This is a genomic window from Allobacillus salarius (genome assembly GCF_007559425.1).
Taxonomy (GTDB): Bacteria; Bacillota; Bacilli; order Bacillales; family Alkalibacillaceae; genus Allobacillus; species Allobacillus salarius.
Genome location: NZ_VMHE01000004.1, coordinates 1 through 115343, shown reverse-complemented (window position 1 = coordinate 115343; position 115343 = coordinate 1). Strand labels below are relative to the sequence as shown.

At 38.7% G+C, this 115343-nt stretch carries 109 protein-coding genes, 2 tRNA genes and 2 other annotated features (1 of these 113 running past the window's edge); of the genes, 92 read left to right on the top strand and 19 right to left on the bottom strand.

Going from position 1 to position 115343, the window contains the following annotated elements:
• Positions 1–312: the beginning of a transglycosylase domain-containing protein gene (locus FPQ13_RS04430; protein WP_144088117.1), read on the bottom strand. The gene continues 2760 nt to the left of window position 1, outside the view; 312 of the gene's 3072 nt are visible here — the first part of the coding sequence; it begins with the start codon at positions 310–312; the stop codon falls past the left edge of the window.
• Between the two features lie 162 nt (positions 313–474).
• Positions 475–676: a binding site (T-box leader), on the top strand.
• A 61-nt stretch (positions 677–737) separates the two neighbouring features.
• Between FPQ13_RS04430 and tyrS the strand changes: the two genes are divergently transcribed.
• Both tyrS and FPQ13_RS04420 read left to right on the top strand, forming a co-directional pair.
• Positions 738–2006: a tyrosine--tRNA ligase gene (gene tyrS / locus FPQ13_RS04425; RefSeq protein ID WP_144088116.1), complete on the top strand. Its 1269-nt coding sequence runs from the start codon at positions 738–740 to the stop codon at positions 2004–2006.
• Between the two features lie 495 nt (positions 2007–2501).
• Positions 2502–5255, top strand: a complete 2754-nt coding sequence (locus tag FPQ13_RS04420; RefSeq protein WP_246065342.1) for a UPF0182 family membrane protein — start codon at positions 2502–2504, stop codon at positions 5253–5255.
• A 58-nt stretch (positions 5256–5313) separates the two neighbouring features.
• Here the strand turns inward: FPQ13_RS04420 and FPQ13_RS04415 are convergent, their stop codons facing one another.
• On the bottom strand, positions 5314–5976 hold the full coding sequence (locus FPQ13_RS04415) for a peroxiredoxin (RefSeq protein ID WP_144088115.1): 663 nt from the start codon (positions 5974–5976) through the stop codon (positions 5314–5316).
• Between the two features lie 124 nt (positions 5977–6100).
• Between FPQ13_RS04415 and nfsA the strand changes: the two genes are divergently transcribed.
• The gene (gene nfsA, locus FPQ13_RS04410; RefSeq protein ID WP_144088114.1) at positions 6101–6847 is read left to right on the top strand and encodes an oxygen-insensitive NADPH nitroreductase; all 747 of its coding nucleotides are present in this window, start codon (positions 6101–6103) and stop codon (positions 6845–6847) included.
• A 202-nt stretch (positions 6848–7049) separates the two neighbouring features.
• Entirely contained in the window at positions 7050–8621 is a 1572-nt protein-coding gene (gene mbcS / locus FPQ13_RS04405) for an acyl-CoA synthetase MbcS (RefSeq protein WP_144088113.1), read from the top strand.
• A 53-nt stretch (positions 8622–8674) separates the two neighbouring features.
• Here mbcS and FPQ13_RS04400 read toward each other — a convergent pair whose 3' ends face one another.
• Positions 8675–8989 (bottom strand): hypothetical protein, encoded by a 315-nt coding sequence (locus FPQ13_RS04400; RefSeq protein ID WP_144088112.1) that lies wholly within the window; start codon positions 8987–8989, stop codon positions 8675–8677.
• A 35-nt stretch (positions 8990–9024) separates the two neighbouring features.
• Positions 9025–10407: an alpha/beta fold hydrolase gene (locus FPQ13_RS04395; RefSeq protein ID WP_186279542.1), complete on the bottom strand. Its 1383-nt coding sequence runs from the start codon at positions 10405–10407 to the stop codon at positions 9025–9027.
• 38 nt (positions 10408–10445) lie between these two features.
• Here FPQ13_RS04395 and FPQ13_RS04390 point away from each other — a divergent pair, with 38 nt between their 5' ends.
• From FPQ13_RS04390 to FPQ13_RS04360, 7 genes are all read left to right on the top strand, one after another.
• Positions 10446–10742: a hypothetical protein gene (locus tag FPQ13_RS04390; RefSeq protein WP_144088110.1), complete on the top strand. Its 297-nt coding sequence runs from the start codon at positions 10446–10448 to the stop codon at positions 10740–10742.
• Between the two features lie 331 nt (positions 10743–11073).
• Positions 11074–11757 carry a response regulator transcription factor gene (locus FPQ13_RS04385; RefSeq protein WP_144088109.1) on the top strand — a complete coding sequence of 228 codons (684 nt, stop codon included), beginning with the start codon at positions 11074–11076 and terminating at the stop codon, positions 11755–11757.
• Entirely contained in the window at positions 11754–12758 is a 1005-nt protein-coding gene (locus tag FPQ13_RS04380) for a sensor histidine kinase (protein ID WP_144088108.1), read from the top strand. Before FPQ13_RS04385 ends, FPQ13_RS04380 begins: the two co-directional genes overlap by 4 nt.
• 141 nt (positions 12759–12899) lie before the next feature.
• Entirely contained in the window at positions 12900–13661 is a 762-nt protein-coding gene (locus tag FPQ13_RS04375; RefSeq protein ID WP_144088107.1) for an ABC transporter ATP-binding protein, read from the top strand.
• A complete protein-coding gene (locus FPQ13_RS04370) occupies positions 13651–15621 on the top strand; it encodes an ABC transporter permease (RefSeq protein WP_144088106.1) in 1971 nt (656 codons plus the stop codon). Before FPQ13_RS04375 ends, FPQ13_RS04370 begins: the two co-directional genes overlap by 11 nt.
• A 226-nt stretch (positions 15622–15847) precedes the next feature.
• Positions 15848–16570: an EAL domain-containing protein gene (locus FPQ13_RS04365; RefSeq protein ID WP_144088105.1), complete on the top strand. Its 723-nt coding sequence runs from the start codon at positions 15848–15850 to the stop codon at positions 16568–16570.
• Between the two features lie 122 nt (positions 16571–16692).
• Positions 16693–16881: a hypothetical protein gene (locus FPQ13_RS04360; protein WP_144088104.1), complete on the top strand. Its 189-nt coding sequence runs from the start codon at positions 16693–16695 to the stop codon at positions 16879–16881.
• Positions 16882–17091: 210 nt separating this feature from the next.
• On the opposite strand, the gene rpsD is transcribed toward FPQ13_RS04360, so the two are convergent.
• Together rpsD and FPQ13_RS04350 are read right to left on the bottom strand one after the other, a co-directional pair.
• Positions 17092–17694 (bottom strand): 30S ribosomal protein S4, encoded by a 603-nt coding sequence (gene rpsD, locus FPQ13_RS04355; RefSeq protein ID WP_144088103.1) that lies wholly within the window; start codon positions 17692–17694, stop codon positions 17092–17094.
• A gap of 235 nt (positions 17695–17929) precedes the next feature.
• On the bottom strand, positions 17930–18412 hold the full coding sequence (locus tag FPQ13_RS04350) for a GAF domain-containing protein (protein ID WP_144088102.1): 483 nt from the start codon (positions 18410–18412) through the stop codon (positions 17930–17932).
• Positions 18413–18504: 92 nt separating this feature from the next.
• On the opposite strand from FPQ13_RS04350, the gene refZ reads away from it, so the two are divergent.
• The 11 genes from refZ to FPQ13_RS04295 all read left to right on the top strand — a co-directional run bounded on the left by refZ (position 18505) and on the right by FPQ13_RS04295 (position 27667).
• The gene (refZ, locus tag FPQ13_RS04345) at positions 18505–19113 is read left to right on the top strand and encodes a forespore capture DNA-binding protein RefZ (RefSeq protein WP_144088101.1); all 609 of its coding nucleotides are present in this window, start codon (positions 18505–18507) and stop codon (positions 19111–19113) included.
• 122 nt (positions 19114–19235) lie between these two features.
• A complete protein-coding gene (locus tag FPQ13_RS04340; RefSeq protein ID WP_144088100.1) occupies positions 19236–20939 on the top strand; it encodes a septation ring formation regulator EzrA in 1704 nt (567 codons plus the stop codon).
• Between the two features lie 15 nt (positions 20940–20954).
• Complete coding sequence (locus FPQ13_RS04335) at positions 20955–21275, top strand: hypothetical protein (protein WP_144088099.1); 321 nt, start codon at positions 20955–20957, stop codon at positions 21273–21275.
• A 144-nt stretch (positions 21276–21419) separates the two neighbouring features.
• Positions 21420–22556 carry a cysteine desulfurase family protein gene (locus FPQ13_RS04330; RefSeq protein ID WP_144088098.1) on the top strand — a complete coding sequence of 379 codons (1137 nt, stop codon included), beginning with the start codon at positions 21420–21422 and terminating at the stop codon, positions 22554–22556.
• Between the two features lie 4 nt (positions 22557–22560).
• Positions 22561–23763, top strand: coding sequence for a tRNA uracil 4-sulfurtransferase ThiI (gene thiI / locus FPQ13_RS04325; protein ID WP_144088097.1), 1203 nt, complete (start codon positions 22561–22563; stop codon positions 23761–23763).
• Between the two features lie 112 nt (positions 23764–23875).
• Positions 23876–24070, top strand: a complete 195-nt coding sequence (locus FPQ13_RS04320) for an alpha/beta-type small acid-soluble spore protein (RefSeq protein ID WP_144088096.1) — start codon at positions 23876–23878, stop codon at positions 24068–24070.
• 172 nt (positions 24071–24242) lie between these two features.
• Positions 24243–24824: a DUF2953 domain-containing protein gene (locus FPQ13_RS04315; protein WP_144088095.1), complete on the top strand. Its 582-nt coding sequence runs from the start codon at positions 24243–24245 to the stop codon at positions 24822–24824.
• The gene (gene ytfJ / locus FPQ13_RS04310; protein ID WP_144088094.1) at positions 24817–25284 is read left to right on the top strand and encodes a GerW family sporulation protein; all 468 of its coding nucleotides are present in this window, start codon (positions 24817–24819) and stop codon (positions 25282–25284) included. Before FPQ13_RS04315 ends, ytfJ begins: the two co-directional genes overlap by 8 nt.
• Positions 25285–25396: 112 nt before the next feature.
• Entirely contained in the window at positions 25397–25753 is a 357-nt protein-coding gene (locus FPQ13_RS04305; protein WP_144088093.1) for a hypothetical protein, read from the top strand.
• Between the two features lie 74 nt (positions 25754–25827).
• Positions 25828–26817 (top strand): class I SAM-dependent methyltransferase, encoded by a 990-nt coding sequence (locus FPQ13_RS04300; protein WP_246065340.1) that lies wholly within the window; start codon positions 25828–25830, stop codon positions 26815–26817.
• Positions 26818–26848: 31 nt separating this feature from the next.
• On the top strand, positions 26849–27667 hold the full coding sequence (locus tag FPQ13_RS04295) for an EcsC family protein (RefSeq protein WP_144088092.1): 819 nt from the start codon (positions 26849–26851) through the stop codon (positions 27665–27667).
• A gap of 55 nt (positions 27668–27722) precedes the next feature.
• Here FPQ13_RS04295 and FPQ13_RS04290 read toward each other — a convergent pair whose 3' ends face one another.
• Entirely contained in the window at positions 27723–28178 is a 456-nt protein-coding gene (locus FPQ13_RS04290) for a universal stress protein (protein WP_144088091.1), read from the bottom strand.
• A gap of 148 nt (positions 28179–28326) precedes the next feature.
• Here FPQ13_RS04290 and FPQ13_RS04285 point away from each other — a divergent pair, with 148 nt between their 5' ends.
• Both FPQ13_RS04285 and ald read left to right on the top strand, forming a co-directional pair.
• Positions 28327–29097 (top strand): SDR family oxidoreductase, encoded by a 771-nt coding sequence (locus FPQ13_RS04285; RefSeq protein WP_144088090.1) that lies wholly within the window; start codon positions 28327–28329, stop codon positions 29095–29097.
• A gap of 69 nt (positions 29098–29166) precedes the next feature.
• Positions 29167–30288, top strand: a complete 1122-nt coding sequence (gene ald / locus FPQ13_RS04280) for an alanine dehydrogenase (RefSeq protein WP_144088089.1) — start codon at positions 29167–29169, stop codon at positions 30286–30288.
• A 59-nt stretch (positions 30289–30347) separates the two neighbouring features.
• On the opposite strand, the gene FPQ13_RS04275 is transcribed toward ald, so the two are convergent.
• Complete coding sequence (locus tag FPQ13_RS04275) at positions 30348–31436, bottom strand: M24 family metallopeptidase (protein ID WP_144088088.1); 1089 nt, start codon at positions 31434–31436, stop codon at positions 30348–30350.
• Between the two features lie 109 nt (positions 31437–31545).
• On the opposite strand from FPQ13_RS04275, the gene FPQ13_RS04270 reads away from it, so the two are divergent.
• Together FPQ13_RS04270 and FPQ13_RS04265 are read left to right on the top strand one after the other, a co-directional pair.
• A complete protein-coding gene (locus tag FPQ13_RS04270) occupies positions 31546–32226 on the top strand; it encodes a metal-dependent hydrolase (RefSeq protein WP_144088087.1) in 681 nt (226 codons plus the stop codon).
• Positions 32227–32748: 522 nt separating this feature from the next.
• Positions 32749–34053 carry a DRTGG domain-containing protein gene (locus FPQ13_RS04265; RefSeq protein ID WP_144088086.1) on the top strand — a complete coding sequence of 435 codons (1305 nt, stop codon included), beginning with the start codon at positions 32749–32751 and terminating at the stop codon, positions 34051–34053.
• Positions 34054–34055: 2 nt separating this feature from the next.
• On the opposite strand, the gene FPQ13_RS04260 is transcribed toward FPQ13_RS04265, so the two are convergent.
• Positions 34056–34346: a YtpI family protein gene (locus tag FPQ13_RS04260; protein WP_144088085.1), complete on the bottom strand. Its 291-nt coding sequence runs from the start codon at positions 34344–34346 to the stop codon at positions 34056–34058.
• Positions 34347–34475: 129 nt separating this feature from the next.
• Here FPQ13_RS04260 and FPQ13_RS04255 point away from each other — a divergent pair, with 129 nt between their 5' ends.
• Positions 34476–35438, top strand: a complete 963-nt coding sequence (locus FPQ13_RS04255) for a DHH family phosphoesterase (RefSeq protein ID WP_144088084.1) — start codon at positions 34476–34478, stop codon at positions 35436–35438.
• Positions 35439–35546: 108 nt separating this feature from the next.
• Here the strand turns inward: FPQ13_RS04255 and FPQ13_RS04250 are convergent, their stop codons facing one another.
• The 3 genes from FPQ13_RS04250 to FPQ13_RS04240 all read right to left on the bottom strand — a co-directional run bounded on the left by FPQ13_RS04250 (position 35547) and on the right by FPQ13_RS04240 (position 36758).
• On the bottom strand, positions 35547–35744 hold the full coding sequence (locus tag FPQ13_RS04250) for a YtzJ family protein (RefSeq protein ID WP_144088083.1): 198 nt from the start codon (positions 35742–35744) through the stop codon (positions 35547–35549).
• Between the two features lie 130 nt (positions 35745–35874).
• Positions 35875–36393, bottom strand: a complete 519-nt coding sequence (ytrI, locus tag FPQ13_RS04245; RefSeq protein ID WP_144088082.1) for a sporulation membrane protein YtrI — start codon at positions 36391–36393, stop codon at positions 35875–35877.
• Positions 36394–36428: 35 nt separating this feature from the next.
• Complete coding sequence (locus tag FPQ13_RS04240) at positions 36429–36758, bottom strand: YtrH family sporulation protein (RefSeq protein WP_144088081.1); 330 nt, start codon at positions 36756–36758, stop codon at positions 36429–36431.
• Between the two features lie 183 nt (positions 36759–36941).
• Between FPQ13_RS04240 and dnaE the strand changes: the two genes are divergently transcribed.
• From dnaE to FPQ13_RS04200, 8 genes are all read left to right on the top strand, one after another.
• A complete protein-coding gene (dnaE, locus tag FPQ13_RS04235) occupies positions 36942–40286 on the top strand; it encodes a DNA polymerase III subunit alpha (RefSeq protein WP_144088080.1) in 3345 nt (1114 codons plus the stop codon).
• Between the two features lie 593 nt (positions 40287–40879).
• A complete protein-coding gene (gene ystJ / locus FPQ13_RS04230; protein WP_144088079.1) occupies positions 40880–42169 on the top strand; it encodes an NADP-dependent malic enzyme in 1290 nt (429 codons plus the stop codon).
• A gap of 26 nt (positions 42170–42195) precedes the next feature.
• On the top strand, positions 42196–42810 hold the full coding sequence (locus tag FPQ13_RS04225; protein ID WP_144088078.1) for a FadR/GntR family transcriptional regulator: 615 nt from the start codon (positions 42196–42198) through the stop codon (positions 42808–42810).
• Positions 42811–42897: 87 nt separating this feature from the next.
• Positions 42898–43758 carry an acetyl-CoA carboxylase, carboxyltransferase subunit beta gene (accD, locus tag FPQ13_RS04220; protein WP_144088077.1) on the top strand — a complete coding sequence of 287 codons (861 nt, stop codon included), beginning with the start codon at positions 42898–42900 and terminating at the stop codon, positions 43756–43758.
• Entirely contained in the window at positions 43755–44741 is a 987-nt protein-coding gene (accA, locus tag FPQ13_RS04215; protein ID WP_144088076.1) for an acetyl-CoA carboxylase carboxyl transferase subunit alpha, read from the top strand. Before accD ends, accA begins: the two co-directional genes overlap by 4 nt.
• A 237-nt stretch (positions 44742–44978) precedes the next feature.
• On the top strand, positions 44979–45938 hold the full coding sequence (pfkA, locus tag FPQ13_RS04210; RefSeq protein WP_144088075.1) for a 6-phosphofructokinase: 960 nt from the start codon (positions 44979–44981) through the stop codon (positions 45936–45938).
• A 20-nt stretch (positions 45939–45958) separates the two neighbouring features.
• Positions 45959–47725 (top strand): pyruvate kinase, encoded by a 1767-nt coding sequence (gene pyk / locus FPQ13_RS04205; RefSeq protein ID WP_144088074.1) that lies wholly within the window; start codon positions 45959–45961, stop codon positions 47723–47725.
• Between the two features lie 11 nt (positions 47726–47736).
• Positions 47737–48138 carry an FxsA family protein gene (locus tag FPQ13_RS04200; protein ID WP_144088073.1) on the top strand — a complete coding sequence of 134 codons (402 nt, stop codon included), beginning with the start codon at positions 47737–47739 and terminating at the stop codon, positions 48136–48138.
• A gap of 594 nt (positions 48139–48732) precedes the next feature.
• On the opposite strand, the gene ytvI is transcribed toward FPQ13_RS04200, so the two are convergent.
• On the bottom strand, positions 48733–49827 hold the full coding sequence (gene ytvI / locus FPQ13_RS04195) for a sporulation integral membrane protein YtvI (RefSeq protein WP_144088072.1): 1095 nt from the start codon (positions 49825–49827) through the stop codon (positions 48733–48735).
• 115 nt (positions 49828–49942) lie between these two features.
• On the opposite strand from ytvI, the gene FPQ13_RS04190 reads away from it, so the two are divergent.
• The 27 genes from FPQ13_RS04190 to FPQ13_RS04060 all read left to right on the top strand — a co-directional run bounded on the left by FPQ13_RS04190 (position 49943) and on the right by FPQ13_RS04060 (position 79052).
• Positions 49943–50416, top strand: coding sequence for a DUF441 domain-containing protein (locus FPQ13_RS04190; protein WP_144088071.1), 474 nt, complete (start codon positions 49943–49945; stop codon positions 50414–50416).
• A gap of 207 nt (positions 50417–50623) precedes the next feature.
• On the top strand, positions 50624–51739 hold the full coding sequence (gene citZ, locus FPQ13_RS04185; protein WP_144088070.1) for a citrate synthase: 1116 nt from the start codon (positions 50624–50626) through the stop codon (positions 51737–51739).
• Positions 51740–51866: 127 nt separating this feature from the next.
• Complete coding sequence (gene icd, locus FPQ13_RS04180; RefSeq protein ID WP_144088069.1) at positions 51867–53138, top strand: NADP-dependent isocitrate dehydrogenase; 1272 nt, start codon at positions 51867–51869, stop codon at positions 53136–53138.
• 62 nt (positions 53139–53200) lie between these two features.
• Positions 53201–54148 (top strand): malate dehydrogenase, encoded by a 948-nt coding sequence (gene mdh, locus FPQ13_RS04175; protein WP_144088068.1) that lies wholly within the window; start codon positions 53201–53203, stop codon positions 54146–54148.
• A 121-nt stretch (positions 54149–54269) separates the two neighbouring features.
• The gene (locus tag FPQ13_RS04170) at positions 54270–54521 is read left to right on the top strand and encodes a DUF2188 domain-containing protein (RefSeq protein WP_144088067.1); all 252 of its coding nucleotides are present in this window, start codon (positions 54270–54272) and stop codon (positions 54519–54521) included.
• 219 nt (positions 54522–54740) lie between these two features.
• The gene (locus tag FPQ13_RS04165; protein ID WP_144088066.1) at positions 54741–55166 is read left to right on the top strand and encodes a YugN family protein; all 426 of its coding nucleotides are present in this window, start codon (positions 54741–54743) and stop codon (positions 55164–55166) included.
• Between the two features lie 165 nt (positions 55167–55331).
• On the top strand, positions 55332–57383 hold the full coding sequence (locus FPQ13_RS04160) for a thioredoxin domain-containing protein (RefSeq protein WP_144088065.1): 2052 nt from the start codon (positions 55332–55334) through the stop codon (positions 57381–57383).
• Positions 57384–57537: 154 nt separating this feature from the next.
• Positions 57538–58221, top strand: coding sequence for a response regulator transcription factor (locus FPQ13_RS04155; RefSeq protein ID WP_144088064.1), 684 nt, complete (start codon positions 57538–57540; stop codon positions 58219–58221).
• 3 nt (positions 58222–58224) lie between these two features.
• Positions 58225–59931: a two-component system histidine kinase PnpS gene (pnpS, locus tag FPQ13_RS04150; RefSeq protein WP_144088063.1), complete on the top strand. Its 1707-nt coding sequence runs from the start codon at positions 58225–58227 to the stop codon at positions 59929–59931.
• 30 nt (positions 59932–59961) lie between these two features.
• Positions 59962–62595: a DNA polymerase I gene (gene polA, locus FPQ13_RS04145; protein ID WP_144088062.1), complete on the top strand. Its 2634-nt coding sequence runs from the start codon at positions 59962–59964 to the stop codon at positions 62593–62595.
• Between the two features lie 60 nt (positions 62596–62655).
• Entirely contained in the window at positions 62656–63486 is an 831-nt protein-coding gene (gene mutM, locus FPQ13_RS04140; protein WP_144088061.1) for a DNA-formamidopyrimidine glycosylase, read from the top strand.
• A 107-nt stretch (positions 63487–63593) separates the two neighbouring features.
• On the top strand, positions 63594–64211 hold the full coding sequence (locus tag FPQ13_RS04135) for a manganese efflux pump (RefSeq protein ID WP_144088060.1): 618 nt from the start codon (positions 63594–63596) through the stop codon (positions 64209–64211).
• Between the two features lie 8 nt (positions 64212–64219).
• The gene (gene coaE / locus FPQ13_RS04130) at positions 64220–64834 is read left to right on the top strand and encodes a dephospho-CoA kinase (protein WP_144088059.1); all 615 of its coding nucleotides are present in this window, start codon (positions 64220–64222) and stop codon (positions 64832–64834) included.
• 110 nt (positions 64835–64944) lie between these two features.
• Positions 64945–66000: a glyceraldehyde-3-phosphate dehydrogenase gene (locus FPQ13_RS04125; RefSeq protein ID WP_144088058.1), complete on the top strand. Its 1056-nt coding sequence runs from the start codon at positions 64945–64947 to the stop codon at positions 65998–66000.
• Positions 66001–66578: 578 nt separating this feature from the next.
• Positions 66579–67043, top strand: coding sequence for a transcriptional regulator NrdR (gene nrdR / locus FPQ13_RS04120; RefSeq protein WP_144088057.1), 465 nt, complete (start codon positions 66579–66581; stop codon positions 67041–67043).
• 18 nt (positions 67044–67061) lie between these two features.
• On the top strand, positions 67062–68429 hold the full coding sequence (locus FPQ13_RS04115; RefSeq protein ID WP_144088056.1) for a replication initiation and membrane attachment family protein: 1368 nt from the start codon (positions 67062–67064) through the stop codon (positions 68427–68429).
• A gap of 37 nt (positions 68430–68466) precedes the next feature.
• Positions 68467–69408 (top strand): primosomal protein DnaI, encoded by a 942-nt coding sequence (gene dnaI, locus FPQ13_RS04110; protein WP_144088055.1) that lies wholly within the window; start codon positions 68467–68469, stop codon positions 69406–69408.
• 162 nt (positions 69409–69570) lie between these two features.
• Positions 69571–70389 carry a sporulation protein YtxC gene (ytxC, locus tag FPQ13_RS04105; protein WP_144088054.1) on the top strand — a complete coding sequence of 273 codons (819 nt, stop codon included), beginning with the start codon at positions 69571–69573 and terminating at the stop codon, positions 70387–70389.
• Between the two features lie 184 nt (positions 70390–70573).
• Positions 70574–70803 (top strand) — a binding site (T-box leader).
• A gap of 78 nt (positions 70804–70881) precedes the next feature.
• Positions 70882–72816, top strand: a complete 1935-nt coding sequence (thrS, locus tag FPQ13_RS04100) for a threonine--tRNA ligase (protein ID WP_144088053.1) — start codon at positions 70882–70884, stop codon at positions 72814–72816.
• A gap of 325 nt (positions 72817–73141) precedes the next feature.
• Positions 73142–73642, top strand: a complete 501-nt coding sequence (infC, locus tag FPQ13_RS04095) for a translation initiation factor IF-3 (protein WP_246065347.1) — start codon at positions 73142–73144, stop codon at positions 73640–73642.
• A 29-nt stretch (positions 73643–73671) separates the two neighbouring features.
• Positions 73672–73869: a 50S ribosomal protein L35 gene (gene rpmI, locus FPQ13_RS04090; RefSeq protein ID WP_144088051.1), complete on the top strand. Its 198-nt coding sequence runs from the start codon at positions 73672–73674 to the stop codon at positions 73867–73869.
• 37 nt (positions 73870–73906) lie between these two features.
• Positions 73907–74263, top strand: coding sequence for a 50S ribosomal protein L20 (rplT, locus tag FPQ13_RS04085; protein ID WP_144088050.1), 357 nt, complete (start codon positions 73907–73909; stop codon positions 74261–74263).
• A gap of 427 nt (positions 74264–74690) precedes the next feature.
• The gene (locus FPQ13_RS04080) at positions 74691–76307 is read left to right on the top strand and encodes a long-chain fatty acid--CoA ligase (RefSeq protein WP_144088049.1); all 1617 of its coding nucleotides are present in this window, start codon (positions 74691–74693) and stop codon (positions 76305–76307) included.
• Between the two features lie 140 nt (positions 76308–76447).
• Positions 76448–76702, top strand: coding sequence for a DUF1294 domain-containing protein (locus FPQ13_RS04075; protein WP_144088048.1), 255 nt, complete (start codon positions 76448–76450; stop codon positions 76700–76702).
• 74 nt (positions 76703–76776) lie between these two features.
• Positions 76777–77358: a TVP38/TMEM64 family protein gene (locus FPQ13_RS04070; RefSeq protein WP_144088047.1), complete on the top strand. Its 582-nt coding sequence runs from the start codon at positions 76777–76779 to the stop codon at positions 77356–77358.
• 59 nt (positions 77359–77417) lie between these two features.
• The gene (locus FPQ13_RS04065) at positions 77418–77900 is read left to right on the top strand and encodes a dUTP diphosphatase (RefSeq protein ID WP_144088046.1); all 483 of its coding nucleotides are present in this window, start codon (positions 77418–77420) and stop codon (positions 77898–77900) included.
• 69 nt (positions 77901–77969) lie between these two features.
• Positions 77970–79052 (top strand): M42 family metallopeptidase, encoded by a 1083-nt coding sequence (locus FPQ13_RS04060; protein WP_144088045.1) that lies wholly within the window; start codon positions 77970–77972, stop codon positions 79050–79052.
• Between the two features lie 320 nt (positions 79053–79372).
• Here the strand turns inward: FPQ13_RS04060 and sspI are convergent, their stop codons facing one another.
• Complete coding sequence (sspI, locus tag FPQ13_RS04055; RefSeq protein ID WP_144088044.1) at positions 79373–79585, bottom strand: small acid-soluble spore protein SspI; 213 nt, start codon at positions 79583–79585, stop codon at positions 79373–79375.
• Positions 79586–79670: 85 nt separating this feature from the next.
• Here sspI and FPQ13_RS04050 point away from each other — a divergent pair, with 85 nt between their 5' ends.
• The 3 genes from FPQ13_RS04050 to pheT all read left to right on the top strand — a co-directional run bounded on the left by FPQ13_RS04050 (position 79671) and on the right by pheT (position 84213).
• Complete coding sequence (locus FPQ13_RS04050) at positions 79671–80408, top strand: TrmH family RNA methyltransferase (protein WP_144088043.1); 738 nt, start codon at positions 79671–79673, stop codon at positions 80406–80408.
• A gap of 330 nt (positions 80409–80738) precedes the next feature.
• Positions 80739–81773: a phenylalanine--tRNA ligase subunit alpha gene (pheS, locus tag FPQ13_RS04045; RefSeq protein ID WP_144088042.1), complete on the top strand. Its 1035-nt coding sequence runs from the start codon at positions 80739–80741 to the stop codon at positions 81771–81773.
• Positions 81774–81786: 13 nt separating this feature from the next.
• Positions 81787–84213: a phenylalanine--tRNA ligase subunit beta gene (pheT, locus tag FPQ13_RS04040; protein WP_144088041.1), complete on the top strand. Its 2427-nt coding sequence runs from the start codon at positions 81787–81789 to the stop codon at positions 84211–84213.
• A 174-nt stretch (positions 84214–84387) separates the two neighbouring features.
• Here pheT and rnhC read toward each other — a convergent pair whose 3' ends face one another.
• Complete coding sequence (gene rnhC / locus FPQ13_RS04035) at positions 84388–85305, bottom strand: ribonuclease HIII (protein WP_144088040.1); 918 nt, start codon at positions 85303–85305, stop codon at positions 84388–84390.
• A 144-nt stretch (positions 85306–85449) separates the two neighbouring features.
• Here rnhC and zapA point away from each other — a divergent pair, with 144 nt between their 5' ends.
• The 4 genes from zapA (at position 85450) to FPQ13_RS04015 (ending at position 90415) form a co-directional block, all read left to right on the top strand.
• On the top strand, positions 85450–85728 hold the full coding sequence (gene zapA, locus FPQ13_RS04030; protein WP_144088039.1) for a cell division protein ZapA: 279 nt from the start codon (positions 85450–85452) through the stop codon (positions 85726–85728).
• Between the two features lies 1 nt (position 85729).
• Entirely contained in the window at positions 85730–86263 is a 534-nt protein-coding gene (locus tag FPQ13_RS04025) for a CvpA family protein (RefSeq protein WP_144088038.1), read from the top strand.
• 85 nt (positions 86264–86348) lie between these two features.
• A complete protein-coding gene (gene polX, locus FPQ13_RS04020; protein ID WP_144088037.1) occupies positions 86349–88067 on the top strand; it encodes a DNA polymerase/3'-5' exonuclease PolX in 1719 nt (572 codons plus the stop codon).
• Positions 88067–90415 carry an endonuclease MutS2 gene (locus FPQ13_RS04015; RefSeq protein ID WP_144088036.1) on the top strand — a complete coding sequence of 783 codons (2349 nt, stop codon included), beginning with the start codon at positions 88067–88069 and terminating at the stop codon, positions 90413–90415. Before polX ends, FPQ13_RS04015 begins: the two co-directional genes overlap by 1 nt.
• A 128-nt stretch (positions 90416–90543) precedes the next feature.
• On the opposite strand, the gene FPQ13_RS04010 is transcribed toward FPQ13_RS04015, so the two are convergent.
• Positions 90544–90825 (bottom strand): hypothetical protein, encoded by a 282-nt coding sequence (locus FPQ13_RS04010; RefSeq protein ID WP_144088150.1) that lies wholly within the window; start codon positions 90823–90825, stop codon positions 90544–90546.
• Between the two features lie 290 nt (positions 90826–91115).
• Here FPQ13_RS04010 and FPQ13_RS04005 point away from each other — a divergent pair, with 290 nt between their 5' ends.
• The 17 genes from FPQ13_RS04005 (at position 91116) to FPQ13_RS03925 (ending at position 107129) form a co-directional block, all read left to right on the top strand.
• The gene (locus FPQ13_RS04005; protein WP_144088035.1) at positions 91116–92801 is read left to right on the top strand and encodes a long-chain-fatty-acid--CoA ligase; all 1686 of its coding nucleotides are present in this window, start codon (positions 91116–91118) and stop codon (positions 92799–92801) included.
• A gap of 96 nt (positions 92802–92897) precedes the next feature.
• Positions 92898–93485, top strand: coding sequence for a fatty acid metabolism transcriptional regulator FadR (locus FPQ13_RS04000; RefSeq protein ID WP_144088034.1), 588 nt, complete (start codon positions 92898–92900; stop codon positions 93483–93485).
• A gap of 13 nt (positions 93486–93498) precedes the next feature.
• Entirely contained in the window at positions 93499–94272 is a 774-nt protein-coding gene (locus FPQ13_RS03995) for an enoyl-CoA hydratase (protein ID WP_144088033.1), read from the top strand.
• A gap of 18 nt (positions 94273–94290) precedes the next feature.
• Positions 94291–95064 carry an electron transfer flavoprotein subunit beta/FixA family protein gene (locus FPQ13_RS03990; RefSeq protein WP_144088032.1) on the top strand — a complete coding sequence of 258 codons (774 nt, stop codon included), beginning with the start codon at positions 94291–94293 and terminating at the stop codon, positions 95062–95064.
• A 27-nt stretch (positions 95065–95091) separates the two neighbouring features.
• On the top strand, positions 95092–96063 hold the full coding sequence (locus FPQ13_RS03985) for an electron transfer flavoprotein subunit alpha/FixB family protein (protein ID WP_144088031.1): 972 nt from the start codon (positions 95092–95094) through the stop codon (positions 96061–96063).
• A 417-nt stretch (positions 96064–96480) separates the two neighbouring features.
• Positions 96481–96795, top strand: a complete 315-nt coding sequence (gene trxA, locus FPQ13_RS03980; RefSeq protein ID WP_144088030.1) for a thioredoxin — start codon at positions 96481–96483, stop codon at positions 96793–96795.
• Positions 96796–96887: 92 nt separating this feature from the next.
• A complete protein-coding gene (gene uvrC / locus FPQ13_RS03975; RefSeq protein WP_144088029.1) occupies positions 96888–98699 on the top strand; it encodes an excinuclease ABC subunit UvrC in 1812 nt (603 codons plus the stop codon).
• A 145-nt stretch (positions 98700–98844) separates the two neighbouring features.
• The gene (locus FPQ13_RS03970) at positions 98845–99465 is read left to right on the top strand and encodes a succinate dehydrogenase cytochrome b558 subunit (protein WP_144088028.1); all 621 of its coding nucleotides are present in this window, start codon (positions 98845–98847) and stop codon (positions 99463–99465) included.
• Between the two features lie 41 nt (positions 99466–99506).
• Positions 99507–101258, top strand: coding sequence for a succinate dehydrogenase flavoprotein subunit (gene sdhA, locus FPQ13_RS03965; protein WP_144088027.1), 1752 nt, complete (start codon positions 99507–99509; stop codon positions 101256–101258).
• Between the two features lie 40 nt (positions 101259–101298).
• A complete protein-coding gene (sdhB, locus tag FPQ13_RS03960; protein ID WP_144088026.1) occupies positions 101299–102066 on the top strand; it encodes a succinate dehydrogenase iron-sulfur subunit in 768 nt (255 codons plus the stop codon).
• A 116-nt stretch (positions 102067–102182) separates the two neighbouring features.
• Positions 102183–102635, top strand: a complete 453-nt coding sequence (locus tag FPQ13_RS03955) for an acyl-CoA thioesterase (protein ID WP_144088025.1) — start codon at positions 102183–102185, stop codon at positions 102633–102635.
• A gap of 126 nt (positions 102636–102761) precedes the next feature.
• A complete protein-coding gene (locus FPQ13_RS03950; RefSeq protein WP_144088024.1) occupies positions 102762–102986 on the top strand; it encodes a helix-turn-helix domain-containing protein in 225 nt (74 codons plus the stop codon).
• A gap of 488 nt (positions 102987–103474) precedes the next feature.
• Entirely contained in the window at positions 103475–103894 is a 420-nt protein-coding gene (locus tag FPQ13_RS03945; RefSeq protein ID WP_144088149.1) for a MarR family winged helix-turn-helix transcriptional regulator, read from the top strand.
• 26 nt (positions 103895–103920) lie between these two features.
• Positions 103921–104718 (top strand): glutamate racemase, encoded by a 798-nt coding sequence (gene racE / locus FPQ13_RS03940; RefSeq protein ID WP_144088023.1) that lies wholly within the window; start codon positions 103921–103923, stop codon positions 104716–104718.
• 102 nt (positions 104719–104820) lie between these two features.
• Entirely contained in the window at positions 104821–105555 is a 735-nt protein-coding gene (rph, locus tag FPQ13_RS03935; RefSeq protein WP_144088022.1) for a ribonuclease PH, read from the top strand.
• 13 nt (positions 105556–105568) lie between these two features.
• Entirely contained in the window at positions 105569–106153 is a 585-nt protein-coding gene (locus tag FPQ13_RS03930) for an XTP/dITP diphosphatase (RefSeq protein ID WP_144088021.1), read from the top strand.
• A 664-nt stretch (positions 106154–106817) separates the two neighbouring features.
• On the top strand, positions 106818–107129 hold the full coding sequence (locus FPQ13_RS03925) for a hypothetical protein (protein WP_144088020.1): 312 nt from the start codon (positions 106818–106820) through the stop codon (positions 107127–107129).
• Positions 107130–107308: 179 nt separating this feature from the next.
• Here FPQ13_RS03925 and FPQ13_RS03920 read toward each other — a convergent pair.
• A tRNA-Arg gene (locus FPQ13_RS03920) sits at positions 107309–107382 on the bottom strand.
• Positions 107383–107402: 20 nt separating this feature from the next.
• Positions 107403–107476, bottom strand: a tRNA-Gly gene (locus FPQ13_RS03915).
• A gap of 290 nt (positions 107477–107766) precedes the next feature.
• Here FPQ13_RS03915 and FPQ13_RS03910 point away from each other — a divergent pair.
• Positions 107767–107874 (top strand): YjcZ family sporulation protein, encoded by a 108-nt coding sequence (locus FPQ13_RS03910; RefSeq protein WP_144088019.1) that lies wholly within the window; start codon positions 107767–107769, stop codon positions 107872–107874.
• A gap of 58 nt (positions 107875–107932) precedes the next feature.
• Here FPQ13_RS03910 and FPQ13_RS03905 read toward each other — a convergent pair whose 3' ends face one another.
• The gene (locus FPQ13_RS03905) at positions 107933–108325 is read right to left on the bottom strand and encodes an SLAP domain-containing protein (protein WP_186279541.1); all 393 of its coding nucleotides are present in this window, start codon (positions 108323–108325) and stop codon (positions 107933–107935) included.
• Between the two features lie 300 nt (positions 108326–108625).
• On the opposite strand from FPQ13_RS03905, the gene FPQ13_RS03900 reads away from it, so the two are divergent.
• The 5 genes from FPQ13_RS03900 to clpX all read left to right on the top strand — a co-directional run bounded on the left by FPQ13_RS03900 (position 108626) and on the right by clpX (position 115126).
• A complete protein-coding gene (locus tag FPQ13_RS03900) occupies positions 108626–109900 on the top strand; it encodes a C40 family peptidase (RefSeq protein WP_144088017.1) in 1275 nt (424 codons plus the stop codon).
• Between the two features lie 126 nt (positions 109901–110026).
• Positions 110027–110884 (top strand): fructosamine kinase family protein, encoded by an 858-nt coding sequence (locus tag FPQ13_RS03895; RefSeq protein WP_144088016.1) that lies wholly within the window; start codon positions 110027–110029, stop codon positions 110882–110884.
• 114 nt (positions 110885–110998) lie between these two features.
• Positions 110999–111985, top strand: a complete 987-nt coding sequence (locus FPQ13_RS03890) for a hypothetical protein (protein WP_144088015.1) — start codon at positions 110999–111001, stop codon at positions 111983–111985.
• 135 nt (positions 111986–112120) lie between these two features.
• Positions 112121–113452: a trigger factor gene (gene tig, locus FPQ13_RS03885; RefSeq protein ID WP_144088014.1), complete on the top strand. Its 1332-nt coding sequence runs from the start codon at positions 112121–112123 to the stop codon at positions 113450–113452.
• Positions 113453–113851: 399 nt separating this feature from the next.
• A complete protein-coding gene (gene clpX, locus FPQ13_RS03880; RefSeq protein WP_144088013.1) occupies positions 113852–115126 on the top strand; it encodes an ATP-dependent protease ATP-binding subunit ClpX in 1275 nt (424 codons plus the stop codon).
• Positions 115127–115343: the final 217 nt, after the last annotated feature.

Below are 115343 nucleotides of genomic sequence, written 5' to 3'. Positions count from 1 at the left end.
TGTTTCTTCTCTATGAATGTCACTACGAAGCTTACCCATATACACATCGTTCGCAAAGTAAATGTGAGAAGTCTCTTCGTAGTCAAATATGAGTTGTTTCATTTCATCTTCATCTTCAACGGGCATATCATCTACCAATGAAGCGAAATATCCCAATCCGACGCCTCCTACGATGAATCCGCCTACGAGTCCGATGACGATAAAGAATAATAAAATATTCCAACCAACATCTAAGCCGATTCGTGTAAAACGAGGAAACTTTCCGTCTTGAAAAAATTTCAGGAATTTATTTTTTGATTCATTTGAACCCATCTTCAAACCTCCTAAATAATCTAATTTATTATAGCATAGATTAATAGACACTACATATTACAAATTACCTGATAATTCAACGAATGATATGAAGAGAATAATATTGTTTCTAGTTGAAAAATAAATATAGATATGCTTTAATAAATGAAAATAAATCTTAATATTAATGTATTGAAGAGTGAGAGTAGAACATGTCTTAGGAGCAACAGAGAACTGGTGGTTGGTGCGAACCAGTCCGATTCATGATTCGAATTACGACTTGGAGCATTCTCTAATGAAAGTTAGAGACGGTAAATCCGTTATCTGAATGAGTGACAGCTAAATGCTGTAACTAGGGTGGTACCGCGATTCCCTCGTCCCTATGATAGGACGTGGGATTTTTTTGTGTAAAAAATAAATAGCTATCAAAACTTAGGAGGATCAGTATGCATATTTTAGATGAGTTGAAGCAACGAGGATTAATTAATCAAGTCACTGATGAAGAAGGCTTAAGAAAGCACTTGGAAGAGAACCAAGTTTCATTATATTGTGGTTTCGACCCTACTGCTGACAGTCTACATATCGGACATTTGCTACCGATTTTAATGTTAAAAAGATTCCAAATGGCCGGACACCGCCCGATTGCACTCGTCGGTGGGGGGACAGGTATGATTGGAGATCCGAGTGGCCGAAATGAAGAGCGCCAGCTAAATGACGCATCAATCGTACAACAATGGACGGAAGACATTAAAGGACAATTATCAAAGCTGATCGATTTTGATGATGAGAAGAAAGGCGCGGTAGCCGTTAATAACTTCGATTGGTTATCAAAAATGTCGGTCATCGATTTACTTCGTGATTACGGTAAACATTTCAGTGTAAATTACATGCTTGCGAAAGAGTCCGTTGAAGCTCGCATTAGACAAGGTATTTCTTATACCGAATTCACATACATGATTCTGCAGTCATTGGATTTCCAACGCCTTTACCAACTAGAGAATTGCACGCTTCAGATAGGTGGTAGTGATCAGTGGGGCAATATTACAGCTGGTTTGGAATTAATTCGCCGAACGACTGAAGAAGGAGAAGAGGCAAAAGCTTTCGGTTTGACTGTACCGTTAGTAACGAAGGCCGATGGAACTAAATTTGGAAAAACAGCTGGTGGAGCCATTTGGTTGGATGCGGATAAAACATCACCTTATGAATTTTACCAGTTCTGGATTAATGCGGATGACCGTGATGTTGTGAAGTTTTTGAAATCATTCACCTTCCTTTCACTAGAAGAGATTGCTGAATTGGAAAAAGAAGTACAAGAGCGTCCTGAACAGCGAAAAGCACAACAACGATTAGCAGAAGAGATGACAAAACTTGTTCACAGTGAGGAAGCATTACAGCAAGCGGTTCGAATTTCAAAAGCTCTTTTTGAAGGAGATATTAAAGCTTTAAATGCGAATGAAATTGAGCAAGGGTTCAAAGATGTCCCTTCCTATGAACTAGAAGAGAATTCAATCGGCCTTGTCGATCTTCTCGTTGTCTCAAAAATATCCTCTTCCAAACGCCAAGCGCGTGAGGATATTACCAATGGTGCGATTTATATCAATGGAGAACGACAGCAGGATACAGCTTATGAAATAACGGATGAAGATAAATTGGATGGATTGTTTACCATCATTCGTCGCGGTAAGAAAAAATATTTCTTGATTCGTCATCAGTAAGCCCAACGGCGGAAACAGATAAAAAATATATAAAAATTGAAACCCGGACAATTTAGACCTAAATAAATTGTTCGGGTTTTCTGCTTATATGACTCTCTATCAAAACACTGGGCGTTGCGTGGCCGCTATTTTTCAATATAAAAGTTTTACGGCCTTGCAGTGCGACAATTTATAGGCTAGCTTTTACTTGGGTGGTTAACTTCAACAGTCATGGGGTGAACATCAGCAGTCAGCGGGTGAACTTCAGCAGTCAGCATGTGAACATCAGCAGTCAGCCACCGTATCGTCATTCATCTAACCTTATTGCGTATTGACTACGCTTCATGTCTGCTTACTTCAAATGATATTTCGTCTTTTGAATCAACGTTTTTCTATTGGCTCAGTTTCTTCTTGTATGCTAAATAGATTTTTTACATTGTTTTACTACAATCCATGTCGAGACAGTAAACGTATGATAAAATGGTTATATATGAAAGAAAAGTGAGGGAATACATAATGAATTGGACGACGAACGGTCCAAATGGGCCAAAAGGCAAATCGAAAACGGTTGTTTTTAATCAAAATAAAATGACCTCTACTCAAAAGAAGAAAATCTTTAAATGGGGAACGATCTTTTTCTTCATCTTTCTTCTGTTACTAACCATTCCAGTCATCTTTAATTTTTTGACGAATTATATTTGGATGGAATCATTAGGCTTTGAATCTGTTTATACGACAACGTTGATTACAAAGATCAGTTTAATCGTTGCTGGATTCTTATTGTTTTTTATTTTCACCTATTTCACCCTTGCCGGGATGCAAAAAATTATCATTGATACAATCGGTAAGGCGAAGTTTATTCAACAAATCGGTCCGAAAAAGATGGTTACATGGACCAATATCATTATTTCCATTTTAATTGGTTTACTTGGAAGTTTCATTGTCCAAAAAATTGGCTGGGAGCCTGTGTTAAAGGTGTTCAACCAAGTCAGCTTCAACCAAGCGGATCCGCATTTCGGACATGACCTTTCATTTTACTTTTTTACATTACCCGTGCTTAATTTCGTGTTGAACGTTTTGATGATTCTTTCCTTAATTTTAGCGGGTGTCGCAGCTTTCAGTTATTTCATGTTTCAAGCATTTCATCACCGCATCGCTAAAATACAGTTAGCTTTTTACATGATTATTTTCGGACTATCATTAGCGGCTACACATTACCTCGGTATGTATGATGCTTTATTTACTAATCAAGTAAATGCATTCCAAAAGAGCGCTGTTTATGGGGTAAGCTATACAGATGACGTCATTAACATTCCAAGTGCTTATGTACTTGCTGCAGTAACAGTGCTAGCAACTGTTTGGGCCGTAATAACGCTATTCCGTAAAAATTATATGCGGTTGATCATTCCGTTTGGTCTTTATTTACTTGTATTATTCGGCAGTCAAGCAGTATCAGTAGTCGTTCAACAATTCATCGTCTCACCAAATGAATTCCAACAAGAGACCCCATATCTAGAAAAAAACTTAGCAATGACGCGCCAGGCGTACGAGTTGGAAGATATGGAAGTGAAAGATCATCCAGGAAATGCTTCGTTGGATGAGGAGATGGTCGAACGAAATGAAATGACGATCAATAATATTCGAATTAATGACTCACGTCCGTTGAAGGATGTTTATAATCAAATCCAAACGTTCCGTACGTATTATGAGTTTAAAGATATCGATATTGACCGTTATATGATTGACGGTGAATATGAACAAGTGTTTATCGGTGCCCGTGAATTAAGTATGAAAGATTTACCAGAGCAAGCACAAACATGGGTAAACCAAAACTTACGATATACACATGGCTATGGTGTTGCGATGAGTCACGTAAATGAAGTGACAGCACAAGGGCAACCTAAATACCTCGTGAAAAACTTACCGACATCGGGTGAGATTGATGTAGAACGCCCGCAAATTTATTTCGGTGAACAATCGTATCCAACTGTCATCGTAAACTCAGCCGTGGATGAGTTTGACTATCCAGATGGCGAATCAAACGTATCTAATCGTTATGAAGCGGATACAGGGATTCCGTTCACTGGACTGAATCGATTACTCTTTTCATTGAATGAGATGTCATTCCGGATGTTAGTGTCTGATCAAGTAACCGATGAAAGTCAGATCCTTGTCACACGAAACATTTTAGATCGGGTGAAACGCATTGCTCCATTCTTTGAATATGAGGAAGACCCATATATTTATGTGCGGGATGATGGAAGTCTTGCATGGATTATCGATGCTTATTTAACAGATAGCCAATATCCATATGCAGAGAAATACAATGATAAAAATAACTATATTAAAAACTCAGTCAAAATCGAAATTGATGCTTATACTGGTGAAGTGAATTTTTATATCGTCGATGAAGAAGACCCACTTGTTCAAACGTATGCAAATATGTTCCCGGATTTATTTACGGAAGACATTCCAGAAAATCTTCAAGCTCATTTCCGTTATCCGGAGCGGTTGTTCAGCATTCAAGCAGAAATGTATGGAACGTATCACATGGAAAACTTAGAAGTCTTTTATAACCGAGAAGATTTCTGGCAGTTCCCGACTGAGAAATATTACGATTCAGATACCGAAATGGATCCATATTACGTAACGATGAAGTTACCAGATGCAGAGCAAGAAGAGTTTATATTGATGATGCCATATACACCAAGGCAGCGACAAAACATGATTGCATGGATTGGTGTGCGAAATGATGGTGAGCATTATGGTGAGAAAATTGTTTATCGCTTCCCGAAACAGCGAAATGTGTATGGTCCACAACAGATCGAAAACAGAATCAACCAGGATAGTACGATTTCTCAAGAATTGAATTTATGGTCGCAAGGTGGATCAAAAGTCATTCGAGGAAATCTCTTGGCTATTCCAATCGAAGACACGATGATGTATGTAGAACCCATTTATATCGAATCAAGTAATGAAACATCTTTACCGGAAGTGAAGCAGGTTATCATTGCTTATGAAGATTATATCGTGATGGAAGCGACGTTTGATAAAGCGTTAAATCGAATTTTGACTTATATCGAATCTAATGCAGCACCTGATGAAATTGAAGAAGGTGAAGCAGGTGTCCCATTAGATGAAGCGAATGAGTTATTGAACGAGTTCTCCGATTTATTTGAGCAATATCAAAATGCATTATCAAATGGAGATTGGCAAGAAGCTGCAGACATCATGACCCAAATCGAAGAAAAACTAGCTGAAGTAGAATAATTCATATTAAAACTCCTCATTCACCGAGAATGAGGAGTTTTATTTATGGGTTGGTAGATTAATCGAGTGATTTTTTAGCCAAATACCAATCAATCATTTCTAAGCTGTCATCTTTTTTACGTTCTTCTAGCTCTTTTTGAGTAGAAGGTGGTGGAACGATGACCTTATCACCAGGCTCCCAGTTTGCAGGAGTAGAGACTTTATGTTCGTCAGTCGTTTGCAATGCTTTGATCAAGCGAACGATTTCGTCCATGTTTCTTCCCGTTTGTAATGGGTAATAGATAATTCCACGAACAATTCCTTTATCATCAATGACAAAGACAGCTCGATTCGTCTCTGTGGAATTATGTTCTGGTGTTAACATGCCGTATTTAGATGCGACGTCTTTATTCAAGTCAGCAATAACAGGAAATTCAATTTTAATATTAAAATTTTCTTCGATATTGTTGACCCAAGCTAAGTGAGACTGATTACTGTCGATACTAAGACCTAACAGTTCTGTGTTCAATTCACGGAGCTGTGGATAGATCGCTTGGAAAGCAACAAATTCAGTTGTGCAAACAGGTGTGAAATCTGCTGGATGGGAGAACAATACTAAATACTTCCCTTGGTAGTCTTCCAACCTTTTCATTCCTTGAGTTGTTAATGCTTCAAAATGAGGTGCTTTTTCACCTACACGTGGTATGCGAATCTCAGGTTGCTGATTCATTTCTTCAGACATAGTGTAACCCTCCTATAATTTAATTCCTATATGTTTACTAGGATTTATATTCTATTATAATCCCTTGCAAACGATTTGTGAACTAATATACGATATAGATTGAAAATAAATGGAGGTATGATGAATGAATACAACAATTGAAACAATCTTAAATCACCGTTCCATTCGTAAATATACGGATGAACCCGTTTCTGATGAACAAATTGAAACAATTATTCAAGCTGCACAAAGTGCTTCCACGAGTAGTTTTGTTCAAGCATATTCGATTATCGGAATCAAAGACGATGAAGGAAAGAAAAAAATTGCTGAGTTTTCTAAAAACACACATGTGGAACATGCTAGTCGTGTTCTTATTTTTTGTGCTGATTTTTATCGCCATGAGCTATTGGCTGAAAATAAAGGAGAATCGATTGCTGACACTTTAGAAAGTACGGAGAAATTCATTGTCGGTATTACGGATACGACTCTTGCAGCGCAAAATGCTGCTATTGCGGCAGAGTCGATGGGACTTGGCATCTGTTATTTAGGCGGAATTCGTAACAATATTGAGTCCATTTCAGATTATTTGGGCTTGCCTTCTCATGTCATCCCGTTATTCGGTATGACTATTGGCTATCCAGCCGACCTGTCCAATCCAAAACCACGTTTACCTTTACACCATGTGTATCATGAAGGGAAATACAATTCAAATGTTGAAGTATATACGAATCAATTGAAAGAATATGACGAGACTGTATCCAGTTATTACGAAACGAGAACAAGTGGTGAAAGACAGGATCGGTGGTCCGATCAAATGACGAGCATGCTAAGCAAACAAGTTCGTATGAATATGAAAGACTTTGTACAAGGAAAAGGATTCAACAAGTCATAATTTAATTGAAGTCATAAACACCCTCACACGACGCATTTAGCGTTCGTTTGAGGGTGTTTTTTAAATCTAAGTATAATGAATCCTATAACTCGAACGATGGATGATTATATATAAGTTTAAATTCTTTTTAATTATTTAATTTAAAATATTCACAAATTTTGATATAATAATACAACATAATTAGAAAGGGAGTTGGAACTAGATGAACAAAACAGATTTAATTGCCCCTGCAACTTACAACATTGTATCTGAAATGGAAAAATATGCTGATGGTTCTAGCAAAAAAGCAATCGTTTGGTTGGATGAGGAAGGTAACCGAGAAGAGTGTACGTATGATGATTTAATGAAAAATGTAAATAAAATTGGAAACGCTTTTACGAAAAATGGTCTTCGTAGAGGAGACAAAGTCCTCGTCATGATACCACGCTTAATTAAAGCGTATGAAGTATATCTTGCTGCATTGAAAACGGGAATTATTATCATACCAAGCTCGGAAATGTTGAAGGAGAAAGATTTACAGTATCGTGTGAGTCACAGTGAAGCAAGGGGTGTCATTTCTTATTATCCTTATGTTGATCAATATAAAGGATTGGAAGAATACGATCAATTGGTGAAGTTCTCTGTCGGTCAAGCTGTTGAAGGTTGGAACTATTTAGATGAATTAATGGCTGATGAATCGGATGAGTTGACAATGGCCAATACGGAAAGAGATGACATTGCATTTTTACCTTACACATCAGGAACAACCGGTAATCCAAAAGGTGTCGTTCATACACATGGATGGGGTTATGCTCATTTAAAAACGGCCGCTCCGAATTGGTTGTCCATTAACGAGGGAGATAAAGTTTGGGCTACAGCAGGACCAGGTTGGCAAAAATGGGTTTGGAGTCCATTTCTCTCTGTATTAGGTTCAGGAGCAACTGGTTTTGTTTATAATGGAAAGTTCAAGCCAAACACTTATTTAACACTATTACAAGATGAGAAAATCAATGTGCTATGTTGTACACCGACAGAATATCGTTTGATGGCTAAAGAAGACAACTTGGACCAATATGACCTGTCTTCATTGCATAGTGCTGTATCTGCAGGCGAACCATTAAACGTTGAAGTCATCAACACCTTTAAAAAGTATTTTGACATTACCGTACGCGATGGATATGGTCAAACTGAAAACACTCTACTGCTAGGATTCATGAAAGATATGGAAGTTAAGCCGGGTGCTATGGGTAAGCCCACACCAGGAAATGATGTTGATATTATTGATGATTTAGGGCAACCGGTAAAGGCAGGAGAAGTAGGGGATATCGCCGTTAAACTGGATACGCCAGCTCTTTTCCGTGAATATTACAAGGATCCTGAACGCACAGCGGCGTCAAGACGTGGAAATTATTACGTGACAGGTGACCAAGCATCTAAGGACGAAGAAGGTTATTATTGGTTCGAAGGTAGAAGCGATGATATCATCATCAGTTCTGGTTATACAATCGGACCATTCGAAGTTGAAGATGCTCTTGTGAAGCACCCAGTTGTTCAAGAATGCGCAGTTGTGGCCAGCCCACATGAAGTTCGCGGAAATATTGTCAAAGCATTCGTTGTGTTGAAGGGTGGAAATGAACCTTCTGAAGAATTGGTTAAAGAACTACAAGATCATGTGAAGAATTCAACAGCGCCATACAAATATCCAAGAGAAATCGAATTTATTGACGATTTACCAAAAACGACTTCAGGAAAAATTAGACGAGTGGAATTACGGAAGCAAGAAATGAATAAGTAAAATAACTTGAGCTCCGTCCTTTTAAAAAGACGGAGCTCACTTTGTACTTTAGCTTACCAAAACCAACCTCTCAACCGAATACTTTCATAAAGGTCAGTGTACATTAAATTGGCTTCAAGCAGATGAACGTAATTTTTTTCAAATCGTCGCACTAATGCCTGGTTCGCTTTCCCATCAAATTGGTGTTCGATCTGCCCCATAATTTCACGATGGTTTCTAGAGATTGGCTTGATGTCATAAATGTTGTTCAATTGTGCTTTCATCTCATTAACCATAGATTCCAACTCGCTACGAATCTGTTCTTTCATCATCTCTTTTTGTCTTTTCTTTTCTAAATATTCTTTCCACCAATCAACGACTTCATCCATAGGATTATCACCTCTTTCACCAAACTAATCAATCGTTAAAATTGCAACCATTGAGCCAGCAATCGATCGGATTCCTCAAAATTATCACCCATTTTTTTCATGTGATGAGCAATCTCACCCGTATCTTGCGAGGAATTACCTAATTTCTCAATCAAATCTTCAACTTTTTCGGTATCAACCAATTTCGGAGAACCATTTGAATGAATAGCGGTTAACTCACGAAATATTTCTTCGACGTGAGAGGCATTTAATTGATCATAGTTTCCGATTCCTGTAACACCCATATATCGATTTTTGACTTCATTCATATTCGATACATAGTTATCTAGAAACATTGCTAATAGCTTACGAGCAGAATCGATTTTTTCAACACTATTTTCTACATCATTAGCAAAACTTTTCATTAATTCGGATTGAATTTGTATGTGAAAATCATGAACGCCTTGGTTTTTTAACGCTAGAGGGGATAGGGTGACCTGACTTTGAATCATTTCGTCATATAGAACGCTCGCTAAAAAGTATCCATCCTCTGTATACAGCGATTGATCTGTGAAGTTAACAATCCCATGGGAATCTAACCCTTTGCCACCTTGGGACGGATCATCCATATAGTATTGCGATCCGATGGAATGTTCGTAATACGTACCGACAAGGTCATCGGGATACGTATAAGAAATAATGTTATCTTTATATTCGCCAGCCATTGCACGTTCTTGATCTTCTTTTGGTAAAATATCAAATACATCTGCTGCTGCGAACGTGACGGCATGTGAATCATATTTCACGGCATAGAACTCAGCCAACCCTCCGCCTAAAGAATGACCGACAAATGTAATTTGATCGGCGCCATGCTGCTCAACATATTTATTGACTACCTCATCCGCTTCCGTAAATTGGTTTTTGTTCAAATAACTAATCGTTCCGTCATTAGCATTAATTTTTGCTCTACCACTGGCGAGTGCTGCATTTTGTGCAGGGGAACCGTTAACCTTTGTTTTCCCGTATTCTTTTTTGGTATAATTCGAGTTACCGAGGATAATACCGTTAATATCTTCCTTGATGTCTTTTGCAAGTTCATCGTAACCAGTTTTGGTTTCATATACGATGTTACCATCCTTGAGTTTTGCACTACCACCAGCCAGTCTGGCATCTTGAGATGGGGAGCCCACATACTTCTGTTCGACTTCAACACTTTTTGGTGTCTCGGTTCCCCGAAAACTAATGACGATATCTTCGGTTTCAGGATTTTGCAATACGTAACCTCGTAAACCTGTGTCTTCATCTATGATGTCGTCGATTTTATTCCAAGTGATTCCGTCTCCAACTCTAATTTTTACATAATCTATGTTATCTCTGTATGTTTGCGCAGAAATAACACTAGCTTCATGATCTGATATAGAAGACGATGAAAGACTCATATAGCTCATCCTTTTCAAACTTATTGGAGGTGAATATTTTGAAAAAATTGAAAGTAGGTATTATTCCAATTTTAGTTATCATTATACTATTAGGAGGTTGCCAAGTGAATCAAAATGGTGAATTCAGTGACGAAAATACAAATGAAATTCATGATTCTGTTAGGGAATACTTATTACAAGAATATGAGGATGGTAGTCAAATAGAATTAAAGAAACCCTACAGAGGGGAAATGGGCAGCATCTTCGTAGATGGAACGATTAATGATGAACAAAAATTTAGTGCAACCTTAAATGAAGATTATTCGGTTTCTTCAATTGCTTTTATGAGTGATTGATTTTTGACTTTACTTGTTTTAATGAGGAAGCTTTAAAAAAGAAATGATTGATGAATTATCTTTTCATCAATAACTGTGTTGAAATCAAATCTAAAGAAGAATTAAAGGCACAATTAAACTGATCGCATGGTTATCAAACTCCTTACCAAGCTGTGGTAAGGAGTTTTAAAAATATTCGGCTACTGAATCCCATACATTCACTTGTCGAATAAAAAAACAGTCGATATAATTAACTAAAGTTAATCTTTATCATTAGACGGCAGAAGACTCCATCCTCAATAACTCGACAGCGATTTAGGTGGAAGTAGTTCAAGAAACTGTAGGTGACACGATGAAAATATTAGTAATCGAAGACGATAGAAGCTTATTCAATGAAATAAAAGAAAGGCTTTTACAATGGTCTTATGAAGTGTATGGGATTGAAGACTTTTCAAATGTGATGGAAGAATACAGCAGCATTCAACCGGAATTAATTATCATCGACATTCAATTACCGAAATTTGACGGATTTCATTGGTGCCGAATGATTCGGTCAACGTCAAGTGTACCTATCATCTTTTTATCATCACGTGACCATCCGACCGACATGGTCATGTCCATGCAGCTAGGTGCCGATGATTATATTCAAAAGCCATTTCACTTTGACGTGTTAATTGCCAAAATTCAAGCTATTCTTCGTAGAGTCTACAATTATAATAATGATCAAGTTCAAATAAAAACATGGGCTGGTGCAACGATTGATTTTGAGAAAAGTATGGTGTCCACGAATGAAGCGTCCATCGAGTTAACAAAAAACGAAGCTTTTATATTGAAAGAACTACTGGAAAAGAAAAACAATATCGTTACAAGAGAAGAATTAATTCATCGTTTGTGGGATGACGAACGATTTATAAGTGACAATACGTTAACTGTTAATGTGAATCGCTTACGCAAAAAGTTAGACGAGATTGGGCTCGGTGAATATATTGAAACGAAAGTCGGACAAGGCTATTTGGCGAAGGAAGGCACAGAATGATTTTGAAATACATAAACGAACGGAAAAGTTGGATCAGTGTGTTTGTTCTTTTTGAATTGCTTCTTCTGTTTATGGCTTACTTGGATCAGAATTGGCCACTCAGTTCTGTCACATATTTTGTATTTTTGACCTCAGTCATCTTCGTCTTTTTTCTGATCATTCGTTATTTACGAGAATCGAAATTTTATAAATCTATGGACAATCAATCAGCCGAACTGGATACATCGGAAATACCAAAGCCTTTTACGCCTTTTGAGAAAGTGGTTGCACATCGACTGAACCAACAGTTTGACAAATTAAGATCAATGGAGACAGAAAACCGAATTCAACTGGAAGAAGAAAAAGACGAACTGCTATCATGGATTCATGAAATAAAAACACCATTAAGTGCAATGAATTTAATCATTGATCGCATTGAAAACCCTACTTTAAAATCAGACTTAGACTATGAATGGCTGCGCATCCACATGTTGCTTGATCAACAGCTACACCAGAAACGGATTGCTGTTATTGAAAGCGACCTGTACATGGAAGAAATTTTACTTGAATCGTTGATTAATGAAGAGATTCGTAAAATGAAATCATGGTGTATTTACAAGAGCATTGGTTTTGATATCGACTTACAAGAAGAAACGGTTTTGACAGATGTTAAATGGCTCTCCTTTATCCTCAGGCAATTGTTATCTAATGCCGTTAAGTATAGTGAAGAATCCGATATATACATACAAAGTAAACAACAGAATGGCCAAGTTATTCTTTCAATACGAGATGAAGGCCAGGGGATTTTGTCAAAAGACATACCGAGAATATTTGAAAAAGGATTCACTTCGACGGTGCAGAAAGATCACGGGGCAACTGGTATGGGTCTGTATTTGGCGAAACAAGCCGCCGAATCTTTGCATATTAAACTCGAGGTAGAGTCAAAACCAACGTTTGGTACGACGATTACGTTAATCTTTCCGAAGAAAAATGAAGTAGTCGATTTATGGGATTCTCGCTAATTATTAACGATTCACGTGATTAACCTAAACAGCATGTGACAAAAATGTCATATGCTTTTTCTGTTTTGTTCGTTAAAACACAGGAGACTACATGATTGTCACGATACAATAAAGATAGAAATGACGAGAGGGGAATCAATCATGCACTTATTGAAAGCTCAAAAAATTTATAAAAGTTTCGGAAACAAATTCAACCGTACGGAAGTATTAAAAGGAATCGATTTTACCATTGATCAAGGGGAATTCGTAACAATTATGGGGCCTTCAGGATCAGGTAAAACGACGTTATTAAATGTATTGTCATCAATTGATCAAGCGAGTCACGGAACAATAACGATAGACGGTCACATCATTACAAATATGAAATCGAAAGAGCTTGCTGAATTTAGAAAGCATCATTTAGGTTTTATTTTTCAGGAATACAATTTACTGAATACACTAACCGTCAAAGAAAATATTTTGCTTCCATTATCAATACAAAAAGTATCCAAACAACAGGCAAATGAAAGGTTCGACTTGGCTGCAAAGGAATTGGGGATCTATGAACAACGGAATAAGTATCCAAGTGAAATTTCCGGCGGTCAAAAACAGAGAACATCTGCAGCACGGGCGTTCATTCATCAACCGAGTATCATTTTTGCGGATGAACCAACGGGTGCACTTGATTCAAAAGCCGCTTCAAACTTATTGAACAAAATGGTTGAAATGAATGAGAAACACCAAGCAACCATCTTAATGGTTACGCACGATCCGGTGGCGGCCAGTTATAGTGATCGTGTTGTTTTGTTGAAGGATGGAGAAGTGTATTCTCAATTAAACAAGGGAGATGAAGACCAACAACTATTCTTCAAAGATATTGTGAAAACGCAAGGCGTGTTGGGCGGGGTGCAACATGAACGTTAATCAATTGATTTATCGAAACTTGAAGAATAACCTAAAAAATTATTATTTGTACGTATTTGCTTTAATTTTCAGCGTATCCATCTATTTTGCATTTGTAACACTTCAATACGATGCTTCTATGGATCCAGCTACTGGAACGATCAAGGGGCAAGCAGCAGTCAGAGCAGGTACAATCGTTTTAATCCTAATTGTTAGTGTGTTTTTAATTTATGCGAATAACCTATTTATTAAACGGCGGAGCAATGAGATTGCATTGTTTCAACTGATTGGGATGACAAAGGGGAAGGTTTTCCGACTGTTAACGATAGAAAACTTAATCCTTTATCTTGTGTCACTAGCAATTGGAATTGGTGTTGGATTTTCAATTTCTAAATTAATGGTTATGATCGTTTATAAATTGACCGATGTAAACGATATTGCGACGCTGCATTTTTCTACGGAAGCGCTTAGTCAGACGCTGATCGTCTTTAGTGTCATTTACTTACTCATTATGTTCGTCAATTATTTGTTTATTAAAAAAGAAAGTATTCTATCCTTATTTACGATTCAACAGTCGACGGAAATGAAGGTGAAGAGACTATCGATTTTTCAAGTATTACTTGGTCTGTTAGGTATTGGTTTCATCATTTCCGGTTATGTTGTTTCCCAACAGCTATTTAGTGGAGACTTTGGTACAGTCAATGAACTGTTCTATGCGATGGCATTTATTTTAGGGGCAGTTATATTGGGGACATACCTTTTTTATAAAGGCTCCGTCACTTTTATTTTGCAATTGATACGGAAAAGCCATAAAGGTTACTTATCAATTAATCAAGTTCTATCAATATCCTCGATTATGTTCAGAATGAAATCGAATGCTTTATTGCTGACAATTATTACGACAGTGTCAGCACTTGCAATCGGGTTACTAAGTTTAAGTTATATCTCTTACTATTCAGCGGAGAAACAAGCAGAGAATTTTGTTATCAATGATTTCTCTCTAGTAAATGAAGAAAGCTATAACCAATTCACATCAATCTTAGAAGAAAACAATATCGATTATCAGGTAAATCAAATCGAAGTATTCAACGTCGAATTAGATGCATCAGGTATTATGGATTTTAACTATAATGAGGACGCTTCGGTGACAATGGATCCAAGTGAACTACAATTACCTATCGTCAGTGATGAATCAATAGAGGGAATTGATGTGGATGAAAACCACTTTTTACTATCCGGTTATTCAGACTTTCTCCAACGATTTATGTCATTTAAAAATTCAGGGGAAGCAACGCTTAAAACGAAAAGCGAAGAATTCTCAATGAAATTTCTAGGATTGAATCGTGAGTATTATGTATCTAGTTACTTTACAAATGGTGGCGGAATGCCAATCGCTATTGTAGATGAAGCGAAATACGAACAATTAAAAGCGGATCTGGACCCTGAATTGCAACATCGATCACAAGATGGTGGTGCTATAACCTTCAGAGGTGTCGACGTTAGTGAGCGGGACATCGAGAAAGCAAATGAGCTTTTTCTAACCGAAGAAATAGACCAATGGGCAGGAAATGATTCACAACAAAACATGGCTAGAAACCAAAAGATGAATATGGGCTTAATCATGTTTATCGTCGGATTTCTAGGTCTTACATTTTTAGTAACATCCGGTTGTATATTATATTTCAAGCAAATGGATGAAAGTGAAAATGAAAAACCGAGTTATACGATTTTGAGAAAATTAGGCTTTACACAATGGGATTTAATAAAAGGGATTCAGCTCAAGCAATTTTTCAACTTTGGAATACCTTTATTCGTCGGACTGCTTCATAGTTACTTCGCTGTTCAGTCTGGTTGGTTTTTCTTTGGTACAGAAGTATGGACACCAATGCTCATTGTCATGAGCTTATATGCGGTTCTTTATTCATTGTTTGGCCTCTTATCCGTATTGTATTATAAGAAAATTATTCAAGAAGCTTTATGATCTATTTTAAATGATGATAAGCCCCGTCATTGTAAACGAATGACAGGGCTTATTTTTGAACATCAAAACAATCACTCGTTAAGAAAAATCGGGAATTCTTTGTTAAACACTGGGCTGTTCTTGTCGATATATAAACTGTAACGGAAAATTTCATAGTAATGTACGACGAGTTTCGATATACTAAAACTATACAAGACAATTTAATGCATAAGGACGGAAATGTTCAGTGACATACATAAAAGAAATTTCTCCAATAAAAAAACTTAATATATTTCATGTTTTCCAACCCATCATAAATTTGTCGAACGATGAAATTATCGGGTTCGAAGCACTGATCCGTTCGGAAGAAATACCGAATCCAGAGGTGCTTTTTCAGAAAGCTAAAAACGAAGGGTTGCTATATGAATTAGATATGTTATCCATTCGTATGGCATGTGAAACATTTAAGAAGGATTGCTTACAAGAGGAGTGTAATACATCCACTCTTTTTATTAACATTTTTCCATCGACGCTATGTCATCAGAATTTTTATGAAGAGTTTATTGAAATCATTGAGAAAGTTTCATTGGATTTTCAAAACATCGTAATTGAAATTAACGAAAAAGAAAATACAAATATGTACAAACTTAATGAGAATATTCAACAGCTAAAACAGGTTGGGTTTCGCATAGCTTTAGACGATTTAGGTAAAGGGAATAGTTTTGTTAACAGTATGGAAATTGATACCCATATTGCAAAAATCGACCGTTTTTATGCAATGAACTTGAATGAGAGTTCGAAAAAGAAATTATTTATTCAGTCGATCATGAAATCTTTCCCGACGGATATTTTTATCGTATTGGAAGGGATTGAGACTGAAGCGGATTGCCAAGTAGCGAAAAAGTTAGGTATTCATTATGGTCAAGGCTACCATTTTGGTCGACCTGGACCTATAAAGAATTTTATATAAACGGTTTAGTTGGGTCACCTTCTGTTAATTAAAAGACATACAAATGAAAAAATGGTCTCATCAATTAATATATAGATATGTTATCATTAAAGTAAACAGAAGACATTTAGGGAGGCCAATCGATGTACTTTTATCTTTTCCTCATAATGGTTATTTCTATTATTGCACTCATATTTACCTTCATGATTGGTAATAAAGGAAACAAAGATTATAATTTATACAAAAGTTTTTCTAGTTTGTCCGTCATGTATGTTATTTTGATTCCTTTAATTATCGTTTTTGGATTTATTGGTTGGTATTTATTTCTCTAGAAAATTTATACCATTACATAAACAGAAGGACAATGATCCCTATGATGTTGATGTTATTTAATGTCATAGGGATAATTTGTTAATCGAATACCAAATGAGTCCATGGTGGATGATTCTACTGTAATGCAAAATTTATTCATTTTTAATATAAAAAACTCTCGGACTTTATTAAAAGTTCGAGAGTTTTTCGTTCAAAGTTTTTAAAGCTAATTAACGAGAGTAGTACTCAACGATTAGCGCTTCGTTGATTTCAGAAGGCATTTCTTCACGCTCTGGGTAGCGGTTGAAGGTAGCTTCTTTCTTGTCAGCATCGACAGTTAAATACTCTGGTACAAAGTTATTTACTTCGATTGCTTCAACGATAATGTCAAGGTTTTGGGATTTTTCTTTCAACCCAATAACTTGACCAGGTTTCACACGGTAGGAAGGAATATCAAGACGGCTTCCATCTACAGTGATGTGACCGTGGTTTACAAGCTGACGAGCTTGACGGCGTGTGCGCGCAAAGCCAGCACGGTAAACAAGGTTATCCAAACGAGATTCTAGTAAGATCAAGAAGTTCTCACCATGAACACCTTTCATGTTACCTGCAATAACAAACGTGTTGCGGAATTGACGTTCAGTAATTCCGAACATATAACGTAGTTTTTGCTTCTCTTGAAGCTGTAAACCATACTCGGAAAGCTTTTTACGCTGTGTAGGACCATGTTGGCCTGGTGCGTAAGGACGTCTTTCCAATTCCTTTCCAGTTCCGGTTAAAGAAATACCGTAACGTCTGGATTTTTTCCAGAGAGAGCCTGTGAATCGTGACACGAGCTTCTCCTCCTTTTATATTGTATTTGCATAAAATAGTAACAGTGTGTCCCTCAGTCACCATGCGTATTTTGCTTTCATGTATCTTCGCTCCAGCAGCAGAGAGTTACGGGATACACCTCACATTGGAGGTACAAAATACAACATAGCTGGTACACATAGGCTGCTCTTTATTTTACACAAAGACCATTATAAGCGTAATACCTATTACCGTCAAGGATATTTACTAGAAAGTTTAATCTATAAAAGGGATGAGTGTATTGACGAATTCTTCGAGATATTTTTGATCTATTTCATCAAAACGATTTTTAATTGGACTGTCAATATCTAATACGCCGTATACCTCGTCCTTTATAATAATCGGAACAACAATTTCGGACTGGCTTCTGGCATCACACGCAATATGACCTGGGAACTGATTCACATCAGCTACCAATTGTGTTTTTCTAGTCTGGGAGGCTGTTCCACAAACACCTTTACCATCTGCAATCCGAACACAGGCAGGAAGTCCTTGAAACGGCCCGAGAACTAATTCATAATCTCTCATAATATAAAATCCGACCCAGTTCACTTCATCCAAAAACTGATTCAGTAGCGCACTTGCGTTGGATAAATTGGCGATGACATCTTTTTCACCTTCCAATAAACTAGCAAGTTGCTTAATCAGTAGTTGATAATTTTCTTCTTTCGTTCCGTTATAAGAAATTGTTTCAAACATATGTAATTCTCCTTTTTGTCGTAATCTCCCGAAATAAATGAGAAGGTTTTTCAATCATTCTATCGAATGGTATAATAATATGAGGTGATTTCATGTCAGAGAAAAGTTCTAGAGAGAAAATAATGGAATCTGCTGCAGAATTATTCTACTATAATGGCTTTAAAGGGACATCAATTCGAGCAATCACAGCGCGAGCAAATGTCAATGTTTCTTTGATCAGTTATTATTTTAAAAATAAACAAGGATTACTTGAAACGATGACTGTCGACTATTATGAACGCTATTTAGAGTTAGTCGAAAATTTACTTGAAGATCGCCAAGATGATCAGCCAGCAGAACGTATTTTGAATGTAATTGAAGAAATTATACAATATAAGTATGAGAACTTTCAATTTACTTGTTTTATTCAACGTGAATTATCGCTAGATAATATTTTCATTAGAGAAATGTTTTCTACTTATGTCGCAAAAGAACGATATTTAATGAATGAAATGGTGAATACAGTGGCAAATGTATTGGAATTAAAAGGGGCTTCAAAAGACGCCTTACATATTCAATTAAAAAGTTTACTGAATGCGCCGTTCATGTATGCAAATGATTGGCAAAAGGGGTATGCATGGGACCAAAGTAGTCAATCATTTATCCGAGCATACATTGAAACATTCAAAAAATGGCTGCCGTTATCCGAACATTCGACATAAAAACCGATAAACGGGTAAGTTTTTATATAAAATGCTTAAAATTTTAGCCAATTATTGTTTAAACATGCTATCATATAGAAATAAAGATAGGATTCACGAGTCGTGAGGTTGGAGGGCTTCTGATGGAACTGATTTTAACAATTTTAATCATCATTGTTGCATTTATTTCGGTTGGTGTTTTTATGAGGCGGAAGGTATACCAACGTGTAGATGCATTAGAGGAAAAGAAAGTCTATTTGATGAATCGTCGAGTAGCGGAAGAATTGGGTAAAATCAGGCACCTCAATCTATCTGGTGAAACAGAGGAGCTGTTTGAATCCTGGCGGGAAGAATGGGATGAAATCAATCATCAAACATTTGGCTCGTTAGAAGATCAATTACTCGCTTCAGAGGAAGCTGCTGAGAAATATCGATTCCGAAAAGCATTCCTCGTATTACAATCCGCTGAAGAAACGTTAAATCAAGTTGAACATACAATTGATGACATTTTTGCAGAAGTGGAACGGTTGCTTCATTCCGAACAAAACAGTAGAGAAGAAGCAAAAAAGGTAAATCCACGAATTAAAGAAGTTCGTAAAAAAGTGTTGGAAAACGGCTATCAACTCGGTAAAGCAGAAGTCGTCTTTGAAGTTGAGTTAGATGAAATCGAAGCTGAGTTGGCTCGATTTGAAGAGTTGAGTGACGAGGGTAATTATACTGAAGCTCAATCATTGGTCCATGACTTGCAGGCTCGTTTAAATGAGATTGAACGGAAATCTAATGAGTTTCCTGAGTTGTATAGAGCATGTAAACAGTCCCTTCCGGAAGAGTTGGATCACTTGCAAAACGGCTTGCGTGAAATGAGAGATGAAGGCTTCCGAATCCAACACCTCGGTGTCGATAAAGAAGTTAATTTATTACATGAAACGTTACTTGCTTTAATTGAGCAATTGAACCAAGGAAATGACGATGGAGTCAGTGAAAAATTAGCCGAAGTAGAATCCAGAATTAAAGAAATCTACGATGATCTTGAAAAAGAAGCAATGGACAAAAAATACGTAGTAGAACATATTCCGAAAATGGATGAACAATTACAGCAAGCTAAGGAAACATTTGAGATCACAAAAGAAAATGTTGCTGCAGTGCAAGAGAATTATCATTTGAATAGCGAAAAGCAAGAAAAACAAAAAGAACTTGAACAATTAATCAATGAATTAGATCGAGCAGCTGTTGAAATTAATCAAACCCTCGAAGACGAAAACAAACCATTTTCAACGGTCCGGACGTCAATTGAACAATGGTTCACGCAGTATGAAGCATGGCAAGAGCCACAACAAGCATTTGATCATTACCTTCACAATCTGAGAAAAGACGAACTTGAGGCTAGAGATCAAATATCAGAACTGAAACATCAAATTCTTGTCGTTAAACAAAAATTGCACAAACACAATTTGCCTGGCGTGCCAAATTATTTAGTCGAACTTGTGAACCAAGCACGAGAGCTGATCGAAAAAGGGCATGAAAATATTGAAGAGCAACCACTCGATATGGATAAAGCTGCTGAATTATTGAATGAAGCGGAAAAATGTGTTAAAAAAGCGGTTGAGCAAACTGACTTACTTATTGAACAAGCAACACTTGCTGAACGAGTGATTCAATATGCGAATCGGTACCGCAGTCAATACCCGATTTTAGCTGCGAATATCGCAGAAGCAGAAGCGGACTTCCTCGATTATGAATATGAACGCGCATTGGAAAAAGCCGGTCAGTCTTTAGAAGAAATTGAACCTGGTGCGTTGAAACGAATTGAAGAATTCGTCGGAGCAGAAGAGTCATCGGTTTCTTAAATAGGAGCGTGAACAATGGGGAAACGTTTTGTAATCATTAGCAGTGTTGCCTGTGTACTGACATGGTCAGTTGTCTTGCTTGTTTTATTGAATATGAATGATGATGTTATACAAGTTTCATTTTTGAATGAGACAGCTGAAACGAATATATCGGAAAAAGAATATGTATCACTGATTGAAAGTGAATCAGTTGTTACCGCTCAAGGTCAAAATGAATCAACATCGAATAAAACAGTCGATCAATACGATAAAAAACAACAATTCACTGATGGCGTACCGATCGATGAGCTGTTACATTGGTTAGAGATTGAACAAGAAGCCGTTCCTTCTTCATGAGGAACGCTTCTTTTTTTGGAATTGACACCTAAGTAATCGTTTAACTTTTTATCGATTTTCTTAGTAGTCAGTCTTGTTAATCGGTGAGTTTTTGTTAATATACTAAGGTGGAAATAACGTTGAGTTTTTAAAGGAGTACGGAAGATGATTTATTTAGACAATAGTGCAACGACAAAACCAGATGATTCTGTCGTTCAATCCTATACAAAAGTGGCGACCGATTTTTTTGCTAATCCTTCGTCTATACACATCGCTGGAGGAGAAGTCGAAAAATTGGTGAGCGAATCACGGAAGCAAATCGCTTCGTTACTGGGGATTCATGAAAGAGAAGTCTATTTCACGTCTGGTGGCACAGAAAGCAATAATATGGCCATTCAAGGAATTGCTTATGCACATAAAAAACGAGGGAACCATATTATTACGTCAACAATCGAACATCCATCTGTTTTAGAAACATGTCAGCAACTAGAACGAGAAGGGTTCCAGGTCACCTATCTTCCTGTTAATAAGACGGGGAAGATCTCGGTTGATGAGTTAAGACAATCGATTCGTAAAGATACGATATTAGTTACACTCATGCACGTGAATAACGAAATTGGAAGCATTCAGCCAATCGAGCAGGTAGCAGAATTGCTGAAAGAATGGCCAACCACACATTTTCATGTTGATCATGTACAAGGTTTTGGAAAGGTTTCGCTTCCTTACTGGCATGAAGGTATTGATTTAATATCGATTTCCGGACATAAAATTCATGGGTTAAAAGGTACAGGTTTATTATTGAAACGAAGAGGTTTAACATTACAGCCATTGCTATATGGTGGCGGTCAGCAAGATACCCTTCGTCCTGGAACTGAAAATCCAGCGGGTGCCGTGTCACTGGCAAAAGCGATGCGCTTAGCGTTAGAACAGAAAAAGAATTATCCAACCATTACAACATTGAATCAAATATTACGGAGTCGTTTGAAAGATATTCCTAGTGTGCGTATTAACTCGCCAGACGATGCCATCGCCAACATCTTGAACTTTTCTGTGTTAAAGTTCAAACCAGAAGTACTCATCCATGCGTTAGGCGAGGAAGGAGTTATGGTTTCGACTAAGTCAGCTTGCTCATCCAAACAAAATGAACCAAGTCATGTACTTTTAGCCTGTGGTTTTGATACAAAAGAGACGGCTGCTGCCATTCGTGTTAGTATGCATATGAACCAGTCAAAAGAAGATATTGAGACGTTTCTCGTTGTTTTACATGAAAAAATAAAAAATATTGAAAAATTAATGGGGTAATTTTATGGAATATAATCATTTATTAATACGATACGGAGAGTTAGTGCTGAAAGGGAAAAATAAAAAGCACTTTATTCAAAAGTTGGAAAATAATATGCGTAAAGCGTTAATCGATTTTCCGAATACGAAAATACAAGCAAAAAGAGATCATATGTATATTTTGTTAAACGGTGAGTCTGCTGAAGGTGTCAGTGATGTATGTAAACAAGTTTTCGGTATCCACTCTTTTAGCTTAGCGTTGAAAGTTGAAAATGAAAAAGAAGCGATTAAAGAAGCTGCCTTGGCTGCACTTGAAAAAGAATCCGGCCAAACATTTAAAGTGACAACAAAGCGACCGAATAAAAGTTTTCCAATTTCATCACAAGAGATGAATCAAATTCTCGGTGGCCATCTACTCAGTAATACTGAAGGATGGGTGGTTAATGTTCACAAACCCGATGTTGAAGTACGAGTCGAAATAAGAAAAGATGCAACGTATATTACATCGTCAAAAACTGCTGGTAAAGGCGGTATGCCTGTCGGTACAGCCGGCAAGAGCTTATTGTTAATGTCAGGAGGAATCGATAGCCCTGTTGCTGGTTATCTAGCGATGAAGCGGGGCGTTGAGCTTGAAGCGATTCATTTTCATTCGCCACCGTTCACAAGTGAACGTGCGCGTCAAAAAGTTGAAGATTTAGCCGAAAAATTAACGCGTTTCGGCGGGAAAATCACACTTCATATCATTCCATTTACAGAAGTTCAGCAAAAAATTCATAAAGAAATGCCCGAAAATTACGGAATGACAATTATGCGTCGGATGATGCTTCGAATTAGTGAAATGGTCGCGGAAAAGCGTGATATTTTATCAATGATTACCGGTGAAAGTCTTGGCCAAGTTGCGAGTCAGACAATGGAAAGCATGCATACCATCAATGAAGTAACAAATTACCCAGTTTTGAGGCCACTAATCTCGATGGATAAATTAGATATTATCGATATTTCAAAGGAAATTGATACGTATGAGATCTCAATTCGTCCATATGAAGATTGTTGTACGATTTTTGTACCAAAACAGCCGAAGACGAAACCACGTCGCGAAAAAGTAAATGCATTTGAATCAAATGTTGATTTCACTGAAGAGTTACAGCGTGCTGTCGATGGTATGGAAACGGTAGAATTTGAAGGGTCGCGGTTTTCTAAAGCTGACGTTTACAATGACTTGTTTTAAAAGGTTATTATCTTACGATTAAACGATACCTAATCCATACCTTTATTTCCATGATTTACACAGTATTGATTTCCTCCTTTGAACCACAATAGGTAACGAGGAGGTGATAGGAATGGCAAACCAAAACTCAAACCAATTAGTTGTACCTGGAGTTCAAGCAGCTCTAGACCAAATGAAAGTTGAAATCGCGCAAGAGTTTGGTGTTCAGCTAGGTCCAGATTCAACATCTCGTTCAAACGGTTCTGTTGGAGGCGAAATCACAAAACGTCTTGTACAACAGGCTCAACAACAAATGTATGGAAAATAATTAGTAAAAAAAGTTTGACTAAAAGCTGTTCCCGGTTTCATTTATTGAAGCTGTGGAACAGCTTTTTACTGTTATGAGCCAGATTTAGTGAGTTAGAGACTGATATGACTATGTTTGCTGGCATAGTTTTCTTCCTATTGGATTATCCTAAGTATTTGAGGAGGCAAAGCCGATGGGTTTTTGGATTGGGTTAGGAGTTTTCACGATAATTCTTTTTTTATTTATTTTATGGCTATTACATAAACATGTTGTGATATCTCTACGACTCGTTTATTCCGAGGATGAAAAAGCTGCCAACATAACCATTACAGTGTTGTTCGCGAATTACGAAAAGACGATCAACCTTCCACAAGGTGAGCAATTGCTGGACCAATTAGCAATCCGGTTGAACAATTATCAAAAACAAAAGACGCTTCATTATGATCATTATCGAAAAGCATACGAGCAATTAATGGAAATAGCCGCTTCATCGGTAATGAATGAGTTTAAATGGAAAACTGTATATGGTTTAAAAAACGCAAATGAAACGGCTATCCTTTATGGGATCGGTTATTCGGTCAAATACGCCCTTTTCCATAGTGTCAATCGATGTGTAAAATCCTCGGCTAAGCCAGAAATCCATATCGAACCTAATTTTCAACAACCAGAATTCGAAACGAACTTCTCTTGCATATTCTTTGCTCCTCTCGGTCACATTATAGGTAACTTAAGAAAATTGAAATCGATTGTTAATGAGGTGGACAAATATGAGTGAGGAACATCCGATTCAGGATTTGATGACAACAGCGTTGGACAGTATTAAAGATATGGTCGATGTAGATACGATTATTGGCGATCCGATTGAAACACCTGACAAGACAACGATTATTTTACCTGTTTCAAAAGTGGGATTCGGTTTTGCTTCAGGTGGAAGTGAGTTTGACAATTCCTCAGGCTCGAGTGATTCAGATTCATCGTCTCAATCTTTACCATTCGGAGGTGGAGCAGGTGGCGGCGTGTCCATTACACCAATTGCATTTCTGATTGTTAGGCCTGGTGATATTCAAATGGTTCATATGAATGACCAAACCCATTTAATGGAGAAGCTCCTTGAATTGGCACCAATGGCTGCTGATTATATAAAAAGCTTTATTCAAAATCAAGGTGGACACCAGAACAGTCATCAATCCAAGGATCAACAAGGGCCGCCACCTTCAGCTCCTGAACAATCCTAACATCGGAAAATCTAAATATTAAAGAGCTTGGGACGACGATGGGTTAGATGACGATTGTCGTCCTCGTGTTTTATGAAAAGCTTTATTAAAGTCCGTTGTTGATAATTCACTATTGGTTTTTTACGATTTATTGGCGGGTTCGCTCAATTTATCGGCGGGTTTATCGGCGGGTTCGCTCAATTTATCGGCGGGTTTGCTCGGTTTATCGGCGGGTTTGCTCGGTTTATCGACGGGTTTGCTCGGTTTATCGGCGGGTTCGCTCAATTTATCGACGGGTTTGCTCGGTTTATCGGCGGGTTCGCTCGGTTTATCGGCGGGTTCGCTCGGTTTATCGGCGGGTTATCTAGATTTATTGGCGGCTCTTCTCAATTTATCGGCGGCTTCACATAGTTTTATCGCTTGGACGCTTTTCGCATATCATAGGACGTGTGCGGTTTTAGCGGTGGTTCGCCCCCAATGTGATGACTAAACTGCTTATGATTAGGAAAAGACCTTGTTTCTCTGCTAAAATAAACAGAGATTGTTTGAAGCGGAGGAATGAACATGGCAGAACAAATGGAACGTGTGGAGCGACTATTCGATTGGATCGATCAAACGACAAAAATAATTGAGAGTGAAGAGTCTGTTCCTTATTTAGAAGCATTAATTGCTTCCAGCGGACTTTTATTCGACCCTCAATTGCCAGAAAATATGAAGTCTACATATGAAGAAAGTTTAGTCAATCAATTGAATAGTATCGATCTACAAGATTTTTCTATGGAAGAACGACGCAAAGCGATGCAGATTGCAATCTTGAAAGGGATGAAAGGTGCAACGCAACAACACCATTATGTAACACCGGATACAATTGGAATATTGATGGGCTATTTAATCGAAAAGTTTATGGATGGTAAATCCGAATTCCGTATGTTTGACCCGGCAGTTGGAACAGCAAACTTTCTATTAGCTGTATTGAATCAACTGAAAAATAAGCAAGTAGAAGCGTTCGGAAGTGAAGTCGATCCAACGTTGATGCGTTTGGCATATAATCATACGAATTTGCAGGAAAGAGAAATTGAATATTTCCATCAAGATAGCTTAAAACCAATTCTATTGGAGCCGGTTGATGTTGTCTTGTCTGATTTGCCTGTTGGTTATTATCCGGATGACGAGAATGCCCAAGGCTTTCAACTGAAAGCTGAAGAAGGCCACTCGTTTGCACATCATTTATTTATCGAACAAAGTTTAACCTATACGAAACCTGGTGGCTATTTATTTTTTCTTATTCCAAACTTCTTGTTTGAAATGGATAAAGATAAAAAGCTAAATCAATTTCTCGCTGAAGAAGCGTACATTAATGGGGTATTGGAACTACCTCCATCTTTATTTAAAGAAGAAAAGCAAGGAAAAAGTATTTTGATTTTGCAAAAGAAAGGGAATGATGCGAAGAAGCCGAGAAAATTTATGTTGGCCCAGCTACCATCTTTCAAAGATGCACAAGGTATGAATCGTACGATTGATCAAATCAATGAATGGTTTGCGAATGATCGATAGAAGAGATGAAACCGAAATCGGGAGTGATTAAATGGGAGAAGAACGAGTCTTACGTGAGATTGACCGTTGGGTAAATGAGATGTCCAGTTATGAACTCAATGATTTTGAGAAACTGTATGATGAATGGATGATACAATACTTCTCTAAGTTTCCAGAATCAATAAAGAAAAGTTTCTTTGAATCGATTGATCAATGGTTTTTATTTACGTATACTTTCTTGCAAAATACGAATAGTCAAACTGAGGCGACACAACGAATTTTGCAAATTGCCCGTACGTATGACGAAAACATAGAGCGAATTGAAGACTTGCAGGAGCTGTCAATTGAGAAGCTGACCTATTTAGCCGATCAGCAAGTAGCGAAAAATCGCGTATATAGCTTTGCACAAGGTGGCATTACTGGTGCGGGTGGTTTTCTACTGTTGGCTGCTGATTTGCCGTTAATTGTAGCGCTGAACTTGCGCAGCATCCAACTGATTGGGTCTTCATTTGGTTATAATTTGAACAATCCGATTGAAATGTTAATTGCATTGAAAGTTTTTCATGCCGGTTCATTACCAAAACGTTTGCAAGGCGCAGCGTGGGAAGATTTGAAAGAGCAAGTGAAAGAGCTGGAATCCGTTATGAAGAACAAAGACTTACTGACGGACGAAACTTGGTTGAACCAACCGATTCGTCAGCTCTTTAAAACACTTTTCATTGTCGGTTTCCGCAAGAAACTATTCCAAGGAATTCCGCTTGTCAGCGTAGGAATAGGTGCTGCTTATAATTACAAGTTAGCGAAACAATTGACCGATTTTGCGAAACGATTCTATCAGTATCGATTGATTCAAGATCGTCAATCGCAGTGATGAATCAACAAAAAAAGGCCTAATGAGAAGTAAATCTCATTTAGGCCATTTTTCATTATTCTTCATTGTCGACAGATGAGCGAACGACAAGCACATCCATCGTTGCGAAGCGTGTAATATGTTCAGAGACGCTTCCAATGAAGAAACGTTCAACGGTGTTTAACCCTGTTGCCCCACAAATGATGAGATCAACATTGTTTTTAGGTGCAATTTCTTTTGGGATTTTTACTTTTGGTGAACCGCTTTCGAGAATGGTTTCGACATGCTGGCAGTCAGCTTTCTCTGCACGTTCCTTATAATTATTGACCAATTGCAATCCATCATTTTGAATTCGTTGTGAAATTCCTTGATCATAAGCTTCAATAGAAGAGTAAGCTCTTGTATCAATTACGTGGGTAATAAATAACTTGGCATCATTCCGTTTGGCAATCTCAACCGCTTTTTTAAATGCTAATTCAGACGTTTTAGAACCGTCGACCGCGACAAGAATCTTATGATACTTCATTGCCATGTGAACACCTCCAACGAATTTTCATTCTATATTTATTATATCATTATTTGAATCAAAATGAAACGCAATGCGTATAGGACGATCATTGCTTTTATATGTATTGTTCGTGTTAAAATGAAAGATATGTAAATGTAGTTATATGAGGTGAATAATAGTGCGACATGTGTTAATTACTGCAGGTTCAAAAGGTCTAGGAAAAATGATGACCGATTATTTTTTGAAAAAGGGTTATAGTGTTACGGCAACGTACCGTTCAGATAAGGAACGGGCAGACCAATTAGTCGAGATTTACAAAGATAAACAAGACCGACTGCAAGTGTTGCAATTAGATGTTACGAATAAAAAACAAATCGATGAGGTCGTTGACCAAGCAGTGAATCGCTTCGGCCGGATTGATTGCTTTGTGAGTAATGCAGGACCTTACATTTTTGAACGAAAAAAATTAGTCGACTATGAAGAAGAAGAATGGAATCAAATGGTCAATGGGAATTTGGATGTTTCATTTTACTTTTTGAAAAAAATTATTCCATTGATGCGTAGTCAACAATTTGGACGTGTTGTATTTTTAGGTTTCCAAGGCGTGAACAATACGCCAGGTTGGATTTATCGCTCAGCGTTTGCTGCAGCAAAAGTGGGAACGGCTTCATTGATGAAAACAGTTGCATTAGAAGAAGCAGAATATGGGATTACTGCGAATATGGTCGCTCCAGGCAATATTACCGGTGAGATGAAAGAAAGTCCGATTGAAGAAAGTCGCCAAGTCGCTGAAACCGAAACACCAATCGGTCGACCTGGAACAGGAGAAGATATTGCACGAACGGTCGGTTTTTTGTGTGAGGATGATTCCGACATGATTACAGGCTCTGTCATTGAAGTAACCGGAGGGTTAGATGTTATTCACCGTCATTTAACAAAATAGTTTCACATTTTAGAAAGCTAATGATATATTTGAATGAGATACATATCTATTTGCTAGGAGGGGTGGGGTATGAGAATTGGTGTACCCAGAGAAATTAAAAATAATGAAAACCGCGTCGCTTTGACACCAGCTGGCGTTGTGTCTTTTGTAGAACAAGGACATGAGGTTTATGTAGAAACGAATGCGGGTGAGGGTTCGAATTTTACCGATGACCAATATGCTGAAGCGGGAGCTACGATTGTTTCAACCGCGAAAGAAGCTTGGGGACAAGAGATGGTCATGAAAGTAAAAGAACCATTAGAAGAAGAATTCGATTATTTTTATGAAGGACAAATTCTTCTAACATTCCTTCATTTGGCGAATGAGCCAGAAGTAACGAAAGCTCTGATCGACCGGAAAGTAGTTGGTATCGCTTACGAGACGGTTCAATTACCGAATGGCGCATTGCCGCTACTGACACCGATGAGCGAGGTTGCTGGTCGTATGGCCTCACAAATCGGTGCACAGTTTTTGGAAAAAACAAAAGGTGGTAAAGGCGTTCTCTTAGGCGGAATTCCAGGGGTTGTACCAGGGAATGTCACTGTCATTGGTGGCGGCGGTGTCGGAACGGGAGCTGCGAAAATTGCAGTCGGTTTAGGTGCAAATGTAACGATGATGGATGTGAATGCTGCAAGACTTCGTGAGCTGGATGACTTGTTCGGCAACCAAGTGAATACCGTTATGTCGAATCCTTTAAACATTGAGCATGCGGTAGCAAATTCAGATTTAGTCATCGGAGCTGTTTTGATTCCAGGTGCTAAAGCGCCGACATTAGTAACAGAAGCAATGGTGAAGAAAATGTCACCGGGCTCTGTCATTGTTGATGTCGCTGTTGACCAAGGTGGAATTTTTGAAACCATCGATCGGGTGACGACACATGATAATCCAACGTATGAAAAACATGGTGTTGTTCATTATGCTGTAGCGAACATGCCTGGTGCTGTGCCACGTACTTCAACCATTGGTCTCACAAACGTTACGGTTCCATACGCTTTACAAATCGCGAATAAAGGATATAAAAAAGCGTGTGAAGAAAATGAGACGTTACGTAAAGGAATTAATACATTGGATGGCTATTGCACATTTGAAGCAGTTGCAGAAGCACATCAATTGGACTTTAAAGATGTCAATGAGTTGTTAGCAACAAAATAAAAATAATAGAAGCTGTCCATCGTTGATTCGTGACGATGGACAGCTTTTTAATCGCACGGTTAAAGTTGGATAAGTTCTTTTGTGAATGTGGTTAACGTCTCTGCGCCTCGTTCTGTGACAAAAACATCATCCTCAATACGAACTCCACCAACACCCGGTAAATAAATTCCCGGTTCAATTGTGTAACACATACCTTGTTGAAGGAGGGATTCATTATTCGAAGCGAGTGATGGGAATTCATGCACTTCAATACCTAACCCATGTCCGATCCGGTGCATAAAATATTCACCATATCCGGCTGCTTCAATCACCTCACGTGCAGCACGGTCAATTTTACCGAGAGGAACTCCAATTTGGCTAACTTCTAGCGCTTTCTTTTGTGCGTTTAATACGGTTTGATAAATCTCTTTTTGTTGATCGGATACTTCACCAATAGCAACTGTTCGAGTTATATCTGAGCAATAACCTTTATGGACAACACCTAAATCCATTAACACAAAGTCGCCCGATTTCATCTTTGTTAAATCCGGATTTCCATGTGGTGCTGCCGATTTTTCACCTGTCAAAACAGTCGTACCGAAAGACATTTCCCGAATGCCTTCTTTTTTGAGCGCATACTCAATCTCTGCAATAAGTGAAAGCTCAGTTTGTCCGACCGCAATATGCTTTGTTGCCGTTTCAATCGCAAAGTCGGCATATTCAGCGGCTTCTTTTAAATAACGGTATTCTTGGTCGTCCTTAATTAAACGGATATTATTTAAGATTGCTTGTCCATCGACTAATTCAGCTGTATGAAAAACTTTTTTCAACTGCTCAAATCGATTCACATTTAATACTTCTTTTTCGATCGCTAGACGGTTAATACCACTTGCTCCCGAGAGTTTTTGTTTCAATAGTTCCCACGGATTTTCGTGATCACCATAATAGATGACATCCTCTGTAAAACCAGCATTTTTCACATCTTCTTTCTCAAGTGAAGGGCAAATCAATAAGATATTTCCGTGAATATCTACATACAAAGCAAGTAAACGCTCATGGGCTTCTGCGTAAATATTTGTGTAATAATACAAATTTGCCTTGGAAGTCATAAAGACAGCGTCCATTTGTTTTTTCTTTAATTCTTTTGTCAGTTGTTCAATCCGTTTCATTTCATCACCTCTGAATTTTTGTTCTTATGTGTTATCCTATCGTAAAAAGGGAAAATAAGAAACAGTCTAGAACCCTTGATGTATGGAATTATTTAAAGGAGGTCTTTTCATGAAAGTATCTTATCACGCACATTCTGTTGTAAAAGTTGAAGCAAATGGGAAAACAATTTTAATTGATCCTTTCATCACAGGGAATGAAAACTGCGATTTAAAATTGGAAAGTGTGAAAGCAGACGTTATTTTGCTGACACATGGCCACAATGACCATGTTGGGGATACAGAAGAAATCGCCAAAAACAATGACTCCCTCGTCGTTGCACCATTTGAATTGGCCAATTATTTAGGTGATAAAGGATTAAACACTCACCCAATGCATATCGGTGGATCACATGAATTTGACTTCGGAACGGTTAAGCTAACACAAGCGTTCCATGGATCTAGCTATACAGAAGAAGACGGTACGATTGTTTATACAGGCATGCCAGCTGGAATTATTCTCACCATTGATGGCAAGACCATTTACCATTTAGGTGATACTGCATTATTTACGGATCTGAAAATGTATGGAGAAATGCATGACATTGATTTAGCTTTTGTACCAATTGGAGACAACTTCACAATGGGGCCAGAAGATGCGAAATTGGCTTCAGAATGGATTCAAGCGAAACAAGTCGTTCCAATTCACTACGATACATTCCCAGTTATTGAACAAGATCCTAATGTCTTTGTTGAGAAGTTAGGCAAAGGAGTAGGGAAAGTGATGAAAGCTGGAGACATGGTAGAGTTATAAAATAGATGCGATAGACGCCACGAGGTTTGCCTCGTGGCTTTTCCATTTATTTCGTTTCGATGACTATGTGCTCTTTCTAATGGTCGTGCTCTATACCCCCGACTGGCGGGCATATTTTTTACTACGGTCGAATAGGCGGGCTCTATACGCCCGAACGGTGCTCATAAATTTTTCTTCGGTCGAATAGAAGCGTTCTATACGCCCGAATGACGCTCGTATATTTTCTTTCGGTCGAATAGAAGCGTTCTATACGCCCGAATGACGCTCGTATATTTTCTTTCGGTCGAATAGAAGCGTTCTATACGCCCGAACGGCGCTCGCATATTTTCTTGCGGTCGAATATAAAAAGGTTTTTTGAAATAGATGCAGAAGTTCAAACGTATCGAAAGTGTTTAACGGGTTTTTACATCCAGAATCAATTCATCAATCAGAAAAAATTCGTTTAACACGAAAAATTGAACCGCATGACCTATTAGGGGTATAATAAGAACAAGAATTTATCATTTGAATCGGGTGAAAAAAATGCTGACAAAGCACGAACAAATTTTAAAATACATTGAAGAACTACCGGTTGGGACGAAAATTTCCGTACGGTTGATTGCTAAGGAGTTGCATGTAAGTGAAGGAACAGCATATCGGGCAATTAAAGAAGCGGAAAATACCGGATTCGTTAGCACAATTGAGCGAGTGGGAACGATCCGCATTGAGAAGAAGAAAAAAGAAAACTTCGAAAAGCTGACATTCGCTGAAATCGTCAATATTGTAGATGGTCACGTACTTGGCGGAAGAGCGGGCTTACATAAAACATTGAGTAAGTTTGTGATCGGTGCCATGCAATTGGAAGCGATGATGCGTTATACCGAAAAAGGATCATTGCTTATTGTCGGAAACCGTGTAAAAGCTCAAGAAAAAGCACTCAGTGAAGGCGCGGCAATTTTAATTACCGGTGGCTTTGATACGAGCGATTATGTGAAAGCACTAGCTGATGAATATGAACTGCCGGTCATCTCTTGTACATATGATACCTTTACTGTGGCAACGATGATCAACAGGGCGATCTACGACCAATTAATCAAAAAAGAGGTTACGTTAGTCGATGATCTTTATACGCCTATTGATCATTCTGTGAACATAAGAAGCGGTGATTTGGTTAAAAGATGGCATGAGCTAAATGAAGAAAGTAAACATAGTCGTTATCCGGTTTTGGATGACAACAATCGAGTGGTCGGTATATTAACATCAAAAGATGTCATTGGTAAAAACGAGGACATGAAAGTTGATAAAGTAATGACCAAAAACCCGATTACAGTTAAAGCAATGACTTCTTTAGCAAATGCGGCACATACGATGGTCTGGGAAGGAATTGAATTATTACCTGTTGTGGATGAGAGTGATGTGTTTTTAGGAGTAATCACTCGTCAAGATGTCATTAAAGGATTGCAAAATTTTCAACGCCAACCACAAATCGGTGAAACAATTGATGATATTGTTCAAAAAGAATTGATTTACGATGAAGAGAAGCAATTGTTTGAAGCAGAGGTAACGCCGCAATTAACGAACAATCTTGGTACCTTATCACATGGCGTATTTGCTTCGTTTGTCGCAGAGGCTTGCAATCAAGTTTTAAAAAGAAACAAAACAGGCGACATGGTCATCGAAAATTTATCGATTTATTACATGAAGCCTGCTCAGTTAGGGAACCGTTTAATTGTTACGACTGAAATTCTTGAGTCTGGTCGAAAATTTGCCAAGGTTGACGTTCAAATTTCATCTGATTTAGGACTAGCCGGAAAAGCGATGGTTATGGTGCAATTCATTGACCGTTAGGATCAGTCGCTAAGACGAATGATTTCACTGCGGTAATGTTTATATAACCGATAACCATAAACGATTTGAATAACGCCTAGAACAATAAACAGCAAGCAAACGAAAAGCGCCAATTGAGTTTGATAGTAAACATATTGGTTCGCTCCGAATGTAGCGATAAAAACCCCTAATGCAATTCGTGCTTTTGCATTCGTGAATCGCATCGTTAGTGGGTCTTTTTGGCTGATAATCTTTACTTTGAAATAAATATATAGAACAAAAGAAACGACAATCAGTGTAATAAATATGGGCATGAAAACTCCTCCTAGAATGATAACTTCTTTTATTGTACAGATTGTCTAATAAAAATTCTAGCCACCGAAACGACAAAGGTATGGCGAAAAATTGAAAGAACACGATTTTTAAGTAAAGGGGTGCATTTGATGACAGAACAAATTATTGAGCTCATTGAAAAATATAACAAAATTATTATCCACCGACACGAACGCCCAGACCCGGACGCTTACGGATCACAAGCAGGTTTGGGAGAAATCATTCGACAATCGTTTCCAGACAAAAAAGTATTGCTTGCTGGGGAAGAAGAGATGTCGCTGAACTATCTCGCTCGCTTAGATGATTTCTCAGATAAAGAGTACGATGGTGCATTGGTCATTGTATGTGATACGGCGAATGAAGAGCGGATCAGCGATCAACGTTATTCTTTAGGAGAAGTCGTCGTTAAAATTGATCACCACCCAAATCGTGAGCCGTATGGTGATTATATGTGGGTAGACCCGTCAGCATCATCGACGAGTGAGATGATTTATGAGCTCTATGTTGCTGGAAAAGAACGTGGATTCCAATTGAACCGGGAAGCGGCAAGGCTATTATATGCAGGCATTGTAGGGGATACAGGGCGATTTTTATTCCCAAGTTCAACGAATCGAACGTTTGAAGCGGCGAGAGAATTAGTAAAATATGATTTCGACCGTGCTTCGTTATATGATAGCATGTACCAAGTTCCACTGAAAATCGCTCGTTTGAAAGGCCACTTACTTCAACAAATGGAGCCAAGAACAAGTGGGGCGGCTGTTTTTCGGTTGTCAAAATCATTGTTGGCCGAGTATGGGGTAACGAGTGAAGAAACACACTCATTTGTTGGTATTGCCGGTGACATTCAAGAAGTGATTGCATGGGTTTTCTTTATCGAAGAAGATGATGTGATTCGCGTGAGATTACGTTCGAAAGGTCCTGTCATCAACGAATTGGCTTCGAGATATAATGGTGGTGGGCACCCAATGGCATCTGGCGCAAAGGTATATACGTGGAATGAAGCTGACTTATTAGTCAAAGAGTTAGATCGGGTTTGTGAAGATTATTTAGCATATTCTAATATAGAACAATAAACAAACAAAAAACTGGTCGTTCATTCGACCAGTTTCCCATTTACATATCGGGAAAATCAATGATTTAAGTAAGAATGGTCTCTGTTTAGAGCAATTTACTCTGTGAGATTATTGTGCTTTGTTCAATTGTTCCGGAATGAACCAGCATCCTACATTGGTACGTTCTACGATTATGTTTAAATTATTACGATGAATTCTTCGGTTGACGAGACGGATGACCTCTTCTGATTCAGCGAAAGCCGAATATCCGTTCATCAATAAAGCGATTTTGTCGTTGGCGATTCGTTGTGTGTGAATTACTTTCATCATTACCACTCCTTCGCAAAAGAAATCTATTCTCTTACAATTATATTTTATCCCATTCATTTAGTTCCTAATTATTGAAAATAAAATTTTCTAAAAATGGACACATTTTTATGGACGTTTTGTGAATTATTCAAAGGGTTGCTCCGCCAGTTTCCACTGTGACCTCGACAGTAACCACTAGAATCGGAGCGACAGTCAAATGAGAGATCTTCACTGAATAATTGATATCCCTGACATGATATGTTTGATTCTCAATCGTACGAATGAGCAAGTCTCTTTGCTCCGAAACAGAAGCGATATTTCTGCCGATGACCGGGTTGAGTTCGTCTTCAATTTTTTCGATTAATTCATATTCCGTAAACCGATCAAGTTCAAGATCTTTGGCATTGGATAAATTTATCTCAAACGATTGAATCGTTAATTTTTCTTCATGTTCTTCATTTAAATTTTCTTTATCCTGCTTCAATAAATCATTTTCTTGCTTGACTTGCTTTAATTCGGTACGGATTTCCATATTTTCTTCAATCCAACGTTCGGTATGTTTCCCATAAACAAATAAAAAGAATAAGTAACCGATAATGACGCCAGCCAAAACACCGAGAAAAAAGCTTTGCCATGTTCTTTTTTTGTAATAAGGCGGTATGTGCATATGCTTTCGTCCAATCAGTGAATTAGTTCACTAAATTAAAAATCACTTTGTGTAATCCAAGAAATAAGCATGAGAGAAGATTTAACGCCTCCCATAGCTGCTATAATTAATAAGATTTGTTTAATCAGATCAATGGTTGATGCCTCAAATATTCCTTTTTCAAATGTGGAAATTGCATCGAAAGTTCCGCCAATCGCAGCGACAATGGCCCAAATCCGTAGACGTTTTGCGGCAAGTATCAACTCAGAAATCGGTGGTTCCCCTGTTAAATAAGCACTAAGACTACCAAAAAGTGCTCCACCTGTGAGTACGCCAAAAGAAATGAAAAAGCATTTAATCATCGCAAAAATAAATCGTTCTTCCATTCGTTGACTTCCTCTCAATGCATGACATGTCCTATTTACATTCTATGAATTGAATGAATTTGATATGTTGAGTTTTCAAGATATTCATAGCTCAGCTATAATAGATAAGAATGGCAATTTTTTTATACATAGATAAACAGAAGAGATTGAACGAATGGAAAAGACTTAGAAGGTGTGATTCCGATGGATTTTGTCCACTTACAAATACATAGTAGTTTTTCGTTAATGGAAAGTACAATCGAACTTGAATCATTAGTAAGTGAAGCAAAGGAAGCCGGCATGCATTCTTTGGCTTTAACAGATCATGAGGTGTTATTTGGGGCGTATCGGTTTTATGACCTGTGCCTTCGGTATGGTGTGAAACCGATTATCGGCATGACAGCTGATGTGTATATGGAATCAGAATATCGACCACTCCGGTTTGTTTTATTGGCCAAAAATAGAAGCGGGTATGAGGAACTCGTTCAATTATCTAACAAGAAAATGGCGAAAAATGAATCGATTCAATTAGCAGATCTATCGGGATGTAGCCATGTAATTTGTGTGCTGTCCGTTTATAACACATTTATTGAGGACCTCGTATTTTTGGAAGATGATCAAACAATCCAAACGATCTTTCAATCGATTGATTCGAAATTGAATGATTGGTATGTGTCTGTCCAACCTTACATTGAAAATGAACGGTTGAATCAATGGGTAGAACAGCTGGCCCAACAATACGCTGATCGAATCATTGCTACTGTGGATGTTAGGTATTTAAAAGAGCGTGACAAAATTGGCTATGAGGCGTTATTGGCAATGAGGAAACAGGCCTCTTTATCTTCTGTTCGTCAAAAGAACACAGGCGCTCACCATTTCGTCACCGGTGAACAATTACCGACTGAATTCGTGAATAAATACCCTGAAGCGATTGAACGTACGATGAACATTGCGAATGAGTGTCACGTTCAGTTTCCAGATCAATGGTTTGATTTGCCTCATTTTTCTATAAATGAAAGTGAAAAGTCGATTGATTATTTACGTGAGCTTTGTGAAAAACAATTACCAGTTAAATGTGCAGAAAACGAGATGGAGCGCGCAAAGGAACGACTTGACGAAGAGTTGACGATTATCGGCCAAATGGATTTTGCTGATTATTTCTTAATCGTTTGGGATTTCATGCGGTACGCTCATAAAGAAAACATACTGACTGGTCCAGGAAGAGGTTCTGCGGCAGGCTCCCTTGTTGCTTATTTGCTTGGCATCACAAAGGTCAATCCATTGGCATATGACTTGCTGTTTGAACGTTTTTTGAATCCAGAGCGTCGATCGATGCCTGATATCGATATTGACTTTTCGGATTATCGTAGAGAAGAAATGATTCAATATGTCAAAAATAAATATGGACAACATCGGGTTGCTCAAATTATTACATTTGGAACATTCCAGTCTCGCTCGATTATTCGTGAACTTGCAAAGGTATTCCACATAAACGATGAACAAATGAATTGGTTACTGAAGCATTTACCGAAGCAGTCAACGTCATTAAAAAAAATTGTCCAAGAAAATGAAACATATCGGAATTACATTCAAGAATCTCAACAATTGATTCAAATGTTCCAAGCTGCATTCGTCATCGAAGGCTTGCCTCGTCACCATTCGACCCATGCGGCTGGTGTAGTGATTAGTGATCGCTATCTCACAGAGACGGTTCCGGTGATCGAGGGACAGGATGGCGTCTATTTAACTCAATTTCCGATGCAAGACCTCGAAGCAATCGGTTTGTTGAAAATTGATTTTCTCGGTTTACGGAATTTATCATTGCTCGAACGGATGATTCGACAAATCCGAGAGAAAGAAGGCAAATCGATAATTTTAGAAAAACTGCCGATGAATGATGCAAAAACATTCCAATTATTGCGGGCAGGGCATACGACCGGCGTGTTTCAGCTTGAGTCGAGCGGAATGAAATCAGCACTCCGACAAATCAAACCGAACCGATTAGAAGATATCGTAGCCGTTAACGCGTTGTTTCGCCCAGGTCCGATACAATTCATTGAAACGTACGCCAAGCGTAAAAATGGTCAAGAACCAGTTTCGTATATACACGAAGATTTAAAGGGCATTTTACAAGAAACGAACGGGGTACTGATTTATCAAGAACAAATTATGCAGGTCGTTAGCCGGGTTGCGGGTTTTTCTTACGGACAAGCAGATATTTTACGACGAGCCATCAGCAAAAAAGATCCAGCTTCCATCGAAAAAATGAAAGATTTGTTTATGCAAGGAGCTGAAGCAAACGGCTATGAATCAACAGTAGCAAAAGAAATCTTCTCATGGATTGAGCGATTTGCTGACTATGGATTTAATAAAAGTCACGCTGTAGCATATTCAATGATTTCTTATCAAACAGCTTATTTTAAAGCGAATTACCCAGCTTATTTTTACGCAGAGTTATTAAGCTCAGTCATTCATGATTCAACAAAGCTTGAGAAATATATAAAAGAAGCGAAACAAGTCGGTTTGAATGTGTTACCGCCTTCGATTAATAAAAGTTTTGGCAAGTTTACCGTAGAAGAACCGAATACAGTTCGTTTCGGTTTACTCGGTATCAAAGGATTTGGCCGACAAGCATTGATGGAAGTTTTAGAAGCACGTAAGCAACAACCGTTCAAGGACTTATTTGATTTTACGAGAAGGGTACACTTGAATGTCATTACGCAGACGGCAATTGAATCACTCATCATTGTCGGTGCATTTGATTATTCGAATCGCAATCGTGCCCAACTACTCGCTTCAACCGTTCAGGCGATGGAGCAAGGCGAACTTTTTTCTAATTTCAATGAACAAATGAACTGGAATGAAGATTTGTTCCAGATGGATATTGAATACACGCCAGCAGAGCCATTCTCGACGTTAAAAGAGATTAGCATGGAGAAAGAAGTGCTTGGATTCACATTAAGCGATCACCCCTTAAAGAGTGTTCGAAGAAGTTTACTGAAACGAGGACTTGCTACGATCCAACAGGTGCGGAGGTTACCAGTGAAAAAACAGACGAAAACAGTCGCTTCAGTTGATGAGATTAAACAGATTCGCACAAAACGCGGAGAACAGATGGCTTTCATTCAAATGCAGGATGAAACGGAAGCAATCGATGGCGTTATTTTTCCGCAAGTTTATCGTGAAGTAGGTAGAAACATTGCTGAAGGAATGATTGTGGAAATTGAGGGGCGGACGGACGAACGGAATAATGAAAAACAACTCATTATCCAAAACGTTAAAGAAATAGACCTTCAACAACTACCTAAAGATAGTTCACAACTTGTTTTCATTCGTATTTTCGAAAAAGAAAAAGATTACTTACAAATGATCAGAAAAATTAGCGAGATGTATCCGGGTACGGCACCTGTCGTTCTTTATTTGGCGAATGAGAAAAAATCATACAAGCTTTCCGTGCAGTATGATCTAAAGTTAAGTGAAGAATCCATTCATTATCTTGGAGAGGTATTCGGTAAAGACAATGTCGTCATTCAAAAAAGAAAACGTTAAAATTTAAACCACAACCAGATTTATTTGCTTCACAAACGGGAAACAACCTAGAGGCTAATAAATCTGGTTTTTTTATGGCTATGTTAAAGCTCAGTGTTGATTTTCTAATAATGTAGTACTAGGTTGTTGATTGTGAGAAGCGAAGGTGGCGACTCCAGCGGGTCAACTAAGAACGGCCACGTCCTGTGGCCAACGTTGACACTAGCCGTCCTAGGCGTCGGAATAGCACGAGGCTCAAGACACCGCAGGCCATGGTCTTTGGCCGAGGAGGCTTGAGCCGTGCCCGCGGTATAGAAGACACTGCGATTTATCGCAGATGTCGCCTTATGCCCTGTGGGTAAAAGCGTCCGCCGATAGCGGATCACCATTCAACAATGGATTTTAATAACGCCTTTTTTATAGATAATTATCTTTTTTTAAGACCACATATATTAATAGATTATAGAGTTATGTAAGTACATAACGCCTTGATTTTTAGTGATGGATTGCGATGTTTGCAGATCATTTTTCATTAAATATGTATCATTTTTTGCTATACTGTTTAGCTTAATTTCTTTACATGTGTATATGGTTTGTTATAATTAATTAGGTTAATGGTCAGACCAATTTATCTGTTTCAACGTTTTTATGAAGGGGTGGTACAAGTGGCAGATTTACGTGAGGAAGCACTTCACATTCATAAAGTAAACCAAGGAAAATTAACGACAAACTCAAAAATACCGATCCGTAATGCAAGAGATCTTAGTCTTGCTTACTCACCAGGAGTCGCTGAGCCTTGTAAAGTAATTTATGATAATAAAGAAGCTGTCTATGATTATACAATGAAAGGGAATATGGTTGCGGTCGTGACAGATGGGTCTGCTGTTTTAGGACTCGGAAATATTGGTCCTGAAGCTGCTTTGCCTGTTATGGAAGGAAAGTCAACCCTCTTTAAGAGTTTTGCTGGTGTCGATTCTTTTCCTATTTCGTTGAACACGAATGATGTTGATGAAATCGTGAATACAGTAAAATTAATGGAGCCGACATTTGGTGGTGTAAACCTTGAAGATATTGCTGCGCCAAATTGCTTTGTCATTGAAGATCGATTAAAAAAAGAAACGAGCATTCCTATCTTTCATGACGATCAGCATGGAACAGCAATCGTTACTGTCGCAGGAATGATTAACGCATTGAAAATTTCCGGAAAAACGTTCTCAAATTCTAAAGTAGTGATTAACGGAGCAGGGGCTGCAGGTATTGCTATTATAAAACTATTATTTAGTGTTGGCGTCCGTGATATTATTATGTGTGATTCTAGAGGAGCCATCTATGAAGGTCGACCTTACGGAATGAACGAAGTGAAAGATGAAGTCGCGAAAATGACGAACAAAGATAATATTGAAGGAACGTTGGAAGAAGTTATTCAAAATACAGATGTATTTATCGGCGTATCTGTCGGCGGTGCATTGACAAAAGAAATGGTAGAGAGCATGAACGATGACCCGACAATCTTTGCGATGGCTAATCCAGATCCGGAAATTATACCTGAAGAAGCGAAAGAAGCGGGCGCCAAAGTGATTGGCACAGGCCGTTCTGATTTTCCTAACCAAGTGAATAACGTACTGGCCTTCCCTGGAATTTTCCGAGGAGCATTGGATGTACGAGCAACGCGAATTAATGAGCGGATGAAGATTGCTGCTGCTCATGCGATTGCAGAATTGGTTTCGGAAGATAAACTTTCACCAGATTATGTGATCCCAGATCCATTTGACAAGCGTGTAGCACCTGCTGTAGCAGCAGCTGTTGCGAAAGCGGCTATGGAATCAGGCGTTGCACGAATTGAAGTTGATCCAGAAGAGATACGCAAACGCACAGAAGAACTTACGATGATTAATGAAAAATAAATGGGCAGAAGATTGAGGTGCCTTTTATGACAAAAGACACAAAATCGAAAGTATATCAAGAAGTGTTGGAAGAGATACGCAATTATATTGTCGATCATCAATTGCAAGATGGTGATCGACTCCCTTCTGAAAGGGAATTGGCTGAACAGTTAAACGCTGGGCGTTCTTCTGTCCGTGAAGCTTTACGAGCGATTGAGCTTTTAGGTTTGATAGAAACACGACATGGGGAAGGAACCTTTCTTCGTTCCTATCAACCTTATTATTCGGTTGAAATCTTGTCGACATTTATTCTGCAAGAAACGAGATCCCAAAAAGAAGTACTTCAATTGAAATTATTACTCGAATCTCAAGTGCTATCTAATCTTAGTGGGCAAATTTCAATGGATTTTTACAAGAAATTATTATCAGTAATCGTCGAATTGCCGAAAGAGAAGCTACATACATTTCTGTTTACAGAGTTGTTTAAAGCAACGGGCAATCGACTACTCATAAAAATTTGGCATCTACTCGAAGGATTCAGTAATCCAATCTCATTTGAACTACAAAATCATTCATTTTATGAGCAATTATTGTTTTGGGTCAAAGAAAATAAAGCTGAATCAGCAATAGAAGCACTGGAAAAGGTATATACACTCGAATAATGAAGTTTGCTCAGTGATCAATTTTGACAATTTTCACGGTAGACTTCCTGTATGTTTATGGTGTGTACACGCAAAGGAGGAATCCCGTTGTTACGAGATATTTTTAATAAAAAAAGAAAATATGCCACAATATCAAAACAAGCAGAACGAGAAGATGTCCCAGAAGGGTTAATGATGAAATGTCCTTCATGCCGAAAGATATACTACAGAAAAGAATTAGAAAAAAACAATCTCATTTGCTTAAATTGTGACCATCATCATCCGATGTCAGCGAAAGAACGGATAAATGCATTGATGGATGCGAACACATTTGAAGAGTGGGATGTCCAACTGACTTCCGCAAATCCACTTGAATTTCCGGATTACATAGAAAAAGTGGAAAAGGATCAGAAGAAGACAGGTATGAATGAAGCCGTTATGACAGGTAAAGGAAAAATAAATGGTTATGAATCGGCTATTGCTGTAATGGATTCACGTTTCCGGATGGGAAGTATGGGGTCTGTCGTCGGTGAGAAAATCTCAAGAGCGATTGAAAAAGCAAGAGAAGAAAGACTGCCTATTATAATTTTCACAGCCTCTGGTGGTGCGCGTATGCAAGAAGGCGTACTCAGTTTAATGCAAATGTCGAAAACCTCTGTCGCATTGGAACGCTTTAGCCGTTCAGGCGGGTTGTTCATCTCGTATATGACGCATCCGACAACAGGTGGTGTATCAGCGAGTTTTGCTTCTTTAGGTGATTACAATTTTGCCGAGCCAAAAGCATTGATTGGTTTTGCGGGTCGAAGAATTATCGAGCAGACGATCCGAGAGAAGTTGCCAGATGATTTCCAGACGGCTGAATTTCTGTACAAGCATGGTCAGTTAGATCGTGTTATTCATCGGTCGGAAATGAAAAAAATATTAACGACGATTCTAGATATTCACCAGGATGGAGGTGATCGCTCATGAAGAAGAACGTCCTTCCTTTTGAGAAACCAGTTGTGGAGCTTAGAGAAAAGATTGCTGAGCTGAAAAAGATTTCTGGTGATAGTGAAGTCGATCTGACGGAAGAAATTGGTCGTTTGGAAGAACGGTTGGAGCATTTGGAACGTGAAGTTTATGAAAATATGGCTCCGTGGGACCGTGTTCAAATGGCTAGACATGCGGAGCGACCGACTACGTTGGATTATATCGAGCAACTATTTACTGATTTCCTTGAAATGCATGGTGATCGTTATCATAGCGATGATGAAGCGATTGTCGGAGGGATTGCCAAGTTTAATGGTCAACCTGTCACCGTAGTCGGACACCAACGAGGAAAAGATACGAAAGAAAACATCCGTCGTAATTTCGGTATGCCACATCCTGAAGGGTATCGGAAAGCATTGCGATTAATGTACCAGGCAGAAAAATTCGATCGTCCTATTATTACGTTCATCGATACAAAAGGTGCTTATCCAGGAAAAGCTGCTGAAGAGCGAGGTCAAAGTGAAGCCATTGCAAAGAACCTTCGTGAAATGGCAGGATTAACTGTCCCAATCATTTGTATTGTAATCGGTGAAGGCGGAAGTGGCGGCGCTTTAGGGATCAGTGTTGGTGATAAGCTGTTCATGTTGGAAAACTCCACTTACTCCGTTATCTCTCCAGAAGGAGCAGCGGCCTTACTGTGGAAAGATTCCAATTTAGCCAAAAAAGCGGCTGAATCGATGAAAATAACATCCTATGACCTTAAGGAACTCGGTGTAATTGACGGTGTTATCGAAGAAGTTCAAGGTGGCGCACATCGTGATATTGATAGCCAGGCGAATAAAATCAAAGAAGTCATTGAATCTTCTTTGCACGAATTAAGTCAATTAAGTGAACAAGAATTATTGGATCAACGTTGGCGTAAATATGAAAAAATCGGTTCAACAACGTCCGTTTTAGAACGAACAGAAACTCCTGTCAATTAGTAATACCAAGAACTGCCCTACTTGTTATTGGTACAAATAAACAAGGGGGCAGATTTTTATTTATGTGGTAACCTTAAAGCAGACCAAGCTAACATTTTTAATGTATCAAACGAATTTTATTTGAACTTTACCCCGTATGACATGATTTTTACCTAACAGTTGATTTAAAATATAGGTAGATGGTTCAATAAGATGAATTACTTACTGCCTTTATAGAGAATGAGATGAGGTGAAGTTATGAAACGTATTGGTATTTTAACGAGTGGCGGTGATGCGCCAGGAATGAACGCTGCGATTCGTGCAGTTGTCAGAAGCTGTATTTATCATGATATAGAAGTATTTGGCATTTATTATGGTTATCAAGGGTTAATCGATGGTGAAATTAAGCAACTGGATATTGGTTCCGTTGGTGATATTATTCAAAAAGGTGGTACAATGTTGTTTTCCTCCCGTTCTGAAGATTTCAAGACGGAAGAAGGTCAACAGAAAGCTATTGAACAGTTGAATCACTATGGCATTGAAGGATTGGTCATCATTGGTGGTGACGGTTCGTTTAAAGGTGCAAAAAAACTGACGGAGAAAGGCTATCCATGTATCGGTATTCCAGGGACGATTGATAATGATATTGCTGGAACTGACTACACGATCGGATTTGATACGGCCTTGAATACTGTCATTGAAGCGGTCGATAAAATTCGAGATACCGCCACATCGCACGAGCGTATTTATGTCATTGAGGCAATGGGTAGAGATGCTGGCGATTTAGCACTGTGGGCAGGGCTTGCCGGCGGTGCAGAAAGTATTTTAATCCCAGAGATTAAGACAAGCTATGATGATGTCATTCAAAAAATTAAACGAGGCCATGAACGTGGAAAAAGACATAGCATTATTATGTTGGCTGAAGGCGCGGGTAATGCTTATGACATTGCCGAGCGAATAAAAGATGAGTTGAATTTCTCAACTCGTGTAACGATATTGGGCCATACACAACGAGGAGGCTCGCCAAGCGCTTATGACCGTGTTATTGCGAGTCGTTTTGGTGCTTATGCCGTTGAGCTGCTGCTAAATGGAAAGCAAGGCCGGATGGTCGGATTGGAAAATAACCAATTTGTCGATTATGATCTTACAGGTAATTTCGATAAAAGTAACAAAGAGATAGAAGAACTATATAACTTATCTAGCCAACTATCCATATAACTTTAGGAGGTAGTGACCTTATGATTAAAAACAAAACAAAAATTGTATGTACTATTGGACCTGCGTCAGAGTCCGTGGAAACGTTGAAGCAATTAATCGAATCAGGAATGAATGTTGCGAGGTTAAACTTTTCTCATGGAGATCATGAAGAACACCGTAATCGAATTCAGAATATCCGTCAAGCTGCTGAAGAAACTGGTCGGTCGATTGCGATTATGTTGGATACAAAAGGACCAGAAATTCGTACTGGCCAATTTCAAGGAGGCCAAGCGTATTTAGAAGAAGGTTCGACCGTCTTCTTGACAATGGATGACGTAGAAGGAACAGCCGAGCGGTTTTCTCTCACATATAGTGGATTGATTCATGACGTCCACCCAGGCTCAAAAATCTTGCTTGATGATGGACTGATTGGTCTTGAAGTTAAAGCGATTCATGAGGATAAAAATGAGATTGAAACCGTTGTGCAAAACTCCGGTGAAATCAAAAATAAAAAAGGTGTCAACGTTCCGAATGTGAGCGTAAACCTACCGGGGATTACAGATAAAGATGCAGAAGATATTTTATTTGGAATCGAAGAAGGAATTGACTTTATTGCGGCATCCTTTATCCGCCGTGCTTCAGATGTGTTAGATATTCGTGAGCTATTGGAAAAAAACAACGGTGAACATATCCAAATCATTCCGAAAATCGAAAACCGAGAAGGCGTGAACAACATTGCTCAAATCCTTCAGGTCAGTAACGGAATCATGGTGGCACGTGGGGACTTAGGTGTTGAAATCCCAGCAGAAGAAGTACCGTTCGTTCAGAAAAAGCTTATCCACGAATGTAATTTAGCAGCAAAACCAGTTATTACAGCTACACAGATGCTAGATTCCATGCAACGAAATCCAAGACCGACACGTGCGGAGGCAAGCGATGTTGCGAACGCAATCTATGATGGTACGGATGCGATTATGTTGTCCGGCGAAACAGCTGCAGGTGATTACCCTGTTGAATCCGTTCAAACGATGTATAACATTGCTGTTTATACGGAAAACAAGATTTCACAACTAGATACATCCAACAACCGATTTAAAAATGATGATAAAAATATGACTGACGCGATTAGTCACTCGGTTGCCAATTTAACAGAAGAACTTGAATTGAATGCAATCGTCACACCGACGGAAAGCGGGAATACTGCACGGATGATTTCTAAATATCGTCCGAATGCACCAATTATCGCTATTACTTTCCGTGAAAGTGTAAATCGACAATTAAACCTTGTGTGGGGAGTTCATCCAATTCACGGAGAACGAGTGAATTCAACTGATGAGATGCTCGGATTAGCCGTAAGCCGTAGTCTTGATTCAGGGTACATCCAGCGCGGAGATCGAATCGTAATCACAGCTGGTGTTCCTGTCGGTCAAAGTGGTTCTACTAACTTAGTTAAAGTTCACGTTGTCGGAGACATCGTACAGAAAGGCCAAGGAATCGGAGACAAAGGTGCTTCTGGTAAAGTCATCATTGCCGAAAGTGCAGAACAGTTAGAGGAAAACTTTAAAGACGGTGACATCATCGTTGCTACAGGTACAGAAAAAGAAATGATGCCGTGGATCAAACGAGCTGTAGGAATCATAACAGAAGAAGGCGGATTGACAAGCCACGCAGCGATTGTCGGCTTAAACTTAGACCTACCAACAATCGTCGGTGCGAAAGAAGTGACGAGCTTGTTATCGAATGGCGATGAGATTACACTTGATTCTGAAACGGGTAATATTTATCTAGGACGAACTTCGATCATATAGAAGGTGAATAAATGTTTCGATTGTTATTTTTATTAATTGTTGTTTTCTCAGTCATCGAGATTGCTATCTTTGTTTGGCTTGGGAACATAACGAGTATTTGGTTTGTGTTAATTGGCATTATCTTGACAGGTGTGACAGGTGCCTTCTTAGCCAAGTGGCAAGGAATTAGTACACTGAATAGCGCCCGTCAGGCAATGGCTAACCGCCGTATGCCAAAAGATGAAATTTTCGACGGGATTGCGATTTTAATCGGAGCAGTTTTATTGTTCACGCCTGGGTTTCTTACTGATCTAGTTGGTTTTCTTTTATTGATACCAACGACTCGTAGACCATTCAAACTTTGGGCACAAGCACAGCTGTTATCGATGATTAAAAAAGGATCAGTCAAAAGATTTCATATATACCGGAGATAGAATTTATAAAACCTGAACGACACACTCGTTATGTGTTATCGTTCAGGTTTTTTTGGTTGAGTAGGCTTTCGACACCCGAGTGGCTTCATACTCGTGTAGAAAAAGTCATCGAGAAGTGCTCTCGAGACGGAAAAGGCTCTGTCTTCGGGTTGAAATGTCATCGAGAAATCCTCTCGATACCTGAATGACTTCGTTCTTGTGTTGAAATGTCATTGAGGAGTGCTCTCGATACCCAAATGGCTTCGTTCTCGTGTTGAAATGTCATTGAGAAGTGCTCTCGTTACCCAAGTGGCTTCATTCTTGTGTTGAAATGTCGTCGAGAAGCGCTCTCGATACGCGAATGGCTTCGTTCTCATGCGGAAATGTCATCGAGAAGTGCTCTCGACACCCAATCGGCATCGTCATCATGTGAAAAGGTCGTTGAGAACATCTCTCGAGCACGGAAGCCAAACAAATTTTCCCGCTTCCGTCGTTGACAGCGCCTCTCGAGCACGGAAGGCCACCAATTCCCCCCCCCACTTCCGTCGTTGATAGCATCTCTCTAGCACGAAAGCCAAACTCACGCTGCCTAACTATGTCCCCCAACCATCCGACCTACTTCGTTAAATACGCTTGAATATCCCGTAAAATACCCGTTTGCTTAATGGTTATCAATAAAATTAAACACAAAGGGGTTAAAAGCACACCCATTACACCAAACCATTGAAAAAATAAAAATAACAATATGATCATCACAAAAGGATGAATTCCAAGGGATGTACCTAAAAGTTTTGGTTCAATGATATTACGAAAAATGATCAAGACTAGTAAAAGTACGCTTAACCCGATTGTCATATGAAATTGCTGTGTCAGAAAACTATATAAAATCCAAGGAATAAACACGACACTGACACCGATCAAAGGGATGAAATCCAAAAGCATACTAAAAAAAGTGATTGCAAGTGCATGCTTCACATCTAAAATTGTTAGTCCAATCCAGATAATTAATCCTGAGCTTAAAATGATCAGAAGTTGTGCGAAAAAATATCTTTTAATCACTTGATAACTTTGCGTCCTAAGATCAAATACAAAATCTTTCACAGGAGTGGGAAGCTTTGATAATAAAGTAGCTGCCCATCTAGGACCATCCTTCGCTAAAAAATAAGTACTTAATAAAATGAGTATAAAAATATAACTCGACTGTAACGTGTTCGTGAATAATAAAATGAGTGATTGGACAAGGTCCAATAAAAAATTTTGACTATATTCCCGAAGTGAGTTCGCAAAATCCCTCAAAAGCTGTGTGAAGTAATCCTTTGAAAAATCCGGAGACTTGCTTAGTAAATTAGATAATGTTCCAATCACTTTTTCTGTCCAAGGAAATATCGTTTCATAAAAGTGCTGTAATGTTGTATCGAATATCTGAGGTAAGAGATAAGAGAATTGTTGGAGAAAGTGAATCAATTCAATCATACTTAACGATATAACTGTAATCGAAACGACTAATAACATAAAAATCATTGTGAATATAGCTAGTCCCCGAGGAAAATATAACTTTCTTTCCAATAACTTAGCGAGCGGGAGGATAACAATCGCAAGCACGATACTTATGTAAAACGGATATAAAATGGGTAAGCTAACGTAAAATAACGTAGACACTACGATGAAAGTGACAGTCAGTTGTGTAGCTTTAATCCAATCAATATTCATTCTTGTAATCCTTTCTGCTACAATGAGAGAGGGTCTCTCATCCACGCATACGTTCTGTTAATGAAAAGTTCGTGCAAATGGATGAAGTGAAGCTTCAATAAAGAGGTGAATGATCGTGTTTTCATCATCAACAATATTTTTACTTATTTTATTAGCGCTCGGATTTATCGCTAAAAACCAAGCGATTTTAATTGCCGTCTATATTTTATTAGGCATTAAATTGTTCAAGCTGGAAGATCGGGTCTTTCCCTTTCTAGAAGCGAAAGGTATGTTTATCGGTGTTGTCATTATTACAGTTGCAGTACTCGTTCCCATCGCTGCAGGTGAAATAGGGTTTGCCGATCTAGCGAGTAGTTTTAAATCGTATTATGCATGGATTGCTGTTCTTGCAGGAATCTTTGTGGCCTATGTTGCAAAGGACGGATTGACGTTGTTAGCGAACGAACCACACTTGACAACAGCCCTGATTCTCGGAACGATTCTTGCTGTTGTGTTTTTCCAAGGAATCGCTGTTGGACCATTAATTGGCGCGGGAATTGCATACCTTGCTATGCGTGTTGTCGATTCGATGGTTGGATTGTTTAGCTAAAGCTTGTATCCAACTAAATAACACCTACATACATCATTGTATGAACCAATTGTCCAAGCTATGAAGCTAAATACTTCTAAGTATTTTAAAAAATTTCACATTCAGTCGGAATTTGTTTATAATGGTATGTGGAAGATATACTAGCATTCCGATAGAATTAAATGTGTTCATACACATTTTGACAAAAAGAAAAAGGAGAGAGATACGATGTCAAACACTAAGGGACTTGAAGGAATTGTAGCAACAGAATCGTCTATTAGCTCGATCATTGATGATAAGCTTACCTATGTGGGTTACGATATTGATGATCTTGCAGAAAACTCAAGTTTCGAAGAAGTAGTTTACCTTCTTTGGAATCAAAAGCTACCTACAAAAGATGAATTAGACAAATTCAAAAACGATTTAGCAGAGAATATGAATATCCCTTCTGAAATCGTTGATCACTTGAAATCGTATGATTTGAAAACGGTTCATCCGATGGCAGCATTGCGTACGGCCGTTTCTATGCTTGGTTTGTATGACGACGAAGCAGATACGATGGATGAAGAAGCAAACCGTCGTAAAGCTGTTCGTTTACAAGCAAAGATCTCTACTATTGTTACTGCTTTTGCAAGAATTCGGAACGGAAAAGATCCGGTTGCACCGAAAAAAGAATACAGCTATGCGGAAAACTTCCTATATATGTTAAATGGTGAGGAGCCAAAAGACATTGAAGTTGAAGCATTTAACAAAGCATTAGTTTTACATGCTGATCACGAATTGAACGCATCTACATTCACAGCGCGTGTTTGTGTAGCAACACTTTCTGATGTTTACTCTGGTGTTACTGCAGCAATCGGAGCACTGAAAGGACCACTTCACGGTGGTGCAAATGAGCGCGTTATGGCGATGCTTTCTGAAATTGGTGAAGTCGACAATGCCATTCCACATATTGAGAAAAAGCTTGAAAACAAAGAAAAAATTATGGGAATGGGCCACAGAGTATATAAAAATGGCGATCCACGTGCCAAGCACTTGAAAGAAATGTCCAAGCAATTAACAGAAATTGCTGGTGAAACGAAATGGTACGAAATGTCTATTAAAATTGAAGACTATATTAAAGAAAACAAAGGATTACCTGCAAACGTTGATTTCTATTCAGCGTCTGTATATCATAGTCTTGGGATCGACCATGATCTCTTCACACCAATTTTCGCAGTAAGCCGCGTATCTGGTTGGTTGGCACACATTCTTGAACAGTATGCTGATAACCGCTTGATTCGCCCAAGAGCTGAATGGGTAGGTCCAAGCAAACAGAAGTATGTACCACTTAATGAGCGCTAAGTAGCGATCGAATTAAGGTACTATAGATTATTCAAAAGCCGGACTTTCCGGCTTTTGTGATGTTGTCTGGATTTTTCAACAATTTTCAGATAACAAAAACGGATGTAAAAAATGAGGAGGTATTTCAATGACACAAGGTGAAAAAATTACAGTAGAAAATGGAAAAATGAATGTTCCAAATCATGCAATCATTCCATATATCGAAGGAGATGGAACTGGTCCAGACATTTGGGCTGCAGCTTCACGAGTATTAGAGCAAGCTGTTGAAAAAGCATACAACGGCGAAAAGAAAATTGTTTGGAAAGAAGTACTTGCTGGTCAGAAAGCATATGACAAAACTGGTGAGTGGCTACCAAACGAAACTTTAGAAACAATTCGTGATTACAAAATTGCGATTAAAGGTCCATTGACTACACCGATTGGTGGAGGAATTCGTTCTCTAAACGTTGCACTACGTCAAGAGCTTGACCTATTTACTTGCCTACGTCCTGTTCGTTATTTCGAAGGGGTACCTTCTCCGGTTAAGCATCCTGAAGATGTAGACATGCAAATCTTCCGTGAAAACACTGAAGATATTTATGCGGGTATTGAGTGGCAAGAAGGAACAGACGAAGTGAAAAAAGTAATTGACTTCATCCAAAACGAAATGGGTGTAGACAAAATTCGTTTCCCTGAAACTTCTGGTATCGGAATTAAGCCAGTATCCAAAGAAGGTACTGAGCGCTTGGTGCGTGCAGCAATCGAGTATGCACTAAACGAAGGCAAAAAATCCGTTACGCTCGTTCACAAAGGAAACATCATGAAGTTTACTGAAGGTTCTTTCAAGAGCTGGGGTTATGAACTAGCTGAACGTGAATATGGCGACAAAGTATTCACTTGGAACGAATACGATGCGATTGTTGAAGAAAAAGGTCGCGAAGAAGCTGACAAAGCGCAGAAAGAAGCACAAGATGCTGGTAAAATCATCGTTAAAGATGCAATTGCAGACATCTTCTTGCAGCAAATCCTAACTCGTCCAAAAGAGTTCGAAGTCGTTGCGACAATGAACCTAAATGGCGACTACATTTCTGACGCGCTAGCTGCACAAGTTGGTGGAATTGGTATTGCTCCAGGAGCGAACATCAACAACGACACAGGCCATGCAATCTTTGAAGCGACTCACGGTACTGCTCCAAAATATGCTGGCATGGACAAAGTAAATCCATCTTCAGTCATCTTGTCAGGTACATTGATGCTTGACCACCTAGGCTGGAGAGAAGCTAGTGAGCTAATCGCAAAAGCGATGGATAAAACGATTGCAAGCAAAGTCGTTACTTATGACTTCGCTCGCTTGATGGATAACGCAACAGAAGTTAAAACTTCTGAGTTCGCTGATGAACTAATCAAAAACATGGGTTAATGTTTCTTTGAATGTGGAAAGCTAGAATCAATTGGTTGAAATCAAATTGAGGGAGGCTTTAGATGACAATCAAGCGTAGGAAAGTCTCAGTCATCGGTGCCGGATTCACAGGTGCAACAGCTGCTTTGATGGTTGCTCAAAAGGAATTAGCTGACGTTGTTTTAGTCGATATTCCAGACATGGAAGACCCGACTAAAGGTAAGGCTCTAGATATGTTAGAAGCAAGTCCTGTTCAACGATTTGATGCAAAAATTGTTGGCACATCGAATTATGCTGACACACAAGATTCTGATGTCGTCATCATTACAGCAGGAATTGCTAGAAAACCTGGAATGAGTCGAGATGATCTTGTAGCGACAAACTCTAAAATTATGAAATCTGTAACACAAGAAATTATGAAGTACTCCAAGGAGCCGATTATTCTCGTGTTAACGAACCCAGTTGATGCGATGACCTATACCGTATACCAAACAGCTGGTTTACCTAAAAACCGGATCATCGGTCAGTCTGGTGTGTTAGATACAGCGCGTTTTCGCACATTCATCGCTGAAGAGCTGGATATTTCCGTAAAGGATGTTTCTGGATTCGTTCTAGGTGGGCATGGTGATGACATGGTGCCAATGCTTCGTTACTCTCACGCAGGAGGGATTCCATTAGAGAAACTCATTTCAAAACAACGCCTTGATGAGATTGTGGAACGTACACGAAAAGGCGGCGGTGAAATCGTAGGGTTACTCGGAAATGGTTCAGCATACTATGCCCCTGCTGCTGCGTTGACAGAGATGACAGAAGCAATTCTGAAAGATCAGCGACGAATTTTACCTGCAATCGCTTATCTCGAAGGAGAATACGGCTACAAGGATATGTATTTAGGAGTACCGACAATTCTCGGTGGTAGCGGACTCGAGAAAATTATAGAGCTTGATTTGACAGATGAAGAAAAAACTCAATTAGATCAATCAGCACAATCCGTTCAGCAAGTAATGGACGTATTAAACAAAGATAATTAATCGTCATATGATCCACTTTGGAATGAATTTTCCAAGGTGGATTTTTTATGTTTTCCAAATTGTGATTCGGGTATCGACTAATGCAACATGAATTTTCAATCAACTAAAGGAGGTTTTAAATATGTCTGAACAAGAACGACAAGAGTTTTTTAAAGAAAGAGCAGGTACGGAAGATGCAAGGTTTCACGTTGTACCGTCTGAAGAAGAATGGGCAGTGAAAGAAGAGGGCAAGGAAGAACCAGAATATACAACGGATTCGAAAGATGAGGCGATTGAAAAAGCAATTGAACTTGCTGATGAAAATGACACAATTGCTTATGTTCACAGTTCTTCAGGAGAGATTGAAGAGCAATATAATTATGAAACAAAGTAAAATAGTATTCTAAGGGTTAAAATGAAATCGTTATTGCTCGGGAAATATATGGCAGTTAGAGTCGCGTTAAACTAACTTGAAAAAAATATATTTTCCCGAGTTGTTTTCTTTACTGAGACACATTTAATACATACCAAAAGTTTCATGAATTCCGGTATGTTTCCACTGAATCAACCAATACTATGACCAACATAAACTATATAGTAAAGGTGGATTCAAATGATTGAACTGGATACTCAGCTTGAAGGTAAGCGAACGTTTTTTGGAAACATGCTTTCGGAAGCGAAAAGGCTTAAATTTACACTCGGTGGTTGCTGGGACTATGACCGTGGCTGCATTGACTCAATTTTATGGCGAGAAGCTGGTGAAACGATCTACTTGCGTATGCCTTTTCAAGTGATTGATGGAGAACTCGATCGCCCCAATGCATTAATTGAATTTGAAAAACCGTATGTCATTAAACATGTTGTCAATATCGGTTTGGAGAAAGATGCCAATGCTTTGGCAACTATTTCAGGTTTGGGTCAATTTCAAAAACCTCTAGACACGGACGGAAAGATTCATGATAAAAATGAATGGGAAGAAAATGGCGAACAAGCTGTAGAACAAATCGTGTCACACATTAACTTTTTGGAAGAGGTTTAAGAAAGAGAATAGCTTTGTTGGTTAGGGCATTCACCATTGTAACTGATGGGTGAATGCCTGTTTTCTATTTTGAAGTCTATCGGTTGATTGGGCGTCTTTATAACGTGATAAGATAATAGGAGAAGAGAAACGACTCGCTAAAATAAATTATTGGAGTGTCAGCATATGCATAAACCCAATCGTCTAATCAATGAAAAATCACCTTACCTCCTACAACATGCATATAACCCAGTTGATTGGTATCCGTGGGGTGAAGAAGCATTCGATCAAGCGAAAAAAGAAAACAAACCCATTTTTTTATCAATCGGATATTCAACCTGTCATTGGTGTCACGTCATGGCACATGAAAGTTTCGAAGATGAAGAAACAGCTAAGCTACTAAATGAACGTTTCATTTCGATTAAAGTTGACCGGGAAGAACGACCGGATGTCGATTCGGTTTATATGAAAATCTGTCAACAGATGACAGGGCACGGTGGGTGGCCTATGTCCGTCTTTATGACACCGGATCATATCCCGTTTTATGCAGGGACTTATTTTCCACCAAAAGGTCGTTATGGATTACCGAGCTTTCAAGATGTCGTGAAGCAATTATATGAAACGTATCAAAATGATCCTAAGCAAATTAAAGACGTTACCGCAAGTGTCGAGCGAGCGATTGAGCGTTCTCAATTGAAAGCATCTGAACAACGATTGGATCAAACCGCTGTACACAGAGGATATGAACTGTTTACTCGATTGTATGACGAAACATATGGAGGTTTCGGCGGGGCACCTAAGTTTCCAGCACCTCAAAACATCTTGTTTTTACTTAACTATTATAATCAGACGAATAATGAACAGGCATTGCAAATGGCGGAACATACGCTTCAAGCAATGGCTAATGGTGGTTTGTGGGACCATGTCGGTTTTGGCTTTACACGTTATGCGACAGATGAAAAGTGGCTCGTTCCACATTTTGAGAAAATGCTGTATGATCAGGCATTTTTGTTGATGGCCTATACGGAGGCTTATCAAGTAACGCGTAATCCTTTTTACCAACAAATTAGTGAGCAGATTATTCAATTTGTAAAAAGAGAAATGACGAGTGAAGAAGGCTTCTTCTATTCAGGCATTGATGCCGATTCAGAAGGACAAGAAGGAAAATATTACGTTTGGTCTTATGAAGAGGTATATCAAATCTTGGGCGAGCAGCTAGGTGATTTATATACAGATGCTTACCAAATAACGAAACAGGGTAATTTTGAAGGAAAGAATATTCCTCATCTGATTGACGTAGATTTAAAACAAGTCGCTGAACGTCATCAGTTGTCGGTTCATGAAATAAGTAAACAATTGGAGGAAGCACGCAATCTGCTCTTAAATGAAAGAGAAAAACGAATTTATCCGCATGTGGATGATAAAATGCTAACCTCCTGGAATGCGATGATGATTACTGCGTTACTTAAAGCAGCAAAGGCATACCAACAACCTGAATATACCGACATGGCATCTCAAGCGCTTACGTTCATTGAAGAAAATATGTATCAAAATAGTCGTTTAATGGCCAGATACCGAGAAAAAGATGTTAAATACAAGGCTTACTTAGATGACTATGCTTATTTAGCCTGGGCCTACTTGGAATACTATGAAATTGATTTCGACTTGACGTATTTACAAATAGCGAAGCAATTGATGGATGAACTATTCACGTTGTTTTGGGATGACCAAGAAGGCGGGTTTTTCTTTTATGGTGACGATGGTGAAACATTGATCGACCGTGAAAAGGAAATCCAAGAAGGAGCCATCCCATCAGGAAACAGTGTTGCAGGCGTACTATTAGCCCGCTTAGGATCCTTGACGGGTGAGTCTAATTATATTGAAAAACTTGAAGCGATGTATCATTTATTTTATCCAACCGTTCAAAAACATCCGTATGTCACAAGCTTTTTCTTGCAAAGTTTACTCATGACTGATTTTCCGTCAAAAGAAATAGTTTTATTAGGGAATAAGGAAGCAGATAGTTTTAATGAGTTCATTCAGCATTATCAACAAAGCTACAACCCACAACTATCATTGATTGCTGGTAATGCAACAGAGCTAGTGAAAGTGGCACCTTTTGCGGAAGGTTATAGACAGATCAATGGTCAAACGACAATATTTGTGTGTGAAAACTTCTCCTGTCAAGTGCCGACGACCGATTATAAGGATGTCATTGATCAGTTATTTGGAAATTAGTTTCCTCATTCATTTCAAATAAAAAATGGAGCATCGTGTTTATGGATGTTCCATTTTCGTTTCTTTTTGTCACGGATGACCCGACTTCTTATTACTTTTCAAACTAGTGAATTATCGATATGATAAATATAAAAGAATAGTAGGGGTTGACTTGATGGGCCAGCGTATTTTGATTGTCGATGATGAGGATTCGATCACTACATTAATTGAATATAATTTAGAGCAAGAAGGATTTGAAACTGTCGTCTATCAAGATGGAAAGCAAGCATACGAAGCGGCGAAAAATGAAGACTTTGATCTCATTGTATTGGACTTGATGCTTCCGTCGATGGACGGCATGGAGATCTGTCAAAAGTTACGGCAGGATAATATTCACACACCAATCATTATGTTAACGGCCAAGCGTCATGAGCAGGATATGATCACTGGACTTGAATATGGTGCAGATGATTATATGACGAAGCCCTTTAGTCCTAAAGAATTGGTGACCCGCGTAAAAGTTGTTTTGAGACGAACGCAGCCGGTGGAGGAGTCAGGAAAACAAATTCGACTGGCTCATATTCGTGTAGATCCAGAAACATATGAAGTATTTAAAGAAGATGAACTCGTTGAATTTACAAAAAAAGAGTTTGATTTACTAATCTATTTAGTGAAACGAAAAAACAAACCGGTTCCGCGTGCCGATTTGCTAAAAGATGTTTGGGATTTTGACTTCGTTGGAGATACAAGAATCGTCGATGTACATATTAGCCATCTGCGTGAAAAACTGGAGTTAGATCCTAAAAAACCAACATTGATAAAAACGGTCAGAGGAATTGGTTATAAAATTGAGGGATAAAACATGACGAAAAGCCGAAAAGCTGGAAACCGAAATACGTTATATATTTATATTTTATTAATCATTGCTTTTTTTGCTGTGCTTGGCTATGTATTCTCTCAAATTGCACAGCACTATGTCGTTCAGTCTACTGAACAACAACTGAATAACGATGCAAACTTTATCGGTGAGCAACTCGAGGATGAGGCAGACCGTCGACGTTTGAACAGTGAGGACCTCAATTATTATGCCGAATACTTTCAAGTAGATTTATATTACCAAGATCACCAACAAGAATTGTCTACATTTGTTCCTGACAACGATGACTTTTTAGAAGTTCTTCGTGGTCAGGCATCAGAAGCCGGGTATCTGTTGGAAAATGATCGGTTAATTTATCGTTATACTGTTTCTGACAACACGACCTTAGTTGTCGTCAGCGAAGAATTACCTATCCGCGAACTGCAATGGACGGTTTGGCTACTTGTCAGCATATTAGCTACGTTAGTCATTGCTTTTCTATGGAGTTTCGGAAACCGTTTATATGATAGTTATGTCATGCCAATCCGAAAGGCGGCAGATACAGCGGAACGGCTAGTCGAAGGAGATTATCAAGTGAGAATTCATGATGCTCCCTATGGGATTGCCTCTGAATTGAGTCATTCGATTAACCGTTTAGCTCGAAACCTGGAGTACATTACAGGAAAATACGAGAATCAAAATGACCGTTTGAATACAGTTGTCAATAATATGGTGAGCGGAGTCTTATTAGTGAACGATAAAGGCATCACACGATTGATTAATGATGCGTTCATCGAATATTTCTCTGTTCAAGAGAAAAAGATTATCGGTGAGGTTTACTACGAGGTCATTGATCATGAACAATTAAATGAATTGATTCAAGAAGCTATTTTTACAGAAGAGAAAAAGCATGCGCAAATTAAAACACAAGGCCATTATTTTGACGTACATGTCGCGCCGATTAAGAATGCAGATGATACGTGGAAAGGTATTGTCGTCGTCTGTCATGACATTACACAAATAAAGCAAGTTGAGAATGTACGGAAAGACTTTGTTGCCAACGTCTCACATGAATTGAGAACGCCATTGACCTCCATGCAAGGTTTTGCAGAAACATTGTTAGAACAGAAAGTGGATGAACAGAAAGCGAATGAATTTTTGAAGATTATTGAAAAAGAAAGCAAGCGCTTGAATAATCTTGTTGAAGATTTATTGGATTTAGCTTTACTTGAAAAAGATTCATTTCAACTGGAGAAAACGGAATTTCGTTTAAAAATGTTAATGGATGAAGTTCATCAAGTTGTTGAAGATAAAATAGTGGAAAAAAATATAAAAACAGAGGTTCATGTACCGGAGGATTTAACGGTCTTTGCAGACTACCATCGTTGGTATCAATTAGTATTGAACTTATATGTAAATGCTGTTCAATATACGGATGAAGGTGGATCTATTGAATGGACGATCGATCAAACGGACGAAGAAATCATCTTAAGAATTAAAGATAATGGAATTGGTATACCAAAGGAAAAACTTCACCGCATTTTTGAAAGGTTTTACCGGGTCGATCAAGCAAGAAGCCGACAATCCGGCGGGACTGGCTTAGGATTATCGATTGTTAAGCATATCGTTGAAGTACATGAGGGCGAGATTGAGATTGATAGTACGTTCGGTGAAGGAACGGAAATTACTGTTCATTTGCCTAGAAACAAGTAAGAATTGAGAAATAGAAAATGAGGTGCTTGAATGGCTGATGAAGTTATTTTAATTGACGGGAACAGTGTCTTGTATCGGGCGTTTTTCGCGTTGCCTCTCTTGAGTAATGATCAAGGGGTTCACACGAATGCCGTTTATGGTTTTACGACGATGCTTTTGAAGGTATTAGAAGAAAAAAAGCCAGAGAGTATATTGGTTGCCTTCGATGCAGGAAAAACGACTTTCCGTCATGAGACGTACAAAGAGTATAAAGGTGGAAGACAAAAAACGCCACCAGAACTCTCTGAACAATTTTTAATTGTGCGTCAGTTACTAGATGCATTCGGAATTAAACATTATGAATTGGACCAGTATGAAGCGGATGATATTATTGGAACGATTTCAAAGCAGGCATCCGAGCAAAAAAAGCATACGAACATCATTACAGGTGATAAAGACTTATTGCAGTTAGCTGATGATTATACAACCGTATCGATCTCTAAAAAAGGAACATCTGATTTAGAAGCCTACACACCAGCAACAATTCCTGAAAAAATGGGTGTTTCTAGAGAACAGTTAATCGACTTCAAAGCTTTAATGGGTGATCCTTCAGATAATATCCCAGGAGTCGCTGGTGTCGGGCAGAAAACAGCGGCAAAACTGTTGAACCAGTTTGACACACTCGAAAACATCTATGAAAATCTAGAAGAAATAAGCGGTAAAAAATTAAAAGAAAATCTAACGAATCATAAAGAAGATGCATTCATGAGTAAAGAGTTAGTGACAATCGATCGAAATTCGCCGATTGAAATCAGTGTCGATGACATCGTTTATCCGGGCTATGAGACACAGAAAGTAATTGAAGTTTTTAAAGCTTACGGATTTAACTCATTAATGGACCGAATTGACGGGGAAGCAAGCGAAGAGCCGGTTGAGCGTGCTGAGGTGAGCTTTCAAAAGATCAGTGAGTTTGATGATGCTATCCTTAGCCCGAAAGAAAATATTTTCATTATGGAGTCATGGGAAGAAAACTATCATTCATCCGATATAGTTGGTTTTTCTTTATCCAATGAAACCGGGCATTATTTCATCCCGACAGATATCGCACTTGAATCAACGCAGTTCGTTGACTGGCTTAAGAATCCAGAAAAGAAGAAAATCGTCAGTGATTCAAAAGCGATGAAAGTTGCTCTTGCTTGGAAAGGTATTGAAGTGGAAGGCATTATATTCGATTTATTGCTCGCTTCATATATCGTCAATCCGCAAAACTCTGCACATGATTTGCCGGGTGTTGCGACATTTTATGGTATCCACGATACTTCGTTTGACGAAGAGATTTATGGAAAAGGTGCTAAACGAAAGCTTCCAGATGAAGACGTATATGCAGAACATATTGTACGCAAAGCCTATGTAGGCCATCAACTGTATGAAATACTACAAAACGAACTGCAAGAAAATGAACAAGAAAATCTATTTCATGAATTAGAAATGCCACTATCCATTATTTTAGGTGAAATGGAATATATCGGCGTCCGAACAGATGTCGAGCGTTTGAAAGAAATGAAGGATGATCTGGACTTACGTTTACAAGAGATTGAGAAAAGAATTCATGAACTGGCGGGACAAACATTTAACATCGATTCACCGAAGCAGCTTGGTGTCGTTCTATTTGAAGACTTAGGCTTACCAGTCATTAAAAAAACAAAGACAGGCTATTCTACAGCTGCTGATGTTCTTGAAAAATTACAACATGAGCATGAGATTGTCGATCAAATTCTTCTCTATCGACAGTTGCGTAAATTACAATCAACCTATTTAGAAGGTTTATTAAAAGTCGTATACAAAGATACGAATAAAATTCATACGCGTTTTAATCAAGTATTAACGCAAACAGGTCGCTTGAGCTCGGTAGACCCGAATTTACAAAACATACCGATTCGTTTGGAAGAAGGGCGTAAAATTCGCCAAGCATTCATTCCGTCTAAAGATGAATGGGTAATGCTTGCAGCCGATTATTCGCAAATCGAACTCCGAGTTTTAGCTCATATCTCTCAAGATGAAAAGTTAATTGAAGCATTCAGACAAGGGAAAGACATCCATACGCAAACAGCAAGTGAAGTGTTTAACGTCAAAGAAGATGAAGTAACATCGCTCATGAGGCGTCATGCAAAAGCGGTTAACTTCGGAATTGTTTATGGAATCAGTGATTATGGCTTAAGTCAAAGTTTGGGAATTTCCAGAAAAGAAGCCGGCGTGTTCATTAATACGTATTTGAATAGCTATCCAGGTGTTAAGCAGTATATGGAGGAAATCGTCAATCAAGCGAAACGTGACGGGTATGTTGAGACAATTATGAAACGACGCCGCTACTTGCCGGAAATTAACGCGCGTAACTTTAACCGTCGTAGCTTTGCCGAACGGACAGCTATGAACTCACCAATTCAAGGGAGTGCAGCCGATGTCATTAAGCAAGCGATGATTGATGTGAAACGAGCATTAGAAGACTCTGATATTCATGCAAATATGCTTTTGCAAGTTCATGACGAATTGATTTTTGAAGTGGCAAAAGAAGATGTCGACGCATTGAAAAAACTTGTGACGAGAGCTATGGAAAACACAGTTTCATTGGATGTACCATTAAGAGTCGATGCCTCTTATGGGGATACATGGTATGATGCTAAATAGCCTAAGTTCTAGAGATAAAAATTAGATAGAAGAGATCACGGAAGAGAGGAAGTACAACAATTGCCTGAACTACCAGAGGTGGAAACTGTTCGTCGTACGCTGGAACCGTTAATTAGCGGCACGACGATCAAGGACGTCGAAATTCATTATGCGAGGATTGTCAAAGAACCTGAAGATTCGGAAGCATTCAGGCATTTACTTATTGGTCAAGCCTTTCAGCAAATCGATCGACTAGGAAAGTTCTTATTATTTCGTCTAAATGATTACACACTTGTTTCCCATTTGAGAATGGAAGGAAAGTATGGCATTCATGAAGCTAATGAACCTAAAGATGCCCATACACATATTATTTTTACATTATCGAACGGGAAAGAACTTCGTTATCGTGATGTGCGTAAATTCGGTACGATGCACTTGAAGTCAAATGGAACAGAATTAACGACAGCACCGTTAAATAAACTCGGATTCGAGCCATTTGAAGAAGGGTTCTCACCAGAATATTTGCATGCTAAATTACGAAAAACAACACGTAAAATAAAACCTGCTTTACTCGATCAATCGATTGTCACAGGGCTAGGAAACATTTACGTTGATGAAGCATTGTTCTGGAGTAATCTTCATCCGGAGCGGATTTCCAATACATTGTCTATGCAAGAGTGTGAAAGATTGCATGAAATGATTATAAAAGTGTTGGAGGATGCAATCAAAGTCGGGGGTTCGTCTATTCGTTCTTATTTAAATTCGCTTGGTGAGATAGGCATGTTTCAGCTTCAGATTGCCGTTTACGGAAAAGAAGGCGAACCATGTAAAGTGTGTGGAACAGAGATTGAAAAAATTAAAGTTGGTGGACGTGGGACACATTTCTGCCCGGTTTGCCAACCAGCTCCATAAATAGTTTTAATTCCGGGTCAATTAGCGACCCGATAAATGAGCAACTCACATGAATAAAGCTCTTTTCATAAGATAGGTAGACCGCTTATGGAAGGAGCTACTTTTACATGAGCCCGTATTTCATCATGATATTACTAAGTTTTGCCGTAAGCTTCGATAGTTTCTTCTTCGGTTTCACCTTTCAGTTACGTTCCATTCAGCTACGTTTTCGTTTTGTTTGGCTGATTGGCTTAGTTACTGGTAGTTGCTTCGTGATCGGAAGTTGGCTTGGAAAGTACTTTCTATACGTGCTTCCATTTTCGTCTGAATCCATTGGTGGAATGATCTTTATCACCATTGGTCTCTGGGTGCTCTACCAATGGGCAACTGAACAAAAGGAAAAACTGAAATCCGTTGAGCCACCATGGACAATCGTTGATATATGGCGAGTATTAAAAGAGCCGCAAGAAGCGGATATCGACCGTTCTGGTTCCATCCGGGGAGTCGAAGTGTTCGTTGTTGCGTTAGCGCTATCACTTGATTCCTTCGCGACAGGTATAGGGACTACATTTACAACGATACCGATCTATCTGCTCGGACTTTTAGTAGGAATTTTTTCAAGCTTATTTTTACATGTCGGTGCATGGACAGGTAAATGGTTCAAACAATTTCATGCAACACATCTATTTGCATGGATTCCAGGAATGATTTTAATCGGAATAGGTATTTCATATTTTATAGGGTAGGGATTATGATGACACTAGTGGTTGGACTTACAGGTAGCATTGCAACAGGCAAATCAACGATATCCAATATGTTTAAAAGTGCAGCAATTCCAGTGATTGATGCCGATGCAATTGCGCGAGATGTAGTGAAGCCGGGTGAGCCTGCTTTTGAAAAGATTAAGGCACATTTCGGAAATGAAGTCATTGGAGCTGATGGAACACTTGACCGGAAACGGTTAGGGAATATTGTGTTCAATGATGCACAAAAACGTACAGAATTAAATCAAATCATTCATCCAGAGATCCGGAAAGAAATGCTAACACAACGAGATGAATTGGTTAAACAGGGTGTACCATTAGTCGTCATGGACATTCCTTTATTATTTGAAAGCAAGCTCTTTGATTACGTTGACCGCACGCTCGTCGTCTATATTCCGGAGAAGTTACAATTGGAACGGTTGATGGACAGGGATGGGAGTGCGAAGGAAGAAGCACAATCCCGCATAGATGCACAAATATCGATTGAAAAAAAGAAAGAAGAAGCCGATGCAATCATCAATAATAGTGGCACAATTGAAGAAAGCAAGCAGCAACTAAGTGACATTTTAACGAATTGGAACGTGCCCAATTTACTCAAAAACTAACATTTTCTTAAAACAATTTAAAATCCATCTTCCTTTTCGACATAAATGTGTTATACTATTTGTGGGATTTTCAAAATATGTATAACGTTTATGCCTTAGGAGGATGTAATATGACAACAACACGTATTGCAATCAACGGTTTTGGCCGGATTGGCCGCATGGTTTTTCGCCGTGTAATGAAAGAAGATCAATTAGAAGTAGTGGCAATAAATGCGAGTTATCCTGTTGAGACACTAGCTCATTTAATCAAGTATGATTCAAATCACGGAAAATATGATGGTGAAGTAAGTGTTGAAGATGATAAATTAGTGATAGATGGCCAATTGATTAGAACAGTTTCCAACCGTAATCCTGCAGAGCTACCATGGAAAGATTTAGGTATTGATGTAGTTATTGAAGCGACTGGAAAGTTTAATTCAAAAGAAAAAGCACAGCCTCATATCGATGCAGGCGCTAAAAAAGTAGTTTTAACAGCACCAGGTAAAGGTGGCGTCGATCGAACAATTGTAATGGGAGTTAACGAAGGCGATTACCAACCTGAAACAGACCATGTGATCTCGAATGCTTCTTGTACAACGAATTGCTTGGCACCTGTTGCGAAGATATTGGAAGATCGATTTGGGATTGAGAATGGTTTAATGACAACTGTTCACGCATTCACGAATGATCAGAAAAACTTAGATAACCCACATAAAGATCTACGTCGTGCACGTGGTGCGACTCAGTCAATTATCCCTACTTCAACTGGTGCAGCCAAAGCACTTGGCGAAGTAATGCCAACACTTCAAGGGAAATTGCATGGAATGGCACTTCGCGTTCCAACACCTAACGTTTCACTTGTAGACTTAGTTGTAGACGTCAAACAAGATGTTACAGTTGAACAAGTGAATCAAGCATTTTATGACGCAATGGAAGGTTCAATGAAAGGCATTCTATCTATTAATAAAGAACCACTAGTTTCAATGGATTATATGACGGATGCTCATTCTTCTATTGTAGATGGACTTTCAACGATTGTGATGGAAGACAGAAAAGTTAAAGTCCTTGCTTGGTACGATAATGAGTGGGGTTACTCTTGCCGGGTAGTAGACCTTGTGAAATACATTGCCGACGAAATGCCTTTGAATTCACTTGATACTAGAGCAAAAGAAAATGTTGATATTTAATTAGTAAGTAGATTAAAAAGATAGAAACCTGAACGATTTAACCATAAATCGTTCGGGTTTTTCTTTTATAGAGCTTCTAATCGATGATAGAGCCTAATTTTTGAATGCTATCGTTGATTAGAGCGCTTCTATTCGATGATAGAGTCCAATTTTTGAATGCTACCGTTGATTAGAGCACTTCTAATCGATGGTAGAGTAGAATTTCTGACCGCCACCCCTGATTAGAAAGCTCCTTTAATCGAAGTAGATACCAAATTACACGCTAGTTCGCTACGTCCGAACTGAAAAGAAAACACCACTTGCATCTAAGCGGGAAAAATCGAAAATCTTCTCAATTCTATTCGATTCGGTTTATATAAATCATTTATTCATTTAATGACCGCATGATAAGTAACTTTTCCAAATTTGACACCATGTCAATCCTATGGGATAAGTAGGTAGAAAGAAGAGTCGATAGATTTATGGATTGCTGGAGTTCTGCAACTAGTCAAGTGTCAAAAAACAACACTAAACTTTAGCAAAGTGATTTGTTATAATAAGAAGAATACTAGTAGAAGAATAAATTGGGGTGGCTATCGATGAAATGCCCAAATTGTGATTATAAAAGCACACGCGTACTGGACTCCCGACCGATTGATGAAGGTAAAACAATTCGTCGGAGAAGAGAATGCGATGAATGTTACTATCGTTTTACTACATTCGAACGCGTTGAGGAGATTCCGTTAATTGTTGTAAAAAAAGAGGGTATGAGAGAAGAGTTTTCTCGTGAGAAGCTCAAAAGAGGTTTATTGAAATCTTGTGAGAAAAGACCGGTGTCTGTCGATCAAGTCGAAAAGATTGCTTTCGATGTTGAACGAGAATTACGTAATCAAGGAAATTCCGAAGTCATGAGTAATGATATTGGCGAAATGATTATGGAGCGATTAGCGGATGTCGATGAAGTTGCTTATGTGCGCTTTGCTTCTGTGTATCGCCAATTTAAGGATATTAACGTCTTTATGAATGAATTGAACGAAATGATCCACCGCACGAAGAAAGAGTAGGTTTGGAGGTTATATGAAATGACAATGGAACGGATGAAGCATTTATTACCGAATGACCGGATGAAAGTTATACAGCAAGAAGTTTTTTTCACGGATGCTGATTCCGTTTTGACATTATTGTATCAACCTTTGATCGGTAGAGAAGCTGTTGCACTGTTTCAATTTTTAAAAGAAGAAGCAGCGAAACAAGCTTCTGACGCATCAGCTTCTCATCATTATGTGATGACGATGCTAAACATGGATTTGGATGAGTTTTATGAAGCGAGAAAAAGACTGGAAGCAATCGGACTGTTAAAAACATATAAAGAGTCATTAAGCTACACGACCTTTTATTATTTATTGCAGCCGCCGTTTTCTGCTAAAGGATTTTTCGCTGATTCGATGTATGCGGTCTTATTGGAACATCAAGTTGGACAAGATGTAGCCAATCAATTGAAAAGAAAATTAATACAACCGAAAAAACTACCGGATTCCGTACAACAGCTAACGACGTCATTCGATGAAGTGTTTACGACTGTTGCTCCGAAAGAAGAAGCGGAAGGGCCTACGGTTAAACAGGAAGAGCAATTTGAGGAATCAAGTTTGCCGGTAGATTGGTTGAAAAAAATGCTTTCACAACAACAGCTTCAACCAGAAACAATATTAACGCAATCGAATTTAATCTTCATGGAGAAAATGATCAAAATCTATGATGTAAACTTCTTGGAACTAGAAAAAGCAGTTATGTGGGCAGTGACTGAGGCATCAACGCTTGACCGGAAAGAGTTCCATGCGATGTGTAAAGATATTTATTATAAAAAACATGGAACGGTCCCACCAAGATTATATCGACAAAACGAACAGTCTACGGAAAAGCCACCAATTAATAAAAATAAAAGCACGAATACTTCCAATCAAAGCGAAAACCTTTCAAAAAAGGATAAATTAATTCATCACTTTGAAACGATCACCCATCGTCAACTTTTGGAAGACCAATCAAGTTCCGGCGTAGCTTCCATGAAAGAGATCGATATGATTACTGAAATGATGGAAACACATGGACTTGAACAACCGGTGATGAACGTCTTAGTGGATTATGTATTAAAACGAAATCAAAATAAATTAGCCAAAAATTATTTAGAAACGATTGCTGCCCATTGGAGTCGTGAAAAAATTACGACTGCTGAGCAAGCAATGGATATAGCGAAACGGGAACATCATATGTATCAAAAATGGCAACAGAAAAAACAAACACAAACGAAAAAATCGAATGAAGTTTTACCAAAATGGTTTAAAGAACAAAAAGAATCGAAGAAAAAACAACCAGTAAAGCAAGAGAAGTCAGCGGAAGAGTTAGAGAAAGATCGCCAAGAATTGGAACAATTTATAAAAAGCTTTCAAAAATAGCTGGATGAATAACGTTAGACAATAAGGGTGAAATCGGATGGAACCAATCCAAACGGCATTAAGTCAGTGGTTAAAAGGAAAAGAGAATTATCAGGCATCGATGAATGAAATGAAATCTAAGATTTTATCATCTCCGGAGATTCAAGCGTTCCTTGCTCAGCATCCACAGATTACAAATGAACAAATCGAAAAACAATTAATTAAATTGTATGAGTTCGACTATCAATCGAAGGCTTGTGAAAATTGCCCTTCATTGGATGGTTGTGTGAATGTCGTCCAAGGTTACGCGCCAGAAATTTTGGTTGAAAATGAGAAAATTAAATTGATTTATCATGAATGTCCAAGAAAAGAAAAAGCCATTCAACAACAGAAACAACGTGCGATGGTTAAAAGTCTTCATATGCCAAGAGAGATACATGAAGCATCTTTTGACCAAGTGCATCTTCAAGACGATGGGCGAGTGGAAGCATTCAAAAAGGTGCAAAAGTTTTATCATGATAGCAAAACGAATTTACCTTCACGCGGCCTTTATTTATATGGGCAATTTGGTGTCGGTAAAACGTATATGTTAGCTGCACTCGCCAATCATTTAGCTGAAGAGAAAATTGATACGTATTTTATTTATATGCCTGAATTAGTACGCGAAATGAAATCGTCTATTTCAGACTCTACAATTAGTGAAAAAATTGAGCGATTCAAAAATGCAACTGTTCTAGTATTGGATGATATTGGTGCAGAGTTTTTATCACCTTGGTTCAGAGATGAAATTCTAGGCGCAATCTTGCAATACCGCATGATGGAACGGTTACCCGTATTTTTTACTTCGAACTATACACCAGATGAGTTAGAAGCAATGCTATCTCAATCAGGTAGAGGTAAAATGGAACAAATGAAAAGTGCACGGATCATGGAACGTATTCGCCAAGTGAGTGAACCCGTTGAAATGAACGGGAAAAATTATCGAGATTTTCAAAATTAATGTCCTTTCACATTTTTTTAATCCTTATTTCATACAATGTATTACCTGAGACAATGCGCAAAGACCAGCAAGACAGGAATACAGTTAGACAACCTTAGGCTTTTGTTTGTAGCACCGCTATTCAAGCATAAGCCTTAGTTTTTCAATGAAAGAGGGATCTATGTGAAAGAGACATCTTTTTTATTTCGTGAACTGAAAGAAGCTAAACAGTTTTACTTTTTTTTACTCGGTAAACTCCAAACAGATCAACTAACCATGTCCAATCAAACCATCACAGTTCAATCTGACACCACCGCTTCGCCAGTCGAACTCGTTGAACTCATTTATCCATTTGTCCTCGAGCATTACGGAACAAAAATTTCACATTTCATTTTAGAAAAACAATTTTATTTCGAAAAAGAAGAGCGAGATCAAATCATTCCTTACATTGTTACACTCAGTGCTACGCCGAAGTTCGTACATAGTCAATTTCAATACTCTTTGTATGAGCGGTTGGTTCAGTTTTTGTACGAAGAATCCAATGAATTGATATCTTTCGACAAAATGTATCAGCAACTATTCCTTCAAGATCATAACTGGGTCGAACTTGTCGGTTTTGGTATCGAGGAGTGGAAACAAGAATTAATTTATCAAGAAAAGATGAATGAGTTGAGAGGTCAGCTGGATATTTACGCAAATGTTCATGACAAGGTAATTGTTGTGTTAGATCATCAACAGGAGCCGGTAGTAATGGACAAACATGCTCGGTTGATTTCGAATGATGTATTGTTGGAAAGTAAGTACCGGTTTACACAAGAAACGGAAGACATGTTGAAGCATGCCGAGGTATTGCGAAAGTTATTATTGATCAATCCGGAAAAAATTATAGTCTATACAGCAAAAAATCAAACCCATAATTTATATGCGATTATGAATGTTTTTCAGGAAAAGGTGGAGATTCGTTCACTTGGAAAGTTTCCGTTTTTGCATGTGAAAAAGTAATTCACCGGATTATCATTAGGTTTGTGCTGTTGATAGCTTTTTGCTTAGGATTTTTAAACAAGCTAAAAAGTGAAAGCTGTAAGAACAATTTTTGAAAGAGCAATCGTTCCTCTGTTTTAATCTAAGTACATTCTTTCTTGCTTTTCCTTCATCTTACCGATATAATACAGATATAAATAATGATCGAACTGCTTTGAAAAGGACATGGATTCATTTGACACAGCTCAAACAGAGAGGAAAGCCTTGGCTGTAAGTTTTCCGGGTATGCCAATGAATCTACCACCTTTGAGCATTCAATGTGAAAACCGATTCGGTGATTAATATTGAACGGTACATCAACGTTACGATGTCACTTGAGTGCTGTCACTTGACAGAATCAGGGTGGAACCACGGGTTAAAACACTCGTCCCTTTTATGTATTTAGGGATGGGTGTTTTTTTATGGAAAGCATTCGATCATTAGTTCGTACTTTCAATAAAAGGAGATGATTTCATGGCAGAAAGGATTCAAATTACTTTCCCAGATGGTAATCAGAAGGAATTTGAAAAAGGTTCCACAACAGAAGATATAGCCTCATCCATTAGCTCAGGTTTGAAGAAGCAAGCACTCGCTGGGAAGTTCAATGGACAGATGGTTGATCTTCGTAAGCCACTTGAAAATGATGGCGAGATCCAAATTATTACGTACAGAGATCCTGAAGGGCTTGAAGTATTACGCCATTCAACAGCACACTTAATGGCCCAAGCGATTCGCCGTCTCTACGGTCAAGACGTGAAATTCGGTGTGGGTCCAGTCATTGAAGATGGATTTTACTATGACATGGATATGGAAGAGTCCATTACTCCGGATGATCTTCCTAAAATTGAAAAAGAAATGAAAAAAATTACCGATGAAGCACTTGAAGTTCACCGGGTTGAAGTAAGCCGAGAAGAAGCAAAAGAGCGCTTCAAAAATGATGAACTGAAGCAAGAATTAATTAATGCCATTCCTGAAGGGGAGACAGTGACTATTTATGAGCAAGGGGAGTTTGCTGACCTTTGTCGCGGTGTTCACGTTCCTCACACAGGTAAAATCAAAGTGTTTAAATTGCTTTCAATTTCAGGTGCTTATTGGCGTGGCGATAGTAAAAATCAAATGCTACAACGTGTATATGGAACAGCGTTCGAGAAGAAAAGCCAATTAGATGAATACTTAAAACAACGCGAAGAAGCAAAAGAACGGGATCACCGGAAGTTAGGCAAAGAGCTGGATATTTTTACAGTTTCCCAAAAAGTTGGCCAGGGCCTTCCGTTATGGCTTCCAAATGGTGCAACGATTCGCCGCATCATTGAACGGTATATTGTCGACTTGGAAGAGCGATTAGGCTATAACCATGTCTATACGCCAGTACTAGGTAGTGTCGAGCTCTATAAAACGAGTGGTCACTGGGATCATTACCAGGAAGATATGTTCCCTGCGATGGAAATGGATAATGAAGATTTAGTTCTTCGTCCGATGAACTGTCCACATCATATGATGGTTTATAAAAATAATTTGCACAGTTATCGTGATCTACCTGTCCGTATTGCAGAACTCGGTACGATGCACCGTCATGAAATGTCAGGAGCACTTGCTGGGTTGCAGCGGGTTCGAGGAATGACATTGAATGACGCCCATATCTTTGCCCGCCCAGATCAATTAAAAGATGAATTTATGCGTGTTGTTCGGTTGGTGCAAAACGTATACAAAGACTTCGGTGTTGATGATTATTATTTCCGTTTATCGTATCGTGATCCTGAAGATAAAGAGAAGTACGTTGATAATGATGAAATGTGGAATAGAGCAGAAGCGCTTTTAAAAGAAACATTGGAAGAAATGGAGCTTGAGTTCGTTGAAGCGACAGGCGAAGCGGCATTTTACGGCCCGAAGTTAGATGTTCAAGTGAAGACTGCGCTTGGAAAAGATGAAACACTATCAACTGTTCAGCTCGACTTCCATTTACCAGAACGATTTGATTTAACGTATATCGGTAAAGACGGTAAAGAGCATCGTCCTGTCGTCATTCACCGTGGCGTTGTTTCAACAATGGAACGCTTTGTCGCTTTCTTAATTGAAGAGTACAAAGGTGCCTTCCCAGTTTGGTTAGCACCAGAGCAAGTTAGAATTATTCCAGTTTCGTTGGAAGCACATATGGATTACGCTAAAAAAGTTGAGGAACAGCTGCAAGAGCAAGGACTTCGGGTCCAACTGGACGTGCGTGATGAAAAGCTCGGATACAAAATTCGAGAAGCACAGACGAAGAAGGTACCATATGCGTTAGTATTAGGTGACGCAGAAATGTCTGAGGATGCAGTGAATGTTCGTAAGTATGGTGAAAAAGATACTGAAACAATCGGCTTGAGCCAATTTATCGATCAAATTAAAAATCAAGTCAATGAAAAGAGTTAAGATTAAATCTATGACTTGACAATTATAGCGATCATGCATATACTAGGTAAGGTGAATTGAATAAGGTCATGACTGACAAGTAGAAGCACCCGCTTCTCACCTGCTTGACGCTCGCGATGGGTAGTTAACAGGTCTGAACAGATCCAAAACCGTTGAAGAAGGCTCGCGTTGAGTCTTCAGTAGAACGAACTGTTTAAATGTGGGTGCCTAGGTGCCCACATTTTTATTTTTATTGAAAGTGGTTGAACTACTTTCGAAGGAAATCACTTGTCGGATAATGCCTTGATTTAAAAAATTATGGAGGTGGCTAACGATTAGCAAAGATATTGTGAATGAATCCATTCGAGCAAAGGAACTACGTTTGATTGATGTCAATGGTGAGCAATTAGGAGTAAAATCCAGAAACGAAGCGTTGGAGATCGCTGAAAAAGCGAACCTAGACCTCGTGTTGGTTGCTCCACAAGCAAAACCACCAGTTGCTCGTATTATGGATTACGGAAAATACCGCTTTGAACAACAAAAGAAAGAAAAAGAGCAACGTAAAAACCAAAAGGTTATTAACGTAAAAGAGATTCGTTTGACTCCAGTAATTGAGGAGCACGATTTCAATACGAAATTACGTAACGCTCGTAAGTTCCTTGGAAAAGGTGACAAAGTCAAAGTTAGCGTACGTTTCCGTGGGCGTGCGATTACCCACAAAGAATTAGGTCGTGAAGTACTAGACCGATTCGCTGAACAAACAAATGATATCAGCAACGCGGAATCAAAGCCTAAAATGGAAGGGCGCAGCATGTTTATGATGCTTGCTCCTAAAGCAGAAAAATAATTCGTTCGTAATTTAAGGAGGATATAATCATGCCAAAAATGAAAACTCATAAAGGTGCACAAAAACGTTTCAAAAGAACAGGTACCGGTAAATTCAAACGCGCTCATGCGTTTACAAGCCACATGTTCGGAAACAAAACACAGAAGCAAAAACGTAAACTACGTAAAAGCGCAATTGTTGCTAAAGGTGACGAAGGTCGCTTAGAAAAAATGCTACCAAACAAATAAAAACTATACGATTCGATATAAATAGGAGGGAATTACCATGGCACGTGTTAAAGGTGGAACAGTTACACGCCAACGACGCAAACGCGTTTTGAAACTAGCAAAAGGATATTACGGTTCGAAAAGAACGTTATTTAAAACAGCAAAACAACAAGTAATGAAATCAGGTCAGTATGCATACCGTGACCGTCGACAGAAAAAACGTGAATTCCGTAAGCTTTGGATCGCACGTATTAACGCGGCAGCACGTATGAACGACATTTCATACAGCCGTTTAATGCACGGTTTGAAACTTGCAGGAATCGAAGTTAACCGTAAAATGTTAGCAGATCTAGCTGTAAGTGACGAGCAAGGATTTACAAACCTTGTTAACCAAGCAAAAGACGCACTTAAATAATAGTCCGAGGAAACCTTGATTGGTGAGTAGAGAATACTCATCAATCAAGGTTTTTTATATGTTGGGATCTTTTTCAATGCTAGTTCTTACACCTTCAGCATTAAACATGCTGCCTTCAGTGTTTAATCGAAATGCTTCAGTGTTAATTTGAAGATCTTCAGGGTTTATCCGCGAAGCTTCAGCGTTAATTAGTGAATCTTCAGTGTTTATTTTCAAACCTTCAGTGTTAATTCGCAATCCTTCAGTGTTAACGAATAAAACCTCGACATAATTATCGGATCATTAATCTAATGGACATGTTCTATCCTTTCAGTAATCAAGCGCTTAATTATTGAGTCATCTAGTAATTGACAAAATTATCATAATAATTTAAATTTAAAGATATACTATCAAGAGTTCTACATAATTTAAAAAAGGAGGAGTAGTTATGAATAATTTTCAGTTGACGACGACTCAAATGCTAGAACGAGCAGAGAAATATTTTTCGCAAAAAGAAGTTGTTTCTAGAACAGATCTAAAAGTCCATCGGTTAACTTACAAAGAAGTTGGACAACGGTGCCGATCTTTATCTGATTCATTAGAGGCACTTGGCATAAAAAAAGGCGATCGAATTGGGACGCTAGGTTGGAATCATCATCGACATCTAGAAGCTTATTTTGCGGTTCCAAATATGAATGCTGTATTGCATACAATTAATTTCCGATTACCACAGGAACACTTAATTTACGTCATTAATGATGCTGAAGATAAAGTGTTGCTTATCGATGCACAGTTTATTGGTTTAATTGAAGCGATTAAAGATGAAATCCCTTCAGTCCAGCACGTCATCTTAATGACGGACGAAGAAAACATCCCGGAAACATCCCTTCCTTCTGTTTATCTCTATGAATCACTTATTGAACAAGGTGATCCCACATATCAATATCCAGAAAATATACAAGAAAATGATCCAGCAGGTATGTGTTATACATCCGCGACAACAGGTAAGCCAAAAGGTGTTGTTTATACACACCGAAGCACATTTTTACATTCTATGGCGTTAGGGCTTGCAGAAACGACAGGTGTGCAAGAAGAAGATGTGTCATTGCCACTTGTACCGATGTTCCACGTAAATGCCTGGGGATTCCCATATGCAGCTACATGGTTTGGTACAAAACAGGTGTTACCAGGACCGAATGTTACCCCACAATTGATTCTTGAATTAATCGAGCAAGAAAAAGTGACAATGTCAGCTGGAGTGCCAACAATCTGGCTAGGTGTCGCTCAAGCGTTGGAGCAAGGAAACTATGATACATCGAGCTTGAAAGCTGTCATCTGTGGAGGTTCCGCCGCTCCGAAAAGCTTGATTGCATTGTATGAAGATCGATTTAATATTCCGTTTATCCATGCATATGGCATGACAGAAACCAGCCCTGTCGCAACACTTTCCAGACCACTCAGTAAACATAAGGAATTAAGCCGCGAAGAGCAGTTGGATATAAAAGCAACACAAGGACGTGTTGTACCAGGTCTTGAAGTGAGAATTATTAATGAAAACGGCGAAGTACCTGCTGACGGTGAAACAATGGGCGAATTGACAATTCGTGGGCCGTGGATTACAGACCAGTATTATAATGCACCAGACAAAACAGCTGAATCTGTTAAAGATGGCTGGCTATACACAGGTGATATTGCAACGATTGATGAAGATGGCTTTATTCAAGTGGTGGACCGAACGAAGGACTTAGTTAAAAGTGGCGGGGAATGGATTTCAACCGTTGCACTTGAAAATGGCTTGATGGCTCACGAAGCCGTTGCTGAAGCGAGTGTCATTGGAATTCCTCATGAAAAATGGCAAGAAAGGCCACTCGGCGTTGTTGTTTTAAAAGAAGGAGCGGATGTAACGAAAGAAGAGTTATTCGAGTTCATTACACCAATGTTTGTGAAATGGTGGCTTCCAGATGACATCGTTTTTGTTAATGAAATCCCTAAGACTTCTGTCGGTAAGTTCTTAAAACGAGCATTAAGAGATGAACTGTCGGATTATTATTTGCAGGAACAATAAGAATGTTTGTCCCCAGCGATAAGCTCGCTGGGGATTTCTTGTGTCTGACTCGATATTTAATTAAAATCTCAATGTAATTTCTTTTATTCTTAAAATAAATTATAATTATTCAATAGATATCTTCAAGAAAGAGGCATTGTATGTATATATTAACTAGCTGGCTAGTCATCACCAATATAGTTGGATTTGCAATTATGGGATGGGATAAACGAAAAGCACGTCGACAACAATACCGCATTCCAGAATCACGGATTTGGACGATTGCTCTCGCAGGAGGAGCACTCGGTGCTTGGGCCGGTATGAATTTTTTTCGTCATAAAACGAAACATATTCAATTTGCGTTCGGACTGCCGCTCCTTACATTAATATGGGCAGTAGTGATTTTTTGGGGTTAAGCTTTCCGCCACATTGTCATAAAGGCTCGTCTATTGTCATATCCTTTAGTAAGCCTATTTGAAAGGAGACTGCCATGGAGGGTGTTATCGGTTGGATCCAACAGTCGATTGACTCCCACCAGATGATTGCGCCGGTTTTGTTTATTGCATTTCATATTATCCGACCATTTTTATTTATTCCGGTTGCATTCATATGCATAACTGGTGGATTGTTGTTCGGGATGACGTATGGGGTTGTCTATTCATTAATTGGTGTCACACTTTCTAGTCTTCTTTTTTATATGTTTGTTCAGCAAACACCGAGCTTATTTAAACGATTTGAAAAGCTCAAAGAAAAAATGTTTGGCAAACATCGACAACTAAACATGCCACAAGTCGTTTTGTTACGGATCACACCATTTATTCACTTTCATTTAATATCATTGATTCTGATTGAAATGACCCGCAATTTCAAAGAGTACGCGAGAATGTCGATCATTTCCAATCTACCGTTAGCCTTTGTATACACAACATTTGGCCAATGGTTTCAATCATTAGGAGTCGTTCACCTGATATTGTTTTTATCATTGATATTAGTTTTGATGTATTTGATTCGTCGCAAAGAAATTATTTTGAAATGGGAAGATTTCTTTGCGGTAGAACGACCAGAAAATTAATTTTCTCATGTGGAGACGAAACCTTCTTTGTTATACTGAATAACAGAGGAGGTTTTTTGATGGACTGGAATATGATTATGGATATGCAAAAAGTGTTAGACGACCGAATTATGGATAAAATTAACCGAACACGCGCTGAGGTAAACGACGAGAAACTACTTGCACTTTTGGTTGAAGTGGGCGAATTAGCAAATGAAACAAGATGTTTTAAATTTTGGAGTGAGAAAGGACCAAATGACAGACAATATATTTTAGAAGAGTATGTAGACGGAATCCATTTTCTCATTTCAATTGGATTAGATCGTACATATACAATCCAGCCAACGATCAGACCATCTACAAAGTCATTAACGGAGCAATTTCATGGCATTTATGATGGAATTGTTCAGTACAAATCCAACCCGACCGAAAAACGTTATCATCAATTGCTGTCCGATTATTTAAGCCTAGGCGATACGTTAGGTTTTAATGAAACAGATATTTTTCAAGCTTACCAGGACAAAAATGAAGTAAATCATGAAAGGCAAAAATCAGGGTATTAACTTTTGTCCTCGAAAACGATTAGCGTTATAATGAAAAATGGTTAGTCAGAAAATAAGGAGGATTCAAAAATGACACAAAAAGACAATATGCAGATGTTAAAAGACTTAACAGATGCAAAAGGGATTCCTGGAAACGAGAAAGAACCACGTGAAGTCATGGAGAAATACATAGCTCCATATGCGGACGAAGTGACAACGGATCATTTAGGAAGTTTGATTGCCAAGAAAACAGGCGATGAGAATGGACCGAAAATCATGGTTGCTGGTCATTTAGATGAAATTGGCTTTATGATTACACGAATCGACGATAATGGTTTCCTTTATTTCCAAACTGTCGGTGGCTGGTGGAGCCAAGTCATGCTCGCACAGCGTGTAACAATCATGACGAAAAAAGGTGACGTAACAGGAGTCGTTGGCTCTCAACCACCTCATATCCTATCTGCTGAACAGCGAAAAAAGCCAGTTGATATAAAAGATATGTTTATCGATATCGGTGCTGCAAGTAAAGAAGAAGCAGAGGAATTCGGTGTTCGTCCAGGAGATTCTGTTGTTCCATATTTTGAATTTACACAAATGAACAATGAAAAACTATTACTTGCAAAAGCTTGGGACAATCGTATTGGCTGTGCCATTGCGATTGAAGTATTAAAGCGACTGAAAGATGAACAGCATCCAAACGTCGTTTATGGGGTTGGAACGGTGCAAGAAGAAATCGGTCTTCGCGGTGCGAAAACAAGTGCACATGCAGTTAAGCCGGACATCGGTTTTGGTGTAGACGTCGGTATCGCTGGAGACATGCCAGGAGTTTCTGATAAAGATGCTGCTGCGAAAATGGGTGAAGGCCCACAAATTATTTTATATGATGCATCCATGGTTTCTCATAAAGGCGTGCGTGACTTCGTTGTTGAAACAGCAGAAGAAAACGACATTCCATTCCAATATGATTCCATGGCAGGTGGCGGAACGGACTCAGGTTCAATCCATTTGACTGCGAATGGTGTTCCTTCGTTGTCCATTACTGTACCAACGCGCTATATCCACTCCCATGCAGCAATGCTTCATTACGATGATTTTGATAACCTTGTGAAGCTACTCGTTGCGGTCATCAAGAAGATGGACAATGAAACAGTTGAAAAATTGACATTTAACTAAATGAAAATAGAGCAATCCTTTGGTGAGGATTGCTCTATTATTTATTCTTGGCGCAAGGGTGCGAATGGTAAGCAGTTAAATTCAAGCGTCACTTCTCGAGTAACACTGAAGTTCCACGGATAAACACTGAAGGTCCGTGAATTAACGCTGAAGTATCGTAATTAAACACTGAAGCTCCGACAATTAGCGCTGAAGAATCATGATTTAACACTGAAGGTCCGTGAATTAACACTGAAGAATCATGATTTAACACTGAAGCTACCCGAATTCACACCGAAGCATCGCAAACAAACACTGAAGCTCCACCGCTAGAACTCACTTTAAAGCTGATTCGTTTCTTGCTCTAAAATATCCAATACGTATTTTTTGTCCTTTTCGTTGGCGCCCTGCCAGAGCATTTCAAATAGTACGCCTAGACCTGGAAGCATCTTTTCCTCGCCGCTCTCTACAGCATCAACAATTGTCGCTTCGAGCTGTTCCTCATTATTTCCTGCAATATTGTTTTTAATTGCTTTACGTAAATTTAAATCCATAAAATCACCTCATAATTGAATTTTGTTGTAGTTTGGCCAAAAGACTTTTAAACTATGTATAGGAATTGGGCGAGGTGTATAAAACATGATTGAGTCAAAACAAAACCAACGCGTCAAAGCATGGAAAAAATTAAGCCAGAAAAAACATCGTGATCGTGAAGGACTTTTTTTAGTGGAAGGCTGGCACTTAGTCGAAGAAGCGGTAAAAAGTGATTGGACGATTGATACATTAATTGTGGAAGATGGAGTGGAAGTTACTGATGAATGGAGTACATTACCTGTTGAGTATGTAAGCTCTCCGGTGATGAAGGAAATATCCCAAACAGAAACACCACAAGGTATCGCTGCAGTCGTTCGTCAAAAAGAATGGCAGATCGACCAACCTAGACGTGTGCTAATGCTTGATCAAGTGCAAGATCCAGGCAATGTAGGTACCATCATCCGAAGCGGCTTGGCTTTCGGGGTGGAAGTAGTTATTTTAGGCAAGGGTACAGTTGATTTATATAATGAAAAAGTCGTTCGTGCGACACAAGGTGCACTGTTTCATTTGCCTGTCATCCAATCCGATTTATTTGAATGGCTAAACAAGCGAGAAGTCGCTGTTTATGGGACAGCTTTGGATGAACAAGCGAAGGCATTACCTGAGATCAAACCACCTGAAGCGTTCGCGATTATTTTGGGAAATGAAGGTATGGGCGTGCAACCTTCACTGCTTGAGCGATGTGATGAGACTATTTATATTCCGCAAGAAGTAAAGGCTGAGTCTCTTAATGTTGGCATCGCGGCTAGTGTAATTTTATATCATTTTCGATATGTAACTTGATATAATAATGAAAATTATCTATAATAATTGGAGATTAAATCGTTATAAAAGCGTTGAAAGAGCTAAGTAGGCAATACCCGATGATCGATTGAAAGGGATGGAGTATCCTGGACTGAAAATACTCCAATCGATGGGATTGTACGAATTTCACTCTGGAGCTGACACTACAGTGTCCGGGTCCTTGATCCGTTATTCAATGAAGTGGGTTTGCGTTAAGATAAAGCAAATCAACGAGGGTGGTAACACGGAAATCAACTCGTCCCTTATTTAAGGGAGGAGTTTTTTTATTTTGCTTAAGGAAAGTGGTTGTTGACCAAAAGGAGGATATCAATGAAAGAGCGCCTACAGAGCATTAAACAAGAAGCGATAACTGAAATTGAAGCGGCCGATACGCAAAAATCATTGCAAGACGTTCGTGTTCAGTTTTTAGGTAAAAAAGGAAAAATTACAGAAGTTCTCAAAGGGATGGGAAAATTATCGAAAGAAGAACGTCCTGTCATTGGTCAGCTCGCCAATGAAGTGCGTGATGAGATTACTGCATCTATCGAGGAAAAAGCGGATTTACTGGAAAAACAAGCGATTGAAGAGCAACTGAAAGCAGAGACGATTGATGTCACACTTCCAGGTCGTCCGACGCATACGGGTGGTCCTCATATACTTATGAAAACCATTCGCGACATTGAAGATTTATTTATCGGTATGGGATATGAAGTGGCAGAAGGACCGGAAGTTGAAACAGACTATTATAACTTTGAAGCGTTAAACTTACCAAAAGGTCATCCAGCTCGTGATATGCAGGATTCGTTTTATATTACTGAAGAGCTGTTGATGCGTACACATACTTCGCCGGTTCAAGCGCGGACATTGAACGCACATGAAGGAAGAGGGCCCGTTAAAATTATTTGTCCTGGAAAAGTGTATCGCCGTGATACGGATGATGCGACACACTCCCACCAGTTCACGCAAATCGAGGGACTCTATGTGGATGAACATATTACGATGAGTGATTTAAAAGGAACATTGAATGTACTTGCAAAACATTTATTCGGTGAAGATCGTGAAATTCGTCTGCGTCCGAGCTTCTTCCCGTTCACTGAGCCATCCGTTGAAATGGACATCTCTTGTAAAGTTTGTAACGGAGACGGCTGTTCCGTCTGTAAACATACCGGCTGGATTGAAATTTTAGGTGCAGGACTCGTTCACCCAAATGTTTTGGAAATGGCTGGTTTTGACTCCAAAAAATATACAGGCTTCGCATTCGGAATGGGGCCGGAACGAATCGCGATGTTAAAATACGGCATCGAGGATATTCGTCATTTCTATACGAACGACGTCAGATTCTTGAAGCAATTTCACCAGGTATAAGGGGGTATGAACGATGTTAGTCTCAATTAATTGGTTAAAAGAATATGTGGATATCGAAGGCATTCCAACAGGAGAATTAGCTGAAGCCATTACAAAAACAGGTGTCGAAGTAGACGGCATTCACGGTCCGATATTGGACGATGAAAAAATTGTTGTCGGATATGTTGAAGCGTGTGAACAACACCCAAACGCAGACAAGTTGAACCTATGTCAGGTGAACGTCGGTGAAGATGAATTAGCACAAATCGTTTGCGGTGCACCGAATGTTGCGCAAGGACAGTATGTTGTCGCCGCTCGACCTGGCGCAAGACTTCCAGGCGGGTTGAAAATTAAAAAAGCGAAACTACGCGGTGAAGCATCAGAAGGAATGATTTGCTCATTGCAAGAGTTGGGTGTCGATGAAAAGTTCGTTCCCGACCATCAAAAAGACGGTATTTTTGTATTTGATGAAGAGGTACAAATCGGTGAACCGGCTTGTCCGTTACTGAATCTAGACGATCAAGTACTGGAGCTAGATCTAACACCAAACCGAGCAGACTGTCTAAACATGGTCGGGATGGCTTATGAAGTCGCTGCTATTTATAATAAAGAACTTCAATTGCCGTCACCGACTGTTACGAAAGCTGATGAATCTTCCAATGATTACATCGCTGTTCGTATAGAGAACAAAGAAATGAATCCGTATTACGGTGCGTGGATTATCAAAGATTTAGAAGTGAAATCGTCTCCATTATGGTTGCGTAATCGGTTGATCAGTGCAGGCATTCGCCCGATCAATAATTTAGTTGACATCACGAACTATGTTTTGTTGGAATACGGTCAGCCGCTTCACGCTTTCGATTACGACCGTTTTGGCAGTAAAGAAGTTGTCACTCGTCCAGCTCATGAAGGTGAAACGATGACGACACTTGATGGAAAAGAGCGGACACTTCAACCAGAACACCTACTCATTACAAACGGTGAAAAGCCTCATGCATTGGCTGGTGTAATGGGCGGTCAAGATTCCGAAGTTCAAGATGATACAACGACTATTCTTTTAGAGGCTGCTTATTTCGATCCGAGAACCGTTCGCAAAGCATCGAGCCAACACAATTTACGAAGTGAAGCGAGCGCACGTTTTGAAAAAGGAGTCGACCTTACACGTGTGAAAGAAGCAGCAATGCGTGCAGCTGAATTATACGAAGAGTTAGCAGGCGGAACAATTTTAGGTGAAATGGTTGAGGAAGGTTCAACGGATCGTGAACCAGTACAAATCACCTTTGAACGTCATGAAATTAATGAACGCATAGGGACCGAGTTATCCATTGATCAAATGAATGATATTCTAGAACGTTTGCGCTTGCCATATGAACAGCAAGGTGAGCAATATACTGTTACGCCACCATCCCGAAGAAATGACCTTCGTATTCTCGAAGATATGGTTGAAGAGTTTGCTCGTTTATACGGTTACGACCATATCCCTTATACATTGCCGACAGGTCAATCAAATAAAGGTGGCTTAACGAAGCGTCAACGATTAACTCGTGAAGTACATGCCTATTTACAAAAAACAGGATTAAACGAGGCATTGACGTATTCACTGACGACAGAAGAAAAATCGAAACATTTCGTTAGCCCTGAAATCCAAACTGATCAAGAGGCTGTCAAATTAATGATGCCTATGACCGATTTGCATAGTCATTTACGATTAAGTGTCATTCCGGAATTGTTGTCGAGTCTTCAGTATAATGTGGCAAGAAATCAATACAATCTCGGGTTTTATGAACTCGGATCTGTTTATTTGCCGAATGAAGGGAAAGACGTACTGCCAAGAGAAGAACTCCGTGTTGCTGCTGCAATTACGGGTATTTGGGAGAATCACCCGTGGCAAGGAGAAAAGAAACCGGTTGACTTCTTTGTGCTAAAAGGAATTTTAGAAGGCTTATTCAATTACTTTCTCAAAGACGAAGTTATTTTCGAAAAAGCTAATCTAGATGGATTGCACCCAGGTCGGACGGCACTTCTTAAATTAAACGGTGAAACGGTGGGTTATATCGGACAGCTTCACCCATTTGTACAAAAAGATCACGATTTAGATGATACGTATGTATTCGATTTGAATTTGGAGAAAGTGTTTAATCATGTTGATGAAACACCGGATTATGAAGCGATTACGAAGTATCCAGCTATTTCGCAAGACTTAGCATTTGTTGTGAATGCCGAGATTACGGCAAAAGAAATCGAAGACATCATTTATGAACAAGGACAACCGTATTTGAAGACAATCCGTGTGTTTGATGTGTATCAAGGCGAGCACATGGAAGAAGGTAAAAAATCAATTGCATTTAACCTTACGTTCCAGAACAATGAACGTACGCTAAAAGACGATGAAGTAGATGAACTGAGAGAGCGCATTATTCAAAAAGTAAAAGCAACATATCAAGCAGAATTACGAGGATAAATAAACGCCCTTCAGACATTAGCTGTCTGAAGGGCGTTTTTTATTTTGGATATTCGAACCGATCCGCTCAATAAACAGCTCCAGCCGCTCAATAAATGATTCTAGCCACTCAATAAACAGCTCCAGCCGCTCGATAAACGATTTCAAACGCTCAACAATAAGCTCTAGATTTCCTTATAAAAGCTTCTTCGCTTTCTGTGTATTCGCAAAGTGTGTTTTTGCGATTTCATTTAAAGTGCCCTCGCCTTTTTGTTTGATCAAACGTGCAATTTGCCGATCGACAATGTTTGAGGCACCTTTTTGAATGGAAAAGCCAACCTTTTCAGAAATACGATCGATTTCTTGTAAAAAGCGATAACGAGCCAGCATGGAGGCTGCAGCGACGGGTGTCGAATAACTCTCAGCCTTTGTCATGAACGTCAAATCATCAAATGATTGCTCACCTGTTTCTCGAACTGCTTTATGAAAGGTAGCTGGTTCACAAAACTGATCGACAACGGTTCCTTCGAAAGATTGCTCACCTAGCTTTTCACGGACATTTTTAATCGCATGATGATGCATCCATGCTTTCATTTTTACTTGAGACCAACCTTTTGCTTTCAGTTGATTATATCTCGGGTTATCAAGAACAACGGAACTGTATGTAATGTCAGTTAATAAGACATCTTTCATAACAGAGCGAATTGTATCATCGGTCAATGTTTTCGAATCACGTACACCTAATTCTCTTAGAAGTTCCTGCTGTTCCGAAGTAGCATATACACAAGCGACCGTGATTGGCCCGAAATAATCCCCTGTTCCTGCTTCATCTGAACCCATATGTGATTCTTTTAAAAAAGTGGGCAAGCTTTTCGTTGTTTTTGTTTTTGTCTTTTTATCATTAGATCCTGGATTTCCCCATCGACTCGCTTCTTTCTCAGCTTCATTTCCTTGAAACACGACCTTGCCAGATTGATAGGCGGTAATCGTGCACCCGCTTACTTTCGCAGCGAAATGGGCATGAGGTGGCGTAGATGGAAGGATTGCTGATTGGTATGTGTTCTTCATTTGTTGAATGGTCGATTGGTTTACTTTTAATACTGCGTGTGCCATGAAAATAGAACTCCTTTATGGATTAGCATATTTTCTCCTAGTATATCACGCCATACTGACGTTCGCAGGAAGTAAATGTACTTTCCAAGCGATATGTAAACGTGTTACTATATGGAGTAGAATAACGCGGGAGGAGGCTACTGAATGGATGGTTCTAATCAAACGAAAATAACAGTGGAAATTCACAAGAAAAAATATACCATTGTTGGCCAAGAATCCTCAGAACATATCAAAATGGTAGCAAGCTTGGTTGACCAAAAAATGGATGAAATTCAATACGCAAAGCCTTCATTGGATACATCCCAATTAGCTGTATTAACAGCTTTGAATACGATGAATGATTACTTGAAACTTAAACAAGAACATAACGAACTATTGAACCGAGTGAATCGTGGAAATAGACGGAAAGAGGATCGAAGGTAACATGTTGGATATTTTATTATTGATTTTATTGATTTTTGGTTTTTTAATAGGTTTGAAACGCGGGCTCGTTATGCAAGTCCTTCACATTGTCGGTTTTATCGTTGCATTTATCGTATCTGTTTTATATTACAAACAGTTAGCTGGCAAAATCGAATTATGGATTCCTTATCCAGACTTTTCAACAGATCAATTTTGGGATGCATTGTTAAACTCTACAATACTAGAAAACTCATTCTATAATGGGTTAGCTTTTTTCGCGATATTTGTCTTAGTGAAGATCGTCATGCAAATTATTGCGAACTTACTGGATTTTGTAGCCAACCTACCGATTTTACATAGTGTGAATAATCTATTGGGTGCCATACTAGGATTTATTGAGATGTATTTAATTTTATTCGTCATCTTATTTATTTTGTCGCTCGTTTCGGTAGAGATGATTCAAAATCTCATACAAAACTCCGTAATTGCCGGATTTATGATTGAACATACACCTGTGTTGACTGAGCAATTGAAAGAACGAATATTTCCTGAATGAACGAATGAAGAGGTTCACTCAATGCGAGTTGGCCTCTTTTCTTTTCAGTTATTGAATGAATAATTGCTGAGTAGGAGTGCTCTATATGGATAAAAAGAAAGTCATTAAACACTTAGAAACGATTGCTATTTATTTGGAATTAAAAGGTGAAAACCCATTTAAAATATCTGCTTATCGGAAAGCTGCACAAGCATTGGAACGTAGTGATCATTCATTGGATGAGATTGACGATTTTTCGAAAATGGATGGAATCGGTAAAGGCACCAATGCGGTAATCATGGAATTCATCGAAGCAGGTGAAACGGAAACGCTGAATGAATTGAAAGAAGAAGTGCCTGAAGGCCTGATCCCATTATTAGAACTACAAGGGTTAGGTGGAAAAAAGCTGGCAAAGCTTTATAAAGAACTCGGTGTAGTTGATGAAGTGACATTACGTAAAGCTTGTGAAAATGGTGAAGTAGAAAAGTTAAGTGGGTTTGGAAAAAAATCCGTTGAAAAAATAGTACAAGCATTAGATGATATCGGTAAACGTCCAGAGCGTTTACCTCTTTCTGATGTTTTAGTATTACCACAACTGATTGAAGACGAGCTGGAAAAAATAGACGACATTGAACAATACTCAATAGCGGGCAGTATGAGACGTCTCCGTGAAACGATAAAAGATTTGGATTATATTATCGCAACGACAAATCCAAAGCAAGTAGCTGACGCTTTGGTTCAATTATCGATGGTAAAAGAAATTGTTGCACATGGAGAAACGAAGGTAACTGTAATTATAGAATCAAAATGGGATGTTTCGGTTGATTTTCGTCTCGTCGCACCAAATGAATTTTACACAACCCTTCATCATTTTACTGGTTCCAAAGATCATAATGTGGAAATGAGAAGATTGGCAAAGCAAAAAGGCTTGAAAATCAGTGAATACGGAGTCGAGGAAGAAGAGACTGGAAAGATTCATACATTTGATTCGGAACAAGCATTTTTTGAGTTTTTAGATGTCCCTTATTTACCACCAGAAGTACGTGAAACAGGGGAAGAAGTTTCTGTAAATCAATCTCCGGAATTGATTGAATTGAATGATGTAAAAGGCGACTTACACATGCACACGACTTGGAGCGATGGCGCACAATCGATCGAAGAAATGATCAAGAAGAATATCGAAAAAGGCTATCAATTTATAGCCATTACAGACCACTCAAAGTTTTTGCGTGTAGCAGATGGATTAGATGAAGAGCGCCTACGTCGACAGCGTGAAAAAATTGCAGAAGTCCAAGCGAAATTTCCAGAGATCAAAATCTTTTGTGGCGTGGAGATGGATATTTTACCGGATGGAACGTTAGATTTTTCAGATGAATTTTTAAAAGAAATGGATTTTGTCATAGCGTCAATCCATTCAAGTTTTAGCCAATCAGAAGAACAAATTATGAAACGCATGCGGACAGCTATGGAAAGTCCGTATGTTGATATGATTGCTCACCCGACGGGGAGATTGATTGGACGACGTGAAAGCTATGCATTAGACATCAATACGTTCATTGACTGGGCCGTTGAAACGAATACGATTATCGAACTGAATGCGAACCCAAACCGATTGGACCTACATTGGACGGAACTTCGAAAAGCACAAGAAAAAGGTGCACGGATTGCAATCAACACAGATGCACATAGCTATCAAATGCTCGATGATATGGCAATTGGTGTGAAGGCTGCTCGAAAAGGGTGGATCGAAAAAGATACAGTAGTCAATACGTGGACACCAGAGGAGTTACAATCATTTTTGAAAATGAAAAAAGGTGAAGCATAATGGATCAAAAAATAATGAAACAACTCGAATTTCCAAAATTGATCAAGCAAATCGTAGATCATGCGGAAACAGCTCGTGGAAAAGAAGCGGCTGCAAAGTTAATGCCTTCAGCTGATTTTGAAGAAGTCATTCAATGGCAAAACGAAACGGATGAAGCGGTACAAGTTTTACGAACACAAGGCCATATGCCGTTGGGTGGTATTCATGACCTCCGTAGTAGTACGAAGCGTGCAAAAATCGGAGGAATGTTGAGTGCGACCGAACTGCTTGAGATTTCGGATACATTACGCGGAAGTAAACGGGTGAAAAGATTTGTTCAAGATATAGAAGAAGTGGATACACCGATTCTCATTGATTTAGTTGAACAGATTGAACCGCTTAGTAACCTCGAGAAAGAGATTCATATGTGCATCGATCAAGATGGCAAAGTGATTGATAGTGCTTCGCAAACCCTAAGAAGAATACGTAGCCAAATCCGTTCGTCGGAGAACAGTATACGTGAGCGACTGGAAGGGTATACCCGAACTTCTAGCAGCAAGTTATCAGATGCCATTGTCACGATTAGAAATGATCGCTACGTTCTTCCGGTTAAATCCGAACATCGAGGAAGTTTTGGTGGAATTGTTCACGATTCATCCTCATCCGGTCAAACACTATTTATCGAACCACAAGCGGTCGTCGAGTTAAATAATAAGTTGCAAGCTTCAAAGGTGGAAGAACAACAAGAGATTGAACGGATTTTGACTCGGTTAACGGAATTCGTCCAGCAAGACGCGGAATCGTTAGAGCACAATGGTGATATTTTACAAAAAATTGATTTCTTATTTGCTAAAGCAAAATATGCACAGCAACTACGCGCCGCAAAACCTGAAATGAATCATGACGGTTACATTAAAATGATTCAAGCTCGACATCCACTCATTCCTGAAAATGAAGTGGTCAGTAATGATATCGAAATCGGTAAAGACTATCGTGCAATTTTAATTACTGGTCCAAATACAGGTGGTAAAACAGTTACCTTAAAACTAGTTGGATTATGTACATTAATGGCCCAATCGGGTTTACAAGTTCCTGCGCTTGATGGCTGTCAACTTGCTGTATTTGATCACGTATTTGCAGATATAGGTGATGAGCAATCAATCGAGCAAAATTTAAGTACGTTTTCCAGTCATATGACGAATATCGCATCCATTATTGACCGGTTTAATTCGAATTCGTTAGTCCTTTTCGATGAGCTCGGTGCTGGTACAGACCCTCAAGAAGGTGCAGGCCTTGCCATGTCCATATTGGACTATGTCGTCAGTTTTAACGCAAGAGTCATTGCGACAACACATTATCCGGAACTAAAAGCATACGGTTATAATCGAGAGCAAGTCATCAATGCTTCCGTTGAATTTGATGTTGAGACATTACAACCAACCTATCGATTATTGATCGGTGTACCGGGTCGAAGTAATGCTTTTGAGATTTCTGGAAGAATCGGGTTGAAGCCAGAAATTATCGAACAAGCAAAAACGATGATTCACGAGGATAGCCGATCTGTAGAAAATATGATTGCTTCATTGGAGACGTCCAGAAAGCAAGCTGAGAAAGACTTTGAAGAAGCGGAAGAAATTTTACAAGAATCCGAGAGACTACGTGAAGAATTGAAACGAGAATATGACCGCTACTTAGCGAAGAAAGAGGATTACCAAGAAGCGGCTAAGAAAAAGGCCCAGAAGATTGTTGACCAGGCAGAACAAGAAGCGGAATCAATTTTACAAGAACTTCGACAAATGAAGAGTTCAGCAGAAATCAAGGAACACCAATTAATTGACGCCCGGAAGAAAATTTCGGACCAAAAAGAAGCGCTGCAAGATACGAATCAAGAACAGCAGATTCAGACAAACAACCAACCAGACGTATTTGAATCAGGCGACGAAGTTCATGTAGCTTCCTTCAACCAAAAAGGTCATATTGTCTCTCAATTGAATGACAATGAGTATGAAGTTCAGCTCGGAATCATGAAAATGAAAGTGCCTAAAAAACAATTGCAGCTCATTAAACGGAAAGAAAAAGAGCAAAAGACGACGCCAATGGCTACTGTTCGCGGGAGACAGAGTCACGTAAAGACAGAATTGGATTTAAGAGGTGAAAGATACGAGGATGCCTTGCATCGGTTGGAAAAGTATCTCGATGATGCACTACTGGCCGGATACCATCAAGTATCAATCATTCACGGAAAAGGAACCGGTGCGCTAATGAAAGGTGTCCATACATTCGCCCGGAATCATCGGTCAATTAAAAGCTATCATTTAGGTCATCCAAATGAAGGTGGAAGTGGTGTGACAATCCTTTCGCTTAAATAGAACAACAAGGAGATTAAACATGGAAACATTAGCAAAAGTGTTAGTTGTCGTAGCGGTTTTGTTTATGATTATCGGGGTTGTATTTATGGTTATGAATTAATGAATCAATGACGTCCAAGTTATGGGCGTCATTTTTTAAATCGTTCCAGAAATATAGGGCTTATATTTAGTAAAATCGAAGCAACCGTCAAAAGCCATAACGCATTTTCCATACCTGGAACTACATCCGATAAAGCAGCCCAATCTTCCACGTTCACCCATTGAGCTACAAGGCTGTATTCTGCGCATAATGTTAATGCTGTAAACGATAATCCAATTGCCATAGCAAATTTATAATCCTTACCTGCTGTATACATATAAAGATTTGTAAGTGTAGCTACTAAAGCAATAAGACCTAATATAATCCACATAACAGTACCTACTTTCACATACATTTTTAATTTCCGAAATTTTCCTCTTATTAGATTATCATAGAATTTTGCATTCAGAAACGTGCTAAATATCAATCTCGTTGTACCCCTTACCAATGAAAAAGTGTATAACGATTTCACTGGTAATGTGCCGAAATGGTTTTCACTTTTATAATGAAGAGTTACTGAATATTTATTCAGTTATTGTCAGATAATTTTAAATTCTATTTTAAATTTCCGGAAATAATGTATATAATAAAGGTAAGATGAAAAATAAGGAGGAATCATTTATGGGGGTTGACGTAGTGAAACCATGGTTTAAACATTATCCAGAACAAGTTTCACCATCGATGGAATACGACAAAAGACCACTTCATGAATATTTGGAAGAATCTGCGAGTCGTTTTCCTGATAAAATTGCCGTTCATTTTATGGGGACAGAATTATCGTTTCAAGAAGTTTACGATTCAGCAAGAAAATTCGCATCCTATTTACAATCATTAGGGTTGGAGAAGGATGATCGAGTTGCTATCATGCTTCCGAATACACCACAAGCAGTAATCGCTTATTATGGTGCATTACTTGGTGGGGCAACCGTTGTACAAACAAATCCTTTATACACGGAGCGCGAATTAGAATACCAAATGAAGGACTCTGGTGCGAAATTTATCGTTTGTTTGGATATTTTGTTGCCGCGAACAACGACTGTAAAGCCAGAAACAGATATTGAGCACATTATTGTAACCGGTATCAAGGATTATTTACCATTTCCGAAAAACTTAATTTATCCGTTCATTCAAAAACGTGAATACAATATGGTCGTTAAACCAGAGCATTCAGGCGATACGCATGTCTGGACAAAAGTAATGGAAGATTCCACTACGGATTATACACCTGTCGAAATCGATCCTGAGGAAGACTTGGCATTGTTGCAATACACTGGTGGAACGACTGGTTATCCGAAAGGTGTCATGTTGACGCACTATAATTTAGTATCCAATACACAAATGTGTTCGAACTGGTTATATAAAACGGAGTATGCGAAAGAAAGCATTCTTGGAATTTTACCGTTTTTCCACGTTTATGGAATGACGACCGTCATGAACTTATCGATTATGATGGCACAGAAGATGATACTGATTCCGAAATTTGATGTCGATACGGTGTTGAAAACTATCCAAAAAGAACGACCGACGATGTTCCCTGGTGCACCGACGATTTATATTGGGCTTCTGAATCATCCAAAATTGAACAAATATGATCTATCTTCAGTTGAAGCGTGCATTAGTGGTTCAGCTCCATTACCGAGTGAGGTTCAGCAACGATTCGAAAAGGTAACAGGTGGTCGATTAGTTGAAGGATATGGATTAACAGAAACGTCTCCTGTTACACATGCAAATTTAGTTTGGGAAAATAGACGTTCAGGAACTATTGGTATACCTTGGCCAGATACGGATTCCAAAATTGTCAATGCTGAAACAATGGAAGAAATGCCAGTAGGAGAAGTCGGAGAAATAGCTGTAAAAGGACCACAAGTTATGAAAGGCTATTGGAATCGGGAAGAGGATACAGCGAAGACTTTAAAAGATGGCTGGCTCCTTACAGGTGATATGGGTAGAATGGATGAAGACGGATATTTCTATGTCGTCGATCGAAAAAAGGATATGATTATTGCAGGTGGATTTAATATTTATCCAAGAGAAGTAGAAGAGGTCCTTTATGAACATGAAGCGATACAAGAAACAGTAGTGGCTGGAGTGCCAGACCCTTATCGCGGGGAAACTGTTAAAGCGTATATTGTATTGAAAGATGGATATGATGTTTCAGAGAAAGAATTAGATAAATTTTGTCGTGAAAACCTCGCCGCCTTCAAAGTACCTCGGTTATACGAATTCCGTACAGAATTACCTAAAACAGCTGTCGGAAAAATTTTACGACGTAAGTTAGTCGATGAGGAAAAAGAAAAATTAAATTAAATGGTTGAAAATGTCGCATCGTAGTTGACAGCAAAACGAATTATTTATATGATTAAAGATGAATGACCATTCATTCATTTTAGGGAGTCAAAATTTATGAAGAACGAAAAACCAAAATACAATCAAATTTTAGATGCCGCGGTGGAAGTCATTGCAGAGAACGGCTACCACCGCTCTCAGGTATCAAAAATCGCTAAAAAAGCTGGAGTAGCCGATGGAACGATCTATCTTTATTTCAAAAACAAAGAAGATCTACTCATTTCTTTATTTCAAGAAAAAATGGGTAACTTTATTGAGCGCATCCGTAAAGCGACCGAAAATGATGAGGGAGCAGATGAAAAATTATTTGCGTTAATCGATACTCATTTTCGACAGCTTTCGGAAGATCCTCATCTTGCCGTCGTCACACAATTGGAATTAAGACAATCCGATAAGCGATTGCGCGCACAAATTAATGATGTGCTAAAAGGCTATCTACACATTATTGACTCAATCATCAAAAATGGCGTAGAAGAAAAAATCTTCCACAATCATCTGAATATTAAGTTGGTTCGACAGATGATTTTTGGTATGCTTGATGAGGTAGTGACCAATTGGGTGATGCAGGATCAACGCTACGATTTGAAAAAGCAGGCAAAGGATGTACATTTTCTTATTTCCAACGGCTTAAAAAAACATACGTAAAGGGGTTGAGTAAATGGATGCACTCTCTTTAACGAAAAAAGAAAATATTGCAACCGTTACCATTCAAAGTCCACCAGCTAATGCATTATCGTCACAGATTTTAAAAGATTTAGCGACTGCGCTGGATGACATCGAAAATGACAGCAACATTAAAACAGTAGTCATTCAAGGCGAAGGCAAGTTTTTCTCAGCCGGTGCAGACATTAAAGAATTTACATCCTTACAAAATGCCGACGATTACGAGGAGCTTTCTAGCCAAGGTCAAAATCTATTCCGGAGAATTGAAAAATTTAAAATTCCGGTCATTGCATCCATCCACGGAGCTGCCTTGGGAGGCGGTCTCGAACTGGCGATGTCTTGCCATGTTCGTATTGTCACCAAGAGTGCTAAACTCGGATTGCCAGAGCTGAATCTTGGCATTATACCAGGCTTTGCAGGAACACAACGTTTGCCACAACATGTAGGTATGGCAAAAGCTTATGAAATGATTTTGACTGGCGAGCCAATCTCTGGCGAAGAAGCTGCAGCATTAGGCCTCGCAAATCATGCAGTGGATGAAGATTCATTAGAAGAATTTTCTATGAATCTAGCAAAAAAATTCGCGGCAAAAAGCGGTCCTTCGATCAATGCTGTTATGAAGTTAGTACCATTCACTCAGACTTCTCAGTTTAAAGAAGGTGTAAAACGAGAAGCAGAAGAGTTTGGCAAAGTGTTTGGCAATGAAGATGCCAAAGAAGGTATCCAAGCTTTCATCGAAAAGAGAAAACCAAATTTCAAAGACCAGTAGAATGAAGGAGGTAATCCAATGAACATTTATGTTCTTATGAAAAAAACATTTGATACAGAAGAAAAAATTCAAATCAATGGTGGGAAAATCGATACAGATGGTGCTGAGTTTATCATTAACCCATACGATGAGTATGCCATTGAAGAAGCAATTAAAGTCCGTGATGAACACGGTGGTGAAGTGACTGTTGTAACGATCGGTGACGAAGATTCTGAGTCACAGTTACGTACAGCGCTAGCGATGGGAGCAGACAAAGCTGTTCTTATTAATACAGAAGATGACATTGAAGAAGGCGACCAAGTCACGACTACAAGAATCTTGGAAGCTTACTTCGAAGACAAAGAAGTCGATCTTATCCTAGCTGGTAACGTTGCGATTGATGAAGCGAGTGGCCAAGTAGGTCCACGACTAGCTGCTAAGCTAGATATTCCTTATGTGACGACGATTACATCGCTTGAAATCGATGGAGATACGGTGAAAATTGACAAGGACGTAGAAGGTGACGTTGAAAAAGTGGAAACATCATTACCACTACTCGTTACTTGCCAACAAGGCTTGAACGAACCACGTTACCCATCTTTACCAGGAATTATGAAAGCGAAGAAAAAACCATTAGAAGAACTTGAAATCGACGATCTTGATTTAGATGAAGATGATGTTGAAGCGGCAACTAAAACTGTCGAAGTTTTCCTTCCACCTGAAAAAGAAGCAGGAAAAGTGTTAGAAGGAGAAACAGACGAGCAAGTAAAAGAGCTTATATCTTTATTAAAAACTGAAGCAAAAGTACTTTAATCAACAGGTGCAGAAAGGAGAATAGCAATGGGGAAATATTTAGTAATTAGTGAAGTTCGAGACGGAGAGTTGCGTAACGTATCGTTTGAAAATATTGCAGCAGCTCGACAAATCGATGAAAATAGTGAAGTTGTAGCAGCCGTTTTAGGCGAAGGGGATCTTGAATCTCTTGGACAAGAATTAATTCAATATGGTGCGGACCGAGCGGTTGTCGTTCAGCATGAAAACTTGAAAAACTATACTTCTGATGGATATGTTCAAGCAGCAATGGCTGTCATTGAGCAAGAAGATCCAGACGGCATTGTTATGGGGCACACATCTGAAGGAAAAGACTTGTCACCAAGAATCGCAAGTAAATTGGACAGTGGATTGATTTCTGACGTCACGCAAATCGAAGGAAGTGGTGATGATGTACAGTTCGTTCGACCAATCTATTCGGGTAAAGCGTTCGAAAAGAAAGTCATTACAAATGGTAAGACATTCATTACCATTCGTCCAAACAACATTGCACCGCTTGAAAAAGATGATTCTCGCTCAGGGGATGTTCAAAAAGTAGAAGTTGATGTTCAAAACCTTCGTACGGTCATTAAAGAAGTCATCCGTAAAGCTTCTGAAGGTGTTGACTTATCCGAGGCGAACATTATTGTTGCAGGCGGACGTGGAGTGAAAAGCGCAGAAGGATTCGATCCTTTATATGAATTAGCAGATGCTTTAGGCGGAGCAGTAGGTGCTTCCCGTGGAGCGGCAGATGCTGGCTACTGTGACTACTCATTACAGATTGGACAAACAGGTAAGGTTGTAACACCTGATCTTTACATCGCAGTCGGTATTTCAGGTGCAATCCAACACTTAGCAGGAATGTCTAACTCAAAAGTTATTGTTGCGATTAACAAAGATCCTGAAGCAAATATCTTCAACGTTGCTGACTACGGTATTGTCGGAGATTTATTCGAAGTCGTACCAGCATTGACAGAAGAAATTAAAGCGCTAAAAGGTTAATATCGTACAAATCTGAACCGGCTATTTCCTCTAGGGGAATATAGTCGGTTTTCTTTTGATGGAAAAACGAATCTTTGTCGTAACGTACACTCCAGCCGCCCGACAAAAGGTACCAGCCACCCGACGCAGGGTTCGGGCCGCCCGACAAAAGGTACCAGCCGCCCGACAAACGCGTCGAGCCACCCGACGCAGGGTTCGAGCCACCCGACACAGCGCCCCCAGCCGCCCGACAAAGCACTGCAGCCGCCCTGTTCAGGCGACTCTCCCAATTAGATTTCATTTACTTATTCTCAATAGAAACAAACACTTTTAACCGTGTACCTATGCACACAGATGACTTATAAACAAAGTATTGGAAGTAATGAATAGCGCCATGATATACTTAATTTGAATTTGAAATGTTAGGAGGAATAGAAAATGGCTATCGTAAATGCAACTGATCAAACATTTAACGAAGAAGTATCTGAAGGTACTGTGCTAGTAGACTTTTGGGCTACTTGGTGTGGTCCATGTAAAATGATCGCTCCTGTATTGGAAGAGTTAGATTCCGAAATGGGAGATGAGGTAAAAATCGTCAAACTAGATGTTGATGAAAACCAAGAAACAGCTCAAAAATTTGGAGTCATGAGTATTCCAACGTTGATTCTATTTAAAGACGGTGAGCAAGTCGATCAAGCACATGGTTACCAACCAAAAGATGCTTTAAAAGATTTCGTTACAAAAAATGCATAAATCATAGGGTAAGGGCTGACTCATTGAGTTAGCTCTTGCCTTTTTTAACATGCTTCCTCTAGGAACAGATAAACTTATCGAGGTGTACATATATGCGTAAAAATATTCAAGAAAAGTTAGCCGTCCTTCCAGATAAGCCGGGATGCTACTTAATGAAAAACAATAAAGATGAAGTCATTTACGTAGGAAAATCCAAACTTCTTAAAAATCGTGTACGTTCGTATTTTACCGGTGCACACGATTTGAAGACGCAACGGCTTGTGAATGAAATCGTCGACTTTGAATATATCGTTACATCATCTGAAATGGAAGCACTGATTCTAGAGATGAACTTAGTGAAAAAGTATGACCCGAAGTATAACGTCATGCTAAAAGATGACAAGTCATATCCATTTTTGAAAATTACACATGAAAAACACCCTCGATTGATCGTTACGCGCAAAGTGAAGAAGGATAAAGGTAAATATTTTGGTCCCTATACAAATGTTTATGCAGCAAGAGAAACCAAAAAACTTTTAGACCGACTCTATCCACTACGGAAATGTAATGTCATGCCCAAAAAAGTTTGTTTGTACTATCACATCAATCAATGCTTAGGACCATGTGAATTGCCGGTTAGTAAAGAAACCAATCAAGAAATAGTTCAAAAGATCACTACATTCTTGAATGGTGGGCATAAAGAGATCAAACAAGAACTGAAGGAAAAAATGCATGCATTCTCTGAAAACCTTGACTTCGAAAAAGCGAAGGAGTATCGTGATTTAATTGATCACATTGAATCTGTCATGGAAAAGCAGACGATGCAGTTAGGTGACTTAACGGAAAGAGACGTTTTTGGCTATGCATACGATAAAGGTTGGATGTGTATCCAAGTATTCTTTATTCGCCAAGGAAAGTTGATCGAACGTGATGTTTCTTTATTTCCGTTTTATACAGATCCAGATGAAGCATTTACTAGTTATATTGCACGGTTTTACTCCCATTCAAATCATATAAAACCGAAAGAAATCTATCTTCCAATCGGAACGGATGCTGAATTGATTGGTGAATATTTAGATGTCCGTGCAAAGACACCATTTAGAGGTCAGAAGAAAAAGCTTGCAGATTTAGCTATGGAAAATGCGCAAATTGCATTGCAAGAGAAATTTTCTTTAATCGAGCAAGATGAAAATCGGACAATCAAAGCTGTTGAAGAGTTAGGTGAATACTTGAATATTGAAACGCCACATCGAATTGAAGCGTTTGATAACTCGAATATTCAAGGAACAGATCCTGTCTCTGCAATGGTTACATTTATAGATGGGCGACCGAAAAAAAGTGATTATCGTAAATACAAAGTAAAAACAGTCGAAAAACCTGATGACTATGAAACGATGCGAGAAGTCATACGGAGAAGGTATACACGGGTGTTGAAAGATAAATTACCGCTTCCAGACCTCATCTTGGTAGACGGTGGAAAAGGGCAAATGTCAGCTGCTTTAGACGTCCTCGAAGACGAATTGGGTCTGAGCATCCCTTTATGTGGAATTGCGAAAAACGAAAAGCATAAAACGAGTGAATTACTATACGGGAATCCACCTGAACCAGTACCTCTCAAACGAAATGAACAACCGTTTTACTTGATTCAGCGCATCCAAGATGAAGTTCACCGTTTTGCGATTACTTTCCATCGTAACTTAAGAGGGAAATCAGCGACTCAGTCTAGCCTAGATGAAATAGAAGGCATTGGACCGAAGAGAAAACGAATGTTGTTACAGCATTTTGGCTCTATTGATAAAATTAAACAAGCTGAAAAAGAAGCGTTTACAAAGCTTGGAATCCCCGATCATATTGCTGAAAATATTCGTCATTATTATATTCAGCAAGAGAACATGGAATTGGAATTGGAAGAAGAGAGCAATTAAGTTGTCGTTACTTGTCAAAATAATGACAAGTTTTCTTGACGCTTTTTCATCCTAGAAGTACAATTGAACTTGTCATGTAACTTTATTAGGGAGTCGTATGAAAACTCTTTCAAAACAATTTTTCATCAGATGAGGGGGGTAACACATGGCGGATCAGGAAAAACGCGAATATAATTTGCGTAGATTGCATTCATTGCTAGGTGTCATTCCAATTGGCTTATTTTTAATGCAGCACTTGGTAGTCAACCACTTCTCCACGTATAGTGAAGAAGCTTTTAATACAGCTGCTGGTTTTATGGAAAATTTGCCACTTCGGATCGTCTTGGAATTTGGGCTAATTTATATCCCGATTCTTTTCCACGGAATTTATGGGGTATATATCGCTTTTGTATCTGAGATGAATCTAGGAAGGTATGGATGGTTCCGTAACTGGATGTTCATGCTTCAACGACTTACAGGAATCATTACACTTATTTTTATCGGATGGCACGTTTGGGAAACACGCTTAGCAAACGCAATTTATGGTACTGAAGTGAACTTTGATATGATGGCAAGCATCTTATCATCACCGTTCATGTTCTGGTTCTATGTAATTGGTGTCCTTTCAGCAGTATTCCACTTTGCGAATGGATTATGGTCTTTCTTTGTTACTTGGGGATTGATCATCACACCAAGATCCCAAAAGATTATGACATACGTCGTTCTCGTCGTATTTGTCGTTTTCGGTTATATGGGAATTGCGTCACTAATCGCATTTGCTTCATAACACGTAAAACTGTTCAATAATAAGGGAGTGAAACAAACACAATGAGTAATAAAAATATCGTTATTGTTGGCGGTGGTTTAGCTGGCCTTATGGCTACAATTAAAGCTGCTGAAGCAGGCGTACATGTCGATTTGATTTCGCTTGTTCCAGTAAAACGCTCCCACTCTGTTTGTGCGCAAGGCGGTATCAACGGTGCAGTAGACACAAAAGGTGAAGGGGATTCTCCAGCAATTCACTTTGACGATACAGTTTATGGAGGAGACTTCTTGGCAAACCAAAAACCGGTTAAAGATATGTGTGAAGCAGCACCAAGCATCATACATATGATGGACCGTATGGGCGTTATGTTTAACCGTACGCCAGAAGGTTTGTTGGATTTCCGTCGTTTCGGTGGAACACAGCATCACCGTACAGCTTATGCCGGTGCAACGACAGGTCAACAATTAATGTATGCATTAGATGAGCAAGTTCGTCGACACGAAGTCAACGGACTCGTGACAAAATATGAAGGATGGGACTTCTTGTCACCAGTAATTGATGAGAATGGTGTTTCAAGAGGAATTGTCGCTCAAAACATTCAGTCCCACGAAATTAAAGTTTTCAAAGCGGATGCTACCATTATGGCAACAGGGGGACCTGGAATTATCTTTGGTAAGTCCACAAACTCTGTCATTAACACTGGTTCAGCCGCAACTAGCTTATACTTACATGGTGCACATTATGCAAACGGTGAGTTTATCCAAATTCACCCGACAGCAATTCCAGGAGACGACAAGCTTCGCTTAATGAGTGAATCAGCTCGTGGTGAAGGTGGTCGTGTCTGGACATATAAAGACGGAAAACCATGGTATTTCCTTGAAGAGAAATACCCTGCATATGGTAACTTGGTTCCACGTGATATTGCGACACGCGAAATCTTTGATGTTTGCGTAAACCAAAAACTTGGAATCAATGGCGAGAACATGGTTTACCTTGATTTATCACATAAAGATCCGAAAGAGCTAGATGTTAAGTTAGGTGGAATTATAGAAATTTACGAGAAATTCGTTGGTGAAGACCCTCGTAAAGTACCTATGAAGATTTTCCCAGCTGTTCACTATTCAATGGGTGGACTATGGGTAAGCGATGATCAAATGACGAATATCCCTGGTATATTTGCAGCTGGTGAATGTGACTTTACAATTCACGGTGCGAACCGCTTAGGTGCAAACTCCTTACTTTCATGTATCTATGGTGGTATGGTTGCTGGACCAAACGCAGTTGATTACATCAACGGATTGGATTCATTGGCAACAGATCAGAGCTCTCAGTTATTTGATGCGAAGTTAAAAGAAGAGCAAGATCATTTTGAAAATATCATGAACATGACGACAGGTACAGAAAATGCATATGACATTCACCGTGAACTTGGTGAGTGGATGACAGCTAATGTAACTGTTGTTCGTGAAAATGACAAGCTACTTGAAACAGATAAGAAGATTCAAGAGTTGATGGAACGTGCTAAAAACATTAACATCAATGATACAAGTCGTTGGAGTAACCAAACAGCAATGTTTATCCGTCAGTTGGATCATATGTTACAATTAGCACGTGTAATCACTATTGGAGCGTATAACCGTAACGAAAGTCGTGGAGCACACTATAAACCAGAATTCCCTGATCGTAATGACGAAGAATGGTTGAAGACGACTAAAGCTACTTATAATCCAGAAACGAATGCCCCAGAATTTTCTTATGAAGAAATTGATGTTTCATACATTAAGCCACGTAAACGTGACTATTCAAAATCTTAAACTAGAACGGATTACAAAATGGAAGAGGGGGTAAATCAAAATGGCGGAAGAAAATAAAATGATAAAATTTATCATTACACGTCAAGATGATCCAGATGGTAAGCCGTACGAAGAAGAATTCGCGGTTCCATATCGTGAAAACATGAACGTGATTTCAGCTTTGATGGAAATCAGAAGAAACCCTGTTAACGCAAAAGGCGAGAATACAACACCTGTATTTTGGGAAATGGGTTGTTTAGAAGAAGTTTGTGGCGCTTGTTCCATGGTGATTAACGGAAAACCACAACAATCTTGTACAGCACTTGTCGATCAATTGGAGCAACCAATCAAGTTGGAACCAATGACGACATTTCCAGTTGTTCGTGACTTAGCAGTCGACCGTAGCCGTATGTTTGACTCGTTGAAAAAGGTTAAAGCATGGGTACCAATCGATGGCACATATGATCTAGGACCAGGGCCACGAATGGCTGAAAGTAAACGTCAATGGGCATATGAATTGTCAAAATGTATGACTTGTGGTGTTTGCTTAGAAGCTTGTCCAAATGTGAATGATCGCAATGATTTCATTGGGCCTGCTCCATTATCTCAAGTTCGTTTATTCAATGCTCATCCAACAGGCGAAATGCACAAAGCTGAACGCATGGATGCATTGTTGACAGAAGGCGGACTTCAAGATTGTGGGAACTCACAAAACTGCGTAAAAGTTTGTCCAAAAGGTATTCCTTTGACTACTTCTATCGCAGCTGTGAACCGCGAAGCTACTATTCATTCTTTCAAGAGCTTCTTCGGAAGTGACTATCACAACTAATGGTGAAGGAAGGGCCAACAATTTATTTTGTTGGCCTTTTTTCTACCATTATATTTTTTAATAGAACTGAATGAGTATTCATTTTAGTAAAATCATTAAATGAGGTGTAAAAATTAATGAAACAAATTTCCTATATTCCAAACTTTGAAGAATGGAAAAAAGAGTTTACTTATTACATTCCCATTAAAGTTCGTTTTTCAGAAACAGATATGTTTGGTCATGTGAACAACGTGTCTACGTTTATTTATTTTGAAGAAGCAAGAACATCATTCATTGAAGAACATAAGATTTTTGGAGAACTGACCGGTTCTGTAGAAAATGTACCAGTGGTCAGTGATTTACAATGTGACTATTTGAAACAAATGTATTTTGGTCAAACCATTAAACTATATTGTAAGATCCAACAACTAGGTCGCAGTTCCATGGATATTCATTATATGGCTACTGACGAAAAGGATGATATTTGTCTGACTGGAAGAGGCCGTGTCGTTCAAATTAACGCAAAAACAGGCAAATCAACTCCGTTTTCTGAAGAACAATTAAAAATTATGGAATCAACAAAAGATTAACCGTATAAGAGCATATATTATAAGAATTACGAACAGAAACCCCTCCTTATTCATAAAGTATGATGACTAGTTTATTTCCTCAGATGAAGAAGTAGCTCACTTCTTACACAGAGGAGGGGTTGCCGCTTGAATAATGACAAATATCGAGCCAGTAATATATTAACCAAAAGAGAAAGAGAAGTTTTTGAGCTGTTAGTCCAGGATCGGACAACAAAAGAAATTGCAGAACAACTTTTCATTTCTGAAAAAACAGTCAGAAATCATATTTCGAATACGATTCAAAAACTTCAAGTTAAGGGGCGATCTCAAGCCGTTGTAGAGTTAATTCGCATCGGAGAGATCAAATTGTAAACCGGCATAGTTGCCGGTTTATTGTTTTATTCTGAATGCTGTTCAAGATTTATACTTGTTGGACGTGATCAATTGGAGGATTAAGTTAATTATGCTTTTTCATGGGATGTCGTAATGATAGTAATTCTATTGATACTGACCGCCATGCGACTTGTCTAGCCGCCGACAAATCGGTTTAACCGCCCGACAGATCTACACGGCCGACAAGAGAAGAAAACCGCTCTACCCAACACCCATCTAATGCATTTTAAACAGAGATATGATGACCATTTCATTGAAAATGCATAAAATAATAAAAAGTTAACATTACCATTACCATTCAAATACTGATTGTCTATACTGTAATATAACCTTCAATACGATTAAAATGGTGTTTTGTACATTTAGACTTGAATTTTGATGAAAAAACACTGAAAATAGTTATATGGAGCAGTCGGACAGGAGGAGATTGTGTGAATTCGACAGAGCATGCTCAAAAAATTATTGAGATGGAAAAAAGTTTACGATACATATCACACATCGTTAAACAACGTGGAAGAGAGATTCTTAATAACTATCCCATTACACCACCACAATTTATTGCCCTTCAGTGGTTAAGGGAACTGGGCGATTTAACGATTGGTGAGCTCTCCAAGAAGATGTATTTAGCTTTCAGTACAACAACGGACTTAGTCGATCGAATGGAGAAAAATGAATTGATTGTTCGAATTAGAGACCCAAAAGATCGCCGCGTTGTACGAATACATTTATTAGATAAGGGAAAAGACATTATTACTGAAGTGATTCAAAAACGACAAGACTATTTGTCAGAGATCTTATTAACACATTCAAAAGATGAGTTTGACTGTTTACACGAATCCATGGCTCAGTTATACAAAGTCATGATTGATCATGAGCAACAGAATTAATCCTATACTAGAGAGAGGCAACTAGAATGAATAAACCAATAGGGGTAATTGACTCAGGAATAGGCGGATTGACTGTTTTAACAGAATTACATCGTCAATTGCCAGATGAACAATTTATATACTTAGGAGACACATTAAGATGTCCATATGGGACAAAAACAGAAGAACAAGTCATTCAATACACATGGGAATTAGTCAACTATTTAACCCATCATGATATTAAATTACTGGTCATTGCGTGTAATACAGCTACAGCAATTTTATTGGATGACTTACGAGAGAAACTATCCATACCAGTAATCGGAGTAATTGAGCCAGGATCCCGTGCAGCCGTTCAATCAACAAAAACAAATTCGGTTGGCGTCATAGGAACGACGAACACCGTTAAAAGCGATGCTTATGCAAATACGCTAAAAATGTTAAATCCAGCTATTGAATCAATGAGTGTAGCTTGTCCGAAATTTGTTCCGATGATTGAAAACGGTAATGTCACCGGTGATGCGGTGAAACAAATCGTAAATGAGAGCTTGCAACCTTTTCAAGATAAGACAGAAATGGATACGTTGATTCTAGGATGTACACATTATCCGATTATTCAAGATATCATTGAAGAAATAGTTGGCGATCATGTGATGGTTTTGTCTTCTGCTTTGGAAACAGCAACTGAAGTGAGATCGATACTAGCTTATACAAACACTCTACATGAACCGATGGATGCACCTGTAGAACCGATTATTTACACGACGCAAGAAATCCAATCATTTGAAAAGTTAAGCGCATTATTAAACCAATTTGCACATATTCACCTTGCTAAGGTACAGTAAACGAACAAAGAACTTGGTAATTTGCCAAGTTTTCTTTATGTTTAGGAGCATAATGACACATAGTAATGTGCAGAAAAGAATTTTTCATTAGGAGGCTATTGAATGAGAATTGATGGTAGACAAGCAAATGAACTACGAAATGTTCAAATTGAAACAGACTATATTAAACATCCAGAAGGCTCTGTGTTAATTACAATGGGTGATACGAAAGTCATTTGTAGTGCAAGTGTTGAGAATAAAGTGCCTCCGTTCATGCGTGGTGAAGGAAAAGGTTGGGTAACTGCAGAATACGCTATGTTACCTCGAGCGACAGAGAGAAGAAATATTCGTGAATCATCGAAAGGGAAAGTAACAGGCCGTACAATGGAAATTCAGCGTTTGATCGGAAGAGCACTACGTGCAGTCATTGACTTGAACAAGCTTGGAGAGCGGACGATTTGGGTCGATTGTGATGTGATTCAAGCCGATGGTGGGACACGTACAGCTTCTATCACAGGGGCATTTGTTGCCATGTCGCTTGCATGCAGCAAATTACTGAAAGAAAAAGTAATCAATGAGATGCCAATTCAACAATATTTGGCAGCTATTTCTGTCGGTTTAAGTGATAACAAAGAACCGTTGCTTGATCTGCAATATGTTGAGGATGCTGCAGCTGCTGTCGATATGAACGTCGTAATGACAGAGGCGAATGAGTTCGTTGAGCTTCAAGGTACTGGGGAGGAAGCAACGTTCACCCCTGACCAACTTAATGAGATGATTCAACTTGCACAAAAAGGCGTCAAAGAACTTTTTGATATACAAAAAGACGCACTTGGCGATGATGCTGCACTTATCTAAAGGAGAATATTCAATGATTATTTATGTGGCAAGCACGAATAAAGGTAAATTAAAAGAAATGAAAGAGCTCTTTAGTGGACAAGGTGTTGAAATCAAGAGTTTAATGGAACAATTTCCAGAAGCAGAAGATGTAGAAGAAACAGGTACAACATTCGAAGAAAATGCAAAGTTAAAAGCAGAAACCTATTCGGAGAAGTATAATGTTCCGGTGTTAGCTGATGATTCTGGATTGGAAGTCTATGTGTTGAACCGCGAACCAGGGGTTTATTCAGCCAGATATGCAGGGGAAGAAAAGAGTGACGAAGCAAATAACGATAAATTGCTGAACAATTTACAGGATAAGAAAAGTGAAGAGCGTGAAGCGGCGTTTGTTTGCGTGTTAGCATTTGCTCGTCCAGGTGAGAAGACGCTTACGACAGAAGGAAGATGTGAAGGAAGGATTTTAACAGAGAGACGTGGCAATCAAGGTTTTGGTTACGATCCTATTTTCCAGCCGAATGGATATGAACAATCTTTTGGTGAATTAGGTCCTGAAGTCAAAAACAAAATTAGCCACCGAAAGAAAGCATTGGAACAAATGCTTAAATACTTAAAATAATTCCCATATAAAATCGAGCGAGATCATATCTCGTTCGATTTTTTCGGTTTTAAATCAAATGTTTGGGAGGCTAGGATAAAACTTTTAATGTTGACACAGATAGGAACATTTAATTCAGTGTGCGGGAATACTCGCTTCGGAAATATACTTCGCTTTTCGCGGGCAGCTGTTGAGCCTCCTCGTGCTTCGCACTGTGGGTCTCACCTAGGCTTTTTCTCCCGCAGAAGTCTCCGTATATTTCCTGCGCTAAGTTACATTGTTATTCAGGTTTCTGAGTTTATAACTTTGATTTCCCAGCCTCTCCAACTATTATTTTAGAGTCTTTTATTGGCAAATAAAATCCAGCAACCATTCGTTTACTGGATCCCAGGTACGTCCCAGTAGACTTTGCTATTGAGGGCTTTAAATTAGGCGGTTAGAAGGCGGGAGAATGGTTTTTAGAGATAACCAAAGATTATGTTTCGGACTTAGCAGCCGAATATATAACCGCGTTGCCAACCATGGTAGCTGTATCAATCGGCACATATGCGTTATTCAATATGTTGAACGAATCATTAGCAAGGCTTAGCGTAGTCGGTGTCTTTGCATAAGGTGCTTTGGTTGTAATTGTTTAAAGCAGGAATTTCCTAAATAATGTATAATATGTATATTGGGGGGATTTAAAATGGAATCTGAAAATCATCCAATTGTAACAGCACTTATTGTTATCGCATTTTTAGCAATTACCGGTGGAGTATTTATAGGCATTACCGAGTATGAACAAACTGTAGTTGGCGAATTTGGAGAAGTCGAAACAACAACATCATGGATCGCATTAATAACATGGGTAGCATACGGGATAATTGTAGGGATTTTGTTCTTTGCAATGGCGGAAGTCATTCGATTGTTGCATGAAAAGAATGTTATCAGTGAACGATCACAGAAAATATTAAGGGAAGTTAATCGAGAACTACAAACACTTAATAAGAAAGAGTAGGGCTAATAAGCCTTACTCTCTTTTTTGGTTTTTTATGTGTAGTAAATGTGGAGTATAGTCTAAAACGTAGTTTTTTCTATTCCAACGCTTCAATATGAGAAAAACCTTCTAAACATTGACATATCAATACTTAGAAGGTTTTATCTCTTTTTACTTTACAACTCATTTTAACGTGCTGACGTCCCAGGAGCGATTCGAACGCCCGACCCACAGCTTAGAAGGCTGTTGCTCTATCCTACTGAGCTACTGGGACATTTGACTATCGACATAGAATGGAGCGGGTGATGGGAATCGAACCCACGACATCAGCTTGGAAGGCTGAGGTTTTACCACTAAACTACACCCGCATGAGACGTATGTATTAAAGCCATTTTTGAACTAAGAAAGATGATTTATCTTTTTCGGACAAGACCTATTATATAAAAGGATAGCTAGCAATGTCAACCAACTAAATAAAAAAAGTATATGATTTTATTTATTTGAAGCAATGACGTCTCTGTACATTAGCAATAAATTCACGATTAATTATGATCAAACAGTATAAAGAATTTTCTTTGGAGCAAATTGGTCATTCGCTCAAACACATAGCTGCTGACCTACATAGTGTATGAATAAAGGAGAAAGGGAGGTAGCGTTTATGAGTCAAGGATATGGATACGGAGGCGGTTTCGCCTTAATTGTCGTCTTGTTTATTTTATTGATTATTGTTGGAGCATCCTGGTATGGTGGCGGTTACGGCTACTAAGATTATTTATTAAGTGATTTTGCATTACAAAGTCCCCTCAAAAAATGAGGGGACTTATTCAATTGGATTCAAAGGAAGTGATATCAATTGTTAAATTTGAGACATCATCTGTCAGTTCACCAGAATAGTTCGCTTGTGAGAATATAAAAGTCCATGGAGCACTTGTCATTGGAGCGATACTCCACTCAGCTGACGAAAACTGTTGTTGATTCGCCTTGAAGTTTGGCGAGGAGACCGATAAATGTACAGTGGATAGATTCAGCGTTTGTTGCTTTCGATTATGCAAAAGCACAGTAAGCAAATAGTCTCCCTTATGGTTGACTGCCTGTCTCAACGGTACGATTACCTGATCTTCATCATCTCTAGTTTGGATATATGCCTTTTGGATCTGTTGGTCCAACGTCGAATCTACTTGTTTGTTCCAAGCTGAATGATATAGTAGTTGCTGCACTTTATTGCCCCCTACTGCGATGCTCAAGATTACTTTCATTGTACAGGATGAAGCCAAATGACAAAAGAATTAAGGCGTATGCCGCTATTATGAAAAAAGAACTATTGATTTTTTGGTAAATGTATTCGAACATCCCTTCATTTTTCCAGTTATTAACACATATATACAAAATTCGACTTACTTTTAGTCGAATTGAAATGAAACTGTAATATTCAGTTAATCTCTTTGAAATCTATGAATGTTATACTGAGGCAAACATAAATCTAACAATCTAGCAATTCTATTTGGGAGGATTTACAAATGAAATTAAGGTCACTTATTCGTTCATCTTGTTTAGTAATTGGTATTACTGGTGCTTTTGGAATACATACATATGCTGAGACAATCGAGGACTTGGAAGACCGGCAATCAGAATTACAAAACGAGCGAGCTGATGTACAACAAAATATAGAAGACGCTCGATCAGAAGTTAACCAGGTGCTAACGGATTTAGAAGAATTGAATCAAGAGCTTGAACAACTGAATGAAACCTTGGAAGAAAACCAACGAACAATGGATGAAACAGAGGAAAAAGTAGACCAAACTGAAAATGAAGTCGACCAATTAGAAGATGAAATTGAACAGATTGAAAAAGACATTGAGATTCGTAGAGAGATTATTAAAGAACGTCTCATCTCCTATCATCGTAATGGGGGAGACATCGCCTATATCGAAGTCATTTTAGGTTCCAAAAACATGGGGCAGTTTATTAGCCGGTCAAACGCCGTAAAGAAAATTATGGACTCTGATAAACAACTCATCCAAGAACAACAAGAGGATAAAGCAACTGTAGAAAACAAACAAAATAAAGTACTTAGCAAGTTACAAGAATTAAAAGATATGCAGACTGAACTTCAAGGAATGATCTCTTTGATTGAAGATCAAAAGGATGCAGCAAAAGAAAAACAGAAATCGTTAAAAGACAAGCAGTCTGAATTACTCGCATTGCAAGATGAACTTCAAATAAAAGACAGTGAGCTAGCCAATATGCAACAGCAAGTAAAAAATGAGATTGCTCAAAAGCAAGCTGAACAACAAACAGAAACGATTGTATTAGCTTCCCATCAATCATCTGGTAATGATGAAGGTTCTTCAGTTGTACATACTTCTAAGAGTAAAAGTAAGCAAAGTAAACAAAGTCAGCAAACGAAAAGTGCACCTACAGCCAATGGGAATATATCAACTGCCATTAATTCAGGTTATGCTCATCTAGGCACGCCTTATCGATGGGGCGGAAAAACAACGGCAGGTTTTGATTGTTCAGGATTTATTCATTGGGCTTTCAAACAAGCTGGAATTTCAGTTCCGGGCAGTACAGCCGGATTGAGTTCTACCGGTACAAAAATTTCATATAGTCAAGCACAGCCAGGTGACCTCGTCTTCTTTAACACATATAAAACAAACGGACACGTAGGGATTTACTTGGGGAACGGGAAGTTTATCGGTTCGCAAAATTCAACAGGCCTTGCAGTTGCGGATATGACTCAAGGCTATTGGAAGAGCAAGTTCGCTGGACACGTTCGTCGCGTAAGGTAAAAATAAAGCTTAATGGCTTAAAGGGTATCAAGGGTTTTCCTTGGTACCATTTTTCTTTTGTTTGTGAAGAATTATAAAATTCGTATATAATTGAAACAGCAATTAAATGGAAAGGAAGTTCAAAAAATGTGTTTAGTAAACGAACTTTTTGAACAGACTGGTATCGGGGAGGAGATTCAACAAGTTAAATCAGTTTCAGGAGGTTCAATCAACAACAGTTTTCAAATACAAACGGTTGAAAATCAATATTTTATGAAAGTACATACGAATGCACCACAAGATTTTTTTCATATTGAAAAAACAGGATTAGAGAAGATTAGAAGTACGAAGACCATTCATGTTCCTACAGTTATCCATTATTCGGACGAACCCGGAAAGGCTTTTTTATTGATGGAATGGATTGATGGGGTTCAAACGCCGAAAACTGATGATATGTTAGGAAGGGATCTTGCCTTCTTGCATCAACAAACAAATTCAAAACATGGATTTTATTCCGATACATATGTTGGAACACTTACTCAAAAGAATGCGTTGTGTGTTTCATGGGTCGACTACTATCGAGATTACCGACTGAAAAACCAATTGGAGCTCGGCATAAAAACAGGGACCATACAAAATGTTCGTCGCAATAAATTAGAAATGCTAATGGAACGGTTGGACACATTGCTTTCAAATGATGTTGATGCCTCGTTTTTACACGGAGACCTTTGGGGTGGAAATTGGTTAGTAGGTCCAAATGGCGTCCCTTATTTAATCGATCCATCATTTCTCTTTGGACATCGTTTCTTTGAGTTAGCCTTCACAGAATTGTTTGGCGGGTTCAGTGAAGTGTTCTACAATGCTTATAACGATGTTTACCCGATTGATTCGAATTACAACGATATGAAGGAGATTTACCAACTCTACTATCTTCTCGTTCATTTAAATTTGTTCGGCGAGGTATATGGAGCTTCAGTTGATCGAATTCTCAACCGATATAATTAGAAGGAGGTCTTTTTAATAAGCATTAATCTTTTACATATAATTTAATTTTGAAGTTTCTCCTTTTCAAGAAAGGGGTAATGAGATACGTACCAAGATAAGATTGGATGGGTGATTATGAATGAGAAACAAGAGGTTGTAATGTTTCCAGGTTGGAAAAAAGACTTGGAGGAGCAAAGCAGGCTAGCAATCGAGAATAAAAATTATGAAGAAGCATTACTTTTGATACATAAGTTAGAAAGCTTTAACGCAGCTTCCAATGAAATATTGGTTGCTAAAATTATTTCACTTAGTGAGTTGGGACAAAACGCACAAGCAATAGGTTTATGTCGGAAATTGATGAAGGAAGATGAATCGAATTATTATCAATACATACATATCTATTTAAATATTTTGTTTCACTCGAATCAATATTCCGAAGTAATGGATACACTATATCAACTCGAAAATGACACTAATCTACCTCCAGAATACAAAGCACACTTTCAATTGCTTTATGATCAATGTGAGGAATTTCTAACCACAACTGGGGCTGATGAAAAAGAAAAAGATATGGATCACTTTATTGATTCTTTGGAAAATGGTCATTTTAAAGAACAATGGAAACTGTTATCCTATCATCGAACATTTGCCGTGCGACCATACTTGAATCTGATTAAGCCGTACTTCGTTGATACAAAACTAAACCCCGTAATTAAAACGGGTTTACTTCAATGGTGTATGGATGAAGAAGTGAATGAGAACCTTGAAATTGAAAAGTTTGAGAAATATATGGTAGTAAACCCAACGGTCATCGAAGATGTTTTGGATACGAAGTTTGCCGTAAAGGTTCTCAATGCATTGGATGATATTGAGCAGGAAGATCCAACGCTATTTTCTTTTATGAAACAAATTTTGTATCGTTATTTATATATTTTGTTTCCGTTCACACCAAATCTAGAGCAGGCAACAGATGTAGCAGACGCTGTTCTCGCATTGGCGAAACAATATTTGACGTTAGATGAACCTTCTCCAAAACAAAATGAAATGACGAAAGATCAAGAAGAATGGATGGAGAAAATCGAGCGTTATGAAAAAATTTATTTTTCACAAATTGATGATTAAAACCTTGAAAGCCTTGGTGTTGAACCGAAAAATTTCTATGTTATAATATAATGGTTGCATATGATAGAATCGTGAAATGCATGAAAAAAATCTATTGTTTTTAAATGAATGAATAGATGTTGGAGGGAAATTATAATGTCAGCAAAATGGGAAAAGAAAGAAGGAAATGAAGGCGTCTTGACGGTAGAGGTCGACGAGAAAAAATTCGACTCAGCGTTAGATCAAGCTTTCAAAAAAGTATCTAAAGATGTACAGGTTCCAGGATTCCGTAAAGGGAAGGTACCTCGTCCGATTTTTGAACAACGTTTCGGCGTAGAATCTTTATATCAAGATGCAGTTGATATCATTCTACCTGAAGCTTACAGTGAAGCTATCGACGAAGTAGAAATTACACCAGTTGATCAGCCAGAAGTCGATATCGAGCAAATTGAAAAAGGTAAACCATTCATCTTTAAAGCAACAGTTACAGTGAAGCCTGAAGTGAAGCTTGGCGAATACAAAGGTCTTGAAGTAGAAGATAAAAAAGCTTCTGTAACAGATGAAGACGTTAATGCTGAGTTGAAAACACTTCAAGAAAAACAAGCTGAGCTTGTCGTGAAAGAAGAAGGACAAGTAGAAGAAGGCGACACAGTCGTTATTGATTTTGAAGGTTACCTTGATGGTGAGAAATTCGAAGGTGGTTCTGCAGAAAATCACTCACTTGAAGTAGGATCTCAATCTTTCATTCCAGGTTTCGAAGAGCAGCTTGTTGGAAAATCTGCAGGTGAAGAAACTGAAATTAAAGTTACTTTCCCAGAAGATTACCAAGCTGAAGAACTAGCTGGAAAAGAAGCTACTTTCAAAGTGAATATTCATGACATCAAGTATAAAGAAGTACCTGAGCTAGATGATGAATTCGCTAAGGACGTTGATGATGACGTTGAAACGCTTGATGAGTTGAAAGAAAAGACGAAGCAACGTTTAATTGACGAAGAAGAAAACGAAATCGAAAATCAAAAGCGAGAAACATTAATCAATAAAGCTTCTGAGAACTCAGAAATCGATATTCCTGAAGCGATGGTTGATAATGAGCTTGACCGCATGGTACAAGAATTTGAACAACGTCTTCAAATGCAAGGTATGACAATGGAAATGTACACTCAATTCTCTGGTCAAACTGAGGATGATCTAAAAGAGCAAATGAAAGAAGATGCTCGTAAACGTGTACAAACAAGCTTGACTTTGGAAGCAATCGCAGAAACAGAACAGCTTGAAGTAACTGAAGAAGATGTTGATAAGCAACTCGAAGATATGGCATCTCAATATCAAATGGAAGTTGATCAATTGAAACAAATGCTTGGCGGAAATACAGACGCATTGAAAGGCGATCTAAAACTTCAAAAATCAATTGATTTCCTTCTTGAAAACGCAAAACTAGTAGAGCCTAAAGAAGAAACAACTGAAGAAGAAGAACAATCAAATGAATAATTAATACCCAAACTAAAGGGGCACGTAAGTTTCTTTACGTGCTCCGTTTTTACATAACGAAATAACACCATAGAGATAAGTTTAAGAGCACCCGTTTTTAGGTAAGCTATAATATAACATCTACTCATAAATGTAGGGATCCGAAAATGAGCAAACGAACTGAGTTCAACGTAGTTAAAGGGATTGATAATCTCCGTGTCGTATAAGCTTGATTGCTCAAATATCGGTGAAACCATAGTGAGTTAACAGGAAACATTCTTGTTTTATTGCATACGAATAGAAGTAAAGTTTATCTTTTGACTATTTTTCTTTAGCAGTACATAATGGGAAATACGGTTAATGCAACTTACAACGTAAGAAGTTCAAATAGATCATTAATATTGATTTTGGGGTGAAATAATGTTTAAATTCAGTGAAGAAAAAGGACAATTAAAGTGTTCATTTTGTGGTAAAACACAAGATCAAGTGCGAAAGCTTGTAGCTGGACCAGGCGTTTATATATGTGATGAGTGTATTGATTTATGCACTGAAATTGTAGAAGAAGAATTAGGCACGGTTGAAGAGGAAGATTTGAAAGAAATTCCTAAACCGAAAGAAATTTGTGACATCCTTGATGATTACGTAATCGGTCAGGATAAAGCAAAAAAATCGTTGTCAGTGGCTGTTTATAACCATTACAAACGAATTAATTCTAACATTAAGAACGACGACGTAGAACTCGCGAAAAGTAATATTTTGTTACTCGGACCGACGGGTAGCGGTAAAACATTACTAGCACAAACGTTGGCGAGAATTTTAAATGTTCCATTCACAATAGCAGATGCTACATCACTAACTGAAGCCGGTTATGTTGGTGAAGATGTTGAGAATATCTTATTAAAATTAATTCAGGCAGCTGACTATGATGTTGAAAAAGCAGAAAAAGGCATCATTTATATCGATGAAATTGATAAAGTTGCCCGTAAGTCTGAAAATCCATCCATTACCCGTGACGTATCCGGTGAGGGTGTACAGCAAGCATTACTGAAAATTCTAGAAGGCACGACAGCGAGTGTACCTCCTCAAGGTGGCCGTAAGCATCCACATCAAGAATTTATTCAAATTGATACGACGAACATCTTGTTTATCGTAGGCGGTGCATTTGATGGAGTTGATCAAATTGTAAAACGTCGTCTTGGTGAGCGTGTCATCGGCTTCGGTACAGAAGCGAAAAAGCCAGAAATGACAGAGTCAGAATTACTTTCCAAAGTTCTTCCTGAAGACTTGCTCCGTTTTGGTTTAATTCCAGAGTTTATCGGGCGCTTGCCTGTCATCGGAAGCCTGGAGCCACTCGATCAAGATGCATTAGTTGAAATTTTAACTGCACCGAAGAATGCTTTGACGAAGCAGTATGAGAAGTTATTTGATATTGATAATGTCGAGCTTGAAATCGAAGAAGGCGCATTAAAAGCAATTGCTAATGAAGCAATCGAGCGAAAGACAGGTGCACGTGGTCTGAGATCGATTTTAGAAGCGCTTATGCTTGATGTGATGTTTGATTTACCTTCTCGTGACGATATTGAAAAATGTATTATTACGAAGGAGACCGTTGAAGAGAGCAATGGTAAACCAAAACTCGTACTGAAAGACGGATCTGTCGTTGAGCAAGATATGACACCTAGAGAAAGTGCTTAATTTGATAGAATCTTTAGTTAAAAAGGTACTCTCATCGACATGAGGAGAGTACCTTTTTTAACTTTTTTCATTACATAACTAGTCAAATCCCTTACGATATGATTTCGTTTGCCGCACATAATATTAAATAGGTATGTATTATGAATCAATTTCATAAATCTTAGCCCTTACAGGGCAAGGGTTTCAAAACACAAAAAAGGAAGTACCTCCCCAAAGT

Coding starts and splice junctions, on each gene's coding strand:
- tyrS (WP_144088116.1), top strand. CDS start 738: ATGCATATTTTAGATGAGTTGAAGCAACGAGGATTAATTAATCAAGTC.
- FPQ13_RS04420 (WP_246065342.1), top strand. CDS start 2,502: ATGAATTGGACGACGAACGGTCCAAATGGGCCAAAAGGCAAATCGAAA.
- FPQ13_RS04415 (WP_144088115.1), bottom strand. CDS start 5,976: ATGTCTGAAGAAATGAATCAGCAACCTGAGATTCGCATACCACGTGTA.
- nfsA (WP_144088114.1), top strand. CDS start 6,101: ATGAATACAACAATTGAAACAATCTTAAATCACCGTTCCATTCGTAAA.
- mbcS (WP_144088113.1), top strand. CDS start 7,050: ATGAACAAAACAGATTTAATTGCCCCTGCAACTTACAACATTGTATCT.
- FPQ13_RS04400 (WP_144088112.1), bottom strand. CDS start 8,989: ATGGATGAAGTCGTTGATTGGTGGAAAGAATATTTAGAAAAGAAAAGA.
- FPQ13_RS04395 (WP_186279542.1), bottom strand. CDS start 10,407: ATGAGTCTTTCATCGTCTTCTATATCAGATCATGAAGCTAGTGTTATT.
- FPQ13_RS04385 (WP_144088109.1), top strand. CDS start 11,074: ATGAAAATATTAGTAATCGAAGACGATAGAAGCTTATTCAATGAAATA.
- FPQ13_RS04380 (WP_144088108.1), top strand. CDS start 11,754: ATGATTTTGAAATACATAAACGAACGGAAAAGTTGGATCAGTGTGTTT.
- FPQ13_RS04375 (WP_144088107.1), top strand. CDS start 12,900: ATGCACTTATTGAAAGCTCAAAAAATTTATAAAAGTTTCGGAAACAAA.
- FPQ13_RS04370 (WP_144088106.1), top strand. CDS start 13,651: ATGAACGTTAATCAATTGATTTATCGAAACTTGAAGAATAACCTAAAA.
- FPQ13_RS04360 (WP_144088104.1), top strand. CDS start 16,693: ATGTACTTTTATCTTTTCCTCATAATGGTTATTTCTATTATTGCACTC.
- FPQ13_RS04350 (WP_144088102.1), bottom strand. CDS start 18,412: ATGTTTGAAACAATTTCTTATAACGGAACGAAAGAAGAAAATTATCAA.
- refZ (WP_144088101.1), top strand. CDS start 18,505: ATGTCAGAGAAAAGTTCTAGAGAGAAAATAATGGAATCTGCTGCAGAA.
- FPQ13_RS04340 (WP_144088100.1), top strand. CDS start 19,236: ATGGAACTGATTTTAACAATTTTAATCATCATTGTTGCATTTATTTCG.
- FPQ13_RS04335 (WP_144088099.1), top strand. CDS start 20,955: ATGGGGAAACGTTTTGTAATCATTAGCAGTGTTGCCTGTGTACTGACA.
- FPQ13_RS04330 (WP_144088098.1), top strand. CDS start 21,420: ATGATTTATTTAGACAATAGTGCAACGACAAAACCAGATGATTCTGTC.
- thiI (WP_144088097.1), top strand. CDS start 22,561: ATGGAATATAATCATTTATTAATACGATACGGAGAGTTAGTGCTGAAA.
- FPQ13_RS04320 (WP_144088096.1), top strand. CDS start 23,876: ATGGCAAACCAAAACTCAAACCAATTAGTTGTACCTGGAGTTCAAGCA.
- FPQ13_RS04315 (WP_144088095.1), top strand. CDS start 24,243: ATGGGTTTTTGGATTGGGTTAGGAGTTTTCACGATAATTCTTTTTTTA.
- ytfJ (WP_144088094.1), top strand. CDS start 24,817: ATGAGTGAGGAACATCCGATTCAGGATTTGATGACAACAGCGTTGGAC.
- FPQ13_RS04300 (WP_246065340.1), top strand. CDS start 25,828: ATGGCAGAACAAATGGAACGTGTGGAGCGACTATTCGATTGGATCGAT.
- FPQ13_RS04295 (WP_144088092.1), top strand. CDS start 26,849: ATGGGAGAAGAACGAGTCTTACGTGAGATTGACCGTTGGGTAAATGAG.
- FPQ13_RS04290 (WP_144088091.1), bottom strand. CDS start 28,178: ATGGCAATGAAGTATCATAAGATTCTTGTCGCGGTCGACGGTTCTAAA.
- ald (WP_144088089.1), top strand. CDS start 29,167: ATGAGAATTGGTGTACCCAGAGAAATTAAAAATAATGAAAACCGCGTC.
- FPQ13_RS04275 (WP_144088088.1), bottom strand. CDS start 31,436: ATGAAACGGATTGAACAACTGACAAAAGAATTAAAGAAAAAACAAATG.
- FPQ13_RS04270 (WP_144088087.1), top strand. CDS start 31,546: ATGAAAGTATCTTATCACGCACATTCTGTTGTAAAAGTTGAAGCAAAT.
- FPQ13_RS04265 (WP_144088086.1), top strand. CDS start 32,749: ATGCTGACAAAGCACGAACAAATTTTAAAATACATTGAAGAACTACCG.
- FPQ13_RS04260 (WP_144088085.1), bottom strand. CDS start 34,346: ATGCCCATATTTATTACACTGATTGTCGTTTCTTTTGTTCTATATATT.
- FPQ13_RS04255 (WP_144088084.1), top strand. CDS start 34,476: ATGACAGAACAAATTATTGAGCTCATTGAAAAATATAACAAAATTATT.
- FPQ13_RS04250 (WP_144088083.1), bottom strand. CDS start 35,744: ATGAAAGTAATTCACACACAACGAATCGCCAACGACAAAATCGCTTTA.
- ytrI (WP_144088082.1), bottom strand. CDS start 36,393: ATGCACATACCGCCTTATTACAAAAAAAGAACATGGCAAAGCTTTTTT.
- FPQ13_RS04240 (WP_144088081.1), bottom strand. CDS start 36,758: ATGGAAGAACGATTTATTTTTGCGATGATTAAATGCTTTTTCATTTCT.
- dnaE (WP_144088080.1), top strand. CDS start 36,942: ATGGATTTTGTCCACTTACAAATACATAGTAGTTTTTCGTTAATGGAA.
- ystJ (WP_144088079.1), top strand. CDS start 40,880: ATGGTCAGACCAATTTATCTGTTTCAACGTTTTTATGAAGGGGTGGTA.
- FPQ13_RS04225 (WP_144088078.1), top strand. CDS start 42,196: ATGACAAAAGACACAAAATCGAAAGTATATCAAGAAGTGTTGGAAGAG.
- accA (WP_144088076.1), top strand. CDS start 43,755: ATGAAGAAGAACGTCCTTCCTTTTGAGAAACCAGTTGTGGAGCTTAGA.
- pfkA (WP_144088075.1), top strand. CDS start 44,979: ATGAAACGTATTGGTATTTTAACGAGTGGCGGTGATGCGCCAGGAATG.
- pyk (WP_144088074.1), top strand. CDS start 45,959: ATGATTAAAAACAAAACAAAAATTGTATGTACTATTGGACCTGCGTCA.
- FPQ13_RS04200 (WP_144088073.1), top strand. CDS start 47,737: ATGTTTCGATTGTTATTTTTATTAATTGTTGTTTTCTCAGTCATCGAG.
- ytvI (WP_144088072.1), bottom strand. CDS start 49,827: ATGAATATTGATTGGATTAAAGCTACACAACTGACTGTCACTTTCATC.
- citZ (WP_144088070.1), top strand. CDS start 50,624: ATGTCAAACACTAAGGGACTTGAAGGAATTGTAGCAACAGAATCGTCT.
- icd (WP_144088069.1), top strand. CDS start 51,867: ATGACACAAGGTGAAAAAATTACAGTAGAAAATGGAAAAATGAATGTT.
- mdh (WP_144088068.1), top strand. CDS start 53,201: ATGACAATCAAGCGTAGGAAAGTCTCAGTCATCGGTGCCGGATTCACA.
- FPQ13_RS04170 (WP_144088067.1), top strand. CDS start 54,270: ATGTCTGAACAAGAACGACAAGAGTTTTTTAAAGAAAGAGCAGGTACG.
- FPQ13_RS04165 (WP_144088066.1), top strand. CDS start 54,741: ATGATTGAACTGGATACTCAGCTTGAAGGTAAGCGAACGTTTTTTGGA.
- FPQ13_RS04160 (WP_144088065.1), top strand. CDS start 55,332: ATGCATAAACCCAATCGTCTAATCAATGAAAAATCACCTTACCTCCTA.
- FPQ13_RS04155 (WP_144088064.1), top strand. CDS start 57,538: ATGGGCCAGCGTATTTTGATTGTCGATGATGAGGATTCGATCACTACA.
- pnpS (WP_144088063.1), top strand. CDS start 58,225: ATGACGAAAAGCCGAAAAGCTGGAAACCGAAATACGTTATATATTTAT.
- polA (WP_144088062.1), top strand. CDS start 59,962: ATGGCTGATGAAGTTATTTTAATTGACGGGAACAGTGTCTTGTATCGG.
- FPQ13_RS04135 (WP_144088060.1), top strand. CDS start 63,594: ATGAGCCCGTATTTCATCATGATATTACTAAGTTTTGCCGTAAGCTTC.
- coaE (WP_144088059.1), top strand. CDS start 64,220: ATGACACTAGTGGTTGGACTTACAGGTAGCATTGCAACAGGCAAATCA.
- FPQ13_RS04125 (WP_144088058.1), top strand. CDS start 64,945: ATGACAACAACACGTATTGCAATCAACGGTTTTGGCCGGATTGGCCGC.
- nrdR (WP_144088057.1), top strand. CDS start 66,579: ATGAAATGCCCAAATTGTGATTATAAAAGCACACGCGTACTGGACTCC.
- FPQ13_RS04115 (WP_144088056.1), top strand. CDS start 67,062: ATGACAATGGAACGGATGAAGCATTTATTACCGAATGACCGGATGAAA.
- dnaI (WP_144088055.1), top strand. CDS start 68,467: ATGGAACCAATCCAAACGGCATTAAGTCAGTGGTTAAAAGGAAAAGAG.
- thrS (WP_144088053.1), top strand. CDS start 70,882: ATGGCAGAAAGGATTCAAATTACTTTCCCAGATGGTAATCAGAAGGAA.
- rpmI (WP_144088051.1), top strand. CDS start 73,672: ATGCCAAAAATGAAAACTCATAAAGGTGCACAAAAACGTTTCAAAAGA.
- rplT (WP_144088050.1), top strand. CDS start 73,907: ATGGCACGTGTTAAAGGTGGAACAGTTACACGCCAACGACGCAAACGC.
- FPQ13_RS04080 (WP_144088049.1), top strand. CDS start 74,691: ATGAATAATTTTCAGTTGACGACGACTCAAATGCTAGAACGAGCAGAG.
- FPQ13_RS04075 (WP_144088048.1), top strand. CDS start 76,448: ATGTATATATTAACTAGCTGGCTAGTCATCACCAATATAGTTGGATTT.
- FPQ13_RS04070 (WP_144088047.1), top strand. CDS start 76,777: ATGGAGGGTGTTATCGGTTGGATCCAACAGTCGATTGACTCCCACCAG.
- FPQ13_RS04065 (WP_144088046.1), top strand. CDS start 77,418: ATGGACTGGAATATGATTATGGATATGCAAAAAGTGTTAGACGACCGA.
- FPQ13_RS04060 (WP_144088045.1), top strand. CDS start 77,970: ATGACACAAAAAGACAATATGCAGATGTTAAAAGACTTAACAGATGCA.
- sspI (WP_144088044.1), bottom strand. CDS start 79,585: ATGGATTTAAATTTACGTAAAGCAATTAAAAACAATATTGCAGGAAAT.
- FPQ13_RS04050 (WP_144088043.1), top strand. CDS start 79,671: ATGATTGAGTCAAAACAAAACCAACGCGTCAAAGCATGGAAAAAATTA.
- pheS (WP_144088042.1), top strand. CDS start 80,739: ATGAAAGAGCGCCTACAGAGCATTAAACAAGAAGCGATAACTGAAATT.
- pheT (WP_144088041.1), top strand. CDS start 81,787: ATGTTAGTCTCAATTAATTGGTTAAAAGAATATGTGGATATCGAAGGC.
- rnhC (WP_144088040.1), bottom strand. CDS start 85,305: ATGGCACACGCAGTATTAAAAGTAAACCAATCGACCATTCAACAAATG.
- zapA (WP_144088039.1), top strand. CDS start 85,450: ATGGATGGTTCTAATCAAACGAAAATAACAGTGGAAATTCACAAGAAA.
- FPQ13_RS04025 (WP_144088038.1), top strand. CDS start 85,730: ATGTTGGATATTTTATTATTGATTTTATTGATTTTTGGTTTTTTAATA.
- polX (WP_144088037.1), top strand. CDS start 86,349: ATGGATAAAAAGAAAGTCATTAAACACTTAGAAACGATTGCTATTTAT.
- FPQ13_RS04015 (WP_144088036.1), top strand. CDS start 88,067: ATGGATCAAAAAATAATGAAACAACTCGAATTTCCAAAATTGATCAAG.
- FPQ13_RS04010 (WP_144088150.1), bottom strand. CDS start 90,825: ATGTGGATTATATTAGGTCTTATTGCTTTAGTAGCTACACTTACAAAT.
- FPQ13_RS04005 (WP_144088035.1), top strand. CDS start 91,116: ATGGGGGTTGACGTAGTGAAACCATGGTTTAAACATTATCCAGAACAA.
- FPQ13_RS04000 (WP_144088034.1), top strand. CDS start 92,898: ATGAAGAACGAAAAACCAAAATACAATCAAATTTTAGATGCCGCGGTG.
- FPQ13_RS03995 (WP_144088033.1), top strand. CDS start 93,499: ATGGATGCACTCTCTTTAACGAAAAAAGAAAATATTGCAACCGTTACC.
- FPQ13_RS03990 (WP_144088032.1), top strand. CDS start 94,291: ATGAACATTTATGTTCTTATGAAAAAAACATTTGATACAGAAGAAAAA.
- FPQ13_RS03985 (WP_144088031.1), top strand. CDS start 95,092: ATGGGGAAATATTTAGTAATTAGTGAAGTTCGAGACGGAGAGTTGCGT.
- trxA (WP_144088030.1), top strand. CDS start 96,481: ATGGCTATCGTAAATGCAACTGATCAAACATTTAACGAAGAAGTATCT.
- uvrC (WP_144088029.1), top strand. CDS start 96,888: ATGCGTAAAAATATTCAAGAAAAGTTAGCCGTCCTTCCAGATAAGCCG.
- FPQ13_RS03970 (WP_144088028.1), top strand. CDS start 98,845: ATGGCGGATCAGGAAAAACGCGAATATAATTTGCGTAGATTGCATTCA.
- sdhA (WP_144088027.1), top strand. CDS start 99,507: ATGAGTAATAAAAATATCGTTATTGTTGGCGGTGGTTTAGCTGGCCTT.
- sdhB (WP_144088026.1), top strand. CDS start 101,299: ATGGCGGAAGAAAATAAAATGATAAAATTTATCATTACACGTCAAGAT.
- FPQ13_RS03955 (WP_144088025.1), top strand. CDS start 102,183: ATGAAACAAATTTCCTATATTCCAAACTTTGAAGAATGGAAAAAAGAG.
- FPQ13_RS03945 (WP_144088149.1), top strand. CDS start 103,475: ATGGAAAAAAGTTTACGATACATATCACACATCGTTAAACAACGTGGA.
- racE (WP_144088023.1), top strand. CDS start 103,921: ATGAATAAACCAATAGGGGTAATTGACTCAGGAATAGGCGGATTGACT.
- rph (WP_144088022.1), top strand. CDS start 104,821: ATGAGAATTGATGGTAGACAAGCAAATGAACTACGAAATGTTCAAATT.
- FPQ13_RS03930 (WP_144088021.1), top strand. CDS start 105,569: ATGATTATTTATGTGGCAAGCACGAATAAAGGTAAATTAAAAGAAATG.
- FPQ13_RS03925 (WP_144088020.1), top strand. CDS start 106,818: ATGGAATCTGAAAATCATCCAATTGTAACAGCACTTATTGTTATCGCA.
- FPQ13_RS03910 (WP_144088019.1), top strand. CDS start 107,767: ATGAGTCAAGGATATGGATACGGAGGCGGTTTCGCCTTAATTGTCGTC.
- FPQ13_RS03900 (WP_144088017.1), top strand. CDS start 108,626: ATGAAATTAAGGTCACTTATTCGTTCATCTTGTTTAGTAATTGGTATT.
- FPQ13_RS03895 (WP_144088016.1), top strand. CDS start 110,027: ATGTGTTTAGTAAACGAACTTTTTGAACAGACTGGTATCGGGGAGGAG.
- FPQ13_RS03890 (WP_144088015.1), top strand. CDS start 110,999: ATGAATGAGAAACAAGAGGTTGTAATGTTTCCAGGTTGGAAAAAAGAC.
- tig (WP_144088014.1), top strand. CDS start 112,121: ATGTCAGCAAAATGGGAAAAGAAAGAAGGAAATGAAGGCGTCTTGACG.
- clpX (WP_144088013.1), top strand. CDS start 113,852: ATGTTTAAATTCAGTGAAGAAAAAGGACAATTAAAGTGTTCATTTTGT.